Annotated in this window: 103 protein-coding genes, 1 tRNA gene, 1 other RNA gene and 1 riboswitch (2 of these 106 running past the window's edge); of the genes, 51 read left to right on the top strand and 54 right to left on the bottom strand. The window is 65.9% G+C overall.

What is annotated here, in order from left to right:
* Positions 1-722: the 5' portion of a LacI family DNA-binding transcriptional regulator gene (locus tag ABIA70_RS13140; protein ID WP_354148312.1), read on the bottom strand. It extends 295 nt beyond the left edge of the window; 722 of the gene's 1017 nt are visible here — the first part of the coding sequence; the start codon lies at positions 720-722; its stop codon lies beyond the left edge, outside the window.
* A 220-nt stretch (positions 723-942) separates the two neighbouring features.
* Here ABIA70_RS13140 and ABIA70_RS13135 point away from each other — a divergent pair, with 220 nt between their 5' ends.
* From ABIA70_RS13135 to ABIA70_RS13085, 11 genes are all read left to right on the top strand, one after another.
* Complete coding sequence (locus ABIA70_RS13135) at positions 943-1800, top strand: sugar phosphate isomerase/epimerase family protein (protein ID WP_354148000.1); 858 nt, start codon at positions 943-945, stop codon at positions 1798-1800.
* A complete protein-coding gene (locus ABIA70_RS13130) occupies positions 1797-2810 on the top strand; it encodes a Gfo/Idh/MocA family protein (RefSeq protein WP_354147999.1) in 1014 nt (337 codons plus the stop codon). The genes ABIA70_RS13135 and ABIA70_RS13130 overlap by 4 nt, the downstream gene beginning before the upstream one ends.
* Positions 2811-2889: 79 nt before the next feature.
* Positions 2890-3759, top strand: coding sequence for a sugar phosphate isomerase/epimerase family protein (locus tag ABIA70_RS13125; RefSeq protein WP_354147998.1), 870 nt, complete (start codon positions 2890-2892; stop codon positions 3757-3759).
* A gap of 30 nt (positions 3760-3789) precedes the next feature.
* A complete protein-coding gene (locus ABIA70_RS13120; RefSeq protein WP_354147997.1) occupies positions 3790-4956 on the top strand; it encodes a Gfo/Idh/MocA family protein in 1167 nt (388 codons plus the stop codon).
* A 26-nt stretch (positions 4957-4982) separates the two neighbouring features.
* Positions 4983-6050, top strand: coding sequence for a LacI family DNA-binding transcriptional regulator (locus ABIA70_RS13115; protein WP_354147996.1), 1068 nt, complete (start codon positions 4983-4985; stop codon positions 6048-6050).
* A 74-nt stretch (positions 6051-6124) separates the two neighbouring features.
* Complete coding sequence (gene uxaC / locus ABIA70_RS13110; protein WP_354147995.1) at positions 6125-7531, top strand: glucuronate isomerase; 1407 nt, start codon at positions 6125-6127, stop codon at positions 7529-7531.
* The gene (locus ABIA70_RS13105) at positions 7528-8952 is read left to right on the top strand and encodes a mannitol dehydrogenase family protein (protein WP_354147994.1); all 1425 of its coding nucleotides are present in this window, start codon (positions 7528-7530) and stop codon (positions 8950-8952) included. Before uxaC ends, ABIA70_RS13105 begins: the two co-directional genes overlap by 4 nt.
* A 256-nt stretch (positions 8953-9208) precedes the next feature.
* Entirely contained in the window at positions 9209-10612 is a 1404-nt protein-coding gene (gene uidB / locus ABIA70_RS13100) for a glucuronide transporter (RefSeq protein ID WP_354147993.1), read from the top strand.
* Positions 10613-10648: 36 nt separating this feature from the next.
* Complete coding sequence (gene manD, locus ABIA70_RS13095) at positions 10649-11878, top strand: D-mannonate dehydratase ManD (RefSeq protein WP_108600586.1); 1230 nt, start codon at positions 10649-10651, stop codon at positions 11876-11878.
* A gap of 58 nt (positions 11879-11936) precedes the next feature.
* Positions 11937-14258: a gluconokinase, GntK/IdnK-type gene (locus ABIA70_RS13090; protein WP_354148311.1), complete on the top strand. Its 2322-nt coding sequence runs from the start codon at positions 11937-11939 to the stop codon at positions 14256-14258.
* Positions 14259-14401: 143 nt separating this feature from the next.
* Complete coding sequence (locus ABIA70_RS13085; RefSeq protein WP_354147992.1) at positions 14402-15673, top strand: FAD-dependent oxidoreductase; 1272 nt, start codon at positions 14402-14404, stop codon at positions 15671-15673.
* On the opposite strand, the gene ABIA70_RS13080 is transcribed toward ABIA70_RS13085, so the two are convergent.
* From ABIA70_RS13080 to acsA, 5 genes are read right to left on the bottom strand one after another with little or no spacing between them, the layout of a single operon-like run.
* Positions 15652-15894 (bottom strand): acyl carrier protein, encoded by a 243-nt coding sequence (locus ABIA70_RS13080; protein WP_354147991.1) that lies wholly within the window; start codon positions 15892-15894, stop codon positions 15652-15654. The two genes, ABIA70_RS13085 and ABIA70_RS13080, sit on opposite strands and share 22 nt — an antisense overlap.
* Positions 15891-17309, bottom strand: coding sequence for a dihydrolipoamide acetyltransferase family protein (locus ABIA70_RS13075; protein ID WP_354147990.1), 1419 nt, complete (start codon positions 17307-17309; stop codon positions 15891-15893). Before ABIA70_RS13075 ends, ABIA70_RS13080 begins: the two co-directional genes overlap by 4 nt.
* Entirely contained in the window at positions 17302-18282 is a 981-nt protein-coding gene (locus tag ABIA70_RS13070; protein WP_354147989.1) for an alpha-ketoacid dehydrogenase subunit beta, read from the bottom strand. The genes ABIA70_RS13075 and ABIA70_RS13070 overlap by 8 nt, the downstream gene beginning before the upstream one ends.
* Positions 18279-19247 carry a pyruvate dehydrogenase (acetyl-transferring) E1 component subunit alpha gene (pdhA, locus tag ABIA70_RS13065; RefSeq protein ID WP_354148310.1) on the bottom strand — a complete coding sequence of 323 codons (969 nt, stop codon included), beginning with the start codon at positions 19245-19247 and terminating at the stop codon, positions 18279-18281. The genes ABIA70_RS13070 and pdhA overlap by 4 nt, the downstream gene beginning before the upstream one ends.
* A gap of 26 nt (positions 19248-19273) precedes the next feature.
* Positions 19274-21097: an acetate--CoA ligase gene (acsA, locus tag ABIA70_RS13060; RefSeq protein ID WP_354147988.1), complete on the bottom strand. Its 1824-nt coding sequence runs from the start codon at positions 21095-21097 to the stop codon at positions 19274-19276.
* Between the two features lie 67 nt (positions 21098-21164).
* Between acsA and pyrE the strand changes: the two genes are divergently transcribed.
* The 4 genes from pyrE to ABIA70_RS13040 all read left to right on the top strand — a co-directional run bounded on the left by pyrE (position 21165) and on the right by ABIA70_RS13040 (position 24539).
* Positions 21165-21749: an orotate phosphoribosyltransferase gene (gene pyrE, locus ABIA70_RS13055; RefSeq protein ID WP_354147987.1), complete on the top strand. Its 585-nt coding sequence runs from the start codon at positions 21165-21167 to the stop codon at positions 21747-21749.
* A gap of 109 nt (positions 21750-21858) precedes the next feature.
* Positions 21859-22617, top strand: a complete 759-nt coding sequence (locus ABIA70_RS13050; RefSeq protein WP_354147986.1) for a GAF and ANTAR domain-containing protein — start codon at positions 21859-21861, stop codon at positions 22615-22617.
* A 91-nt stretch (positions 22618-22708) separates the two neighbouring features.
* Positions 22709-23359 carry a hypothetical protein gene (locus ABIA70_RS13045; RefSeq protein ID WP_354147985.1) on the top strand — a complete coding sequence of 217 codons (651 nt, stop codon included), beginning with the start codon at positions 22709-22711 and terminating at the stop codon, positions 23357-23359.
* A 133-nt stretch (positions 23360-23492) separates the two neighbouring features.
* Positions 23493-24539, top strand: coding sequence for a thioesterase domain-containing protein (locus tag ABIA70_RS13040; protein ID WP_354147984.1), 1047 nt, complete (start codon positions 23493-23495; stop codon positions 24537-24539).
* Here the strand turns inward: ABIA70_RS13040 and ABIA70_RS13035 are convergent.
* The gene (locus tag ABIA70_RS13035; protein WP_354147983.1) at positions 24536-25366 is read right to left on the bottom strand and encodes an HAD-IIA family hydrolase; all 831 of its coding nucleotides are present in this window, start codon (positions 25364-25366) and stop codon (positions 24536-24538) included. The genes ABIA70_RS13040 and ABIA70_RS13035 overlap by 4 nt on opposite strands.
* Positions 25367-25419: 53 nt before the next feature.
* Here ABIA70_RS13035 and ABIA70_RS13030 point away from each other — a divergent pair, with 53 nt between their 5' ends.
* The 3 genes from ABIA70_RS13030 (at position 25420) to ABIA70_RS13020 (ending at position 27683) form a co-directional block, all read left to right on the top strand.
* Complete coding sequence (locus ABIA70_RS13030) at positions 25420-26106, top strand: TrmH family RNA methyltransferase (protein WP_502917201.1); 687 nt, start codon at positions 25420-25422, stop codon at positions 26104-26106.
* A gap of 129 nt (positions 26107-26235) precedes the next feature.
* Complete coding sequence (fbaA, locus tag ABIA70_RS13025) at positions 26236-27255, top strand: class II fructose-bisphosphate aldolase (RefSeq protein WP_354147982.1); 1020 nt, start codon at positions 26236-26238, stop codon at positions 27253-27255.
* A 2-nt stretch (positions 27256-27257) separates the two neighbouring features.
* On the top strand, positions 27258-27683 hold the full coding sequence (locus ABIA70_RS13020; RefSeq protein ID WP_354147981.1) for a DUF3151 domain-containing protein: 426 nt from the start codon (positions 27258-27260) through the stop codon (positions 27681-27683).
* A 165-nt stretch (positions 27684-27848) separates the two neighbouring features.
* Here the strand turns inward: ABIA70_RS13020 and ABIA70_RS13015 are convergent, their stop codons facing one another.
* Positions 27849-28481, bottom strand: a complete 633-nt coding sequence (locus ABIA70_RS13015) for a uracil-DNA glycosylase family protein (protein ID WP_354147980.1) — start codon at positions 28479-28481, stop codon at positions 27849-27851.
* 214 nt (positions 28482-28695) lie between these two features.
* Complete coding sequence (locus ABIA70_RS13010) at positions 28696-29904, bottom strand: cobalamin-independent methionine synthase II family protein (protein WP_354147979.1); 1209 nt, start codon at positions 29902-29904, stop codon at positions 28696-28698.
* Between the two features lie 12 nt (positions 29905-29916).
* Positions 29917-30022: riboswitch (SAM riboswitch) on the bottom strand.
* Between the two features lie 275 nt (positions 30023-30297).
* Here ABIA70_RS13010 and ABIA70_RS13005 point away from each other — a divergent pair.
* The 4 genes from ABIA70_RS13005 to ABIA70_RS12990 all read left to right on the top strand — a co-directional run bounded on the left by ABIA70_RS13005 (position 30298) and on the right by ABIA70_RS12990 (position 33923).
* A complete protein-coding gene (locus tag ABIA70_RS13005; protein WP_354147978.1) occupies positions 30298-31587 on the top strand; it encodes an adenylosuccinate synthase in 1290 nt (429 codons plus the stop codon).
* Between the two features lie 333 nt (positions 31588-31920).
* Complete coding sequence (locus ABIA70_RS13000; protein WP_354147977.1) at positions 31921-32283, top strand: YegP family protein; 363 nt, start codon at positions 31921-31923, stop codon at positions 32281-32283.
* A gap of 222 nt (positions 32284-32505) precedes the next feature.
* Positions 32506-33057 (top strand): RNA polymerase sigma factor, encoded by a 552-nt coding sequence (locus ABIA70_RS12995; RefSeq protein ID WP_354147976.1) that lies wholly within the window; start codon positions 32506-32508, stop codon positions 33055-33057.
* Positions 33054-33923, top strand: coding sequence for a hypothetical protein (locus ABIA70_RS12990; RefSeq protein WP_354147975.1), 870 nt, complete (start codon positions 33054-33056; stop codon positions 33921-33923). The genes ABIA70_RS12995 and ABIA70_RS12990 overlap by 4 nt, the downstream gene beginning before the upstream one ends.
* A 54-nt stretch (positions 33924-33977) precedes the next feature.
* Here the strand turns inward: ABIA70_RS12990 and ABIA70_RS12985 are convergent, their stop codons facing one another.
* Genes ABIA70_RS12985 through acs form a run of 4 tightly spaced genes read right to left on the bottom strand, consistent with a single transcriptional unit; the run spans position 33978 to position 39242 of the window.
* A complete protein-coding gene (locus ABIA70_RS12985; protein ID WP_354147974.1) occupies positions 33978-34472 on the bottom strand; it encodes a CoA-binding protein in 495 nt (164 codons plus the stop codon).
* Positions 34469-35827, bottom strand: coding sequence for an O-acetylhomoserine aminocarboxypropyltransferase/cysteine synthase family protein (locus ABIA70_RS12980; protein WP_354147973.1), 1359 nt, complete (start codon positions 35825-35827; stop codon positions 34469-34471). Before ABIA70_RS12980 ends, ABIA70_RS12985 begins: the two co-directional genes overlap by 4 nt.
* On the bottom strand, positions 35827-37032 hold the full coding sequence (gene sfnG, locus ABIA70_RS12975) for a dimethylsulfone monooxygenase SfnG (protein ID WP_354147972.1): 1206 nt from the start codon (positions 37030-37032) through the stop codon (positions 35827-35829). The genes ABIA70_RS12980 and sfnG overlap by 1 nt, the downstream gene beginning before the upstream one ends.
* The gene (acs, locus tag ABIA70_RS12970; RefSeq protein WP_354147971.1) at positions 37029-39242 is read right to left on the bottom strand and encodes an acetate--CoA ligase; all 2214 of its coding nucleotides are present in this window, start codon (positions 39240-39242) and stop codon (positions 37029-37031) included. Before acs ends, sfnG begins: the two co-directional genes overlap by 4 nt.
* A gap of 287 nt (positions 39243-39529) precedes the next feature.
* Here acs and ABIA70_RS12965 point away from each other — a divergent pair, with 287 nt between their 5' ends.
* A complete protein-coding gene (locus tag ABIA70_RS12965) occupies positions 39530-39955 on the top strand; it encodes a CoA-binding protein (RefSeq protein ID WP_354147970.1) in 426 nt (141 codons plus the stop codon).
* A 20-nt stretch (positions 39956-39975) separates the two neighbouring features.
* Here the strand turns inward: ABIA70_RS12965 and ABIA70_RS12960 are convergent, their stop codons facing one another.
* Positions 39976-41004 carry an isopenicillin N synthase family dioxygenase gene (locus ABIA70_RS12960; RefSeq protein WP_354147969.1) on the bottom strand — a complete coding sequence of 343 codons (1029 nt, stop codon included), beginning with the start codon at positions 41002-41004 and terminating at the stop codon, positions 39976-39978.
* A 45-nt stretch (positions 41005-41049) separates the two neighbouring features.
* Between ABIA70_RS12960 and ABIA70_RS12955 the strand changes: the two genes are divergently transcribed.
* Genes ABIA70_RS12955 through ABIA70_RS12940 form a run of 4 tightly spaced genes read left to right on the top strand, consistent with a single transcriptional unit; the run spans position 41050 to position 42667 of the window.
* Positions 41050-41466: an MmcQ/YjbR family DNA-binding protein gene (locus tag ABIA70_RS12955; RefSeq protein WP_354147968.1), complete on the top strand. Its 417-nt coding sequence runs from the start codon at positions 41050-41052 to the stop codon at positions 41464-41466.
* Positions 41459-42001: a DUF1990 domain-containing protein gene (locus tag ABIA70_RS12950; RefSeq protein WP_354147967.1), complete on the top strand. Its 543-nt coding sequence runs from the start codon at positions 41459-41461 to the stop codon at positions 41999-42001. Before ABIA70_RS12955 ends, ABIA70_RS12950 begins: the two co-directional genes overlap by 8 nt.
* Before the next feature lie 33 nt (positions 42002-42034).
* Positions 42035-42352, top strand: coding sequence for a putative quinol monooxygenase (locus ABIA70_RS12945; RefSeq protein ID WP_354147966.1), 318 nt, complete (start codon positions 42035-42037; stop codon positions 42350-42352).
* Between the two features lie 21 nt (positions 42353-42373).
* Positions 42374-42667 carry a DUF503 domain-containing protein gene (locus ABIA70_RS12940; RefSeq protein ID WP_354147965.1) on the top strand — a complete coding sequence of 98 codons (294 nt, stop codon included), beginning with the start codon at positions 42374-42376 and terminating at the stop codon, positions 42665-42667.
* Positions 42668-42746: 79 nt separating this feature from the next.
* Here ABIA70_RS12940 and purL read toward each other — a convergent pair whose 3' ends face one another.
* Genes purL through purS form a run of 3 tightly spaced genes read right to left on the bottom strand, consistent with a single transcriptional unit; the run spans position 42747 to position 46079 of the window.
* On the bottom strand, positions 42747-45056 hold the full coding sequence (purL, locus tag ABIA70_RS12935; RefSeq protein ID WP_354147964.1) for a phosphoribosylformylglycinamidine synthase subunit PurL: 2310 nt from the start codon (positions 45054-45056) through the stop codon (positions 42747-42749).
* Positions 45053-45826: a phosphoribosylformylglycinamidine synthase subunit PurQ gene (gene purQ, locus ABIA70_RS12930; protein ID WP_354147963.1), complete on the bottom strand. Its 774-nt coding sequence runs from the start codon at positions 45824-45826 to the stop codon at positions 45053-45055. The genes purL and purQ overlap by 4 nt, the downstream gene beginning before the upstream one ends.
* A gap of 1 nt (position 45827) precedes the next feature.
* The gene (purS, locus tag ABIA70_RS12925) at positions 45828-46079 is read right to left on the bottom strand and encodes a phosphoribosylformylglycinamidine synthase subunit PurS (RefSeq protein WP_056631212.1); all 252 of its coding nucleotides are present in this window, start codon (positions 46077-46079) and stop codon (positions 45828-45830) included.
* A gap of 259 nt (positions 46080-46338) precedes the next feature.
* On the opposite strand from purS, the gene ABIA70_RS12920 reads away from it, so the two are divergent.
* Entirely contained in the window at positions 46339-46536 is a 198-nt protein-coding gene (locus ABIA70_RS12920) for a hypothetical protein (RefSeq protein ID WP_354147962.1), read from the top strand.
* Between the two features lie 285 nt (positions 46537-46821).
* A complete protein-coding gene (locus ABIA70_RS12915) occupies positions 46822-49953 on the top strand; it encodes a S8 family serine peptidase (RefSeq protein ID WP_354147961.1) in 3132 nt (1043 codons plus the stop codon).
* A 58-nt stretch (positions 49954-50011) separates the two neighbouring features.
* On the opposite strand, the gene ABIA70_RS12910 is transcribed toward ABIA70_RS12915, so the two are convergent.
* From ABIA70_RS12910 to ABIA70_RS12895, 4 genes are read right to left on the bottom strand one after another with little or no spacing between them, the layout of a single operon-like run.
* Positions 50012-50389: a serine protease inhibitor gene (locus tag ABIA70_RS12910; RefSeq protein ID WP_354147960.1), complete on the bottom strand. Its 378-nt coding sequence runs from the start codon at positions 50387-50389 to the stop codon at positions 50012-50014.
* Positions 50390-50403: 14 nt separating this feature from the next.
* Positions 50404-51345, bottom strand: coding sequence for a 3-methyladenine DNA glycosylase (locus ABIA70_RS12905; protein WP_354148308.1), 942 nt, complete (start codon positions 51343-51345; stop codon positions 50404-50406).
* A complete protein-coding gene (locus ABIA70_RS12900) occupies positions 51314-51907 on the bottom strand; it encodes a serine protease inhibitor (RefSeq protein ID WP_354147959.1) in 594 nt (197 codons plus the stop codon). The genes ABIA70_RS12905 and ABIA70_RS12900 overlap by 32 nt, the downstream gene beginning before the upstream one ends.
* Positions 51908-51951: 44 nt before the next feature.
* Positions 51952-52437: a MarR family winged helix-turn-helix transcriptional regulator gene (locus ABIA70_RS12895; RefSeq protein WP_354147958.1), complete on the bottom strand. Its 486-nt coding sequence runs from the start codon at positions 52435-52437 to the stop codon at positions 51952-51954.
* Between the two features lie 80 nt (positions 52438-52517).
* On the opposite strand from ABIA70_RS12895, the gene ABIA70_RS12890 reads away from it, so the two are divergent.
* Both ABIA70_RS12890 and ABIA70_RS12885 read left to right on the top strand, forming a co-directional pair.
* Entirely contained in the window at positions 52518-52760 is a 243-nt protein-coding gene (locus ABIA70_RS12890; RefSeq protein ID WP_354147957.1) for a hypothetical protein, read from the top strand.
* 151 nt (positions 52761-52911) lie between these two features.
* The gene (locus ABIA70_RS12885) at positions 52912-53127 is read left to right on the top strand and encodes a hypothetical protein (protein ID WP_354147956.1); all 216 of its coding nucleotides are present in this window, start codon (positions 52912-52914) and stop codon (positions 53125-53127) included.
* An 85-nt stretch (positions 53128-53212) separates the two neighbouring features.
* Here the strand turns inward: ABIA70_RS12885 and ABIA70_RS12880 are convergent, their stop codons facing one another.
* Positions 53213-54571 carry an aspartate kinase gene (locus ABIA70_RS12880; RefSeq protein WP_354147955.1) on the bottom strand — a complete coding sequence of 453 codons (1359 nt, stop codon included), beginning with the start codon at positions 54569-54571 and terminating at the stop codon, positions 53213-53215.
* Between the two features lie 218 nt (positions 54572-54789).
* Here ABIA70_RS12880 and ABIA70_RS12875 point away from each other — a divergent pair, with 218 nt between their 5' ends.
* The 3 genes from ABIA70_RS12875 (at position 54790) to ABIA70_RS12865 (ending at position 58113) form a co-directional block, all read left to right on the top strand.
* Complete coding sequence (locus ABIA70_RS12875; protein ID WP_354147954.1) at positions 54790-55761, top strand: ABC transporter ATP-binding protein; 972 nt, start codon at positions 54790-54792, stop codon at positions 55759-55761.
* Positions 55758-56903: an ABC transporter permease gene (locus ABIA70_RS12870; RefSeq protein ID WP_354147953.1), complete on the top strand. Its 1146-nt coding sequence runs from the start codon at positions 55758-55760 to the stop codon at positions 56901-56903. The genes ABIA70_RS12875 and ABIA70_RS12870 overlap by 4 nt, the downstream gene beginning before the upstream one ends.
* A 106-nt stretch (positions 56904-57009) precedes the next feature.
* A complete protein-coding gene (locus tag ABIA70_RS12865) occupies positions 57010-58113 on the top strand; it encodes a hypothetical protein (protein WP_354147952.1) in 1104 nt (367 codons plus the stop codon).
* Here ABIA70_RS12865 and ABIA70_RS12860 read toward each other — a convergent pair.
* The 5 genes from ABIA70_RS12860 to ABIA70_RS12840 all read right to left on the bottom strand — a co-directional run bounded on the left by ABIA70_RS12860 (position 58102) and on the right by ABIA70_RS12840 (position 63168).
* Positions 58102-58701, bottom strand: a complete 600-nt coding sequence (locus ABIA70_RS12860) for a GNAT family N-acetyltransferase (RefSeq protein WP_354147951.1) — start codon at positions 58699-58701, stop codon at positions 58102-58104. The genes ABIA70_RS12865 and ABIA70_RS12860 overlap by 12 nt on opposite strands.
* 12 nt (positions 58702-58713) lie before the next feature.
* Positions 58714-59313, bottom strand: a complete 600-nt coding sequence (recR, locus tag ABIA70_RS12855; RefSeq protein ID WP_354147950.1) for a recombination mediator RecR — start codon at positions 59311-59313, stop codon at positions 58714-58716.
* 75 nt (positions 59314-59388) lie between these two features.
* Positions 59389-62586, bottom strand: a complete 3198-nt coding sequence (locus ABIA70_RS12850; RefSeq protein WP_354147949.1) for a DNA polymerase III subunit gamma and tau — start codon at positions 62584-62586, stop codon at positions 59389-59391.
* 63 nt (positions 62587-62649) lie between these two features.
* An RNA gene (gene ffs / locus ABIA70_RS12845) (signal recognition particle sRNA small type) lies at positions 62650-62746 on the bottom strand.
* Between the two features lie 98 nt (positions 62747-62844).
* A complete protein-coding gene (locus ABIA70_RS12840) occupies positions 62845-63168 on the bottom strand; it encodes a YqfO family protein (RefSeq protein ID WP_354147948.1) in 324 nt (107 codons plus the stop codon).
* Between the two features lie 336 nt (positions 63169-63504).
* Between ABIA70_RS12840 and ABIA70_RS12835 the strand changes: the two genes are divergently transcribed.
* Positions 63505-63589, top strand: a tRNA-Ser gene (locus tag ABIA70_RS12835).
* Positions 63590-63714: 125 nt separating this feature from the next.
* On the opposite strand, the gene ABIA70_RS12830 is transcribed toward ABIA70_RS12835, so the two are convergent.
* Entirely contained in the window at positions 63715-64632 is a 918-nt protein-coding gene (locus tag ABIA70_RS12830) for an oxygenase MpaB family protein (protein WP_354147947.1), read from the bottom strand.
* 101 nt (positions 64633-64733) lie between these two features.
* On the opposite strand from ABIA70_RS12830, the gene ABIA70_RS12825 reads away from it, so the two are divergent.
* From ABIA70_RS12825 to ABIA70_RS12815, 3 genes are all read left to right on the top strand, one after another.
* Positions 64734-66260 (top strand): M23 family metallopeptidase, encoded by a 1527-nt coding sequence (locus ABIA70_RS12825; protein WP_354147946.1) that lies wholly within the window; start codon positions 64734-64736, stop codon positions 66258-66260.
* Positions 66261-66340: 80 nt separating this feature from the next.
* Positions 66341-66826: a glutathione peroxidase gene (locus tag ABIA70_RS12820; protein WP_354148307.1), complete on the top strand. Its 486-nt coding sequence runs from the start codon at positions 66341-66343 to the stop codon at positions 66824-66826.
* 163 nt (positions 66827-66989) lie between these two features.
* The gene (locus ABIA70_RS12815; RefSeq protein WP_354147945.1) at positions 66990-67919 is read left to right on the top strand and encodes a phosphodiesterase; all 930 of its coding nucleotides are present in this window, start codon (positions 66990-66992) and stop codon (positions 67917-67919) included.
* Positions 67920-67959: 40 nt separating this feature from the next.
* Here the strand turns inward: ABIA70_RS12815 and ABIA70_RS12810 are convergent, their stop codons facing one another.
* Both ABIA70_RS12810 and ABIA70_RS12805 read right to left on the bottom strand, forming a co-directional pair.
* Positions 67960-69375: a stealth family protein gene (locus ABIA70_RS12810; protein WP_354148306.1), complete on the bottom strand. Its 1416-nt coding sequence runs from the start codon at positions 69373-69375 to the stop codon at positions 67960-67962.
* Between the two features lie 286 nt (positions 69376-69661).
* Positions 69662-70591 carry a Cof-type HAD-IIB family hydrolase gene (locus tag ABIA70_RS12805; protein WP_354147944.1) on the bottom strand — a complete coding sequence of 310 codons (930 nt, stop codon included), beginning with the start codon at positions 70589-70591 and terminating at the stop codon, positions 69662-69664.
* Between the two features lie 148 nt (positions 70592-70739).
* Here ABIA70_RS12805 and ABIA70_RS12800 point away from each other — a divergent pair, with 148 nt between their 5' ends.
* Positions 70740-71039 carry a type II toxin-antitoxin system VapB family antitoxin gene (locus tag ABIA70_RS12800; protein WP_181365168.1) on the top strand — a complete coding sequence of 100 codons (300 nt, stop codon included), beginning with the start codon at positions 70740-70742 and terminating at the stop codon, positions 71037-71039.
* Entirely contained in the window at positions 71032-71703 is a 672-nt protein-coding gene (locus tag ABIA70_RS12795) for a LytR C-terminal domain-containing protein (RefSeq protein WP_354147943.1), read from the top strand. Before ABIA70_RS12800 ends, ABIA70_RS12795 begins: the two co-directional genes overlap by 8 nt.
* Before the next feature lie 21 nt (positions 71704-71724).
* Here the strand turns inward: ABIA70_RS12795 and ABIA70_RS12790 are convergent, their stop codons facing one another.
* Positions 71725-72366 carry a TetR/AcrR family transcriptional regulator gene (locus ABIA70_RS12790; RefSeq protein WP_354147942.1) on the bottom strand — a complete coding sequence of 214 codons (642 nt, stop codon included), beginning with the start codon at positions 72364-72366 and terminating at the stop codon, positions 71725-71727.
* 38 nt (positions 72367-72404) lie between these two features.
* The gene (locus ABIA70_RS12785; RefSeq protein ID WP_354148305.1) at positions 72405-73103 is read right to left on the bottom strand and encodes a DsbA family oxidoreductase; all 699 of its coding nucleotides are present in this window, start codon (positions 73101-73103) and stop codon (positions 72405-72407) included.
* A gap of 185 nt (positions 73104-73288) precedes the next feature.
* Here ABIA70_RS12785 and ABIA70_RS12780 point away from each other — a divergent pair, with 185 nt between their 5' ends.
* Complete coding sequence (locus ABIA70_RS12780; protein ID WP_354147941.1) at positions 73289-74407, top strand: glycosyltransferase family 4 protein; 1119 nt, start codon at positions 73289-73291, stop codon at positions 74405-74407.
* 17 nt (positions 74408-74424) lie between these two features.
* Positions 74425-76572: an amylo-alpha-1,6-glucosidase gene (locus ABIA70_RS12775; protein WP_354147940.1), complete on the top strand. Its 2148-nt coding sequence runs from the start codon at positions 74425-74427 to the stop codon at positions 76570-76572.
* Between the two features lie 27 nt (positions 76573-76599).
* Here the strand turns inward: ABIA70_RS12775 and ABIA70_RS12770 are convergent, their stop codons facing one another.
* Genes ABIA70_RS12770 through ABIA70_RS12750 form a run of 5 tightly spaced genes read right to left on the bottom strand, consistent with a single transcriptional unit; the run spans position 76600 to position 81308 of the window.
* On the bottom strand, positions 76600-77133 hold the full coding sequence (locus ABIA70_RS12770) for a GNAT family N-acetyltransferase (RefSeq protein ID WP_354147939.1): 534 nt from the start codon (positions 77131-77133) through the stop codon (positions 76600-76602).
* A gap of 29 nt (positions 77134-77162) precedes the next feature.
* Positions 77163-78158 carry a sugar phosphate isomerase/epimerase family protein gene (locus ABIA70_RS12765; RefSeq protein ID WP_354147938.1) on the bottom strand — a complete coding sequence of 332 codons (996 nt, stop codon included), beginning with the start codon at positions 78156-78158 and terminating at the stop codon, positions 77163-77165.
* 1 nt (position 78159) lies between these two features.
* Complete coding sequence (locus ABIA70_RS12760; protein ID WP_354147937.1) at positions 78160-79413, bottom strand: Gfo/Idh/MocA family protein; 1254 nt, start codon at positions 79411-79413, stop codon at positions 78160-78162.
* A gap of 9 nt (positions 79414-79422) precedes the next feature.
* Positions 79423-80553 carry a Gfo/Idh/MocA family protein gene (locus tag ABIA70_RS12755; RefSeq protein ID WP_354147936.1) on the bottom strand — a complete coding sequence of 377 codons (1131 nt, stop codon included), beginning with the start codon at positions 80551-80553 and terminating at the stop codon, positions 79423-79425.
* Positions 80550-81308 carry a sugar phosphate isomerase/epimerase family protein gene (locus ABIA70_RS12750; RefSeq protein ID WP_354147935.1) on the bottom strand — a complete coding sequence of 253 codons (759 nt, stop codon included), beginning with the start codon at positions 81306-81308 and terminating at the stop codon, positions 80550-80552. Before ABIA70_RS12750 ends, ABIA70_RS12755 begins: the two co-directional genes overlap by 4 nt.
* 152 nt (positions 81309-81460) lie before the next feature.
* Here ABIA70_RS12750 and ABIA70_RS12745 point away from each other — a divergent pair, with 152 nt between their 5' ends.
* Positions 81461-82672 (top strand): ROK family protein, encoded by a 1212-nt coding sequence (locus tag ABIA70_RS12745; protein WP_354147934.1) that lies wholly within the window; start codon positions 81461-81463, stop codon positions 82670-82672.
* Here ABIA70_RS12745 and ABIA70_RS12740 read toward each other — a convergent pair whose 3' ends face one another.
* Entirely contained in the window at positions 82673-83632 is a 960-nt protein-coding gene (locus tag ABIA70_RS12740; RefSeq protein WP_354148304.1) for a D-2-hydroxyacid dehydrogenase family protein, read from the bottom strand.
* A gap of 142 nt (positions 83633-83774) precedes the next feature.
* On the opposite strand from ABIA70_RS12740, the gene ABIA70_RS12735 reads away from it, so the two are divergent.
* Positions 83775-84956, top strand: a complete 1182-nt coding sequence (locus ABIA70_RS12735; protein WP_354147933.1) for an MFS transporter — start codon at positions 83775-83777, stop codon at positions 84954-84956.
* Between the two features lie 302 nt (positions 84957-85258).
* Here the strand turns inward: ABIA70_RS12735 and aceB are convergent, their stop codons facing one another.
* Together aceB and aceA are read right to left on the bottom strand one after the other, a co-directional pair.
* Positions 85259-86911, bottom strand: coding sequence for a malate synthase A (gene aceB / locus ABIA70_RS12730; protein ID WP_354147932.1), 1653 nt, complete (start codon positions 86909-86911; stop codon positions 85259-85261).
* 301 nt (positions 86912-87212) lie between these two features.
* Complete coding sequence (gene aceA, locus ABIA70_RS12725) at positions 87213-88529, bottom strand: isocitrate lyase (protein WP_354147931.1); 1317 nt, start codon at positions 88527-88529, stop codon at positions 87213-87215.
* A 180-nt stretch (positions 88530-88709) separates the two neighbouring features.
* Here aceA and ABIA70_RS12720 point away from each other — a divergent pair, with 180 nt between their 5' ends.
* Entirely contained in the window at positions 88710-90197 is a 1488-nt protein-coding gene (locus tag ABIA70_RS12720) for a helix-turn-helix domain-containing protein (protein WP_354147930.1), read from the top strand.
* Between the two features lie 105 nt (positions 90198-90302).
* On the opposite strand, the gene ABIA70_RS12715 is transcribed toward ABIA70_RS12720, so the two are convergent.
* Genes ABIA70_RS12715 through ABIA70_RS12705 form a run of 3 tightly spaced genes read right to left on the bottom strand, consistent with a single transcriptional unit; the run spans position 90303 to position 93440 of the window.
* A complete protein-coding gene (locus ABIA70_RS12715; protein WP_354147929.1) occupies positions 90303-91322 on the bottom strand; it encodes a TAXI family TRAP transporter solute-binding subunit in 1020 nt (339 codons plus the stop codon).
* Complete coding sequence (locus ABIA70_RS12710) at positions 91315-92775, bottom strand: HAMP domain-containing sensor histidine kinase (protein WP_354147928.1); 1461 nt, start codon at positions 92773-92775, stop codon at positions 91315-91317. Before ABIA70_RS12710 ends, ABIA70_RS12715 begins: the two co-directional genes overlap by 8 nt.
* Positions 92772-93440 (bottom strand): response regulator transcription factor, encoded by a 669-nt coding sequence (locus ABIA70_RS12705; RefSeq protein WP_354147927.1) that lies wholly within the window; start codon positions 93438-93440, stop codon positions 92772-92774. The genes ABIA70_RS12710 and ABIA70_RS12705 overlap by 4 nt, the downstream gene beginning before the upstream one ends.
* Positions 93441-93699: 259 nt before the next feature.
* Here ABIA70_RS12705 and ABIA70_RS12700 point away from each other — a divergent pair, with 259 nt between their 5' ends.
* The 3 genes from ABIA70_RS12700 to ABIA70_RS12690 all read left to right on the top strand — a co-directional run bounded on the left by ABIA70_RS12700 (position 93700) and on the right by ABIA70_RS12690 (position 98572).
* Entirely contained in the window at positions 93700-95094 is a 1395-nt protein-coding gene (locus tag ABIA70_RS12700) for an MFS transporter (RefSeq protein ID WP_354147926.1), read from the top strand.
* A 266-nt stretch (positions 95095-95360) separates the two neighbouring features.
* A complete protein-coding gene (locus ABIA70_RS12695) occupies positions 95361-97109 on the top strand; it encodes a pyruvate dehydrogenase (protein ID WP_354147925.1) in 1749 nt (582 codons plus the stop codon).
* A 164-nt stretch (positions 97110-97273) separates the two neighbouring features.
* On the top strand, positions 97274-98572 hold the full coding sequence (locus tag ABIA70_RS12690) for a serpin family protein (protein WP_354147924.1): 1299 nt from the start codon (positions 97274-97276) through the stop codon (positions 98570-98572).
* Between the two features lie 77 nt (positions 98573-98649).
* Here ABIA70_RS12690 and ABIA70_RS12685 read toward each other — a convergent pair whose 3' ends face one another.
* Positions 98650-99501, bottom strand: coding sequence for a hydroxymethylpyrimidine/phosphomethylpyrimidine kinase (locus tag ABIA70_RS12685; protein WP_354147923.1), 852 nt, complete (start codon positions 99499-99501; stop codon positions 98650-98652).
* Between the two features lie 165 nt (positions 99502-99666).
* On the opposite strand from ABIA70_RS12685, the gene ABIA70_RS12680 reads away from it, so the two are divergent.
* The gene (locus ABIA70_RS12680; RefSeq protein WP_354147922.1) at positions 99667-100410 is read left to right on the top strand and encodes a queuosine precursor transporter; all 744 of its coding nucleotides are present in this window, start codon (positions 99667-99669) and stop codon (positions 100408-100410) included.
* A gap of 99 nt (positions 100411-100509) precedes the next feature.
* On the opposite strand, the gene ABIA70_RS12675 is transcribed toward ABIA70_RS12680, so the two are convergent.
* From ABIA70_RS12675 to ABIA70_RS12650, 6 genes are all read right to left on the bottom strand, one after another.
* On the bottom strand, positions 100510-101451 hold the full coding sequence (locus tag ABIA70_RS12675) for a hypothetical protein (protein ID WP_354147921.1): 942 nt from the start codon (positions 101449-101451) through the stop codon (positions 100510-100512).
* Between the two features lie 160 nt (positions 101452-101611).
* On the bottom strand, positions 101612-102949 hold the full coding sequence (gene tgt / locus ABIA70_RS12670) for a tRNA guanosine(34) transglycosylase Tgt (RefSeq protein ID WP_354147920.1): 1338 nt from the start codon (positions 102947-102949) through the stop codon (positions 101612-101614).
* Between the two features lie 33 nt (positions 102950-102982).
* Positions 102983-103708: an SRPBCC family protein gene (locus ABIA70_RS12665; protein ID WP_354147919.1), complete on the bottom strand. Its 726-nt coding sequence runs from the start codon at positions 103706-103708 to the stop codon at positions 102983-102985.
* A 62-nt stretch (positions 103709-103770) separates the two neighbouring features.
* Positions 103771-104760 (bottom strand): DUF6707 family protein, encoded by a 990-nt coding sequence (locus tag ABIA70_RS12660; protein ID WP_354147918.1) that lies wholly within the window; start codon positions 104758-104760, stop codon positions 103771-103773.
* Positions 104761-104846: 86 nt separating this feature from the next.
* Positions 104847-105386 carry an NUDIX hydrolase family protein gene (locus tag ABIA70_RS12655; RefSeq protein ID WP_354147917.1) on the bottom strand — a complete coding sequence of 180 codons (540 nt, stop codon included), beginning with the start codon at positions 105384-105386 and terminating at the stop codon, positions 104847-104849.
* A 93-nt stretch (positions 105387-105479) separates the two neighbouring features.
* On the bottom strand, positions 105480-106232 hold the full coding sequence (locus ABIA70_RS12650; protein ID WP_354147916.1) for a VOC family protein: 753 nt from the start codon (positions 106230-106232) through the stop codon (positions 105480-105482).
* A gap of 105 nt (positions 106233-106337) precedes the next feature.
* On the opposite strand from ABIA70_RS12650, the gene ABIA70_RS12645 reads away from it, so the two are divergent.
* The gene (locus tag ABIA70_RS12645; RefSeq protein ID WP_354147915.1) at positions 106338-106940 is read left to right on the top strand and encodes a YdeI/OmpD-associated family protein; all 603 of its coding nucleotides are present in this window, start codon (positions 106338-106340) and stop codon (positions 106938-106940) included.
* A gap of 35 nt (positions 106941-106975) precedes the next feature.
* Here ABIA70_RS12645 and ABIA70_RS12640 read toward each other — a convergent pair whose 3' ends face one another.
* From ABIA70_RS12640 to ABIA70_RS12625, 4 genes are all read right to left on the bottom strand, one after another.
* Positions 106976-108142, bottom strand: coding sequence for an ABC transporter ATP-binding protein (locus ABIA70_RS12640; RefSeq protein WP_354147914.1), 1167 nt, complete (start codon positions 108140-108142; stop codon positions 106976-106978).
* Complete coding sequence (locus tag ABIA70_RS12635; RefSeq protein ID WP_354147913.1) at positions 108139-109731, bottom strand: ABC transporter permease; 1593 nt, start codon at positions 109729-109731, stop codon at positions 108139-108141. The genes ABIA70_RS12640 and ABIA70_RS12635 overlap by 4 nt, the downstream gene beginning before the upstream one ends.
* A 4-nt stretch (positions 109732-109735) precedes the next feature.
* The gene (locus tag ABIA70_RS12630; protein ID WP_354147912.1) at positions 109736-110794 is read right to left on the bottom strand and encodes an iron ABC transporter substrate-binding protein; all 1059 of its coding nucleotides are present in this window, start codon (positions 110792-110794) and stop codon (positions 109736-109738) included.
* A gap of 165 nt (positions 110795-110959) precedes the next feature.
* Positions 110960-112192, bottom strand: a complete 1233-nt coding sequence (locus ABIA70_RS12625; RefSeq protein ID WP_354147911.1) for a glycoside hydrolase family 76 protein — start codon at positions 112190-112192, stop codon at positions 110960-110962.
* Between the two features lie 100 nt (positions 112193-112292).
* Here ABIA70_RS12625 and ABIA70_RS12620 point away from each other — a divergent pair, with 100 nt between their 5' ends.
* Positions 112293-112665, top strand: partial view of an SDR family NAD(P)-dependent oxidoreductase gene (locus ABIA70_RS12620; protein WP_354147910.1) — the beginning only. Its footprint extends 461 nt past the window's final position; 373 of the gene's 834 nt are visible here — the first part of the coding sequence; the start codon lies at positions 112293-112295; its stop codon lies off the right edge, out of view.

Raw genomic sequence — 112665 nt, 5'->3', positions numbered from 1 at the left:
CAGGCCGTGACGCCGGAGTGGACGGCAGCGTCAGCCGCGGCGGCGCCGGATTGTGTCTTGGGGGCGAACGGTCCCAGCCTGCGCACGTCCACGCCGCGATCCTCCGCGGCGGCCGCCAGGGCGTTCCAGCGCAACGTGCTGGACTGGGACGTGATGGGGCCGGCCATGTATGCGATGCGCGTATGGCCCAGGGAAATCAGGTGGTCCAAGGCCTGGCTGGTGGCCGAGGGCGTATCGATGACGACGGCGGGCACCCCGACGACGTCGCGGTTGATCGCGACGATGGGTACCTTCGCCGCGGCCGCCAGAAGTGCCTCATCGCTGAGCCTGGAGGCAGTGACGATGATGCCGTCCGCACTTTTGCGCAGCTGCTCCATGCTGCTGGCTTCCACCTCGTCCGATTCCTCGGTGTCGACGAGGAGCTGGGTGTAGCCCGCGGCCTTGAGCTGCAGCTGGGTGCCCCTGATGAGGTCAAAGTAGAACGGGTTGGTGATATCCGGCACGAGGACGCCCACCGCGCCGGTACGGCCCGAACTCAGGGCTTTTGCCTGGCTGTTCGGCGTGTAGTTCAGCTCGGCCGCGGCGGCTTCGATCCGGGCCCGGGTGCGGATGTTCACCCGCCCCGGAGTGGACAGTGCCCGCGAAACGGTGGACGCGGCCACTCCGCACAGGGCAGCGATGTCGTGGATGGTGGCAGGACGGTCGGTTCCGGCTGCTTGCATCGCCATGGCGTTCCTCTCTGAACGGGATGACATGGGGTATTGTGACCGTTTTCACAGCCTCGCAGATCCTAGATTGCCACAAGCTGTCAACATTTGGCAATCGGTTGTCATCGGGAAGCGGGATGACTAGACTTATTGAAGAACTTTTGTGAACTGAGTCACCCGCGCACCGGAGCGGCAATTAGGCTGCCCCGTCGCGGGCATAACCTAGGAGATTTCCGTGACCGAAACATCGAACGCAGCAAAAACCGTCTGGCCGCTCTCCGGATTCGGCGACGAAGTGGATCCCGACCCCGCCATCCAGGCCGCGGTCCTGCTGGCCCTCGGCGCCCGCCACATCGAGGTGCGGAGCGCCTGGGGCGTGAACGTCTCCGAACTGACGCCGGAACAGGTGGCAGAACTGAAAGCAATCCTGGACGCCAACGGGCTCAAGGTTTCGGCAGTGGCCAGCCCCATCGGCAAGGTGGACATCGGCCTTCCCGTGGACCACGAGGTGCAGCGCCTCCGCCAGATCATCTCCGTGGCCAAGGGGCTGGACGCCAAATACATCCGGATCTTCTCTTTCTACCCCGCCGAGGGCCAGGGCCCCGAAGACATTCGGGACGACGTCATGACGCGCATGCGGGCGCTGGCCGCTGAAGCCGAGGGCGCCGGCGTCGTACTCCTGCATGAGAACGAAAAGGGCATTTACGGCGATACCCCGCAGCGGGTCCTGGACATCATGGAATCCGTGGATTCCCCCGCCCTCCGCGTCGCCTGGGACAATGCCAACTTTGTCCAGGTGGGCGTCAGGCCGTACACCGACGGCTACGCCATGCTGCGCCCGTACCTCGAATACCTGCAGGTCAAGGACGCCGTCATGGCCACCGGCGCGGTGGTGCCCTCCGGCGAGGGGGACGGCGAGCTGGATGCCACCATCGCGGCCCTGAAGGCCGACGGCTACTCCGGCTTCGCCTCGCTGGAACCGCACCTCGCCAGTGCCTTTGAACTGGGCGGATTCTCCGGCCCGGTGGCGTTCGGCGTCGCGGCGCGGGCCTTCGCCTCACTCGCGGCGAAGAACGGAATCGAAATTTCGTGACCGGCCTTAAGGCCGCGGTCATCGGCTGCGGTGACGTGTCGACGGTTCATTTCGAGGCCATCGCAAAGCTCGACGGCGCGGACCTTGCGGCCGTGTGCGACGCCGATCCCGCACGCCTTGCGGCCGCCGTGGCCGCCTATGGCGTGCCCGGATTCCCTGACCATCTCAGCCTTCTCGACGCCGTGGGACCGGACGTTGTCCACATCACGACGCCGCACAACAAACATGCCTCCGTCGCTGCTGACTGCCTTGGGCGCGGCGTCAATGTGATTGTGGAAAAGCCGCTGGCCCACACGCTTCGGGAAGGCAGCCGGCTGGTGGAGGCGGCCAAGGCGAGCACCGCCAAAATCGCCGTCTGCTTCCAGAACCGCTACAACGCCACCTCGCAGGCCATGCATGCACTGCTGTCCACGGGTGAACTGGGCCCGGTGGTGGGGGCTTCGGCCACCGTTTTCTGGCACCGGGACGCGGACTACTACCGGAGCCGTCCCTGGCGCGGCACGTGGGAGGGCGGCGGCGGCGGGCTCATGATGAACCAGGCAATCCACACTGTTGACCTGTTGCAGTGGCTGGTGGGAGATGTGGTCTCCGTGTCCGGAAACGCATCCACCAGGTTCCTGGGCGACACCATTGAAGTGGAGGACACCGCGGAATTTGTTGCGGTGCATGCGAACGGTGCCCGCAGCGCTTTTTATGCCACCCTCGCCAACGCCGTGAATGCGCCCGTCACCCTGGACATCGTCGCGGAAAAGGCCACCCTGAGCCTGCGCGGGGACCTCACCGTAACCTATGCGGACGGGAGGGTGGACGTAGTACCCGAACGTGTAGTGGAGTCCGGCGGGCGGGCGTACTGGGGCGTTTCGCACGAGTTGCTCATCAGCGATTTCTACTCCCGGCTCGGCGAGTCCGGTCCCTTCTGGATTGATGCGGAAGAGGGACAAAAGTCATTGCGGACGGTGAAGGAGATCTACCGGCAGAGCTATCCTGACGCGGTTGACAGGGTTTCGTGAACGTCATCAGGCTCCCCGAATAGCAAAAAGGCAACCGGCTTTACAAACTCAACAGCAACCACAATGAAGGGCTAAACAAATGGCCAATCCAGCCAAAATCGGCGTACAGGCAATGATGCTGAAGGACAGCTTCGCCGAAGCCGGGGCGTTCGAGACGCTCCGCAGGGTCAGCGACATCGGCTACAACGCCGTCGAGATTTCCCAGATCCCGATGACGCCGGAGAACGTGGCTGAACTGGACCGTTCCCGCACCGAGCTCGGCATGGACATCGCGGCACTTTCCGTGATGCTCGAAAAGCCGGCCGGCCGTCCGGGTGATTCGCTGCGGGACGATTTCGAGAAGGTCGTTACCGACGCCAAGCGCCTGGATTCGAAGCTGCTGCGCATCGGCATGCTGCCGTTTCCCGCAATGAAGTCCATCGATGCGGTAATCGACTTCGCCAAGGAAACCAACGGGTATGCCGAGCGCCTGCAGGAACACGGGATCAGCCTGTATTACCACAACCACCACATCGAATTCGCGAAGTTCGACGGCAAATACATGCTGGACATCATCGCGGAGAATTCCCCGGCCATGGGGATGGAAATCGACGTTCACTGGGTCCAGCGCGGCGGCCTCGATCCGGTCCGCACCATCGAAAAGTACGCCGACCGCACTGCCATGATCCACCTGAAGGACTACCGGATCGGCACCATGCCCGAAGCCGCCTTCGAAATGATGGGCAGCGGAGACTTTGCCGGCTTCATGCAGGAATTCAAGAACGTGGTCCAGTTCGCCGAAGTGGGCGAGGGGAACCTCGACTTCCCGGCCATCATTGCCGCCTCGGAAGCAGCAGGAGCAGAGTACATGCTCGTGGAGCAGGACGAACTCTATGGCCGCACCGTATGGGAAGCACTGCAGACCTCCCATGACAACCTCGTCGCCATGGGGTTCTCCGACCGCTTCTGAACAGCACCCAAACGAAAAGGATAAACAACTGTGAGCAAGAAAGTACGACTCGGCATCATCGGCCTGGGCCAGCAGGGCGGCGCCTACGCCAAGTTCATCACCGACGGGCTGGTCCCCAACATGGAGATCGGCGCCATCTGCGACGTCGATCCCGCCAAGAAGGAACTCGCGTCTGCAACCTACCCCGACGTCCCCTTCTATGAGGACTACATCACCATGCTGGAAAGCGGCGACGTCGACGCCGTAGTGACCTGCGTCCCGCACTTCCTGCACCCCGAAATGGGCATCGAGACGCTCAGGCGGAACATCCATGCGCTGGTGGAGAAGCCCGCCGGCGTCTACACCAAGCAGGTCAAGGAACTTAACGAGTTCGCTGCCGGCAAGCCGGAACTCACCTTTGGCATCATGTTCAACCAGCGCAACAACCCGCTGTACCAAAAGCTCAAGGAGATTGTCGATAACGGCGAGATCGGCAAGATCCGCCGCAGCAACTGGATCATCACCAACTGGTGGCGTCCCCAGGGCTACTACAACTCCAGCGAGTGGCGCGCCACCTGGGGCGGCGAGGGCGGCGGCGTCCTGGTCAACCAGGCACCGCACCAGCTGGACCTGTGGCAGTGGATCTGCGGCGTGCCCAAGTCCGTGTACTCCAAGGTTGCCTACGGCTTCCGCCGGGACATCGCCGTCGAGGACGAAGTGACGGCACTGGTGGATTACGGCGACGGCGTCACCGGCGTCTTCGTTACCGCCACGCACGACCTGACCGGCACGGACCGTTTCGAGATCCTGGGCGACCAGGGAAAGATCGTGGTGGAAGGCAGCAAAACGGCCACTGTCACCCGCCTGGTCAAACCCGAGCGGGAACTCAGCGATGGCATGGACATGGACGATGTCCGGAAGCTCTTCATGGGTGAGCTGAAGCCTGAGCAGTACTACACCAGCGAGGTCATCGAGTTCGAGTCCGCCTGGGGGAGCCAGCACTCAGGGGTCCTGGAAAACTTCGCCGCCAACATCCTGGACGGCACCCCGCTGCTTGCCCCGGGCTCTGACGGCATCAACGGCGTCCGCCTGGCCAACGCCATCCACCTTTCCAGCTGGACGGGCAAGGAAGTAGGACTGGACTTCAACGAGGACGAGTTCCTGGCCGAACTTAATAAGCGGATCTCCGAAGAGGGCAAGTTCCCCCAGCGTTCCTGACCCGCTTTCCTCGCTAGGATGGGGCGGTGACTGAACACACGGTGCCACACGCCGCCCCATCTTCCGGTCCGGACAAGAAGCCCGGCCGTGCCGGCAAGTCCCATGCGACGATCTACGACATCGCCAAGGTGGCCGGCGTCAATCCCTCCACGGTTTCCCGGGCCCTCAGTAAGCCGGGCCGGGTCAGCGCCAAGACGCAGAAGCTGATTGAGGAAGCCGCAGCGGGCCTGGACTACCAGGTCAACCCGTTTGCCCGCGCCCTTCCCACCGGCAGGACCAACACGTTCGGGCTGATCGTCGCGGACATCACAAACCCGACATTTTTCGACATCATCCGCGGCGCCGAGACCACTGCAACGGGCCGGGATTACACCCTGGTCCTCGCCGAGTCCGCGGAATCCCCGGCAACCGAACTGACGGCCGCCCGCAGGCTCATGGCCACAGTGGACGGCCTGATCCTGGCGAGCCCGCGCATGGACGATGACAACATCCGTGCCCTGGCACTGGCCAAACCCGTGGTGGTCATCAACCGTGAAGTCGAGGGCATTCCCTGCGTGGTCCCGGACGTCAACAAGGGAATCGGCGAGGCGGTCCGCAGCATGGCCGCCAACGGACACAAGAAGGTTGCGTACGTCGCCGGGCCGCCGCAATCGTGGATGTCGGAGCGGCGCTGGGAAGGCCTGCAGGCCGCCTGTGAATGGTCCCGGCTGGAGGCCGTGCGGCTGGAATCGGCCAAGCCAACGGTCGACGGCGGCCGCCAGACGGCGCGGGACGTCCGCGCCAGCGGTGCCACGGCGGTCCTGACCTACAACGACCTCCTGGCCATCGGGCTGATGCAGGAGCTCCAGGCCGCCGGAATCCTGGTGCCGGACCAGGTCAGCATCGTGGGCTTCGATGATATCTTCGGGGCCGACTTTACGACGCCGCCGCTCACCACCGTGCGCTCGCCCCTGGGGGAGTGCGGCGAGGCGGCCGCTACCCGCCTCCTGGACCTCCTGGGCGGGAGCGGGGACCCCGCCGGCACCCTGCGCGTGGAGACGGAACTGGTGCTGCGCGGATCCAGCGGAAGAATCATGCCCAACGGCAGGTCCTGACTGGCCGCTCCCGCCATTTGGCAATTCATGGCAACCGGTTGACAAATGCATGGGCGAAGCCCGAATATTGAGCTATGTCACAGTCGATAGCTGCCAACCCAGACCGGCTCCTGCCCGCGGATCCAGGAACGCGCAGCATCGCGCGCGACCTCCTGCAGCGTGTCCAGGACCTCCCCATTATCTCCCCGCACGGACACGTTGACGCCGCCGTCATCGAGGAAAATACTCCCTTCCCGGATCCGGCAGCCCTCCTCGTCAGCCCGGACCACTACGTCACGCGCCTGATCCACGCCAGCGGCGTCCCGCTGGACCGGCTGCGCGGTTCCAAATCCTCGCAGCCTGACTCCCGCGGCGTCTGGCGGGAATTCTGCAAGGCCTGGCCGCTCTTCGACGGCACGGCCTCGGGCTACTGGCTGCGCACGCAGTTCGACAGCGTTTTCGGGCTGCAGGAGGAAATCAGCGCGGAGACCGCCGACGCCAGCTACGATGCCATTTCCGCCAGGCTGCTCGAGCCCGGCTTCCGGCCACGCCAGCTGTTCAAGGACTTCAACATCGAGGTCCTGGCCACCACCGACGATCCGCTGGACACCCTGGACAGCCACAAGGCGATCGCCGAGGACCCCACCTTCAGCGGCCGGGTCCTGCCGACCTTCCGCCCGGACGCCTACCTGAACATCGCCCACCCCACCTGGGCCGAAAACGTTGACCGCCTGATTGCCGCTGCCGGCGACGGCGGTTCGGGCTACAAGGGCTACACCACGGCCCTGGAGAACCGCCGCCGCCATTTCGTGGACCGCGGCGCGGTTTCCGCCGACCACGGCGTCCGCACCCCGGCAACGCTGAAGCTGGACGACGCAGAAGCGCAGAAGCTGTTCGAGCGGGCCCGCTCGGGCCAGGCAACAGCGCAGGACCGCGACGATTTTGAAGCCCACATGATGTACCAGATGGCCAGGATGTCCGTGCAGGACGGCCTGGTCATGACCATCCACCCGGGGTCGTACCGCAACCACCACGAGCCCACGTTCAACGCGTACGGTGCGGACACCGGCCACGACATCCCGTTCGCCATCAACTACACCGAGGCCATCAGGCCGCTGCTGCAGGACTTCGGCACTGCCAAGGACTTCCACCTGGTGCTGTTCACCCTTGATGAGACCGTGTTCTCCCGCGAACTCGCACCGCTGGCAGGCTTCTACCCCGCCGTCTACCTCGGCGCCCCCTGGTGGTTCCTGGACGCACCGGATGCCATGCTGCGCTTCCGTTCCGCAGTGACCGAAACGGCCGGCTTCTCGCGCTCCTCCGGCTTCATCGACGACACCAGGGCTTTCTGCTCCATCCCTGCACGCCACGATGCCTCGCGCCGGATCGAGGCATCCTTCCTGGCCCGGCTCGTGGCGGAACACCGCGTCAGCGAAGACCGCGCCCATGAACTGATCGTCGACATCGTCGATGGATCCCCGCGAAGGGTCTTCAAGCTGTGACCACCGAAAACGCCGCTAACGAAAGCGCCGGGCTTCCGCAGCTGAACCGGACCCTGCACCCGTTCCCCAAGCCCCCGGTGCGGATCGTGCACCTGGGACTGGGTGCCTTCCACCGGTCCCATCAGGCCTGGTACACCCACAACGCCGCCGACGCCGCTGACTGGGGCATTGCCGCCTTCACCGGACGCCGCCCGGACGCCGCCCTGGCCCTCGCGGAGCAGGACGGCCTCTTCACCCTGGTGGAACGGGCAGACAGCGGCGACTCCTTCACCGTCATCGGCAGCATCGCCGAAGCAGTGGACGGCGCGGACGTGTTGCGCCTCGCGGAGCTCGTTTCAGCGCCGGCCACCGCCGTCGTTACCCTCACCATTACCGAGGCGGCTTACCGTCTCGGAACCGACGGCCAGCTTGATGCCTCAGCGCCCGACGTCGTCGCCGACCTTGCGCTGCTGGCTTCCGGCGGTGAGCCGCTGACACCGCTGGGCCGGCTGGTCTTTGCCCTCGGGGCACGCCGCGCTGCCGGAGCAGGGCCCCTCTCCGTGGTCTGCTGCGACAACCTTTCGGACAACGGCACGGTGGCCCGCAACGCTGTGGCAGGCCTCGCCCGTGCATGGGACGCAGGCCTGGCGGCCTGGATCGACGGGAACATCAGCTTCGTCAGCACATCCGTGGACCGCATCACGCCGCGCACCACGGACGAGGACATCGACGCCGTCGCCCGGGCGTGCGGCTACCGCGACAATTCGCCGGTGGTTGCCGAACCCTTCGCCAACTGGGTACTCAGCGGCGACTTCCCCGCCGGACGCCCGCGGTGGGAAGACGCCGGTGCCGTCTTCGTTGACCACATCGAGCCCTACGAAAACCGCAAACTGTGGCTGCTCAACGGCGCCCACTCCCTGCTGGCCTATGCAGGCCAGCTCCACGGACACACCACGGTGGCACAGGCGCTCGCTGACCCTGTGTGCCTGGACGCCGTGGAACGCTTCTGGGACGAGGCCGAGGCGAACCTCTCCGGTACCGGGGCCGTCGGTGCGGACCTGCAGATCCCCGCCTACCGTGCCGCATTGCTGGACCGCTTCAGCAACGCCCGCATTGCGCACCACCTGGCACAGATCGCGATGGACGGCAGCACCAAGCTGCGGATGCGGGCCGTGCCGGTGATGCTGGCCGAGCGTTCGCAGGGCAGGTCCGGCGCTGCCGCTGCCCTCATGATTGCGGCCTGGATGGACTTCAGCGCAACAGCGGAAAATTTCCAGGATCCGCTGGCAACAGACGTGGCTGCGGCCAACCTCCTGGCCGGGACGGAGCGCGTGCGGGCGTTGCTGGCCCTGGTGGACCCGTCCGCCGCAGCGGATGCCGCCGTCGTCGGGTTGGTTGCGGGCCTGCTGGGTACTTTCGCTGCCGCGGCGCCGACGCAGTAGCGGCGCGTTCTGCCAGGCGCTGCCCGGTCCGTTCCCGGACCGGGCAGCGCTTTTTAATGAAGTTTCAATAGAAAATTGTGGCAACCGCTTGCCATTCCGTTGCCAAGTGACTACGATTACAGGTAACGGAAAACACGTGGCGGCACCCACCGGACGCGGCACAAGCAGCCCCCGGGATCGCCAGAATTTCACCGCTTCGTAGCATTTCAATAGTTCGCCGGCCCTCAGGGCGGCAGCGGGTAAAGGAGCCCAAATTATGAAAAAGCTGAACAAGCTCAGCATCGTCGGCTATGGAGCCGGCGACGCCGCCAACAACCTTGCTTTCACCACCGCCACCATGTTCCTGCTGGTGTACTACACCGATGTGGCCGGGATTTCAGCCGCCGCGGCAGGAACCCTGCTCCTGGTGGTCAGGCTCTTCGACGCCTTCGCCGATGTTTTCGCAGGCCGGATTGTGGACCGCACCTTCAGCAAGCGGTTCGGCAAATTCCGCCCGTTCATCATGTTCGGTTCCATCCCGCTGCTCCTGCTGAGCGTGGCGACCTTCTCCGTGCCGCAGCTGGGCGAGTCCGGGACGCTGCTCTACGCCTACGTCACCTACGCCGCCCTGGGCCTCGCCTACAGCCTGGTCAACATTCCTTACGGATCGCTGGCCGGAGCCATGACCCAGGATCCGGGCGAGCGCGCCAAGCTGGGCTCGGCACGAATGGTCGGTGCACTCCTGGTGGGCTCCAGCCTGGGCATCTTCGTGGCCCCGCTGATCAAGCCGGGCGCAGACCTCCAGTCGACGTTCACCACCATCACCCTGGTCTTCGTAGTGATCGGTACGGCGCTCTACTTCTTCACGGCGCTGACCGCCAAGGAACGCGTCCACCGCGAGGTCCCCAAGGTGACCTTCAAGCAGAGTGTGGACACCCTCAAGACCAACAAGCCGCTCCTGATGCTCTGCCTCAGTTCCTTCTTCTTCCTCTCCGGATACCTCGCACTGACCTCGGTTCAGCTGTACTACCTGCGCGACGTCCTCGGCCGCCTGGACCTGTACCCCGTGCTGTCCATCATCCAGCTGGCGCTCACCTTCGTCCTCGCCGCCTTCATGCCGCGGCTTGTCCGGAACCTCGGGAAGAAGCGCGTCTACATCTATTCCTCCTTCATCTCCGTCGCCGGCGGTCTGATCATCTTCTTCGCCCCGGCCGGCCAGGTATGGATCGGCTTCACCGGACTGGTCATCAGCCTCGTGGGCGTCCTTGCCGTCAACATCGTGGTGTGGGCCCTGGAAGCAGACACTGTTGAGTACGGCGAATGGAAGACCGGCGTCCGCACCGAGGGAATCACCTACGCGCTGTTCTCCTTCACCCGCAAGTCGGGGCAGGCCGTCGGCGGCGCCCTTGCCGCCTACGCCCTCGCCATGGGCGGGTACAAGTCCGGAGCGGTCCAGACCACCGAAGCCCTGTCTGCCATCCAGTTTGCCGCCGGAGCCATTCCCGCGGTCCTGACCGTCCTTGCGGTATTGGTGATGTCCAAGTACAAGTTGACTGATGCCAAGCATGCGGAGATCCTCAGCGAGATCAAAGCACGCCGGACCACGCCGGCTGCGGACGGTCCGGCGGACTCCAGCGGCAGCACCGTCGCTCCCCAGGCCCTGGCAACACACTCCAACTAAGAGCACCTGAACTTAAAGTCCTTGAAAGGATCTGCCGTGAAAATCATTGCCGCGGAAGTCTTCGTGACGAGCCCGTCCCGTAACTTCGTGACCCTGCGCATCACTACGGACGACGGGGTCACCGGCATCGGTGACGCCACGCTCAATGGCCGCGAACTCGCTGTCGCCGCCTACCTCAAAGAGCACGTCGCACAGCTGCTGATCGGCAAGGATCCGCACAAGATCGAGGACACCTGGCAGTTCCTGTACCGCAGCTCCTACTGGCGCCGCGGCCCCGTGACCATGGCGGCCATCGCCGCCGTCGACATGGCCCTGTGGGACATCAAGGGCAAGATGGCCAACATGCCCGTCTACCAGCTGCTGGGCGGGGCATCGCGCAACGGCCTGCGGGCCTACGGGCACGCCTCGGGCGCGGACATCGAGTCGCTGTTCGATTCCGTCCGTGAGCACCTGGAACTGGGCTACAAGTCAGTCCGCATCCAGACCGCCGTTCCGGGCATCAAGGCCGTTTACGGCGTGGCAGCCCAGGCCCAGGCCTCCGGTGAACGGTACGACTACGAGCCCGCCGGCCGCGGCGCGTTCCCCGTGGAAGAGGACTGGGACACCCGCGCCTACCTGCGCCACCTCCCCACCGTCTTCGAGGCCGTGCGCAACGAGTTCGGCCCCGAACTTCCGCTGCTGCACGACGGACACCACCGCATGACACCCATCCAGGCAGCCAAGCTCGGCAAGGCGCTGGAACCGTACGATCTGTTCTGGCTCGAGGACTGCACCCCGGCCGAGAACCAGGAGGCCCTGCGCCTGGTCCGCCAGCACACCACCACGCCGCTGGCCATCGGTGAAATCTTCAACACCGTGTACGACTACCAGACCATCATCAAGGAACAGCTGATCGACTACGTGCGCGCTGCCTCCACCCACTTCGGCGGCATCTCCCCGCTGAAGAAGGTCATGGATTTCGCCGCCCAGTACCAGATCAAGTCCGGCTTCCACGGCCCCACCGACATCTCCCCGGTGGGCTTCGCTGCCCAGCTGCACGTGGGCCTGGCCATCCACAACTACGGCATCCAGGAATACATGCAGCACTCCGACAAGACCAACGAGGTCTTCGAGCAGTCCATGACGTTTGTGGACGGCTACCTGCACCCTGGCGACAAGCCGGGCATCGGCGTCGAATTCAACGAGGAGGCCGCAGCTGCCTACCCGTACCAGCAGGCCTACCTGCCCTACAACCGCCTCGTAGACGGCACAGTCCATGACTGGTGAGGCACGGCTGGTGGCCAGCAACGAACCATCAGCCCACGAGGGAACCGCAGCCGGTTCCATGGTCCGCGTCATTGTCATGGGCGTCTCAGGCTGCGGCAAGACCACCATCGGTGACCTCGTGGCCCGCGAACTGGGCGTTCCCTTCCTGGACGGCGATTCGCTGCATCCGGTGGAGAACGTCGCAAAGATGGCAGCCGGAACGCCGCTGACCGATGAGGACCGCTGGCCGTGGCTCGCCACGGTGGGGTCCGAACTCGCCGGGGCCACAAACGGCGGCCTGGTCCTGGCCTGCTCGGCGCTGCGCCGCAGCTACCGCGACGCCATCCGTGCCCAGGCGCCGGACACCATCTTCCTTCATCTGCACGGCAGCAAGGAAGTCCTCGGTTCACGGCTGGAGGGCCGGACCGGCCACTTCATGCCGGTAACTCTGCTCGAATCCCAGCTGGCCACCCTTGAGCCGCTGGAATCAGACGAGGCAGGCGTGGTGGTGGACATCGCCGCACCCGTCAACGAGGTGGTGACTGCGGCGCTGGCCGGCATCACTGATGTCGTCGCGAAGGACGCAGGCCGGGCATCCGCGGGTGCCACCGCCGGCACCGCCGCCGGAACTGCCGGAACTGCCGGCACCCAGGGCCGCCAGTTCGACGTCGACCTCCAGGCCGCGCCGTTCAACCTCGATGATTCAGCGGTGGAGTGGGTCAACACCACCCTCGCGGGGATGACACTCGAGGAAAAAATCGGGCAGCTGTTCATCAACCACAACAACGACTACTCCCCGGAGTACCTCGATGGTGTGCTGGAGAACTACCACGTGGGCGGCATGCGGTACCGTCCGGGTCCCTCGGCGGCCGTGCAGGAGCACATCCGCTACGCGCAGTCGAAGTCCAAGGTGCCGCTGCTTGTGGCGTCCAACCCGGAAATGGGCGGGGCCGGAAGCTGCGACGACGGCACCTTTGTGTCAACGCACCTGCAGGCCGGCTCGCACCCGGACAAATCCATCGCACGCCAGATGGGCCAGGTGGCCGGCGTCGAAACCGCTGCCCTTGGCTGCAACTGGGCCTTCGCCCCGATCGTGGACATCCACTACAACTGGCGGAACACGGTCATCTCCACCCGGGCCTTCGGCAACACCCCGGAGGTCGTGGTGGAGCGGGCGAAGGAGTACTTCGACGGCATCACCGAGTCGCCCACCGTGTGCGCCATGAAGCATTTCCCCGGCGACGGAATCGACGAGCGCGACCAGCACGTGGTCACGTCCTACAACACCCTCGGCTACGACGAGTGGAACCGGACCTACGGCCACGTGTACCGCGAGATGATCGGCCACGGGGTGCAGTCCATCATGATCGGGCACATCGGGGCGCCCGAGCTGTCCCGGCACTTCCGTCCGGGCCTGGCGGATGCGGACATAAAGCCCGCCACCCTGGCGCCTGAACTGCTCCAGGATCTGCTGCGCGAAGAGCTCGGCTTCAACGGGCTGATCCTGACCGATGCCTCGCAGATGATCGGCCTGACCCAGGCGATGAAGCGCAAGGACCTGGTTCCCGCGACCATCGCGGCCGGCTGTGACATGTTCCTGTTTTTCCGGAACCCTGCAGAGGACTTCGGGTACATGCTGGACGGCTACAAGTCCGGCGTCATCACCGAGCAGCGCCTGCACGACGCCCTGCGCCGCATTCTGGCGCTGAAGGCGAGCCTGGGCCTGCACCGCAGGGAGCGCAGCGAACTGGTTCCGCCGGTGGAGGCGCTGGCGGCCATTGGCAGCGAAGCCCACCGGGCCATCGCCGCGGAGATTGCGGACAAGACCGTCACCCTGGTCAAGGACACCGCCCACAACCTGCCCATCACACCGGAAACGCACCGGCGGATCCGCCTGTACGGCATCTCCGGGGGTTCGGACTTCACCCGGGCGGATCCGCTGGCCTACCTGGACACGGTCAGGGACGAGCTGGAAAAAGCCGGCTTCGAGGTACACGTGTTCAAGACTGCCGACCAGCGGGAAGCCGCGGGGGAGACGGGCGTGAACTTCATGTCCGTCATCTCCGAGGAAGCCACCGGCGACTATGCGGACAAGTACGACGCCGCGTTTGTCTTCGCCAACGTCAAGGGCTTCGCCCAGGAGGCGGCCATCCGGATCAAGTGGTCCACCCCCATGGCAGCGGAGATTCCCTGGTATGTGACCGAGGTTCCCACGGTGTTTGTCTCGCTGAACCAGCCCAACCACCTGATCGACGTGCCGATGGTCAAGACCGCCATCCACGCCCACGCAGGATCCGTGGAGGCGATCCGGGCCACCATCGAGAAGATCCAGGGCAAGTCCGGGTTCCAGGGAACGTTCAACGAGAACGTGTTCTGCGATTCCTTCGACACCCGGCTGTAGCTTTCCCGCTACTGTTCGTCACTGAGGCCTCGCATAAAGAATGGCGCTACGCAGATATGCGTAGCGCCATTGCGTTTCTGCGTCGCGCAGGGAATTCCGTAGCGCCGGTATCCACCGTTGAGAGCCCGGCGTAGCGTGGGTGCATGCAAAGGACCGGGTGCGCTGTTGTCGGTGGAGGCCCTGCGGGCATGATGCTGGGGCTCCTGCTGGCCAGGGCAGGCGTGCAGGTGACGGTCCTGGAAAAACACGGCGACTTCCTGCGGGATTTCCGCGGCGACACCGTGCACGCCTCCACCATCCGGCTGATTGACGAGCTGGGCCTGGGCGAGGCATTCCGCGGCCTTCCCCAGAGCAGGTTGAGCAACGTGGCCTTGCCCATCCCCGGCGCGGGGCTGGTGACGGTCGGTGATTTCGCGTCGTTGAAGCCGCCGTACAACTACATCGCAATGATGCCCCAGTGGGACTTCCTGAACTTCCTGGCCACCGAGGCCGCGCGCGAGCCCACGTTCACGCTGCTGATGGAACACGAAGCCACGTCGCTGGTGTTCGACGGCGGACGTGTCACCGGTGTGCGCTACCGGATCCGCCCGGGCGCCGGGGACGCAGGCAGGGAAGGGGAGCTGCAGGCCGACCTGGTGGTGGCGACGGACGGCAGGCATTCGATCCTGCGCCGGGCCGCCGGTCTTCAGACGAAGGACTATCCGGTTCCGTTCGACACCTGGTGGTTCAGGCTCCCGCGCCACGCATCGGAAAAGGGCGCAGTGGCCGGAGTCGTTCCGGCGTTCCGGGACCGCGAGGCAATGATCGCGCTGTTCCGGGACGACTACTACCAGATGGGCTACCTCGGCCCCAAGGGGGAGGACGCCCGGATCCGTTCCGAGGGGGTGGAGCGGTTCAGGGAGCGTGTTGCAGGACTTCGTCCGGACCTGGCGGACCGCGTGGACTCGATCCGTTCCCTCGATGACCTTCACTGGCTGGATGTCCGGCTGGACCGGCTTCGGCGCTGGTACGTGGACGGGCTGTTGTGCATCGGCGACGCCGCCCACGCCATGTCCCCGGCGGGTGGCGTGGGCATCAATCTGGCCATCCAGGACGCCGTTGCGGCAGCGGCCACGCTGGCGCCTGCGCTGCTCCGGGGGCGGGTGACGGTGAAGGATCTTGCTGCCGTCCAGCGGCGGCGCCGGATGCCCACCGTTGTTATCCAGACAGTCCAGCGGATCATGCACCGGGTGGTTTTCGTTCCATTGTTCGAAGGAAAGCGGATCGAGGCGCCATCAGCCCTGGTGTTTGTGCTCCGGCATGTTCCGGTGGCTCGGCGGCTCCTGCCGCGGATGATCGCGTTCGGACCCAGACCCGAGCATGCGCCCGGTTTTGCCCGCCGCCCCGGCCGCACTCAGCCGCGTGAGGCAACGTAGTCGATCAGGCCCTTAACGGTGGTCACGGCGCTGTAGTCGCTTTCGGGAATGTCCACGCCGGTGGCTTCGTCGATCGTCTCCACGAGCCTCAGGAAATCCAGGGAATCCAGTTCGAGGTCCTGCCGCAGCCGGGACCCTTCATCGAGTCCGTCAAATTCCACATCCGGCGCAATCTGGCTGATGGCCGCGTGCACAGCCCGCCGTGCGTCCTGCTCGTTCATAGCTCCTCCGGTTTTTGCAGCAGTTCATCGATGCGGGCCAGGAAGCGGCCGCCGCGGAGACCGTCGCTGACCCTGTGGTCGGCGGACAGAGTTGCCGTGACCGCGGGCCGCACACCCAGCATGCCGTGATGCGCCCAGGGCTGCTCCACCACCTTGCCCAGCCCGACCATCGCCACCTGCGGCGGATAGATGACTCCGTAAACGGCCTCGACGCCCAGGTCGCCCAGGTTGGTGACCGTGATGGTGGGATCGGCCATTTCGGCGCGCTGCAGCCGCCCGGCCCGTGCCCGGCTGACCAGATCGCGCAGCTGTTGCATCAGCACGTCCAGGGCCAGGGTGTCGGCGTCGTGGATTGCCGGGGCCACCAGGCCCCCGCGCCGCAGCGCCACCGCAACGCCCAGATGCACGGAGCTGCTGGGCCGGAACACCCCGTCGGTGAAAAAGCCGTTGACTTCCGGGACCTCCCGGGCGGCCACTGCCGTTGCCTTCAACAGCAGGGCAGAGGGCACCAGCCGTTGGGCCACCGGGCGCTGCACGTTGACCTGCTGCATCCACTCGACGGCGGCGCGCAGGTCCAGTGTGGTGCTCAGGTAGTAGTGCGGGATGGACTTCTTTGACCGGCTCATCAGTGAGCCGATGGCCCGCCGGAGACTGGAAACGCGGTCCTGCGCTTCCGACGGCGGCGCCTCCTCCGGCAGCAGTGCACCTTCGCGCGGGGGTGTTTTCTCCGCCGGGGCCGGCTCCGGGTGCGGCACCGCTTCCGTCGGGGCCGCTTCCGTCGGGCCCGGCGCACCGCGGGCGCTCAGGGCACGCCGGACGTCAGCTTCCGTAACGGCGCCGTCCGGTCCTGTTCCCGGCACAGTGGCGATGTCGAGTCCGAGCTGGTCCGCCAGCCGCCGGGCCCGCGGCGAAGACCGCACCCGGCTTGTGTGGTCGGACCGGGCCGCCGCGGCACGTTCGACGTCGGTGCGGGTGACCGCGCCGCCCTTGCCCGTCCCTTGGATCGCTGAGGCATCCACCCCCAGCCGGTGGGCCAGATGCCGGACCGGGGGCGGGACCTGGGCCGCGGCCGCAGCCGTTGCCTTCGAGGAAGCCGGCGCGCTTGCCTCAACCGCTTCCGGACCCGGTTTGGACTGCGGAGCCGCCGGCCGGCGTCCGCCCTGGCCGGTGGCGTCGTCGGGGGTCTGCGTGATCCGGGCCAGGGGAGTGCCGATGGGAACGGTGGCGCCGATATCCACCAGCAGCTCGGCCACGATGCCCTCTTCGAAGGACTCGACGTCCATGACGGTCTTGTCCGTGTCCACAACGGCCACCACGTCGCCGCGATGGATGTAGTCTCCCGGCTTGACCAGCCACTCCACCATCTTGCCGTGTTCCATGTCCGCGCCAAGGGAGGGCATCCGGAACTCACCCACGCGCCCCGACCGCCTCCCGGACAGCAGTGACGATACGTTCGGCGGTGGGCAGCGCCGCCAGTTCCAGGTGTTTGGCGTAAGGAAGCGGAACCTCCGCGCTGCATACGCGGCCCACGGGGGCGTCCAGGTCGAAGAAGGAGTTTTCGGTGATCCGGGCGCTCAGTTCGGCGGAGATGCTGCCGCTGCGCCAGCCTTCGTCCACCACAACGGCACGGTGAGTCCTCGCCACGCTCCCCAGGATGGCCGCGTCGTCGAGCGGGCGCAGCACGCGCAGGTCAAGCACTTCCGCGTCGATGCCTTCCTCTGCGAGCCGGGCGGCGGCGTCGAGCACTGTTGGCAGCGTTCCGCCGAAGGTGATGAGCGAAATGTCCTGGCCGGGACGGCGGATGGCCGCGGTGCTGATGTCCACAGGACCGGCGTCGTCAGCGAGGTCCCCGGCCATGTTGTACAGCGTTCCGTGCTCGAAGATCAGGACCGGGTCCGGGTCTTCCAAGGCCGTCCAGAGCATCCCGCGGGCATCCTCAAGGGTGGCCGGGGTGAGGATCCGCAGGCCCGGGATGTGTGCGTACCACCCCTCCAGGCTGTGCGAGTGCTGCGCGCCCAGCTGGCGGCCGGCGCCCGTCGTCATCCGGATCACCAGCGGCACGTTGAACTGGCCGCCGGACATGTGCAGCAGGGTGGCGGCGTTGTTCACCAGCTGGTCCAGCGCGAGCAGGCTGAAATTGACAGTCATGATCTCAACGATGGGCCGCATCCCGCCCAGGGCGGCTCCGATGCCCGCCCCCACGAAGCCGGATTCGGAGAGGGGAGTGTCCCTGATCCGTTCCGGCCCGAACTCCTCGAACAGGCCCAGGCTGACGGCAAAGCATCCGCCGTAGGCGCCAACATCCTCACCCATGAGGAACACCCGCTCATCGCGCTGGAGGGCATCCCTGATGCCCGCCCGCATGGCTTCGCGGTAGGTGGTCTTCATGGCTGGCTCCGCTCGCTGTAGACGAACCGGGCCAGGTCCTCCACCGGCTCCAGCGTTCCGGCCTCGGCAAACTCCACCGCGGCTTTCACCTCGGCCTCCACATCCTGCTGGATCGAGGTCCAGTCCTTATCGGTCAACTGCCCGGCGGCTTCCAGCGTGTTCTTCAGGGTGCTGATGGGATCGCGTTCGATCCAGCGGGAGACCTCCGCTTTGTCCCGGTAGCGCTCGGGATCGAACATGGAGTGTGCCCGGAAGCGGTAGGTCCTCAGTTCGATGAAGTGCGGGCCGCCGCCGGCCCGGACTGCGTCCACAGCGCGCCGGGCGGTTTCCTCGACGGCGAGCACATCCATCCCGTCGGCGGACCACGAGGCGATCTCGTAGCCGGCTGCCTTGAGGGCTATATCGGTCTGCGACTCGGAGCGGGCCAGTGCTGTGCCCATGGCGTACAGGTTGTTTTCGCAGCAGAACAGGACGGGCAGTTGCCATAGCGCGGCGAGGTTCAGGCTTTCGTGGAATTCGCCCTCGGCCACGGCCCCTTCGCCGAAGAAGCAGACGGTCACCCGCCGGCGTCCGGACAGTTTGTCGGCGAGCGCCAGGCCTACGGCCAACGGCAGGCCGCCCGCCACGATGGCGTTGCCGCCGTAGAAGCGGGTGGCGGCGTCGAACAGGTGCATGGAGCCGCCGCGGCCGCGGCAACAGCCCTCCACGTAGCCGTACATTTCGGCAAGGATGGCTCCCGCGGACACGCCGCGCAGCAAGGCGTGGCCGTGTTCCCGGTACGTTGCCACCACGGCGTCGTCCGGGTCCAGGGTGCTCATGACCCCCGCGGCCACTGCCTCCTCGCCGATGTAGACATGCAGGAACCCGCGGATCTTGGCCGCGCTGTAGAGTTCCACGCATTGCTCCTCAAGCCGCCGCACGCGCAGCATCTGATGCAGGAGGTGGCGTGCGTGGGCGGCGTCCATGCCTGTTTCCCGTGCTGATGTGGACTTCACGCGGGCGCTCCCGGGTGGTCGGCCGGCGGGGATTCGATCGTTGAGGTGTCGCCCTCGGGGAGCCCAAGTTCCCGGGCCTTCAAAAGCCGCCGCAGGATCTTGCCGCTCCGGGTCTTCGGCAACGCTCCGGTGAAGTCCAGCTCCCGGGGAGCCACCGCCGGGCCCAGCCGCTTGCGGGCGAAACCGATGATGTCCAGCTTGAGCGCCTCCGAGGGCTCCCATCCGGTGCGGAGTTCCACGAACGCCTTGACCACTTCGCCGGCGACGGGATCCGGGACGCCTATCACCCCGGCCTCGGCCACTGCCTCGTGTTCCATCAGCGAGCTCTCAACCTCGAAAGGGCCGATCAGGTGCCCGGACGACTTGATCACGTCGTCGCCCCTTCCCACGAACCAGAAGTACCCATCCGCGTCCTTCTTCGCGAGGTCTCCGGTCAGGTACCAGCCGCCGGCGAAACAGCGCCGGTACCGCTCGTCTTCGTTCAGGTAGCCCCGGAACATGGAAGGCCAGCCCGGCCGTAGGGCCAGTTCACCCACCGCATCAGGTTCGGTCAGCAGGACAGCCTCGCCGTCCCTCACCACCGGCCTGCCGTCCGGGTCCCGGGCCACAATCGCGGCCTCGATACCGGGCAGGGGCCGGCCCATCGAGCCGGGCCGGATTTCCATCGCGGCGTAGTTCGAAATCATGATGCCCCCGGTTTCGGTCTGCCACCAGTTGTCGTGGATGGGGTGGCCGAACGCCTCCTGGCCCCACACCACCACTTCCGGATTGAGCGGCTCGCCCACACTGGCCACAAACCGCAGGGAGGACACGTCGTGCCCTGCGACGCGGTCTGCACCGGCCTTCATCAGCATGCGCAGCGCGGTGGGGGCGGTGTACCAGACGGTCACGTGCTGCTCGGCGAGGATGCGGTACCACCTGTCCGCATCCATCTCCTCCTCGTCCACAATCGTGGTCACGCCGTGGGTGAGCGGCGCGATCACCCCGTAGGACGTGCCGGTGACCCAGCCGGGATCCGCCGTGCACCAGTAGACGTCGTCAGGGTGCAGGTCCAGGGCGAAGAATCCGGTTGCCCGGTGGGCGGTGACGGCGTCGTGCACATGGATGGCGCCTTTGGGAGTGCCGGTGGTGCCGCTGGTGAAGTGCAGCAGGGCCATTTCCTCGGCCCGGGTTGAGGCTGTTTCCAGCGGCTGCGCATCCTGCATGAGTTCGGCCAGGTCCAGCGTTCCGGGATCCGGCCGGCCTTCGGCATCGATCAGCAAAACATGCTCGAGCTCCGGGAGCTGGTCGCGGATCTGGGCGACTTTGCGCCGGTACAGTGCCCGCGTGGTGACCAGTGCCCGTCCTGATCCGAGCTGGAGCCGCTGGCGCATGGGCTCGGGACCGAATGCGGAGAACAGAGGGCAGAACACGCTCGCGTTCTTCAGGGTGCCCAGGACGGCCACGTACAACTCGGGGCTGCGGCCCATCAGCGAGAAGATCCGTTCCCCGCGCCCGATTCCGAGTCTGTGCAGGACGCCGGCAAACCGTCCGGTCTGTTCCGCCAGGTCGGCGTAGGTCAACGAACGGGCCGTGCCGTCAGCCCGGATAAAACGCAGGGCCTCGTGATTCGACCGCTCGCCCGCGGCATGGCGGTCCACGGCCTCATAGGCAATGTTGACACCGCCGCCAGGCAGTCCGGCAAGGGCCTGCCGCGCTTCATCCCAGGAGAACGCGGCCCGGCCGGCATCGTAATCCACCATGTTGGGGTGGACAGCGAGGCCGCGGAGGTCCTTCGGGATTGCGGGCCAGCGGGTCGAGGGAGCGGTTCCGGCCGTCATGACTCAATCCGACTCCAGGCCGGGGCAGCTGCATAGAGCAGAAAGTCCCCCGGCTAAACTGGACCCCATGACTTCCGCCAGTAACCCCGCAGTTGACACCGCTGCCGCCCGTGCCCGCCTGCTCGAACTCATCAAGGAACTCGCTGTGGTCCGGGGCAAAGTTATCCTGTCCAGCGGGGCCGAAGCCGATTACTACATCGATCTCCGCCGCATCACGCTGCACCATGAAGCGTCCAGGCTGGTGGGCCAGGTCATGCTGTCGCTGATTGACGACGCCGGGATCGACTTTGAATGCGCCGGTGGCCTGACCATGGGGGCGGACCCCGTGGGCACCGCCGTGATGCACGCAGCCGTCGACGCAGGCCGCACTGTGGACGCGTTCGTGGTCCGTAAGGCGCAGAAGTCCTACGGCATGGGCCGCCAGGTGGAAGGCCCCTCGGTTGAAGGACGCAAGGTCCTGGTGCTTGAGGACACCTCCACTACCGGCGGCTCCGCGCTGACCGCCGTCGAGGGGGTCCGCAAGGCCGGCGGCAACGTGGTTGCCGTCGCCGTGATCGTGGACCGCGATACCGGTGCCAAGGAAAAGATCGAGGCCGAGACAGGTGTGCCGTACCTGTTTGCGTTCGGCAAGGACGAACTGGGCCTCGCCTGACCCGGCCGCCGGCCCGTACCACCACAAGGGGCCCGGTTACGGTTGGACTGACGCAGGGGGCTGTCATAAAATTGCCCAACCCCCTTTTGCAGCCATTGGAGAACGCGCCATGCTCCCACCGGAACTACCCTTGAACACCACCGAACAGATCCAGAACCTGATTCTGGACAGTGCGGATTTTGAGCAGTTCCTGAACGAGTTGGCACGTTTCTCGGCGCACCAGATGGCCGGTGACGGCGACGACGCCCTGTGCGGCATCACCCTCCTTCGCCACCGCAAGGCAGCCACCATCGGCTGGAGCAGCGATTCAGCCCGCGAAGTGGATGAAATCCAGTACTCGCTGTCCCAGGGCCCTTGCCTCACAGCCGCCGAAGAGGAACGCGAAGTCAACGTCCCGGACCTCTTCGAGGAGGACCGGTGGGGGCCGGATTACGCCAACGCCGTGGCTGCCCACGGGCTGCGTTCGGTGCTGTCGCTGCCGTTCAACCTTCAGGGGGAAGCGAAGGCAGCTCTGAACCTCTACTCCGACGTCCCGCGCAAATTCGACGAACGTGCGGCGGCCAAAGCCCGCGGCTACACCAGGGAGATCTCCCAGGCACTGCGGCTTGCGGTCAGGTTCTCGCTGCATACTGACAGCGCGGCGAACCTGCGTGCCACCCTCGAGTCCCGGACCACGATCGACATCGCGGTGGGCATCGTCATGGCGCAGAACCGCTGCAGCCAGGAGACGGCGGTCAGGATCCTCACAGATGCCTCGAGCAACAGCAACACCAAGCTGCGGAATGTCGCAAAATCTCTGGTGGAGTCCGTGGGCGGCGCGGGAACCCGCACGCACTACCAGGAACCGGACGCAGCCCAGGCAGGCTGAAGCCGGTACCCGGCTTGTGCCGGGCCGCTGTGGAAAGCTACGCTTGGCGAGGTTGAGCCGTCGGCCATAGACGCCCTTAATTGGAGTACCTATGGACCGCAAACTGCACGCCCGACTTACCCGGGACGCTCTGACAGATACTGTCCGGATTGACGTCCGGGGAAGCCTGAACGAGGAATCCCGCCCTTCGCTCGTCCACCTTGTAAAACAAGTCCGGAGCATGGGCATCCCTTCCCACATCCTGGTGGACCTTTCCCGCGCGGCCCTGGTGGAATCGGCGGCGCTGGCCGGCCTGCGCACCCTGCTCAACGGCGTGGACGAAGCCTTGGCACCCGAAAACGCCGGAGCCGGCATCTCGCTGGTGTTCAGTGGCACGCCGGACGGGGCCTCTCCCGCGGCCGGCACCGGCGTTGAGCCGCTCGTCATTGCCGATGAACCCGCCATCGACCTCGACGCCGGCTTCGCCCAGGTTTCCGCCGGCGCCCCCGAGGGGACCCAGCCGCCCCTTGACGCGGTGTTCGGCCGGCCCCTGTCCGGGTACTCCGATCAGGAACTGTTTGCCGCCAGCGACTCGGTTTTTTCGCTGCTTGATACGTCGGAGGCGTTCGGCGGTGCGGACCTGCTTGCCCGCTTCAACGACATCGGCGAGGAAATTACCCGCCGGAAACTCCTCAACCGCCTGGACGGGCCGGCCGGCGAGGCCTGCTACGACTCTGCGGGAGAGGGGCAGGTCGCGAGCTGACTCGCATCGGCGTCGCCTTACGTCCGACAAGAGGCGTCCAATAAGCCCCGGCTGAGCCCCGGCGTCCGCCCGTTGACCGGAGTTTGTAGCCGGAAGTTGCAGCAGGGGCTCGCGCTGTGGCTACGGTAGATGTGTGCCGTACAGGGGGGAAGACCCGCAGGAACAACCTGAGCAGCCGGGTCTTGACCACGCCCGGCTACTCGCAGGCGCCGCCTCGCTCAAGCGGTTCTCGCGCCGCGGATTCTTCGCCGGCGCGGGGGCCTCGGCGCTGCTGGTCGCGGACATGGTGGTCACCCGCCGTGTCCAGGCGGAACGCCGGGTCAACAGGATTCTCCAGGTGCCGGACGGCTTCGCAGATGCCTACTACCCTGACGCGAGCTGGTTTCTCTTCCCCGGCTACAAGACGAGCTGGGAAGAGGCGCAGTGGATCCTGAATGCCCTCCGCGGGGCGCTCAATAAGCGCGGCCGGCTTGCCGCCGTCGGCTATTCCAACCTCGGTCTGGACATCGACGAACTGGTCATCGCTGTGATCGAGCACGTCAGGGCCAACAAGCTCACCAAGCTCTTCTTCTACGGCCACAGCTTCGGCGGGATGGTGGCAACGCAGGTGGCCGCCCGGCTCCGCGAACTCCACGGGGTCGAAGTGGCGTTCATCGTGCTCGATTCCAGCCCCTACAGCAAGTTCGACGTGCTGGACCAAAGCTGGTTCGACGGCGTCGTCTTCCTTTATGAGCACGGCTTCCGCGTACCGTCCGTGGTGCGCGGTGGCTACGAACTGGGGGAGCGGGTCATCCACAAGGACGAACGCAGCTGGCCGCAGATCCTGGACCAGACACTGGAGCAGTTATCGCCCATCGCGCCCTCGAGTGAGCTGATCCAGACGGAGTCCGCGTACATCTACCACTTCAATGGCAGCAAGTACGCGGAGAACCTGGGAAGCACCAAGATGGCGTATATCGGAAACCACCGGGACCGCACGGTCAGCTACGCAACCGCTGTGGCGGCCTGGGCCCTCGTGTTCCGGACAAACATCGTCTCCACGCACCTCCAGACCGAGGGCGCCCTCCCGGCACACGCCAGCCCCGGATGGAACCCCACCATCTACCGCCCCATCCTGGAGCAGTTGCTCGACGAGTTCCTTCCTTTGCCCCGCGGAGGGTCCAGGGTCTCCGTTTTCTAGATTTGGTTTTTCAGGTCAGCGACGGAGTCCAGGACCTGGTTGGGCCGGAACGGATAGGACGCAATGTCCTCGCGCCGGGTGATGCCGGTCAGCACCAGGACGGTGTGCAGGCCTGCTTCCATGCCGGCGACGATGTCCGTGTCCATCCGGTCCCCGATCATGGCGGTGGTTTCGGAGTGCGCGTCGATCTGGTTCATCGCGGAGCGGAACATCATGGGGTTCGGCTTGCCGACGATGTACGGCTCCCGGCCGGTGGCCTTGGTGATGAGAGCCGCGATGGCGCCGGTGGCCGGCATGGGGCCATCCTTGGACGGCCCGGTGGCATCCGGGTTCGTGGCAATGAACCGCGCGCCGGCCAGGATCAGGCGGATGGCCATGGTGATGGCCTCAAAGGAGTAGGTGCGGGTCTCGCCGAGCACCACGAAGTCCGGGTCCTGGTCGGTGAGGATGAAGCCGGCCTCGTGCAGCGCCGTCGTGAGCCCGGCCTCCCCGATCGTGTAGGCGCGGTTTCCGGACCCGGAACCCCGCACCTGGTCCTTGAGGAACTGTGCCGTTGCAAGCGCGGAGGTCCAGATGTTTTCTTCGGGGACCTCAAGCCCGGACGCACGCAGCCGGGCTGCAAGGTCGCGCGGGGTGAAGATGGAATTGTTGGTCAGCACCAGGAAGCGTTTGGAGGTGTCCACCCAGCGCTGGATCAGGTCTGCCGCGCCAGGGACGGGCTGGTTCTCGTGGACCAGCACGCCGTCCATGTCCGTCAGCCAGCATTCAATCTCCTGGCCGCTGCGGTAAACCGCCGGTGATCCTTTGACCTGGTCTGTCTCTGCCACGTTTTACCTCCGCCGGTGATGGATGCTCCAACGCCCCAGTCTAGTGTTGAGGGGTGAATGAAACGCCCGGGAACACAGCCGAACCGCAGCCACTGAACGGCGAAGCGCCAGAGCCGCCGTCGGAGCCCAAGCCGGAGGTCGGCGTCGGGCCTTGGGAAGGCGATCTGCCTGAAGGTGACCACTGGGACCCGGAGCTGCTGGCGGACGGCGACCGGCGCAACGTGGTGAACCAGTACCGCTACTGGAAGCACGACGCGATCGTGGCGGACCTCGATTCCAAGCGGCACAACTTCCACATCGCCATCGAAAACTGGCAGCACGACATGAACATCGGCACGGTGGTCCGCACCGCCAACGCGTTCCTCGCCAAGGAAGTCCACATCATCGGCCGACGGCGGTGGAACAGGCGCGGGGCGATGGTCACCGACCGCTACCAGCACGTCCGCTACCACCCCACCGTGCAGGATTTTGTGGCGTGGGCGCAGGGGGAGGGGCTGGCCATCATCGGGATCGACATTTTCCCGGACTCCGTGCCGCTGGAAACCTATGAGCTGCCCAAGGACTGCGTCCTGGTTTTCGGCCAGGAGGGGCCCGGGCTGACGCCGGAGGTCCACGAAGCCGCCCTGGCCACCCTGTCCATCGAGCAGTTCGGCTCCACCCGCTCCATCAACGCCGCCTCGGCGGCGGCCATCGCCATGCACGCCTGGATCCGCCAGCACGTGTTTCACCAGCACGTTTAGGCAAGTATTACCGGCCCGGGTGACCGGAAACACGGCGCCGGGGCAGAACTGGCTAGGATGGTTCGTAGCCGACGAGGTTCACTCCAGGGCCTGCTCGGCCCGCAGACGAAATTCACTTTAGGAGTCAGCATGCCCATTGCAACCCCAGAGATCTACTCCGAGATGATCGACCGCGCAAAGGCGGGCGGCTTCGCGTTTCCGGCCGTTAACGTCACCTCCTCCCAGACGCTGAACGCGGCCCTGCGCGGCTTCGCTGAGGCCGGGTCCGACGGCATCGTCCAGGTATCCACCGGCGGCGCGGCCTACTGGTCCGGCGCCTCCACCAAGGACATGGTGGCCGGTTCGCTGGGCTTCGCCGCGTTCGCCCGCGAAGTGGCCAAGAACTACAACGTCAACATCGCCCTGCACACGGACCACTGCCCCAAGGACAAGCTGGACGGCTTTGTCCTGCCGCTGCTGGCAGCGTCCGAGGCCGAGGTCAAGGCCGGCCGCGACCCCATCTTCAACTCCCACATGTGGGACGGTTCGCACGAGCCGCTGAACGAAAACCTGAGCACCGCCCGCGAGCTGTTGGAGCGCACCGCCGCCGCGAAGATGATCCTCGAAGTTGAGATCGGCATCGTCGGCGGCGAGGAAGACGGCGTCGAAAACGCCATCAACGACAAGCTGTACACCACCGTTGAAGACGCCCTGGCCACCATCGAAGCCCTCGGCGCCGGCGAGAACGGCCGCTACATCACCGCCCTGACCTTCGGCAACGTGCACGGCGTGTACAAGCCCGGCGGCGTGAAGCTGCGCCCGGAAATCCTCAAGGACATCCAGGCCCAGGTGGGTGCCAAGCTCGGCAAGGACAGCCCGTTCGACCTCGTGTTCCACGGCGGCTCCGGCTCCTCGGACCAGGAAATCGCCGACGCCGTTTCCTACGGCGTGATCAAAATGAACATCGACACCGACACCCAGTACGCCTACACGCGTCCCGTGGTGGACCACATGTTCAAGAACTACGACGGCGTGCTCAAGGTCGACGGCGAAGTGGGCAACAAGAAGCTCTACGACCCGCGCGTCTGGGGCGCCTCGGCCGAAGCCGGCCTGGCCGCCCGCGTCGTTGAAGCGACCAAGCAGCTCGGTTCGGCCGGAAAGACGTTCTAGGAATGTCCGACGAGTTCCGCAGAAACCTGATGGGCCCTGAGCCCACGCTCCTGCCTGCCGAGACCGAGGTCTACCAGCAGCTGGAAGCGGGCCAGGAGGCCCTGGATCTCGTGGCCAAAAACCCGACGTCCTCTCTCCTGTGGGCCGTGCTGGCGGAAGAGGCGTGGGCCGAGGGCCGCGTCATCGATTCCTACGCCTACTCCCGCGTCGGCTACCACCGCGGCCTGGACTCGCTGCGCCGCAACGGCTGGCGCGGCACCGGTCCCATCCCGTGGGAGCACGAGCCCAACCGCGGCTTCCTGCGTGCGCTGTATTCGCTGGGCCGGGCCTCTTCGGCTATCGGTGAAGCGGAAGAGCCGGAGCGGATCGAGAAGTTCCTGAACGATTCGGACCCGGCGGCAAAAGCGGCCATCGAGGCGGCAGCCTGACAAGCACCACCCAAGCCAACGCGGGGTCACTTTCCGCCCAATAAACCACCGTTTTTGGGCGAGAAAGTGACCCCGCGTTGCTTGTTAAAGTACGACGGCGGCCGGTCACCTTTTTGTGGAAGGGTGTGACCGGCCGCCGTCGTTAAGCGAAGGAGCGGGTGGGGACTAGCTGGCCTTCGTCAGTCCCGTGCGGGCCATGGCGTCGGCGTAGGCGACTCGCATTTCCTCGAGGTACTGCTCCTGCCGGGCGGGGGTTCCGGCGAAGGCGCGGCCGCTGAGGCTGCGGACCTTGTAGGTCTTCAGGCCGCGGCGCCAGATCATGGGCACTTCGGTCTTCAGGAGCAGGTTGGCCAGGCGGTTGGCTTCGGTGCCATGGGCAACGATCACCGAGGCGCGCGGCACCAGGGCAAGGAACTTGAGCAGGGGCTTGAGGCCGGAGGCAATCTGGTCCGGGGTGAACTTGCCGTTGGGCTCTCCGTCGGTGTGCCAGGGGTGGACGTTCCACGGCATCACACACTCAGGGCGCAGGCCCAGCTTCCACTGGATGCCGAGCATGCGGGTGGTGGCGTCGTCGTCTCCCGCAGTGATGAAGCCGGACGGGTCCGCCTCGCCGATGTTGGAGAAAAGGCTGATGATGCGGCACTCGTCGACGTCGTGCATCGGGTCAACGTAGGGGACCTGGGTGTGCGGCTTGACGCTCTGCAGTGAATCGCACAGCTCGTTGACTGCGGCAACATTTGGATCGTAACGGCGGTTCAGGAGCTGTTCGCGGAATGATTCGGGTGCCAGGGCTGTCATGAAGGGCAATGTCTCCTGCGGGGATCGGTGCTGCTGCCAATCCGGAAAATGGGCGCGTGGTGGGCACGCCAAGTCCGGGGTGGTTTGAAATGTGTTGTGGACCGATTCCTGGTCGGTCTCTATCAGTTTAGCAAGCCCCGCAAAATGCAGGGCCCGTCCCGGGCCTTCCCGTGACGGAAGGCACAGGACGGACCCTGCAGCTGGATCGAAAAAACTACCAGAGACGCTTGGTGGCGCGGCGGGCGCCCTCGCCCAACGCCTCCAGCTTGGCCCACGCAATCTGCGGGTGGACGCGCCCGCCCAGGCCGCAGTCGGTGGAGGCGATGACATGCTCCCTGCCCACCAGCTCGGCGAAACGGACAATCCGGTCCGCGACGAGGTCCGGGTGCTCCACCACGTTGGTGGCATGTGACACGACGCCGGGGATGATGACCTTGCCCTCGGGCAGCTTGGTCTCCTCCCAGACCCGCCATTCGTGCTCGTGGCGGACGTTGCCGGCCTCAAAGGAGTACGCACCGGCGTTGACCTGCAGCACCGAGCCGACGATGTCCCCGAACGGGATGTCCGTGGTGTGCGGGCCGTGCCAGGAACCCCAGCAGACGTGGAGGCGGATCTGTTCCTGGGGCAGGTCACGCAGGGCCCAGTTGGTGGCCTCGACCCGCAGCTGGATGAACTTGAGGTAGTCCTCCAGGGTGGGTTCCGGGTTGATCTGGTCCCAGCTTTCCGCGAGGGAAGGATCGTCGAGCTGGACTGTCAGGCCGGCGTCGATAATGGCCTTGTATTCCTCCCGCATCACGTCAGCGCAGGCGTAGAGCAGCTCCTCATCGGACTTGTAGTACTCGTTGGCCACGCGGGCACAGGAGCCGGGGGACAGGGAGGCCACAAAACCCTGGGTGAGGCTTGCGGCGGCAAGTCCTTTTTTCAGGTTGGTGACATCGGAGTTCACCAGGTCCTGGCCGGTGTAGGTCAGGGGCCCGGTGATCTTCGGCTGGGAAACGCTCTTGCGGTGCGCCAGGATGCCCGAGGATGGATCGGTGTAGGCGTCGTTGAAAGCCAGCCGATCGCGGCGGTCCGGGAACGAGGTCAGCACAATGTGCCCCGGCGACGAGCGGTGCACGGTGGCGTCCTTCCACCGGTCCACATCTGTGGGTTCCAGGCCGCCGAGCCGCGCGAACGAGTAGTTCCACCAGGCGCCGTAGTCGACTGAAGTGGACATGGTGTGCCCGTATTCGCCGTCGTTGGGAATGTCCACCCCCACGTCTTTCTGCCGCTGGACGACGTCCACCACCGAGGACTCGAGCAGTTCGAGGAATTCCGGGGTAATGCCTTCGGTCTCCTTCGCGGCGTTGGCGGCGATCAGCTCCGGCGTGCGGGGCAGGGAACCTGCGTGGGTAACCTGGATGTGGTCAGTGTTAAGCGACATGGGGAATTTTCCTTTCCATCGGTCCTGGCAGTAGCACCTGCGCCGGCAGGTTTGTCCTGCTCAAACGCGGTTGCTGCGGCGTCAACGATCCAGGTCTCTCGGCCGCTCCGGATGGGTACTCTCACTTAATGGCATCTGCAGGGCCCGGGCAAGTCCGGGCCGGATTGTTTCGTGTGTGAACCCCGCCAGGCCGAACGAGTGGAGAAACCCCGGCGTCGGCTAAACTTGGGTGGTAAGAGCCCCGAACTCTTGCGTGGCAGGGCGTCCTAACCGTTCCCGCCAGGCTGTTGCCTTCGGGGCATTCTCATGAACGGCGCCGGCCTTTGATGACCCTCCCGCGAATAAGCGGATGGGGCACCCGGAGTGCGGCCCGAACGAATGGGGGAGGATCCCATGCCAGCAATCGTGATCGTAGGAGCCCAGTGGGGCGACGAAGGAAAAGGCAAGGCCACAGACCTCTTGGGTGGCCGTGTCGACTACGTCGTTAAGCCCAATGGCGGCAACAATGCCGGGCATACCGTCGTCGTAGGCGGTGAGAAGTATGAGCTCAAGCTCCTTCCGGCCGGCATCCTCAGCCCCAACGCGGTTCCCATCATCGGAAACGGCTGCGTGGTGAACCTCGAGGCCCTGTTCGAGGAAATCGATGGCCTGGAGGCCAGGGGTGCGGACACGTCCAAACTGCGTGTTTCCGCCAACGCCCACCTGGTGGCGCCTTACCACCAGGTGCTGGACAAGGTCACGGAGCGCTTCCTCGGCAGCCGCGCCATCGGCACCACCGGCCGCGGCATCGGCCCGGCCTACATGGACAAGGTGGCCCGCCTGGGCATCCGCGTCCAGGACGTCTTTGACGAATCCATCCTCCGCCAGAAGGTGGAAGGCTCGCTGCGCCAGAAGAACGAACTCCTGGTCAAGGTCTACAACCGCCGGGACATCGAGGTGGAGGAGATCGTCAGCTACTTCCTCTCCTTCGCCGAGCGCCTGCGCCCGCTGGTCATCGACAGCACCTTTGTCCTGAACAAGGCGCTGGACGAGGGCAAGGTGGTGCTCATGGAGGGCGGCCAGGCCACCTTCCTGGACGTGGACCACGGGACGTACCCGTTTGTCACGTCCTCGAACCCGACGGCGGGCGGCGCGTCAGTGGGTTCGGGCATCGGCCCTACCCGCATCTCCCGCTCGATCGGCATCATCAAGGCCTACACCACCCGCGTCGGTGCCGGACCGTTCCCCACGGAACTGTTCGACGAGATGGGCATGTACCTGCAGAAGACCGGCGGTGAGTTCGGCGTCAACACCGGCCGCCCGCGCCGCTGCGGCTGGTACGACGCCGTCCTGGCCCGCCACGCTTCCCGCGTCAACGGCTTCACGGACTACTTCGTCACCAAGCTGGACGTCCTGACCGGGATCGAGCAGATCCCGGTGTGCGTTGCCTACGACGTCGACGGCGTCCGGCACGACGAAATGCCCATGACGCAGACCGAATTCCACCACGCCGTGCCCATCTTCGAGTATTTCGAGGGCTGGAAAGAGGACATCACCGGCGCCCGCACCCTGGAGGACCTTCCGGAGAACGCGCGGAACTACGTGCTTGCCCTGGAGAAGCTTTCCGGTACGCGGTTCTCCGCGATCGGCGTCGGTCCGGACCGCGACCAGACCATCGTGGTCAACGACCTCATCAAGGACTAAAGTCCACACACGTACGACGCCGGCGGGTCACCTGAAAGGGTGGCCCGCCGGCGTCGTTGGTTAAGTCGCGGGTCCCAGGGCGGCCTCAGCTCTGCCGATCAGGCCTGGGCGGGCAAGGGCGGGGTCTGCGGGCGGTGGTACGCAATTTACACAGGGTTTACCCGGCCGGTCTTGTGAGGCTCCCGGAGCGGCGGCCAGACTCTTAATCACACGCTGAACTGATCAACAGATCGTTCGACCAGACCCGCGGGAGACGGACGCAGCAACGCGTCCACGCAAGCCGGAGGCGAAGACGTCGCCGGAAGGTGGCCCCGCAGACCGGAAGGATTTGCCATGGCCGGGATGTTTGAAGTTTTTGTGGACGCCGATTCGCTGTTCAGGTTCAGGCTGATGGGGCCGGACGGAACCGTGATGGCTGTGTCGGAGGCGTTCGCTGACAAGCCGGCGGTGGCAGCCGGGATCGCGGCCGTGCGGGAGTGCGCCGGGACGGGGCTGGTCACGGACCTTTCACGCCCGGCCCCTTCCTCCGGAGCCGCGGCCCAGCCGGAGCTGGTAAACGCTCCCGCTGCGGTCCAGCCGAACTGCGACGAGCAGCGGGTTCCGGTGACCAGGCTCCGCCCCTTCGACCATGCCAAGGCGCCGCGGCGGCTGGCCCCTGCACCGCGCTGGATCGGAGCAGCACAGGCTCCCGCCTGAGGCCCAAAAAAGAATTTCAAAGTTTTTTGTGACCCGGCGTAACCCTTCGGCCCTTGCCAGCGATTACCCCTATGAAGAGCCGGTCTGGAACTTGTCCCCCATCATGTTCCAGGCCGGCCTTTTTGTCCCCCGGCCGCCACGTGTGGCGGCCTGCAGCAGGGTTACCGGAGGGTAAAGTTGGCGGGGCAAGCCCCGTCCCCCTCACCGAAAGCCCTGCGTCCCGTGACCGATGCTCTGACAGATGACGTTTTGCGTGTACGCGCGCGCGATCCGGAGCTGTTCACCATCGTGTACCGAACCTACGCGTCACAGGTCCTGGGCTACCTCACAGCCCGCGGAGTAGAAGATCCGGAGGCGGTAATGCAGGAAGTCTTCCTCGCCGTCCTGCCGCGGCTTGAGACGGTCACCGGTGGGGTTTCCGGGCTGCGCACATTTGTCTTTTCCGTGGCCCACGCCCGCATGGTTGATGATCACCGGCGGCAGCGCCGCACGCCTGTTGAGCTCTCGTTCGAACCGGACCTGGACCAGCGTGAGGACACGTCGGCTGAGGCTGAGGTCCTCCAACGGGTTTCCCCGCAGGAGGTCCTGGACCTGCTCAACGGGTTGCCGGACGATCAGCGGGAAGTTTTGTCCCTGCGCCTTGTCGGCGGCCTGACCGTCGAACAGGTCGCGGACGTCATGGGGAAGAGTACCGGTGCTGTAAAGCAGCTGCAGCGCCGCGCCCTGGTCAAACTCCGCGAGGAGTCCGCTGTAAAGGAATATGTGGTGCCATGACTTCGCCCCCCAGCCCGCTGCTTACCCGTTCCCTTGTCCGGACCGTGGACGACATGCTGATCGACGCCGGCGAGACCGATGCCAGGCTTCGCGCCGCGCTGCTCTCACTGGGTTCCCTCCGCTCCCTGCCGGTCCCCGAGCCCGGTGCTGAACTGGCAGCCATGCTCCTGTCCGGCCCGGCCCACGAGCTGGGCCACCGTCGCCTGCTCCGGCGCCACCGGAGCTCCGTGGTGGGACTTGCCGTGATCGCCGGGATGGGATTGGGCGTCACCGGAGTGGCTGCCAGCGGGTCCGTTCCGGACGGGTCCACGAACAGCTCCGTCCAGCAGATGCTGGCTGACTGGAGCCCCGCCTGGACCATTGCGGCAGCTCCGCTTGCCGTTCCGGCGGACGCCGGCCTCCCTGTGGAGTTGCAGGCTCCCGGGGACCAGACAAATGGCGATCAGGCAGTCGGGGACGGCGCTGCGGAACAGCCAGGCACTTCCGGCCTTGGAGCCGCCCAGCCCGGGAACCCGGGAGCCGGGGCGTCCCAGGCCGGGACGGGGCAGCAGGGCAACTCCGGTTCCGCCGGAAAAGGAAATGGAGCGGACGGCTCCTCGTCGAAAGCGAACGACGGCGGCTCAGCCGGCAATGCGGCGGGCGGCAACGGGGGCGGTACTGCTGCGAAGGATGCAGAGTCCGGGGAAGGCGGGGAACCGGGAGGCAAAGCCGGTTCTGACGCTGCCGCCGGTCAGGGCAAGGCAGGGAAGTCCGGCCCCGTCACCTCTACCGTGGAGGAAGCTGCCACCTTGCTTGCCACAACTGGAAAAACCGCGGCCGGAAAAGCTGACGCCGGCCAGATCTGGCTGAACAAGTTCAGCCGCTGACAACGCACCGGGCGCGAACGTGCGCCGGGAACGTGGTCAGCGGGGAAACTTCTGTCAGGAAAGCAGTTGCCGCTTCGAGGAGATCACGCCGGTATCGAAGCCGGCCAGGTGCAGGCCGCCATGGAACCGGGCATGCTCGATCTTCACACAGCGGTCCATCACCACGTTGAGCCCGGCAGCTTCAGCGTCCGCGGCCACTTCCTCATGCCACGATCCCAGCTGCAGCCACAGCGTCTTGGCACCGGCGGCAATGGTCTCGGCCAGGACACCCGGGAGATCATCGTGCTTGCGGAACACATCCACGATGTCCGGGCTCTCCGGAAGGTCCGCGAGGGTCGCGTACGTGGGCTGGCCAAGGATTTCCTTCACTACGGGGTTCACGAAATAGACCTTGTAGCTCGTAGAGGACTGCAGGTACGTCGCCACAAAGTAGCTCGCCCGCGACGGTTTGTCCGAGGCGCCCACGATTGCGATCGACTTGGCCTGCCGCAGCAGGTTCAGGCGATCCGGCGCGGACGGTCCGGTCCAGGTGCGTTCGGTGGTGCTCATGCGCTCGCTCCAATCGTGCAGGAATCCGCGGGTTCGGTGGCCGTGCCGCCCGCGGCGGTGGCCGTGCCGGTCGCCGCGGCCTCGGTCAGGGCCTGGTCAAGATCCCACAGGATGTCCTCGATGTCCTCAAGCCCCACGGAGATGCGGACCAGGTCCTCGGGGACCCCGGCGGACTCAAGCTGCTCGGGGCTCAGCTGCTGGTGCGTGGTGGATCCGGGGTGGATCACCAAAGTTCGGGAATCACCCACGTTGGCAAGGTGCGAGGCGAGCTGCAGCGCTTCGATGAACTTCTGCCCGGCCGCCCGGCCGCCCTTCACGCCGAAGGAGAACACGGAGCCCGGCCCCTTGGGCAGGTACTTCTTGGCACGCTCGAAATGCGGGTGCGAGGGGAGGCCGGAGAAGTTCACGTAAGCCACGCGCTCGTCCGCCTCAAGCCATTCCGCGACGGCCTGGGCGTTCTCGAGGTGTTCGTCAAGGCGCTGGGGCAGCGTTTCGACGCCCTGCAGCAGCTGGAAAGCCGACTGCGGGCTAAGTGCGGGGCCGATGTCGCGCAGCTGCTCGCAGCGGAGTTTGGTGAGGAACCCGTACTCGCCGAAGTTGCCCCACCAGGAGACATTGCCGTAGGAGGCCACGGGTTCGGTCATCGTGGGGAACTTCCCGTTGCCCCAGTCGAACCGGCCACTTTCCACAATTACGCCGCCGAGGGTGGTGCCGTGGCCGCCCAGGAACTTCGTGGCGGAGTGGATGACAATGTCGGCTCCGTGCTCGATCGGCCGCACGAGGTACGGCGTGCTCAAGGTGGCGTCGACCACGAGGGGGATGCCGGCGTCGCGCGCTACCTTCGCCAGCCCCTCCAGGTCCTGGACCTCGGAGGACGGGTTGGCCACCACCTCGACGAAGATCGCCTTGGTGTTCTCCCGGACCGCCGCTGCGTAGTCCGCCGGGTCGGTACCGGGAACAAAGGTGGTGTCCACGCCGAAGCGGCGCAGGGTCACGTCCAACTGGGTGACCGTTCCGCCATAGAGCTGGGATGCCGCGACGATGTGATCGCCGGACTGCGTCAGCGCCGCGAAAGTGATGAATTCGGCCGCCATGCCCGACGACGTCGCGACCGCCCCGATGCCGCCCTCCAGGGAGGCGATGCGCTCTTCGAACGCCGCGACCGTGGGGTTGCCGATCCGGGAGTAGATGTTGCCGTACTTCTGCAGTGCGAACAGGTTGGCGGCGTCCTGGGTGTCCTTGAACACGAAGGACGTGGTCTGGTAGATCGGCACCGCGCGGGCGCCGTGCTCGGCGTCGGGGGTGCCGCCGGCGTGCAGGGCGCGGGTGCGGAAACCAAACGTGCGGTCAGCCATTAGGCAGCCACCTCCACGGAAGCAACCGGTGTCCCGGAAAGGTCCAGCTCGGTGCCGTGCTTGCGGGCGAGGTCGGCTTCGAGCTCGCGGACGATCGGCAGGATGTCCGCACCGAATGCCGCAACTTCCTCCTGGAAGTGCAGGTAGCCGGTGAGGAACAGGTTCACGCCTATCTTCTTGTACGCCACAATCCGCTCGGCGATCTGCTCCGGGGTGCCGATCAGCTGGGTCTTGAAGCCGTCGTTGTACTGGACCAGGTCCTCGAAGCTGGAGTCGGCCCACATGCCCTTGCCGTCCTTGGTGGACGCGCCGGCTTCCTGGACGGCGTCGCGGAAGCCCTGGACTGCGGGCTTGTGCGCCTTCGCCACGATTTCGCGGAGGGTGTCCCGGGCTTCCTTCTCGGAATCCCGGGCGATGACGAAGCCGTTGAGCCCGAATTTGGGGGCGGACAGGGCGCCCTCGGTGCCGCGCTTGGTTTCCCGCCCGCTTTCTCCTGCGGAAGCGACTACGCCGGCGATGTTCTCCTTGAACCCTTCCAGGTCCTTGCCGTTGGAGAAGTACCAGTCAGCCACGCGGCCCGCGGTGGCCTGGGCCGCCGTCGAGTTGCCGCCGAAGAAGATCTCCGGGTGTGCACGGCCTGGAACGTCCACTGGAGCCGGGTTCAGGGTGAAGTCGGTGATGTTGTAGTACTTGCCGGACTGGCTGTACTCCTGCTCGGTCCAGAGGCCGCGGAGGACCTTGATGAATTCCTCGGTGCGCACGTAGCGTTCGTCGTGTTCCAGCCAGTCGAGGCCGAAGTTGGTGAACTCGTTCTTGAGCCAGCCGGAGACGATGTTCACGGCGGCGCGGCCGTTGGAGATGTGGTCCGCGGTGATGATGAACTTGGCCAGCACGCCGGGGTGCCACATGCCCGGGTGGACGGCGGCGATGACCTTGAGGCGCTCGGTGGCGGCCAGCAGGGCGAGGCTGAACGAGGTGGCCTCGTGCTGCTTGTCCGCACCGTAGGAGGCGGCATAACGGGTCTGGGTCAGCGCGTATTCAAAGCCGGAGTTCTCGGCGATCTGCGCGAGCTTCCTGTTGTAGTCGAAGTCCCAGCCGGTGCGCTGTTCGATGGTGGAGACCACCAGGCCGCCGGAAACGTTCGGCACCCAGTACGCGAACTTGAGCGGTTCGGAAAGACGGGCAACGTTGCTGATGTCATTCATGAATTTTCCTTTGCTAGGGTCCGCTCGCGCAGGACGTCCTGGATGCCGGCGATCGCCGGTTCGTTCTGGAGTGAGGTGGTATCGCCCAGGGCGGTCCCCTCGAAGAGCTGGGTCAGCAGCCGGCGCATGATCTTGCCGCTGCGGGTTTTGGGCACGTCCTGGACCACGACGACGTCGCGCGGCTTGGCGATGGGGCCGATCGCCTTCGCGACGTGGTTGCGCAGTTTTGCGTCGACTTCCCCGGAAACGCCGGATTTAAGAACCACAAACGCAACGATCGCGTGCCCGGTCTTCGCGTCCGCGACCGGGCAGACGCCGGCCTCCACCACGTCAGGGTGCGATACCAGGGCCGACTCGATCTCGATGGTGGACAGCAGGTGGCCTGAGACGTTCAGGGTGTCGTCCACGCGGCCCAGGATCCAGATGTCCCCGTCGGCGTCGTACTTGGCGCCGTCGCCGGCCAGGAACCAGCCCTGTTCCACGTACTTGCTCCAGTAGGAGTCGTAGTAGCGGCGCGGGTTTCCCCAGACGGTCCGCGCAATAGCCGGCCCGGGGGTGTCAACCACGATGAAGCCCTGGACGCCCGGCGGCACTGTCTTGCCGGCGTCGTCCACGATCCTGGTGCTGACGCCCGGCAGCGGGCGGGCAGCGCAGCCCGGTTTGAACTCGGTGTCGGTGGGGGCGGGAGAGAGGATGGTGGCGCCCGTCTCGGACTGCCACCAGGTATCCACCACCGGAGCCGTGCCGGCACCCACGTTCCGGCGCAGCCAGCGCCAGGCTTCCGGATTCACGGCCTCGCCCACGGTGCCCAGCATCCGGATGGAGGAGAGGTCGTAGGTGTCCGGCACGCCGTCCGGGAACCAGCCCATGAGGGAGCGGACCAGGGTGGGTGCGGTGTAGTACTGAGTCACGCCGTAGCGTTCGATGATCTCGAAGTGCCGGCCCGGATGCGGGGTGTTGGGGGTGCCCTCGAAGATCACCTGGGTCACGCCGTTGGAGAGCGGACCGTAGATCTCGTAGGTGTGCGCCGTGACCCAGGCCAGGTCAGCGGTGCACCAGTGCACGTCGCCGTCCCGCAGGGCAGGGTCCGGATTGCTGAACAGGTGCTCGAAGCTCCAGGATGCCTGCGTGAGGTAACCGCCGGAAGTGTGGACCAGACCCTTGGGCTTACCGGTGGTCCCGGAGGTGTACATGATGAACAGGGGAGTCTCGGCGTCGAACGCCTCCGCCTCGTGGACGTCCGGGGCGCGCCCGACGGCGTCATGCCACCATACGTCGCGGCCTTCGGCCATGTGCACGGTTGCCAGTTCGTCGGCGGGCGTGGTGCGGTTGACCACCAACACGTGCTCGATCGCGTTCTCACCGGCGACTGCCGCGTCAGCGTTGTCCTTGACCGGGACGGCAACGCCGCGGCGGTACTGGCCGTCCGTGGTCACCAGGAGCTTGGCCCCCGTGTCCTCCACCCGGAACTTCAGCGCCTCGGCGGAGAACCCGCCGAAGACCAGGGAGTGGATGGCGCCGATGCGGGCCACAGCGAGGGTGATGATGACGGTTTCGGGGATGACCGGGAGGTAGATGACCACCCGGTCGCCCTTGGTGATGCCGAGGTCCAGCAGGGCGTTGGCCGCCTTGGACACTTCGCGCTGCAGTTCCGCGTAGGTGATGGTGCGGCGGTCACCGGGCTCGCCTTCGAAGTAAAGGGCCACCTTGTTGCCGCGGCCGTTGGCCACGTGGCGGTCCACGCAGTTGTAGGCGACGTTGAGCCTGCCGCCTTCAAACCAGGTGATCTCGGGGCCTTTTCCGGCTTCTGCGTCGGCCGGGATGCGGCGGTGCGCCGTGTGCCAGGGTTTGCCGTCAGGGTTTTGTGCGTTTGGGGCCCAGTCCAGGCGGAGGGCCTGCTCTTCCCAGAAAGCCACGTTGTCCTGGATTGCCGGCTGGGCTACCGGAGCGGTGGCTGTTGTGGTGCTGCTGTGACGGGCCGGCCCGCCGGACGGTTCGCCGTGCACAGCGACGTCCTGCAGCCCGGTCGAGGACCATCCCGATGGGCTATTGGCGGGGCCGGCCGCGTCACGCAGCCCTGCTCCGATCGCCGTCGCGTTCGAAGTGGTGTGGGGGGAGTCCGCTGGCACGCCGGAAGAGGCCGTGGTGGCGGTACCCGGGGTGGAAGTCGGGGTCAAAAAGGGCGTGGCAGGATAAATCTCCGGGGTCATGGGTATGCTCCATCGATCCTGGCGGTAGCACCCTGGCAGTTGATTAAGGATGGTCGCCTTAACTTTGCTGCCTTGACGACGGCAAGCGTCGCCCAGGGATGCTGCGGCGTCATAGATCCAGGTCTCTCGGCCGCTCGGGATGGTCACTACCACTACAGCTGAGTCGCATGGTCCACGCCAAATGCCGCGTTGTGGGAGCGTAATATTCGTTCATCCCGGCAATGGCCATGCCGGATCATTCAATTATTCGGCGATGAGGTGGAGGATTCGCGATGTAGTCTTGCATCATGGCCCACGTCAACGATCCAGCCGTTTTAGAGCGCCTTATGCGAAACAAAGGGCGGTGGGCCATCGTCGGCCTGACCACCAATGAATGGCGTGCTGCCTACGATACGTCCCTGTTCATCCGGGACAGGCTGGGCATGGAAATCATCCCCGTCAACCTGCCGGGGGATGCTGTCCACGGCGAAACCGGGTACCGGACACTGGCCGAGATTCCGGCGGAAAAGCATCCCCTCGACGTCGTTGACTGCTTTGTGAACTCGCAGAAGGTCGGGGCCGTGGTGGACCAGGCGATCGCTGTTGGAGCCAAGGCGGTGTGGCTGCAGCTCGGCGTCATAGACGAGGATGCCGTTGCACGGGCAAAGGCTGCCGGCCTGGATGTTGTGATGAACGTTTGCCCCGCCCAGCAGGCCTGGAAATACAACCTCTGAACGGTGCTGTGCCCCGGAAATCAGCCCTTCATGAGCTCCGGGTAGTGGCGCTCCGTGACGTCCGGGTGGGCCCGCATCCGGCCTTTGAGCATGTTCATGCCGAATGAGGCGAGCATCGGATTGGACGGATCGTCCGACATGCCCCGCGCCTGTGCCTTGAGTTCGGGCGGCAGGGGGACGGGGTCGATCACGGCGTCCAGCCTCGGGGACCAGAAAAAAGGTACGGAGTAGCGGTCCACGCCGGGCGGCGGCGCCTTGACCCGGTGGATGGTGGCGGCCAGGTAGCCTTCCGTGGCCACCTCCAGCATTTCTCCCAGATTCACCACCAGGGCTCCCGGAATGTAGTCCACCTCCACCCACTCGCGCGCCCCTGGCGGCAGGACCTCCAGCCCTCCCACTTCGTCCTGGAGCAGGAGGGTGACGAAGCCATAGTCTGCGTGCGATCCCACACCCTGCTCACCGGCCTCCTCAACCACGCCTCCGACGTAGTGCACAAGCTTGCCCATCCAGGCCGGTTGGTCACCGAAAGGCTCGTCGAAGTGGTCCTCCGGCAGCCCCAGGGCAACGGCGATGCCGCGGAGCAGTTCCATGCCCACTGAGGACATCAGGTCCGCCCAGGCCATGGCGGCGGTTTTGAGTTCGGGCAAGGACTCGTCAGGCCACAGGTTATGGCCCTGGAGCAGCCAGTACGGCTGGTCCGCCGGGTAGTCCGGGATGGGGTCGCGCTCGGGGGAATAATCGATCTGCTCGCGCGCGTCCGCCCGTCCCTGGGTGACTTCCGTGCCCATCCGGGTGTAGCCGCGGAAGTGGGGTGACAGCCGGTTGTCCAGCTTCATCCGCTCCTCAAGCGGCAAGTCGAAGAAGCGTTTGATGAGGCCCAGGAGCTCCTCGGCCTGGCCGGGCGCTGCACCGTATCCCGTGATCTGGAAAAAACCTACGTTGTGGGCGGCGTCCCGCAGCTGGTCGATGAATTCCGGGCTGAAGGGACCGTAGGGCTGACGCGCGGTGCTCAGGTCCAGAACAGGGATGGTGGCCTGGTCAGGTGACATCTTCGCAGACTAGCACCGCCGCCAACGGCTTTGTAGGCTCACAGGATGGAACCAGCTGAGCTCAGGGAGATCTGCCTTTCTTTTCCCGGCGCCTACGAAGATTTTCCCTTCGGACCGGAGACCTCGGTTTTCAAGGTGCGGGCGGCTGTAGGCGGCACCCGGCATGAGGCGAAGATGTTCGCCTCGTCCACCCTGGATGCGGACGACTTTTCCGTGAGCCTCAAATGTGAGCCCGCGCTGGCCGAGCAGCTCCGCGCCGCCCACCCCGGGATCACCGGGGCCTGGCACATGAACAAGACCCACTGGAACGGTGTGAGGCTCGACGGTGCCCTCCCTGACTCCATGGTCCGGGACATGGTGGAGGACTCCTACGACCTGGTGGTGGCCAGCCTGAGCCGGAAGCAGCAGGAGCAGCTGGGCTGGGCGCGGCTGTCTGCATCCCGGGAGGGCTCCGTTGACTGAAAAGCGTCTGGTCGGCGGCCGCCTCGATTACCCGGGTGTCGGGGCCACGGAGAACGGGCGTCCACCGGAGGGGTATCCCAGCCAAGTGGTCCAGGCCTATCTTGGCGACGGGCCGGCGCTGTACCGCAGGGTGGCGCAGGGAATCCTGACCTGGGAGCTGCAGCGCCGGTCGGGGCTGCGCGTCCGGGCGGAGTCCGACGTCGTCCGGCCGGGAACGCGCGTGGTGAGCGGATTCGGCGTCGGGCCTTTCCGGATCAACGCCCCCTGCGAAGTGGTGTGGGTGCGGCGGCCGGTACCTGGTGACGGTCCGCAGTCGGCGGGCTTCGGCTACGGCACACTGCCCGGCCATCCGGCGCGGGGTGAGGAAGCGTTTGAGGTGGAGATTGACGCCACCGGTCGGGTGTTCCTGAAGATCACGGCCTTCAGCAAGCCGGCCAACTGGTTCTACCGCGTCGGTGGCCCGGTGACCAGGGCGGCGCAGAGGCACGTCACGTCGCGATACCTTGAAGGGGCACGCCAACTCGCCGCAGGCTGAACAGGCCCTATCCCGGAAACGAACGGAAATCCCATGATCTTCATCGTCGTCAAATTCAAGGTCAAACCCGACTGGTCCGAGCGCTGGCTCGGCCTCGTCGACGGGTTCACCCAGGCCACCCGGCAGGAGCCCGGCAACCTGTGGTTCGACTGGTCCCGCAGCGTGGAGGACCCCCACGAGTTTGTCCTGGTGGAAGCCTTCAAGGACGACGCCGCCGCGGACCACGTCAACAGCCCGCACTTCAAGCAGGCCATGGCGGACATGCCCCAGGCCCTGGCCGAGACCCCGCAGATCATCAGCCGCCAGCTCGACGGCGACGGGTGGGACCGGATGGGCGAGCTCACCATCTGACCCCGTGGTTACGATGGGGACATGTGGATCGGCTGGATTGAGTTCGACATCCTCCTCGGCGATGTCCAGAGCCTGAAGGAGAAACGCTCCGTCATCAGGCCGCTCTTGGCCGAGGTCAAGCGCCGGTTCGATGTGTCTGTCGCTGAAGTAGGCGGCCACGAACAGTACCGGCGCTCGCAGGTGGGCGCGGGCCTGGTGGCAGCAGACCGGGCGCACCTCATGGAGGTGCTCACCGCCGTCGAACGCTTCGTGGCGAACCGGCCCGAATTTGAGTTGCTCAGTTCACGTCAGCGGGAGCTCCACAGCGAAGATTAAAGCAACGCGGGGTCACTCCACGCCCAATCCCGGAGGATTATCGGGCGAGGAGTGACCCCGCGTTGCTCTTGGGGAAGGGCTAGCCGAAGTACTTCGGCAGCGTCGCCTCGTGGGCTTCGCGGAGGGCATCGAGGGACAGGGTGTCCACGCCGTTGATCTCCAGCTCGCCGCTGGCCGCGTCCACTACACCGATGCGGGTGTGGGCGAAACCGCGGGCCGTGCACATGTCCGTAAACCGGATCTCCTCCGAGCGGGGCACACCAACAATGGCGCGGCCCTGGGTTTCGGAGAACAGGGCCGTGAACAGGTCAACGCCGTCACGGTCCATGACATCCTGCAAAGCGATCCGGGCACCCACACCGTAGCGCAGCGAGGACTCAACCAGGGCTGCCGCGAGGCCGCCTTCGGAGAGGTCGTGAGCGGAATCGACCATGCCGTCGCGGGACGCGTTGATCAGGATTTCACCCAATGCGCGCTCTGCGGCGAGGTCAACCTTGGGCGGCAGTCCGCCGAGGTGGCCACGCATGTTTGCCCACTCGGAGCCGTCCAGTTCAGCCGCGGTCGTGCCCAGCAGGTAGATGGCCTGGCCATCCTCACGCCAGCCCGACGGCGTGCGGCGGGCGACGTCGTCGAGCTTTCCGAGAACTGCCACCACAGGGGAGGGGTGGATGGGCGTGGTGCCCGTCTGGTTGTAGAGCGAAACGTTGCCGCCGGTGACCGGGATGCCCAGCACCATGCAGGCGTCGGACAGGCCGCGGATGGCCTCGGCGAGCTGCCACATGACGTCCGGGTCCTCGGGGGAGCCGAAGTTCAGGCAGTCGCTGACGGCCATGGGAACGGCACCGGAGGTGGCCACATTGCGGTACGCCTCGGCCAGCGCCAGCTGTGCACCGTGGTATGGGTCAAGGAAGGTGTAGCGTCCGTTGGCGTCGGTGGCCAGGGCAACGCCCAGGCCGGTTTCCTCGTCCACGCGGACCACGCCGGCATCGTCCGGGTACGCCAGGGCGGTGTTGCCGCCGACATAGCGGTCGTACTGGTTGGTGATCCAGTCCTTGCTGCACATGTTCGGCGAGGAAATGAGTTCGGTGACAGCAGCTGCCAGCGCCGGGGCGGACGAGGGACGGCCGGCGTCCTGGACGGAGCCGGTGAAGGTGTCCGCCTGGAGGGAGTCCTGCCACTCGGGGCGGGCAAACGGGCGGTCGTAGACCGGTCCGTCGTGGGCCACGGTGCGGGGGTCAACGTCCACGATCACCACGCCGTCCCAGGTGATGATCAGGCGGCCGGTGTCAGTGACCTCGCCGAGCCAGGAGTACTCCACGGCCCATTTGTCCATGACCGCTTCGAAAGCAGCGATGTTCTCCGGGGTGACCACGGCCATCATGCGTTCCTGCGACTCCGACATCAGGATTTCGCCCGGGGTCAGGGTGGGGTCGCGAAGCAGGACGGAGGTCAGCTCAACTTCCATGCCGCCGTCGCCGTTGGAGGCCAGTTCCGAGGTGGCGCAGGAGATGCCTGCGGCGCCGAGGTCCTGGATGCCTTCAACGAGCGAGCCCTTGAACAGCTCGAGGCAGCACTCGATCAGGACCTTCTCGGCGAAGGGGTCGCCCACCTGGACGGCGGGGCGCTTGGACGGCTTGGTGTCGTCGAAGGACTCGGAGGCGAGCACCGAGGCGCCGCCGATGCCGTCACCGCCGGTGCGGGCACCGAACAGCACCACCTTGTTGCCCTTGCCCGAGGCGTTGGCCAGGCGGATGTCCTCGTGGCGCATAACGCCGACAGCCAGTGCGTTGACCAGCGGGTTGCCCTGGTACACGGAGTCGAAGACCATTTCGCCGCCGATGTTGGGCAGGCCAAGGGAGTTACCGTAGCCGCCGATGCCGGCAACAGCACCGTGCATGACGCGGGCGGTGTCCGGGTGGTCGATGGCGCCGAAGCGGAGCGGATCCATCACAGCCACGGGGCGGGCGCCCATGGAGATGATGTCGCGGACAATGCCGCCGATGCCGGTCGCCGCACCCTGGTAGGGCTCCACGAACGACGGCGAGTTGTGGGACTCGATCTTGAACGTCACGGCCCAGCCGTCGCCCAGGTTGGTGACGCCGGCGTTTTCGCCGATGCCCACCAGCATGTCCTTCTTCATTTCCTCGGTCACCTTGTCGCCGAACTGGCGCAGGTGGTTCTTGGAGGACTTGTAGGAGCAGTGCTCGCTCCACATGACCGAGTACATGGCGAGCTCGGCGCCGGTGGGGCGGCGGCCCAGGACCTTGACTACTTCGTCGAACTCGTTCTGCTTCAGGCCCAGTTCGGCCCAGGGAAGCTCGGTGTCCGGCGTCTTGGCGGCGTTTTCGACGGTGTCGATGTTGAACTTCTTGGTGGTTTCCGTGGTCACTTGGCGCCTCCCACAATCTTGTTCAAAACGGAGGTGAAGAAACCCAGGCCATCGGTATCGGACCCGCCGATGCCGTCCAGCGACTGCGGGCCGAAGCCCACCTCCACGGCGTGCTCGGGGTGCGGCATAAGGCCCACCACGTTGCCGGCGGCGTTGGAGATGCCGGCGATGTCGCGGCGTGAGCCGTTGGGGTTGAAGCCGACATAGCGGAACACCACGCGGCCTTCGGCCTCGAGGCCGTCCAGGACCTTCTCGTCGGCGATGTACTGGCCGTCCTGGTTCTTCAGCGGAACGGTGATTTCCTGGCCTGCCTCGTAGTCCAGGGTCCAGGCGGTGTTGCTGTTTTCCACGCGCAGGACCTGGTCGCGGCACATGAACTTCAGGTGGTCGTTCTTGATCATGGAGCCGGGCAGCAGGTGCGATTCGGTCAGGATCTGGAAGCCGTTGCAGATACCCAGTACGGGCAGCTTGGCGTCGGAGTTGGCGGCGTCGATGATTTTGGACATCAGCGGCGCGAAACGGGCAATAGCACCGGCGCGGAGGTAATCTCCGTAGGAGAAACCGCCGGGAATCACGACGGCGTCCACGTCACCGAGGGTGGTGTCGGCGTGCCAGAGCGGCACCGCGGTGCCGCCTGCGAGCCGGACTGCACGGGCGGCGTCGCGGTCGTCCAGTGTGCCGGGGAAGGTGACGACGCCGATCCGGGCGCCAGCGAGCCGCGGCTCGGCGGCGACGGCGACTGCCTCGCCGATCAGGGGGAGTTCAGTCATCTCAGGCCTCGACGACCTCGACGTTGACGACGTCCTCGATCACCGGGTTGGACAACAGGGTTTCGGCTGCCTCGCGGGCCTGGGCCAGGATTGCGTCGGTCACCTCGCCGTCGACCGTCAGTTCAAAACGCTTGCCCTGACGGACAGAGCTAAAGCTGGTGAAACCCAGGCGGGGGAGTGCACCCACGATGGCCTTCCCCTGCGGGTCCAGAATCTCGGGCTTGGGCATGACGTCAACAACGATCCGGGGCATCCGGCAACTCCTGTGCGTGAGCATTGGGTAAGGGCGCAGCGGAGTCACGCCGTCTTACGCCGTTCCAGAGGTGAAGATTGCTGTTTGCAACAGTGTGGACGGGCGCTCCGCGAGCTTGCTATCCCATTCTACCGGCCGGAGCGCTTGACCCCGTATTTCGGTGGGCTCCGTCACCGTCATCACTTTGGGGGCCCTCCTCAACGAGTGGAGAACGACGGCGGCTATGGCACTGCGGGTGCAGCGTCACTAGGATGGCGGAATGGCTGAGAAATCGAAATCCGTGCTGTTGCCGTTCGTCGCCGCGGCGGTATTCGCCGGGCTGGGCAGGATGGTCTTCCAGAAAATCCTTGCGGACAAGGCGGCGCGGGAAAACCGCGTGGCCGGTCCCGTGGACGAAAAGACCCGCCAGTGGATCAGCGACGTCGTCCGCACGCCACGCGAGGCTCCGCGCGAGTAGAACCTCCTGCACACCGGCTCACTAAGGGCGCTCCCGTCAAGGGGAGTGCCCTTTTTCGTGCGACGGCGCAGGCGCTATCGCCGGAATGAAGCGGCCGCGCCTCCGCCCGTATGACGGCACCGAAAACACGTTCTGTGTCCTATGTCATATTGAGCTATCAGTCTGTACTGTGTGAATACGCTGGTCTCACCGTATTACAGGACCTGTAATACGCCTGTGCCGTTCCAGCTGCTTCAGACCGGCAACGTGGCCGGCCCGTTTTCCTCGTGAAAGGTGCAGTCGCTCGTGAAATCAACTGAAAAGAGCCCCGTACGGGGCGGGGGACTGAGGAAGGCGACGGCATTGGCCGTGGGCCTTCCGCTGCTCCTCACCTCGCTGGCGATGAGCCCCGCTACCGCGGCGCCCGCCGGTCAGGACACGGCAATAGCCGCCAGGAACACTGCAGCCACAGTGTTCAAAGACGGCAAGTACATTGTGGTCCTTGCGGCCAAGGCCGCTGCGGCCTACGAAGGAGAGACCCCCGGTCTGGGTGCTACAAAGCCACAGAACGGCCGCAAGCTCGATGCGGGCAGCCCCAATTACCAGGCCTACGACGCCCACCTTCGCAAGGTACAGAGCGAGGTCGCCGCGGAGCAGGGGGTGACGCCGTCGAAGCAGTTCACGGCTGCCCTTAACGGTTTCACGGCCGAGCTGACCGCAGCCCAGGCAACCGGGCTGGCCAAGGACGACCGTGTACTGACCGTTGCTCCCGACGTCGAAAATACTCCCGACTACACCACCAACGACTTCCTGAAGCTCACCGGAGCGCAGGGTGCGTGGGCAACCCGGTTCGGCGGGGAGCAGAACGCCGGTAAGGGTGTTGTGGTGGGTGTGATCGATTCAGGGTATGCGCCGGACAACCCGTTCCTGCAGGGTGAGCCGGTCCAGCCGCTCAGCGGAAATGCCCAGGTGGGAGTGCCCTACCGCAGCAGCGAGGGCAAAATCGCCATGCTCAAAGCTGACGGCACCACCTTCGAAGGCGAATGCCAGAAGGGCACGGGGACCGGCGCTGCGTTCGACGGAACCCTGTGCAATTCCAAGGTTGTGGGCGCACGCTATTTCGCTGATTCCTTCCTGAAGTATGTGGCCCCGGAACACCGCGCGCCGGAGGAACTGATTTCCCCGGTTGACGTGGGAAGCCATGGCACCCACACCGCCACCACAGCTGCCGGCAACGCCAATGTGGAGCAGGTGCTCGACGGCGTGAGCTTCGGCAAGAGTTCAGGTGTTGCACCTGCGGCCAAAGTGGCCGTCTACAAGATCTGCTGGGAGGACGACAACCCCGCTACCGGCGGCTGCTACTCGTCAGCCTCCATCGAGGCAATCGACGCTGCCATCAAGGACGGTGTTGACGTGCTGAACTATTCGATATCCGGCAACACGGACAGCACCACCGATCCTGTGGCACTGGCATTCCTCAACGCAGCCGCAGCCGGCGTCTTTGTCTCCGCCTCCGCAGGAAACTCCGGCCCGACTGTCTCCACGGTTAACCATGCTTCCCCCTGGCTGACCACCGTTGCGGCGTCCACGTTCCCCAGCGACCTGCTGGGAACCGTGAAAGTCTCGGACGGCACCCTGTACCGCGGCGCCTCCATCATGAAGACCGAAGTTGCTGACAAGCCGGTGGTCGTCGCCGCCGCTGCAGCAGCAGCGGGCGTCACCAACGCCAACCTCTGCGGCCCAGGCAGCCTGGACCCCGCGATGGTCGCCGGCAAGGTTGTGGTCTGTGACCGCGGCGTGGTGGACCGTACAGCCAAGAGCCAGGAGGTCATGGACAGGGGCGGCGTGGGCATGATCCTGGTGAACCTCGGCAACAGCTCCGAGGACGCCGACAACCATGTCCTTCCCACGGTCCACGTCAACGCCCCCAAGAGCCTTGAACTCAAGTCCAAGCTGGCTGCCAACACGGCGCTCACGGTCAGCCTCGTCAAGGGCGACCTCACCGGAGACCCGCAGTCTCCGGCCCCGCAGGTGGCAGGGTTCTCCTCCAGAGGCCCCAGCCTGGCATCCGGCGGTGACCTCCTGAAGCCGGACATTTCGGCCCCCGGCGTCAACGTCCTGGCCGGCGTATCCACGATCGGAAACGACGGCGACCAGTTCGGATTCATGTCCGGCACGTCCATGGCAGCTCCACACATTGCCGGCTTTGGTGCCCTGGTACTCAGCAAGCAGCCGAAGTGGAGCCCCGCGACGGTCAAGTCCGCGATGATGACCACGGCCTACCCACTGCTAAATGCAGACGGAACCCCGAATATGGATCCGTTCGCGGGCGGCGCAGGCCACATCGATTCCCTGCGCGTGCTCGATCCGGGCCTTGTCTACGACTCCGGCGTCAAGGACTGGCTGGCATTCCTCAACGGGCAGGGTCTGGACACGGGAGCACCGCAGGCCGGAACCATTGCGGCACGCGACCTGAACCTTCCGTCCATCGCACTCGGCAGCCTGGTGGGCGAAGTAACGGTCAAGCGCCAGCTCACCGCACTGGTTCCCGGACTGTACCGTCCGGAAGTCACCATGCCGGGGGTCAGCGTCCAGGTGGAGCCCAAGGTGCTGAACTTCTCCAAGGCAGGCCAGACCCGTGAGGTCACCCTGACCATCCGGAATGTCAGCGCACCCGTGGGCAAGTTCACCAGCGGCACACTGACGTGGAAGGGCCCGCGTACCGTCAGCTCGCCCATCGCCGTCCGGCCCGTTGATGCGCAAATCGCTCCGTCCTTCTCCTTCAGCTCAGTGACCGGGACTGGCAGCGGAACCATGGATCTGGTGTCGGGCTCTGACGGGCCGATCGGTGTAGCGGTGGAAGGCCTGGCACCGGTAAGCCAGACGGCCATCACGAAAACCCCCGGCGCCCTCCGGGCCACGAACGACGAACACAACGCCTTGCTCCGGGTGACCGTTCCGGAGGGCGCCACGTTCGCCCGCCTCGGCATTCAGGCCGAGACGAACGACGTCGACTGGGACATGCTGGTTTATGCGCCCAACGGCACGGGCGGCCTGGTGCAAACCCAGGTGGCTACGGCTGCAGCAAGCGAGTTCCTGGACCTTGAGTCACCCCGGGCAGGGACCTATTACATCGTGGCGAACCTGTATGCCTCGCCGAACGATGGGCCGGCCAAAGCCGCAGTCCAGGCGGTCTCATTCAAGGGTGATGCCGGGAACCTGACGGTCAATCCGAATCCGATCCTGGCACCCAACGGAACGGCCACGGCGGCCACGCTCAACTGGACTGGACTCACAGACGGTACGTACGCGTCCCGGCTCAGCCTCGGTGAGAACGGCATCAGCACCTGGATCAACGTGAACGTCGGTCCGGCGACGGCGGGGTCCCCGGCAGGTGCCCCTCCGATGGCATCGGTGGCTGCCGTCCCCACCTCGTAGGGGGCAGTGCCCGGAAGTTAGATGAGGCGTCCCGGTCAGCTGAGCTGGCCGGGACGCCTCATGTCCAGGAACTGGCGGTTGCGCCGGCTGTGCCGCCCAAAAGTGGGGCCAGGGCCTTCCAGCGGGCAATCTCGCACCCGTCCGTCCTTTGGAACTTCGCGTTGACCTCCCGGCCATGGAAGGTCCCGGTGACCAGCGCAACCTGCGGTCCGCCGTACTGCTGCGTGCAGAGTTTCGGCGGTCCTGGAAGTGGAAAGAAGATGTCCTGCCCGTACCGCTCCAGCGCTGCCAGTGCGGCGTCCGGATCCGGCAGGGTGGATCCGTCCATCACCCGGCCGGCGTCTGCGACCAGCCGGAACCGGTATTCGTCGGCGTCCGGTTCCTCCCTGAGCCTGATGGTCAGGTCTATGGGGTGCGTTCGTTCCACGCTTTCCATTTCATCCCTTCAGATCACTGCATGTTCAATGTTCCCAGCAGCGCCAATGCGTGTGCGAGGCGGCCGCGAAGCGCCGCAGCCTCGGCCGCGAAGGAGCGCTGATGTTCCACGTAGGCGGCCTTGCCGTCCGGAGTCTCAATCCTGATGGCGGGATAGCCCCAATCCTCAAGGTCATAGGGGGATGCCTGCATGTCCATGGCCCTGATCCGCCACGACAGCTCAAAACAGTCCATCACCAGTTCGCTGGGCAGGGCCGGCAGGAGCTTGTACGCCCACTTATAAAGGTCCATGTTCGCGTGCAGGCATCCCGGTTGTTCCATGTGCCGCTGGTTCTCGCGGGTGGGCGCCAGTTCATTGCGCGGGATCGCGTCCGGAGTGTAGAAGCGGAACGCATCGAAGTGTGAACACCTGATGCGGTTGTCCTCCACCACCTTGTCCGTTCCGTCGGAGCCTAGCCTCAGCTTCAGGTACTCGTGACGCAGATCGAACTTGTCCTGGCGGTAGACCATGGCCCATTCATGCAGCCCGAAGCAGCCGAACTGGGCCGGCCGCGCCGCCGTGCCGCGGAGAATGATGTCTGCAAAGGCAACGGCGTCCTGCCTGTCGGCCAAGAAATTGTGGCGGTCAAAGGTGACCGCGACGCTGCCCGGCGGCAGACCGACCGAGGCGAGTTCGCCGTCGTCGAGCTTTCTGTAGTGCTTCCAGCTTGTGCGGGCAATGGCAGGCTCACCTGAAAGGACGACGCCGGCGCCTGGGTGCCACCGCAAGAGCTGGCCCGGCTTTTGCGTGTAGTACGTGAAGAGGAAGTCCTCTACGGGGTGCTTTTTGCCGGCCGAGCGGCGGGCGAGATAAGGATCGGCGTAACGGCGGACGCGCTGTGCGTGGGCGGCTTCACGCTCACTCCAGGCCTCGGCCGCCAGCAGTCTAAGCTGCTCCACCGCTGCCGCCCAGAACATCCTGGGCGGCATTCCAGGCGCTGATTTCGCAGCCGTTGGTGCGGGCGAACGTGGCATCCACGGGCGTCTCGTCCACAATTCCCGTGACAGTGGCCTGCTGCGGTCCGCCGTACTGCTCCGTGCACACCCGCGGCGCGCCCTTGGCATCCGGGCTGAGGAGGGCGGCGTTATTTTTCAGGGCGGCGCACGCAGCCTCCGGTTTGGGGTGCTTGCTTTCCGCAACAGGAAGGCCGTCGCGGCAGACCAGGGTGTAGTTCAGGGCAGTTTCCGTGGGGGAGGGGTTGACCGTGATGGAAAGCTCGGCATTTCCCGTCCCGGGTCCCGCAGTCGGGGCCGGGGGTGCCGACGGCGACGGCGCCGGAATGGAGGTTTCCGTGTCCGGAGCGGGGACGTCGGAGGTGCCCGCGGGGGGACTGACGGACGAGCCGGCTGTGCTGGCGGACGACGGGGCGGTGCTTGGGGCGTTGCCGCCAGGGGTGGCGGAGCACGCGGCGAGCCCGGCCACGGCCAGGGCAGCCAGCAAGGGCCCAAGTGTCCGCGGCCGTCCTGTTCGCAAGCGCATGAACCCTCCTAGGTTGCTGCCATTTTACGCCCCTGGCAGGATCTTCAGGATTCGGCCACGGGGTCCAGGTTGCCTCCAGAGGTAGCGGCAATGAGTCCCATCATGGACCTGTGAAGTTCGCTTACCTGTTCACGGGTCAGTCCCAGCCGCTCCATCATGGTGCCCGGGACGGCGAGGGCCTGCTGGCGCAGCGCTGCCCCGGCAGGTGTCAGGCCAACGGCAAGGGTACGTTCGTTTCCGTCCACCCGCTGGCGGGTGAGGAATCCGGCCTCCTCGAGCCGGCGAAGCAACGGCGAGATAGTGGCGGGCGCCTGCGCCAGGGCGTCACTGATGCTGCGCAGGGTGCGGGGCGCCGATTCCCAAAGGCACAACATCACCAGATACTGCGGGTGGGTCAGCCCGAGTTTTTCCAGCACCGGCTTGTACGCGCCCACCACACTTCTCGAGGCCACGGTCAGGGCAAAGCACAGCTGCTGTTCCAGCAAGAGGTCATTGTCCTGGTGCCGGCCAGCGCCGGTTATGGCAGTCATCACGGTCCTCCAGATACTTAGTGCACGAACTGTTAGCGTACACTGGACGAAGGAATCCGTTCTATCGAAGGGTCGCTCCAATGGCCGAGGGAAGCACAGGCGGGCGCGAAAACGCGTCCCAGCGGTTCATGCGCGCGACGGGCAGGCTGCGGGCTATTTTTGGTCCGGCCAACCGCAGCTCGCTGGTCCATGACATGACGGAGGAGAACAAGCGCCTCCTTGCCCAGCGCGAGGTCGAAAGCCAGCAGTGGGAAACCCTGCAACGCCCTGATGGCAGCACCTACGTTGTTCCCAAGAACCGGGACGACCAGTCCCTCCGCTGAGCCTCAGCCGCACTGTCTCAACTCCCCTGAATGGCCTCAACCGCTGACCGGTGCGGGGCCATTTTGTGTCCCCGGGCGTAAAATAGGGGCACCGGCCCCCGTTAGGGCCGGTGGTCCTTTTCGCCCGGCATGCGGGAAGGGGGTGGAAAATATGGCACACGTACTCAGCGGTTTCATGAACCTCACTGAGAGGCTGCGCTTCGTCTTCGGGCCGGCAACGACCCTCGACACGGATGCGCCGGTGGTACACAGGCATGACGAATTTGAGCAAGCCTCCGAGGAGGAGCTTTCCCACTTCGTTGTGGAAAGCGACTCAGAAGGCCACCACTACGCAGTCCGCCGTGAAGAACTCGGCAAGCGGTCCTGAAGCAGACGCAACGAGGGGTCAGTCCCTGCCTAATAAACCAAGGTTATCGGGCAGGAAATGACCCCGCGTTGCGTTTAATCTGCGGTTAGCGGCCTGTGCCGCCGTAGACCGTGGCCTCGTTCTCGCTGTCCAGGTCAAACGCCTTGTGGATGGCGCGGACGGCGTCGTCGAGCAGGTCCGCGTGCGTGACCACCGAGATACGGATCTCCGACGTCGAGATCATGTTGATATTGATCCCGGCGTTGGACAGGGCCTTGAAGAAGGTTGCCGAAACGCCCGGGTGCGAACGCATGCCGGCGCCGATCAGGGACAGCTTGCCGATCTGTTCGTTGTACTCGATGTTCTCGAAGCCGATTTCCTCTTGCGCCGCCTTCAGGGCGGCCAAGGCGTCCGCGCCTTCCACGATGGGCAGCGTGAAGGAGATGTCCGTCCGGCCGGTGCCGTGTGTGGAGACGTTCTGCACGATCATGTCGATGTTGGAGTGTGCATCGGCGATGACCTGGAAAATCGCGGCTGCCTTGCCCGGGATGTCCGGAACGCCCACCACAGTGACCTTGGCTTCGGAACGGTCGTGTGCAACGCCGGAGATGATTGGCTGCTCCAAGGCAACTCCCTCTTGAGTGGTGATCTTGTCGTCGGCGCTAGGGATGACCCAGGTGCCTTCGTTCTGGCTGAATGAGGAGCGCACGTGCAGCGGCACGCCGAACCGGCGCGCATATTCGACGCAGCGCAGGTGCAGGATTTTTGCGCCCGAAGCCGCGAGCTCCAGCATTTCCTCGCTGGAGATCGTGTCGATCTTCTGGGCGGACGGCACCACCCGCGGATCCGCGGTGTAGATGCCATCGACGTCGGTGTAGATCTCGCAGACGTCGGCATCCAGTGCGGCGGCGAGCGCAACAGCGGTGGTGTCCGAGCCGCCGCGGCCCAGGGTGGTGATCTCCTGGGTGGCCCGGCTCATGCCCTGGAAGCCGGCGACGATGGCGATGTGGCCCTTATCCAGGGACGTGCGGATCCGGTGGGGGTCGACGTCGATGATCCGCGCCTTGCCGTGGATGCCGTCGGTGATCATGCCCGCCTGGGAGCCCGTGAACGACTGGGCCGAGGCGCCGAACTTGTTGATGGCCATGGCCAGCAGGGCCATTGAGATGCGTTCGCCGGCGGACAGGAGCATGTCCATCTCGCGGGCGGGGGCGGAGTCGGTCACCTGGGCGGCGAGGTCCAGGAGCTCGTCGGTGGTGTCACCCATGGCCGAGACCACCACCACCACTTCATTGCCGGCCCGCTGGGCGTCCACCACGCGCCGTGCCACCCGTTTGATGCCGTCAGCGTCCGAAACGGAGGAACCGCCGAACTTCTGCACGATCAGCTGTTTGGTCACGGCGCCGCCCTGGGGCAGCTCCCGCGGCTGGGTTGCTGTGTGCACTTCGGTAGTGGGCGTACTCATGCGCGTACCTTCACTGGATCAATCGGAGTTCTGGACGTCAGGCACGGCCCTTTGGAAGGCGCGAAGGCGTGACTTTCCGTCCAGTTTATCGCCGTCGGCGCCGGGGCGTTGAATTGTGACCGAATCTCAGCCCTGGGCCCGCCCCATACATGATGCCCCGGGGCTAGGCTCGAATAGTCAGTGTGCATGCCGGGTTTTGGGGGACAGGTGCCGGAAGAATGACAGCAAATCAGGACGGAACGGAGACGCCGGCGGAGCCGGAACAGCATACCGAAGGGGGCATTACCGCAACGGCGGTAAGCCGGAGCTTCGGGCAGGTGCACGCCGTAGAGCACATGGATTTCCATGCGCCGGCCGGGAAAGTCACCGCCCTGATCGGGCCCAACGGGGCCGGCAAAACGACACTGCTGCTGATGCTGGCCTCGCTGCTGGCGCCCGATTCGGGGACCATCACTGTGGGCGGCCTGGACCCGCAGCACCACCGTGCCGAGGTGCGCAGCAGGATCGGCTGGATGCCTGACACTCTGGGCGTTTGGGAGTCGTTGACAGCCCGCGAGATCCTCACCCAGATGGCGCGCTTCTACCGGTTGCCCAAGGCCGGAATTGCGCAGCGCGTTGCCGAAATGCTGGACCGCGTCCGCCTCACCGACCTCGCCGATCAGCCCGCCCGCGTCCTGTCCCGGGGGCAGCAGCAACGGCTCAGCCTGGCCCGCGCGCTGATCCATGATCCCTCCGTCCTGCTCCTCGATGAGCCGGCGTCCGGCCTTGACCCCGGATCGCGGGTGGAACTCCGGGTGATGCTGCGCCAACTGGCCGCGGAGGGGAAAGCGGTTGTTGTCTCCTCCCACGTGCTGAGCGAGCTTGACGAAATCGCCGACGCCGCCGTGTTCGTCAACCGGGGGCGTACCGTCCGGCACCAGACCACTGAGGAGGCGGCTGCTGCCGGCCGCCGGTACGCCATCACCGCGGCGGACACCGATGCACTTGCCGCCAAGCTCACGGACCTGGGACTTGCTTTCCGGGTTGAGGACGGCCGGCGGCCTTCCGTGAGCCTGCTGCTGCTGAACGACGACGACGCCGCCCGCCTGCTGCGCGACCTGGTGCTTGCCGGCGTCGTGGTCACGTCCTTCGCACCCGCCTCGGGTGCCTTGGAAGAGACATACATGAACCTTGAGGGGGAGCGGCGATGAGCCAGGCGACGGTGACGAGTCAGCCGCCGGCCTATGGCCGGGCGGCCGGCTATTTCGCGGGTATCCGCGATGTGGTGGTCCTCGAACTCAAGCAGCGGCTCCGGTCCCGCGGCTGGTACATCATGCTGGCGATCTGGTTTATTCTGACCGGCCTGGTGACCTGGCTGACGTGGGCGAGCTGGAATGCCCAGCGGGAGGCGCAGCGGACTTATTCCGATTACATGCCTCCCGGGTCCGAGGACCCGGGATCCATGATTTTCGAAGTGGTGCTGGCCTTTGTCCTCCTCTTCGCGTTGCTGGTGGCCCCCGCGCTGTCCGCCAACGCCGTTAACGGCGACCGCGCCGGAGGCACGCTGGCCATCCTGCAGGTGACCCTGCTCCGTCCCGGCCAGATCCTCTGGGGCAAATTCCTGGCCGCCTGGTTCGCGGCCCTGGCATTCCTGGTGGCCAGCACGCCGTTCCTGGTGACCGGGGTTGCCTTGGGCGGCATGACGCCAGGCCATGTTGTGGTGGCTCTGCTGATGCTGGCCGTCGAAGTCGGAGTGGTCTGTGCCGTCGGGGTCGGAATTTCCGCCCTTGCCGGCAGGCCGCTGTTCTCCATCGTGGTCACCTATCTCGCTGTTGCCGGGCTGGTCTTCGGCTCCCTGATTTCGTTCGGGCTCGGCACGGGCCTCTCGCAGGGCACCATCATGGCGAACCAGGCGCAGCAGCGTGGATACTCGCCGTATGAACCGCTGCAGGAACAGCCCATGCCGGCCGAACCTGAGTACACATGCTCCGGACCCCTGGTGGAGCGGCCTGCGGTGCACACCGAGAGGGTGGCCTGGATGCTGGCCATGAACCCTTACGTGGTGGTGGCCGATGCGGTTCCGTATCCCGTCCGGGCCACCAGCAACTTCGGCACGCCGCAAGGCGCAATCGAATCCATCAGCCAGGCTGCGCGCTACGCCATGGCCGGCCCCGAAGGCACTTATCCTTGTGCCAATGGCGAGGCCAAGCCCCGTTATCTGGCGCAGGAAACCCCCTTGTGGCCGCTTGGGCTAGGCCTGCAGTTGCTGCTCGCTGCGCTGCTCATGTGGCTGGGATGGCGCGCACTGCAGACACCAGCGCACAGGCTGGCGCGGGGAACCCGCATCGCCTAGGCCACCACTGGACACGCCTGTTCCGGAAGATCACGATTGGATCATCCGGTGAATCCACCGGTGACGGCGGGCGCTGGGGCTGTACATCGGAAGGGGGCCTCGGCCTGTGCCTGACGACGACGATTGGCCGGATAAGTCCCGGCCCATCGAAGAACCCGTTTATGAGGCCATCGGCCCTGGGGCGCTCAATGAACCTGCTGGTGAGAACGGGGAGGGGGCGCCTCCAGGCGCGCAGATCGCCCGCGCGGTACTCGGCCAGGCTTTGGAGGCCGGTCTTCGCAGCGTCCAGTCCGGCAGGTTCTGGGCGCTGACAGCAGCGGCATTCCTGGGCTCAGTGTGTTGTGGGCTGGTGCTGGCAATTGTCGTGGTCACCGGGGGAGACCTGCCTCCCGAGGCCTTAACGTGGGCCTACATTCTGACGGCTGCCTCCCTCATCGTGGTTTCCTGTGTGGTTGCGGTCAGGTGGACGATTAATCAGGCCGCCGCCCTGAAGGGGGCTGAGCGTGATGAAGGTCCCGGTGCAAGTGCAGCCGGTCCACTCCTGGACTGGGCGGCGGCCAGTGGCCGCGGAGCGGCCTTTGCCGCGGCGGCCGGAGTTTTCCTCCTCGTTCTGGCGTATCTGTCCGGATCCCCGCCGGCCCTGGCCGGGGTCGCGGCAGCAGTAATCCTGCTTGAGCTCCTGGTCTTTGGGGCGATCGCGGCAGGCGCGTCAGCGTGGTCGAACCGGACCGCCGCCCGGTTCGTGGCGTGGACCGCGGCCATCACGCTCCTGGTGGGCAATGTGATGGCCGTCGTTGCCCTCTTGCCCGCCGTAAGGTCGTATGAACGGGTTGTGGTGGCCGTCAATATCGAGCGGGATGAATACGGCCGTCCGGTGTCCTGGGGGTGCCTGCCGGAATCCAAGGGCCTTGCTGAGGTTTACCACACGGAGCGGATCGTGTGGCTGGCGGCGGGCAATCCCCTGGTGATCTTCGCCCTGCTGGCCGGACAAACCGAGCCCCGGGAGGACTCGCTGGCGTGGCTGCCGGGGGAGCTGCAGAATGCCGCGGAGGGCTCTCAGGTGCCCTGCGTGGAGGGCCGGGAACGCCAGGAGACAGGAGCCGAACTGCCGTTGGCCGCTGCCGGCGTGGCCCTGCAACTGGGCGTGGCCGGGGCTTTTCTTGGCGGCGGCCAGTTCGCCTTCGGGCGGAGGTCAGGGTCAGGCGGCTGAGTCCGCAGGCCTGTCCAGCCTGAACATCAGCAGGGCGAAGGCTTTGCCGGCGCCCGGCGGCTCTGTAAGGAGGGCCGGGTCCTGCTGAAACCCCAGATTTTGCAGGAGCCTGATGGACGGGGTGTTCGGTTCGTAGACGCCGGCGACGACGGTGCTGATCCCGGATGCAGCGAAGAGCCACCTGACCAGGGCCGCGGCGGCCTCGCGGCCATACCCCTGGTGCTGGTGATCCGGGTGCAGGACATAGGCAAGTGCGGCGTGCCCGATAGGGTGCCTTCCAGGGGCAACGACGGCGGCAGAGGCCAAGTCTGTGGTGTTCCAGGTCCGGGCATCACCAATGAGCTCTCCGGACTTCCGCAGGACGATACCCCAGCTGTAGTTGAACCATTCAGGCGTGGATGCCGCCTGCAATGCCAACGCCTTCGCCAACCTCTCCCCGTTGGCCTCCTCCGTGAGTGGACCGTGGGAAAGGTAGGTGGTGGCTGCGGGGTTGCCGCGGAACCGGTGGATGGCAGCCGCATCCGAACCAATGACCAGCCTCAGCTCCAGCCGTTCGGTGACAAGCGGTCCGATCCCGTCCAAGATCACGGTGCCCGATTCCTAGGTGAGGGCGTTCCGGCGGCCCTCAAAGGCGCGGCCCAGGGTGACCTCATCGGCGTACTCAAGGTCTCCTCCCACGGGCAGGCCGGAGGCCAGGCGGGTAACGATTATCCCGATGGACTTCAGCATGCGGGCAAGATAGGTGGCCGTTGCTTCGCCCTCCAGGTTGGGGTCGGTGGCGATAATGACTTCCTGGATGGCGCCGTCGTTAAGCCTGGTCAGGAGTTCCCGGATCCGCAGCTGCTCAGGCCCCACCCCGGCGATGGGGTTGATCGCCCCGCCGAGCACGTGATAGCGGCCCCTGAAGGAACGGGTGCGTTCCACTGCCAAGACGTCCTTGGACTCCTCGACCACGCAGATGACTGAGGGGTCCCGCCGTGGGTCGCGGCAGATGTTGCACAGCTCCTGCTCCGTGACGTTGCCGCAGACCGTGCAGAACTTCACACGCTCCTTCACCGTGGTGATGGCTTCGACGAGGCGCTTCATGTCCTGGGGGTCGGCTTCAAGGATATGGAAGGCCAGCCGTTGGGCGGACTTGGGACCGACACCGGGAAGGCGTCCGAGCTCGTCGATCAGCTCCTGGACTGCACCTTCGTACACATTTTCCTCTTTTGGGTTTGGAGATGGATGGAGCCACAGGCGCGGTTGCGCAGGTGTGCAGCGGTATTGCCGGCCCTAGAACCTTGGAACGATGGGGCTGCCGTCCGAAGACCGTTCCTCGATCAGCTTCCCGCCCAGAATACGCTCGACGGCGGCGCGTCCAAAGACACCGGATTCCTCGATGGTTTCATCGTCGGCACTGGGAATGTCCTGGACCAGAGTGGCCACCGCCCGGGCCGGAGCTTTGGCCCGTCCGGCTTCCGCTTCAGGGCTGTTGGACAGCCTCTGGTAGAGGCTTTGCCGGGCCGCCGCCGCCGACGCCGAGGCGGCAGGAGCGGGCTGAAGGTGGGCGGCAGGCGCAACAGCTGACGCCATGGCGTACTCGGGGACTGCCGCCGGCTCCGGGGCCGCGGCCTGAGAAGCCGGGGCCTGTGGATCCGCTGGTTCCCCGGCCTGGGGTGCCGTCGGTTGAGGTCCGGGAGCCTCTTGAACCTGGCGCGCCGGTTCGCCTGCCTGGCCTGCGTCGCTGGGAAGCAGGCCCCAGCTGGCGTCGGCGTCGGACAGGCCATTCACTTGTGGAGCCTGCGGGACCTGCGCCGTGGCTGGCTCGTAGCTGGGTGCAGGGGCGGCCGTGAGTTCCTTGGTGGTGACGGACGCTTCGATGCCTTTGCCCACGTTGGTCTCTGAGCCGATGACCCAGATTCCGGGTGCCTGCTCGACCGCACGCGCCCAAGGATCAGGGGCTTGATCAGTTTGCGATGGAGCGACGGCGGCGGCGCCCCTGGAACCGCTGGCAGGGGCAGCCCGCTGAACCGTTCGGGGTGCCCTTTTGCCCGCTGGAGCGGGCGGGGATTCCTGCCGCGAGGGCTCGGCCAGCGCAGCCGGGCGCCCCGGCACGGCAGGAGCGGACGGGTCCCAGTCCATGGGTGGTTCCTCGTCCAGCGGCGGAGCATCTTCGTCGCGCGGGGGACCCCAGTCGTCGTCCGAATAGGCGTATGATCCGTCGTCGACAGCGGCGGCGTTCGGCCGGACCGGTGCAGGATCCGCGGGATCCTTGGGATCCTCGGGCGAGGTGCGTCCCTGTGACCGCGGTTCCTGCCGCGGCCCAACCTCTGGCCCCTGATTCTGCAGCGCGGAAGGCTGGGCGCTGGGCTGTTCTGGTGCAACGGCCGTGGGGTGCGGAGCTGCTGGCGGAGCCGGTTCGACAGCCGGGGCTGCAGGTGCCGGTGAGGCCGCACCGGCCGCTGGCGGGGAAACCGCGCCTGCAGGGGCCAGGCCCCAGGCGACGTCGGCGGAACTCGCCGGAGTTTCCGGGCTAGCGGGTGCTTTTGGGTTTGGCTCAGAGCTCGCTGCGCTGCTGGCGCCGCCTGCGACGGCTGTGATCTGGCAGTCGATGCCGACTGTTTTGTGGATCGCCTGGCGGAGGTTTTCCGAATGGTCGGCCCGGCCGAAAGCTCCCGCCAACCCCGTGGTGGTGAAGGAAAGCGTCAGAACCTGGCCGTCAAAGGCGCCGACCTGGGCGTTCGGTTCCACCAGCGCCCAGGTGCTGCGCTTGATCTTGGACAGCGTCTGCAGGACCTCCGGCCACGCGCGGCGCAGGACTTCGACGTCGCCGGCCGACGCAGGCCCGGCGGTTACCGGTGCTGCGGCTGCTGCAGGGGAAGGGGCCTGAACACCGGAGGCTGGGGCACCTGCGCCCGGTGGCGCGGCAGGCGACGGTGCGGCCGGCGGCGCGGCGGCCGGCGGTTTGGCGGGGGAGACCTCGGCGACAGGACCTGCCTGCGAGGGAGCGCGTCCCTCGGCTTCAGTGCGGTCCTCCCGGGATGGCGTACGAGCTGCACCGGACGCGGCAGGAGAGGGCCGGCTGCCCACGGGCTCTTCAACAGGCCAGTCGTTGGTGCTCACCCTGGGCGCTGTCAGAGCCGGGCGGGTTTCTGCCGTCGGGGGGACCTGGGGTGCGGCGGGTCCAGCCGCACGAGCTGCGGGAGCTGCGGTTGGCTGTTCCGCCGCAGGCTGCTGCACGGCTGCAGCTGGCTGTACCGCAGCGGTCTGCGGAGCTGGCTGCGGGGCTGCCGGGGCGGGAGCGCCGGCGTCGTTCCCGGCGTAATTGAGGCGACGCTCCACGCGGTCAATGCGGGCTGCAATGCCGCGTTCGCTCTGTTCCGAGCTCGGCAGCAGGATGCGGGCGCACAGGAGCTCAAGGTGGAGGCGGGGTGACGTGGCACCGGTCATCTCGGTCAAGGCCGTGTTGGTAACATCCGCGGCACGCGAGAGCTCGGCGGCACCAAGGTTGTGCGCCTGGTTCTGGAGGCGGGCAATCTGGTCCGCGGGCATGCCGCGCAGAATGACCTGGGCGCTTTCGGGCATGGCCTGGACCACGATCAGATCGCGGAAGCGTTCCAGCAGGTCCTCGACAAACCGGCGTGGATCGTGCCCGGTCTGAATGACGCGGTCCACGGCGCGGAACACGGTGGCGGCGTCGGAAGCGGCAATGGCTTCCACCACGTCATCCAGCAGCGAGGCGTGGGTGTAGCCGAGGAGGGCCACCGCCAGTTCGTAATCAAGGCCGTTGGGACCGGCGCCGGCCATCAGCTGGTCCAGTACCGAGAGGGAATCCCGGACCGAACCGCCGCCCGCCCGGACCACCAGGGAGAGCACGCCTGGGGCAACCGGCACGTTCTCCTGGTTGCACAGAAGCTCCAGGTACGCCATCAGCGGCTCCGGCGGAACAAGCCGGAAAGGGTAGTGGTGGGTCCGGGAACGGATGGTTCCGATGACTTTGTCCGGCTCCGTGGTGGCGAAGATGAACTTGATGTGCTCCGGTGGCTCTTCAACGATTTTGAGGAGCGCGTTGAAGCCGGCCGACGTGACCATGTGGGCCTCGTCAATGATGAAGATCTTGTAGCGGTCCCGTACCGGGGCATAGGTTGCGCGTTCGCGGAGGTCGCGGGCGTCGTCGACGCCGCCGTGGCTCGCCGCGTCGATCTCGATGACATCCAGCGATCCGGAGCCGCCCCGGGCAAGTTCAACGCAGCTGGGGCAGGTTCCGCAGGGAGTGTCCGTGGGACCCTGCGCGCAATTCAGGCAGCGGGCCAGAATGCGCGCGGAGGTGGTTTTTCCGCAGCCGCGCGGGCCCGAGAAAAGGTAGGCGTGGTTGACGCGGTTTTTCCGCAGGGCCGTCATCAGCGGCTCGGTGACATGTTCCTGCCCGATAACGTCAGCGAAGGAGTCCGGACGGTATCTGCGGTAAAGGGCGGTGGTAGTAGCAGTCACGGGAAAACACTACCAATCCGGGCCGACAATCAGGATTCCTCGCTGGTGGGCCCTCTGGGGAATAGTAAAGACCCCCCATGCACCCGCCAGAGCCCGTTTACCCTTGCTACCTTCCGGTCCTGGGGGAGTTCAACAGGATGACGCCACATGAGGGGCCGCAGATAAGTTTACCCGAAGATTCAGGAAGGTCCGGACGCGGCCGGGCGTCCCGCAATCAGGCCAGGAGAGCCCGGCTCAGGCCAGGCGACGCTCAGCCTTCTACCGCCAGCCATCCACCGGCCAACTCATGAAAGCAGGTTCCTCGTACGGGTGGGCGACGCGCAGGGCCCGCACGACGGCGTCGAGCAGCACTTCGTCAACGACGCATTCGATCCTGTCTTCGTTCACTGTGGCAGATTTCCCCACCTCGCCGATAAAGGGCGAGGCGCCCGGCCGCGGTGTGAACCGCCCGGTCCCCGGCGTGACGAAGGAACAATGTGAATAGTCACCGATCTGGCCTGCGCCGGCGTCGCCGATAGCCGACAACAGCATCCCGGTATGGGTAGTAGGGACATATACCACCAGGGCGTGCAGGCGCGTCATGGTCCCATCCTGCCAACACCTGCCGGTGTCCGCGCCCACTTTTCATTGCTTATCCGGCGGGCAGGCCTGATCATGGGTATGTACACCGATTGGGGCAATCTCAAGATTGTGAGCTGCGGGGCCTGGCGCGAGGGCCGGACCCGGCAGCTCAACGGGTACCGGTGGAATGGGCGCGTTGGGGGCGTCCATTTTGGCGTTAAGGCGCAGGTTCCGTTCCGGCCGGCCCGACACTTCCGTTCCGGCGCGCCCGCCACAGCGGCGGGGGGCCAAGGCGCCAATTGGGCGGAGTCGAAAAGTTCAGGTAGTCTAGTATCTGCTTTTGATTCAGAAGCAGCTGGAGAATTCGCCTAGCGGCCTATGGCGCACGCCTGGAACGCGTGTTGGGTTAACGCCCTCGGGGGTTCAAATCCCCCATTCTCCGCGCAACCAAATCCCGGTCCTGACTTACGTCAGGGCCGGGATTTTTGTTTCTCTTCGTGGATTCAGGGCTCACGTGCGGTCAGTCGCCCAGTCAGTTCCGGCATCGGACGGCCTGTGGGTTCACACTCAGCGGTCTAAGCTGTAGCCCAGCCGACGGAGCCGTTCGCGGGCCGCGAGCTCGCTGGGTCCTTGACGCCCCAACGCGAGGCGTACGACGCCGAGAGTCGCCTTGGTTGCGGGCCGCACCGGCAGGGGGAACGGCCCCACGGACGGCACGCTGAGGCCTAGCATCCGGCGGTACTTCGGCTCAAGGCTGTAAACGGCTCCGGCGAACATCACCCGGTATCCCGGACGCAGCAGCGGGTGCAGCGGGGGATTGCGGAGGAACTCAACAGTCTCTGCGAGCCGGCTGTCCGCCCGGAGCTCGCCGTCGTCATACCAGCGGTCCAGTTGCCGCCGCATCTCGGCTTCGCTCAACGGCGGATCCTCCACCCCCATCAACAGCCCCGCCTGTGCCCACTCGCGGACGTAGGCATCCGGGCCGCCGGGGATGGCGCCGCCCCAGAGTTTGTGGGCCGTCAGAAACGCGTCCACAAAGGCGATGTGAACCCACCTGGCCAGATCGGGATCGTTGGCCGCGTAACCCAGCTGCAGGCCGTGGCCGTTGATGTAGCTGCCCTGGACAGGCTCGTGCAGGCGCCGGAGGCGGGCCGAGGCTTCCTCGGCGGCGGCTTTGGAACCGTACGTGACCGTAAAGATCCAGCGGATGGTCCTGGCCAGCCGTCCCAGCGGATCCTCCCGAAAATTCGAATGCTCGTGGACCCCTGCCAGCGCTGCGGGGTGGAGTGCCTGCATAAGCAACGCCCGGATCCCCGCGACAATGGTGGGCATGGAACCGTGCACCGCCCACACTGCCGAGCCCGGCAGGTGATAGCCGGGGTCATCCCCTTGGGCCAGGCGCGGAACCCAATCCGGAAGCGCATCGGAGCTGCCCGTGAAGGCCCGCTTCAGTTCGCCCTGCCATTCCCTCAGGAGGTTGCGCATACCCCATTCTGACTCAGATTCCTGCTCCCAGGGGCTGCAAGGGCAGGGGTCCACAAAATATCCACAATGCGGCTGGGGCCGGGGTTCACAGGTTCGATCCAATGTGTTCCCATGGGAGAGTACGCCTGTTCGGATTGGGGTCCGGGTTGGGTCTATCCGGGAGTCGATTTGTGGGAAATCATTGGGGATCAGGCCGCGATAGGGAGTCCGCTGGGCCCTGTGCTGTAGCCGTGCGCGTCTTCGCGTCGGCCGCCGCCGTTGCTGCGTCGGCCCTTGCCCTCGGCCTCCCGTGGGCCCCTCAGTTCGGTGGAACGTCCGACGGCGGTCCCGCCGCTGTGAGCGCCGGTTCTGCAGTATCGGCGGCCCCCTTGTCCTCAGCCGCACCCCCACCGTCCGGAACCGTCGAACAGCCGGCGCTACCGGCCCAGGCCGGCGGCTTCGTGACCGACGCCAGGGCGCTGGTTCCCTTCAATAGAACCATCGTCAGGACAGTCAGAAAGGGAGCTCATCCCAAGCTCAACGTGGCGTCAGCGGACCTGAAGCGGCCGCCCAAGGGGTCACTGATGGCGCCGCTGGAAGTGCTCAATCCGAGTTCGCCCTTTGGGTACCGGGTCAGTCCGCTGACCGGCTCCGGCGGCGACTTCCATCTCGGGCAGGACTATGCGGCCCGATGCGGCACCAGGGTCTACGCGGCCGACTCGGGTGTGGTGCGCGCCGCGGGCTGGCACCCCTGGGGTGGCGGCAACCGGGTGGAGATCGATCACGGCAACGGCCTCATCACCACTTACAACCACTTGAAGGCCATCGCCGTGCATACCGGCGATTCCGTTCAGGTGGGCCAGGTGATCGCGCGGGTCGGGACTACCGGCTGGTCAACCGGCTGCCATCTGCATTTCGAAACGATACTCGGGGGCAAACACACCAGCCCGCTTACCTGGACCCTGATTCCCATCCGGCAGGTGGATGACCTGGCCGACATCGACATGGTGAGTTTCGAGGCCAGCCCTCCGTCCCCGGCCGCAGAGGCACTCCGCTGGGCCATCCCGGTCGCGGCGGACCAGACCCACAGGGTGCTTTTCGGCGACGACGAACTGCGCGACCCGCCCAGCCCTGATCCCACTGCCCCCGCCGCCGGAACACAGGAAGCGACACCCAGCGCCTCTCCGGCGCCGACGGGCACTGCGACGCCGACGCCTACTCCGACGGGCACGACGTCGTCGGGCACTGCGACGCCGTCGCCGACTCCGACGGGCACGACGTCGTCGGGCACTGCCACGCCGTCGCCGACTCCGACGGGCACGACGTCGTCGGGCACTGCCACGCCGTCGCCCACGCCGACGGGCACGACGTCGTTGGGCACTGCCACGCCGTCGCCCACGCCGACGGGCACGACGTCGTCGGGCACTGCCACGCCCACGCCCACGCCTACGCCTACGCCGACACCGACGACGACGAAGACCGGGACGCCGACGTCCACTTCCACCACAACGCCGGCATCCGGTTGGCGGGCCCGCAGGACGCAGGAGCCAACGTCAACGCCAACAGCTGAACCAACGCCTGCCACGGGGTCTCCCACAGCGGATCCCGTCAGCGGGGAAACCTCCACCGCCCCGGCGGCCGGATCCTGAGAGGAGGCACCGCAGTGGACCCGTACGATGGCCTCTTGGCTACGAATCACCCGTATGACCCACTTCGGAAGGTCCCCATCATGACGGCCCTGTACTCCATTCCCCTCACTCTCAACGACGGCTCCGAGACCGACTTCGGCCGCTTCGACGGAAACGCTGTGCTGGTGGTCAATGTGGCCTCCAACTGCGGCTTCACCCAGCAGTACGCCGGGCTCGAGACCCTCTACGGAAAGTTCCGGGACCGCGGCCTGGAAGTCCTTGGAGTGCCCTGCAACCAGTTCGCCGGCCAGGAACCCGGAGACGACCCGGAAATCGCGGAATTCTGTGAACGGAACTTCGGCGTAACATTCCCGCTGACGTCCAAGGCTGATGTCCGGGGCAGGAACCAGCATCCGCTCTACGCAGAACTGACGAAATTCAAGTCCGGAATGTTGCCCGGGCTCGTGAAGTGGAACTTCGAGAAGTTCCTGGTCAGCCGCGAAGGCAAAGTGGTGGCCCGCTTCGCGCCCGCAGTCGAACCTGATTCTGCCGAGATCATCGACGCTATTGAGGAGGTCCTGTCCTGACGAGTGCCGGAGCGTCCGCTTTGGACGCGTCCCGGCAGTAATTCTTTTGCCTTTTTCCAATTCGGCGACGGCGATTTGCCTAATGTTTGCCAAATGTCTGGTTGGATTAGGCGTACTGAAGGTAGAAGGGAAGAGCAGCTTCCCGCCGACCATAGAGGTAGCAATGAAGCACATCGAGGCCGAACACCCCCGGCCACGCCACTTCCTTCTTCACCTGAGCGACCCCCATCTGATGGGGGGTCCGGACCCCCTCTACGGCGCAGTTGACAGCGAAGCCAGGCTTTTTCAGCTTTTTGAGGAAGTCCGGGCCTCCGGCGCCAGGCCAGAAGCCGTAATTTTTACCGGCGATCTTGCGGACCGGGGCGAGGCCGAGGCCTACGCCAAGCTCCGGGCCATCGTCGATCCGGCCTGCCGGGAGATGGGCGCCCAGGTCATCTGGGCAATGGGAAACCATGACGACCGGGCGAACTTCCGCAGGGGCCTGCTGGACCAGGTGGGAACCGATGACCCCGTGGACCACAGCTATTTCCTCAATGGCCTGCGCGTCATCACCATGGACACCTCCGTGCCGGGCTTCCACCACGGTGAACTGAGCGCAGAACAGTTGGAATGGCTCAGCCGGGAACTCGAGACTCCGGCCCCGGACGGCACCATCCTTGCATTGCATCATCCCCCGGTTCCGTCCGTCCTGGACCTCTCCGTCCTGGTGGAACTCAGGGACCAGGCGTCCCTGGCAGCAGTGGTCCGTAACTCGGACGTCCGCACCATCCTGGCAGGTCACCTGCACTATTCGACCACGGCCAGTTTCGCCGGCGTACCCGTTTCGGTCGCCTCCGCATCGTGCTACACGCAGGACCTCAACGTGCCGGTGGGCGGCACGCGCGGACGCGACGGCGGCCAGGCGTTCAACCTGGTCCACGTCTACGAACACACAATCGTCCACTCCGTGGTACCCATGGGCAGCACCCACACCGTGGGCGAGTACGTGACACCCGAGGAGTCCGCACGGCGGCTCGCCGAAGCCGGCGTCCGGATACCCGAAAAGGCCAAGGCTACGGCCGGGGCAAAGGCCGGGCTGCCCCTGGTGGGCTAGGCCCCAGGCCTGACCTTCAGGGCCGGATCTTCCATCCGGGCTAGATTTCCCAGGGGGCCTTGATCGGGTAGTACTTCTCCAGGAAGTCGGTCACCAGCTCTGCGCGTTCGTCAGCCGGGACCTCCGGGAAACTGCCGTCGTTCAGGCAGAAGAAGTCCACGTTCCGCTTGGCCAGGAGCTTGGGCAGGTAATTCAGCCCGGCCTTCATGGTGGTATCCACATAACGCACCTTGGCAGCGGTCTGCGTGACCGCATGCCCGGTCAGAAGCGCGTAGTAGTGGTACAGCGAGTTGGTTACCGAAACGTTGTCTGCGGCCCGGAACCGGCTGGCCGCGGTCTTCTTGAACTCGTCCGGGAACTCCCGTTCCAGTTCGTCAATGACGCTGCGCCGTAACGGCGCAGCGGAATGCTCCAGGTGGCGGGTGGTGATCCGGCCGAAACGGTTCCACAGCAGCTTCCGGTTGACCCGGGCCGCGTTTTCGAATCCGCTGCGCTCGGCCGCGTTGTCGCCGAGGCCGATCCGGGTCTCTGCCTCGATGAATTTGGTGATGCCGCCGGGCGTGAAGAACATGTCCGGCCCCACCGGACGGCCGAAGAACATGTCGTCATTGGAGTACAGGAAGTGCTCCGACAGCCCCTCGATGTTGTGGAGCTGGCACTCTACCGCCTGGGAGTTATGCGTGGGCAGCACTGACGGGTCGGAGAAGAACTCCTCGCTCCGGACAATGGTGACGGAAGGGTGTTCTGCCAGCCAGGCCGGGGCCGGGGAGTCCGTGGCAATGAAGATCCTGCGGATCCACGGGGCGAACATGTAAACCGAGCGCAGTGCGTACTTGAGTTCGTTGATCTGCCGGAACCGGGCCTCATGGTCATCGCCCTCGCCGAGGACGACGCCCTTTTGCTGGGCACGCCGGGCTGCGATGTATTCGGGTGAGCTGCCGTCCACCCAGGAGAACACCAGATCGATGTCGAAGCTGATGTCGCTGGCGTGGTCGGCAAACATGTTCTCGATGGTGGGCCAGGTGTGGCCGTACCGTTCCACGGTTCCGCGGACGGCGTCCTGGGTCAGCATGGTCCGGCGGGTCAGCGAGTTTTCGATCGGCAGGATCAGCTGGTCGCCCTCGAAGCTCCAGAGCTCAATCTGGACACCGGCGGAGGAACCAAACTCGAAACCGCCGTCGGGCTCAACACGCGGACGGTAGAGACGGAAGATCCGTGCCTGCCGGTTCGGGGAAAGCTCCCCGTCGGCCACCAGCACAGAGGATTTCTTTTTCGCGTCCACCGTCATGGAGTAGACGGGCTCGTTCCGGCAGGCCGCCACCAGGGCAGAGCGCAGCTTCTTGCGGTCCTTCCAGTCAAGGGCGATGACCGGGCGGTCGTTGTTGCCCCGGACCAGGAGGTAGTCCAGGCCCGCGCCCGCGAGGACGCCGCGCAGGAACAGCAGGTCCTCCACCATGGCCTGGTAGGGCGTCCGGTTGTGGTTGATGAGGGCGTACCTGCCCTTGTGCCGCACGACGTCGGCCCGGTTCTTCAGGCGCGCCACAGCGGCCGGCGATGTTACCTCGGTGTGGACCCGTGCTTCTTCGGATGCCTGGCCGCCGTAATAGATCTCGTCCTGGACAGGTGCTTCTGTAATGGTTGTCTCCGTCGGGTCTAAATGGTATGCGTTCTTATCTGAATGATAGCGGTACCGCCAAAACGGGCACGCCGGAGGCGGGCTGCACGCGGCCCGCGGCCCGGGCTCAGCTGTCCACGGCCTCGCGCCACTTGCGCAGGAAAGCCCCGCCGGCGTCGTCGTGAATGACATCCTCCCCGAGGCCCAGATCCGTGGCGGTCAGCACCTGGTAGGGCTTCACCGGAACTCCGTCTGCCGGGCGGACGTCCACGTGCTTGACGGGATGGTCGTTGTGGTGCAACCAGTCGGCCATGGCGTAGTCGGTGCGGGAGTCTCCCACGGTCCGCCAGGCCTGCGGGGTGATGCCCTGGGCCGCCAGCAGCTCGACGGCCCGGCTGGCCCCCAGATCCTTGCCGAGCCGCACGGATTCGATGTCCGTGGAAATGATGGTGGGGTCCACGCGGTAGTCCACCTCGTCGTCGGAATTCGGTTCATGGTGGTCCAGGCGCACAACGCCCAGCCCGTGCCGGGCCATCAGCTCCATGGCCTCGGCGTCGAACAGCTTCTGTTCGGCCAGGTAATCGGCCGAAGCCACCTCAATGTGCTGCTCCACGGAGACCATGGCCCGCTTGGTCTCGTCGAAGAACATGTGGGCCGAGTAGTCCTCGGCCACCAGCCTGCGGACGTCGTCACCATAGGCGCGGGGCACGGCCAGCTCGTGGTCCACGTGGATGGGGCCGGGTCCGGCGGAGGTGTAGCTGAACCAGACGGCACCCTTCTCGCAGATGGCGTGGATGACCGTCCCGGCGGGAATGCCGGCGGCGATCATCGGCTCCATGACCTGTTCCCGGATAAAGGAATCCGAACGCCCGGTATTGAAAATGACCGGAATGCCGGCAGATGCGAGAGCCACCAGGTCCGCGATGATCTCCGGTTTCACCTCCCGGGTCACCGGACTGGCGACCGGTCCGTCGACGTCGAGCAGGAGCGCGAGGGGCGGAGCGGACGGCAGGCGGACGCCCGGCGTGGAACCGGCAGGGAACTCGGGTGCAGTCATGGCTCTATTCTGTCAGCCGGCGGTATCCGTCCCGGCGCCGGCGGGCGAAGTCCCCTGGATGTGACGGATGGTCACTGTTTGGCTACAACCTGAGGACGCCGCGGGCCTGACACTTCTCTTGCGAAGCCAAGATGCCTAGTGTGGCATGGTGATCTTCAAAGCTGTGGGCGAAGGACGCCCGTACCCCGACCATGGCTACAACACGCCCAAACAATGGGCATCGCTGCCGCCGCGTCCCGTCCGCCTCGACGAACTGGTGACCACCAAGCGGACCCTGGACCTTGAAGCGCTCCTGGCCGAGGACTCCACCTTCTTCGGGGACCTCTTTCCCCACGTGGTGCAATACCAGGGAACCCTGTACCTCGAGGACGGGCTGCACCGGGCTGTCCGGACCGCACTGCACCAGCGGACCGCCATCCACGCCCGCGTGCTGGTGATCGATGGCTAGGAAACCGAAGGACGTCAGCGTCCTGCACGGCCACCGCGTGGTGACCGGGCCTGAACTGCGGGCAACCTTTGAGGCTGCGGGGGACCCTGACGACCCTGTCCGGCTGCGCCGGCGGGTGATTCACGGCGTGGTGCTGGTGCTGCTGCTGGGGCTGATCGTGGGCGCCGTCATCACCGCCCTGGCCATCGTGAACGGCCAGCTCAGGATCCCGGCGGCGGAAGTCAGCGATGAGCCGGCGGCCCTCTGCCCCGCGGCCAGTTTCGGCTACACCCCCCACGAAAAGATCAACCTGAACGTCTTCAACTCCACCAGCCGCCCGGGCCTGGCCAGGACGGTGGCGGATGAACTCCTGGGCCGGAAATTCCAAGTGGGTTCAGTGGCCAATACTGACGCCGGCTACCGGGGCGTTGCCGCAGTGGTGTCCGGGGCTGCCGGGCAGTCAGCGGCCTTCAGCGTCCAGCGGAACGTGCCGGGCTCGGACTACTTCCAGGACGGACGGGCGGACGCCAGCGTGGACCTGATCCTCGCAGGAGACTACAAAGGGCTTGCCGCGGCGGAGCAGGTGGACCAGACTCCCGGGAAACTCAGCTGCCCCCGGGAGAGCAGGCGGATCGCCGATGACGCCAAATGGCCGGTCATTCCCACCGCCGCCCCCACACCGTAGGACCCATGTCCTTGGCTGAGATCAGGACAGCGGAAGCCCCACGCGCTGGGGCGTGCCGTCGTCGCCGAACCGGGCACCGGCACCCAACAGGATGAAACGCACGGTCCGGGCGATCCGGGCCTCCAGTTCAGCGGGCTCGTTGCTGCCGCGGGCCGCGCTGGAGGACAGCGTGCCGTGGATGAGCTGGGCCTGCTGGCTGATGTCCGCTTCCGGGAGGTAGCCCTGCGCCATGGCGTCGCCCAGGATGCCCTGGAGCATGATGCTGAGCTCGCCCACGTGGTCCGCCAGTTTGGCAAAGGACGACGGCGACAGCACCGCCGCCATCGCAGGCCCTGGCGGAAGGTGGCGGCGGCTCAGGTCCTCCACCTGGGTGCGCACGTACAGTGCCAGCCGCTCCACCGGGTTCTCGAGCCGCGCCAGGGATTCCCGAAGTTCGGCGAGGAACCGTTCGGTCTCGTCCAGGGCGTAGGCGATCAGGAGCTCTTCAATATCGGCGTAGTAGTTGTAGACGGCGGTGCGCCCTACTCCTGCGTGCCGCGCCACGTCCGTCATGGTCAGCCCCGGCAGGCCGTGGGTGAACAGGAGCTCGCCGAAGGCCGTCAGGACCCGGCGTTGCGTCTCGGCGCGTTGGGCGGCATTGGTCGCCGCCGAAATCCTGGGCATGCAGACACTTTACCGCGATGTGTCAGTAAAATCCGGTATTAGACAGCACAGCCGTCCGGGCCGCACGCTTCGCCGTCCGCAGAGTTGACCAGTACCAGTGGGTTGGCGTCCTGCCAGGCCTGGTTCAGGGCTGCGGTGAACGTTTCGGCGGGCTGGGCGCCGGAAAGCCCGAACTTGCGGTCGATCACAAAAAACGGGACGCCGCTGATGCCCAGGGCACGGGCCTCCGCGAAGTCGGCGCGGACGTCGTCGGCATACTTGTCAGTGGCGAAAAGCGCGGCCACTTCATCGGCGTCGATTCCCAGCTCACTGCCCAGGGCGGTGAGGTACTCCGTGCTGCCGATGTCCTGGCCCTGCTCGAAGTGGTCGCTGAGGAGGCGCTCCTTTGCTTCGTCCTGCTTTCCGTGCGCAGCCGCGAGGTGGATCAGCCGGTGGGCCGTGAAGCTGTTGGCTACCACAACCTTGTCGAAGCGGTAATCCAGGCCCTCGCGCTTTGCCTGCTCCGTGACGTGTTCGAACATCTGCGAGACCTGCTGCGGCGCCATCCCTTTGCGGATGCTCAGGTAATCGAGCTCGGTGCCGTCATAGTGTTCCGGGAGGGTGGGGTCCAGCTGGTAGCTCCGCCAGGTGACATCCACGGAGTCGCGGTGCGGAAAGCCGGACAGAGCGGCTTCAAAACGGCGCTTGCCGATGTAGCACCAGGGACACGCGACGTCTGACCAGATCTCAATCTTCATGTCAGCCACAACGGCGCCCCTCCGACGGCCATTCCCGGTGGCTGTTGTCTGATTCGTCACACAAGGGACTTGTCAGGGTGCCTCCCATGGGGCGATAGTCGGAAGAACAGGTTAAGCAGATGCCTTGTAGGAAAGCCCAGTTGCCAGGTCGGGGGACCTTGGACTGTGATCCCCCGGAGGCACACGTGCGGATAGGACTTGTAGCAGCACCATGGATTCCGATTCCCCCGGTCGGCTACGGGGGCATAGAGAGGGTTGTTGACTCCCTGGCCCGCGGGTTCATCGCTGCGGGGCACGAGGTACTGTTGGCGGCGGCGTCGGACAGCACTTGTCCGGCACCTTTGGCCCCCAACATGAGGCCCTCTGAACCAGCCGAACTCGGGTTCACCCTCTCCGAACTCAGCCATGTCATCAGGGCGTATGAGAGCATGGCGGACGTCGACATCATCCACGACCACACACTGGCCGGACCGTTGTGCACCGCCCGGCGGGGATCCCCGCCCGTGGTGACCACTATCCACGGCCCGCTCAACCCGGCGTCGGCTGATCTGTACCGTGCCATGGCGGCCGACACAGCCATCATCGGCATCTCCCGCGACCAGACCTCCCACGTGCCCGACGTTCCCGTCACGCGCGTTATCCACCACGGCATGGACGTCGCCGCCGTACCGGTCGGTTCAGGGAAGGGCGGCTACGCCTGCTTTGTAGGCAGGATGTGCCCGGACAAGGGCGTGCTTGAGGCAATCCATATAGCGCGTGCGGCCGGCATTCCGCTCCGGCTTGCCGCCAAGATGCGCGAGCCTGACGAGATCGGGTACTACCGGTCCGTCATAGAGCCGATCCTGGGTTCCAATGAGGAGTTCCTCGGCGAACTGGGCGATGCCGACAAGTACCACCTCATGGGCGAAGCAATCGCGTTCCTGAACCCCATCCAATGGTCCGAGCCGTTCGGCCTGGTAATGATTGAGTCCCTTTCGACCGGCACGCCCGTGGTGGGCACGCTGATCGGATCGGCCCCCGAAATCGTGGACCACGGCAGGACCGGCTATTTGGGTCCGACCGAAGAGCTGCACAGCTTCCTTCCGCTGGCGGCATCGCTGGACAGGGCCCACTGCAGGGAGCGGGCCCTGAAGCTCTTCAGCACCGAGAGGATGGTTGCCAACCATCTGGACCTGTACGCCAAGCTGCTGGAAAAGAGTCAGCTTCCAGGGGTTCCGGATGGTGCGCACTTGCACCAGAATCGACTACGGGGAAACGTCATCCGGACGCCGGAAGCGAGCCCAAGCTCCACCCGGCGGACATGAGGTAAGGAGAGCATTTAATGACCGCCTGGAACGCCGACACTGAAGCCGATATCGGCGGAACCGATGCAGTAACGCTGGTGGAGGGGTCGTCGTTCTGCATTTCTGCCCACAGCGGCGACATCAGCTCTGAGGGCGGAACCAACGGCGCGTTCTACCAGGACACCCGGATAGTTTCCCGCTGGATTCTCCGAATCAACGGTGCGCTGCGCGAACCTCTCGTGGCGCATCGTCCCGACGCCTATGAGGCCACCTTCGTAGGCAGGGCAAAGTGGCCCGACGCCCGGTTCGACAGTCCGCTTGTGGTCCGCCAGGACCGCCACATCGGGCCTGGCCTCCAGGACGACATCACCCTGGAGAACTATTCCTCGGAGCCTGTCGAATGCGAGATCGAACTCCTGGTGGACGCAGACCAGGCGGACCTCTTCGACGTCAAGGGCGGACGCCTCAGCACCGAGGCCTCCCTGACCAGGAGTGTCCGTGACGGCGAACTCGTCATCGAAGCCGTCCGCGACGGCCAGCGGCGTGGATCAGCAGTACGGGCCGCTGGCGCAGAAGTCACTGAGGACGCGTTGCGTTTCCGCGCGACCATCCCGGCCAGGGGCAAATGGTCCACGTCCGTCATTGTGGTCCCGATGATCAACGGCAGAGCCCCTAAGGAGCCCTTCACCGAGGCGGGGCTGCCCCGCCACCGCGAAGGCGTCCAGCGGCACCTGGCGTGGGAGGAAAACGTCCCCCGGATCTCGGTGGGCGACAGCAATATTGAGGCCACACTGCTCCGGAGCCAGGCGGACCTGGGATCACTGCGGATTTTCGATGCCGAGCATCCGGACCGTGCGGCTGTTGCTGCCGGTGCGCCCTGGTTCATGGCGCTGTTCGGGCGGGATTCGCTCCTGTCCTCCTACATGTCCCTGCTGGTTGATTCGACGCTGGCGGTTGGAACCCTCCAGACGCTGGCAGCCATCCAGGGCACCAAAGTGGATGACGATTCCGAGGAAGAGCCCGGCCGAATTCCGCATGAGGTCAGGCTGGGCGTGACGGCCGGCATGGCTCTGGGCGGAACCGCTTATTACGGCACTGCAGATGCGACACCCCTGTTTGTCAGCGTCCTGGGCGAACTCAGCCGTTGGGGTCTGTCGGATGACGTTATCGAATCCCTGTTGCCGCATGCCGACCGGGCCCTTGAATGGATGGAAAAGTACGGGGACCGTGACGGCGACGGTTTCGTGGAGTACCTGCGTCCGAACCCGCACGGGCTGCTGAACCAAGGGTGGAAGGACTCCTGGGACGGGATCAACTTTGCGGACGGGCGGATGGCAGAGCCTCCAATCGCGTTGTGCGAGGTCCAGGGCTACGTATATTCCGCCTATGTCGCCCGGTCTCTGCTGGCACGTTCGGGCGGAGATACCGAAAAGGAGTCCTACTGGGCTGGGCGCGCTGCCACGCTGAAGAAGGCCTTCAACGAGAAGTTCTGGCTGCCGGACAAGGGCTACTTCGCCGTGGCGCTGGATAAGGACAAAAATCCGGTGGATGCCTGCACCTCGAACATGGGCCACTGCCTCTGGGTGGGCATCGTCGACGAGGATAAGGCTGCGTCGGTGGTGGAACATCTGATGTCGCCGGAGATGTTCACCGGCTGGGGGATCCGCACGCTGGCCTCGAACATGGGCGCCTACAACCCGGTGAGCTACCACAACGGATCGGTCTGGCCCCACGACTCGGCCCTTGTTGCCACGGGCCTTATGCGGTACGGGTTCGTGGCCGAGGCAAAGCGTGTGGCGCGCGGGATATTCGACGCGGCCGCCCATTTTGACGGGCAGCTGCCGGAACTCTTCTGTGGCTTCGACCGCTCCGAATTCCACGGCCCGGTCCCGTATCCCACCGCCTGCTCCCCGCAGGCCTGGGCAGCGGCGGCGCCCATCCAGCTTGCCCGGATCCTGCTGCGCTTTGATCCGGACTTCACCCGCGGTGTTGTCCACCTCGCCCCCATCCTGGCTGAGGAAAAGGGTGACTTCAGGGCTGAAAACGTTCGCCTGGGGCATTCCCGGATTACCATCAGCGCCAACCGGACTGACGGAAACATCGAGGGCCTTCCCCCGGGACTGAAGCTGTTGAAGGAGCCCCGACCACCCCTGGACGAGCGACTGGGTGGCCGGGCCGGCGACTAGGAGCCGGCGAGCAGGGGAGCCCTTCGATCAGGGGACGGCCCGTTCCAGGACGAAATCGTGTTCCACGGTGGTACCCAGCCGGAACGACTTGCTGCCCACCTTGCGGAAGCCGGATTTTTCGTAGAACCGGATGGCCCGGGCGTTCTGGCTGTTGACGCCCAGCCAGACGCCGGCCGCACCGGTTCCTGCTGCGGCCTCGAGGCTGGCGTGCATCAGTTCCGCTGCGGCGCCCAGACCGTGGTGCTCCGGATGGACATAGCACTTGCTCAACTCGACTGACGGAAGGACCGTCAGGGCGGAGGCAACGTCCGGGTCCTCCGCCGGCCGGTTCACGAGCAGGCTGTAGCCGCGAAGGCCGCCGTCGGCGTCGATGACCAGGATGGTGACAGCCGGGTCCGCCAGGTATCCCCGGAAGTGCTTTTCACTGAGGGTATTGGCCAGGTGGGCGGCAATGTCGTCCGGTGACGCCGACGGCGGGCAGGCCAGGGGGAACGTGACGGCGGCCAGTGCGGCGAGCGGTCCGGCGTCGTCCGCTGTTGCCTTTCGGATGCTGTGGGTCATGCCGGCATTCTAGTTCCCGCCGCCTGAGGCTACTGTTTGAAGGCTGCGTCGAAGGAGGTGTTCGACGCCGGGAAGTCGAACTTCTTGAGCGCGGCGAGGGCTTCGGGGGCGCCGTGGAGGCGGTCCATGCCGGCGTCCTCCCATTCGATGGAGATGGGGCCGTCGTAGCCAATTGCGGCGAGGGCCCGGAAGGATGATTCCCAGGGGACGTCGCCGCGCCCGGCGGAGACGAAGTCCCATCCACGGCGCGGGTCGCCCCAGGGAAGGTGGGAGCCGAGGACGGTGTTCCGGCCGGTGGGGCGGAGCTTGGTGTCCTTGCAGTCCACGTGGTAGATCCGGTCCTTGAAGTCCCAGATGAAGGAGACGGGGTCGATGCCCTGCCACATCATGTGGGAGGGGTCCCAGTTCAGGCCGAACGCGGGCCGGTGTCCGATGGCTTCGAGGGTGCGGACGGTGGTCCAGTAGTCGTAGGCGATTTCGGAGGGGTGGACTTCGTGGGCGAACCGGACCCCGCATTCGTCGAAGACGTCCAGGATGGGGTTCCAGCGGTCGGCGAAGTCCTGGTAGCCGGCGTCGATGACGTGTTCGGGGACGGGCGGGAACATGGCGACGTACTGCCAGATGGCGGAGCCGGTGAACCCGACGACGGTGTCCACGCCGAGTGCTTTGGCGAGCCGGGCGGTGTGCTTCATTTCCTCCGCTGCCCGCTGGCGGACGCCTTCGGGGTCGCCGTCGCCCCAGACCTTGGCGCCGACGATGGCTTCGTGGCGGAAGTCGATGGGGTCATCGCACACGGCCTGGCCCTTGAGGTGGTTGGAGATGGCCCAGACCTTGAGGTTGTACTTGTCCAGGACGGCGAGTTTGGCCTGGACGTAGCCGGGTTCGTCCCAGCGCCAGGCGTCCAGGTGGTCGCCGGAGACGGCGATTTCCAGGCCGTCGTAGCCCCAGCCGGAGGCCAGGCGGGCGACTTCCTCGAAGGGGAGGTCGGCCCACTGGCCGGTGAAGAGGGTGTAGGGGCGGGGCATGTCAGGCTCCTTCTGCGGGTGCGTTATGTACGGAGGCGTTGGACGCGAAGGCGTTGGCTGCGGGCTGGACGGTGTGGGCCAGTTCGATGATGGTGCTTTTCGTGGCGGCGGATTCCTCGACGGCGGCCAGGATGCGCTGGACGGCGAGTCCGTCCTCGAACGAGGGCGAGGGCGGGGTGCCGTTGCCGATGGTCAGCAGGAAGTCGCGGGCCTGGTGGGTGAAGCTGTGTTCCCAGCCGATGATGTGGCCCTGCGGCCACCAGGCGTCCAGGTAGGGGTGTTCGGGTTCGGTGACCAGGATCCGGCGGAAGCCCTGTTCCCGGGCCGGTGCGGTGGCGTCCAGGAAACGGAGCTCGTTGAGGTTTTCGAGGTCGAACATCAGGGAGCCCTTATCGCCGTAGATCTCCAGTTGCAGCGAGTTCTTCTGGCCGGTGGCTACCCGGGACACCTCCACCGAGGCGATTGCCCCGGAGGCGAGGGACAGCGTTGCCCAGGCGGCGTCGTCGACCGTTACATCCTCCAGCCCGGCACCGGGACCGCCTGCACCGGGGCGGCGGGTGGTGAACGTGTGCGTGCGGCCGGAGACTTCCGTGGCCGTGTTCCCGAGCAGGAACAGGACCTGGTCGATGGCGTGGGACGCGATGTCGCCGAGCGCCCCGGACCCGGCCGATTCCTTCCTGAGCCGCCAGGTCATGGGTGTTGTTTCGTCCGCGAGCCAGTCCTGGAGGTAGGCGGCACGGACATGCCGGACGGTGCCCAGCCGGCCCTCGGCGATCAGTTCCTTCGCCAGGGCAAGCGCAGGGACGCGCCGGTAGGTGAACCCGACCATGGACTGGACGCCCCGGGCCCGGGCGGCCTGGGCAGCGGCGGCCATCGCTTCGGCCTCGGCCAGGGTGTTGGCGAGCGGCTTCTCGAGGAGCACGTGCTTGCCGGCCTCTAGCGCTGCGATGGCGATCTCGGCGTGCAGCCAGCCCGGCGCGCAGATATCGACGATGTGGATGTCGTCCCGGTCCAGGACCGTGCGCCAGTCCGTGGCGGTCTCAGCCCAGCCGTACCTGGCAGCGGCTTCGGCCACCCCGGCGGCATCGCGGCCCACCAGGACTTTCTGCTGGAAAGCCGGCACGTCAAAGTAGCTGGCAACATTGCGCCACGCGTTGGAATGCGCCTTGCCCATAAACGCGTAGCCAATCATCGCCACACCCAGTGGTTTCGGGTCCGGCTGCGGTTTGGCGGGGAGTGAATCCGGTGCAGTCATGGTGAATTCCTAAAGGGTGGCTGTTTCCTGCGCCCAGTCCTCGGGGACGGCCGGGGATGCGGGAGCGGAGCTGTTGACATCCACGAACGTGCCGGAATCCATCGATTCGGTAATCGAGACCATGGAATCCAGGACGTGGTAGGCGAGCTCTCCAGTGGCGCGGTGGGGGACACCGGCGCGCAGTGAACGCGCCATATCCAGGACGCCCATGCCGCGGCCGTTCGCCGGACCCGTCGCCGGAACAGTGGTCCAGTCCTCGTCCCCGGCCCGCCAGAGCCGGAGGTCGCCGTCGAAATGGTTGGGGTCGGGCAGGGAGAGCGTGGCCTCGGTGCCCGTGATTTCCACGAAACCCATCCGGACACGCGGCGATTCGAAGGAGAAGACACTGTGGGAGGAGGCGCCGTTTTCGAACTGCGCCATCGCGGAAACGTGGGTGGGCACGTCTACCGTGAATTTCTCGCCGGCCTTGGGTCCGGAACCGATGACGCGGACCTCTTTGGATTTGGATCCGACGGCGGCCACCTTGCGGATGGAGCCGAACGTCTGGACCAGGGTGGTGAGGTAGTACGGACCCATGTCGAACAGCGGCCCGGCGCCGGACTGGAACAGGAAGGCCGGGTTGGGGTGCCAGGATTCCGGGCCGGGCGTCTGGAACGTTGTCATGGCGGTCAGCGGAGTGCCGATGTCGCCGCGATCGATGATCCGCTGAGCCGTCTGCAGCCCTGCGCCGAGGAAGGTGTCCGGTGCGCAGCCGAGGCGCATCCCGGCGTCCTCGGCGGTCTTCAACAGACCCAGGCCGGACTCGCGGTCCAGCGAGAACGGCTTTTCCGTCCAGACATGTTTGCCGGCCTTGACGGCTGCGGTGGCAACCTCCACATGGGCCGCCGGGATGGTCAGGTTGACGATGATTTCGACGTCGGGGTGGTCCAGTGCGGCGTCAACGCCGCCCCACTCCGGGATGCCGTATTCCTTGGCACGCGCCTGGGCGGCCTCCTCGAAGAGGTCGGCAATGACGAGCACTTTGAGGTCGGGGAAAACAGTGAGGTTGTCCAGATACTGCTTGCTGATGTTTCCGGCCCCGATGACGGCAACCCCCACCGGCCCCCGGCCTGAGGCTGCGCCTGTTCCTGCCGGGCTCATGCCTTGCCGCCTTCGGCTGCGGAAGCGTCGGCGGAGTTCAGGAAGGCGAGGCTCTGGGCGATCCCTTCGAAAATGTCACCGTCATAGTCATCAAACTCAACGACGCCGGTCTCCAGGGATTGTGCCGCGGCAATGACGTCCAGGACGGCAACCTTGCCCTTCCCGGCGGGCTGCTGTGCCTTGGTGTCGGTATTGAGGGGGCCGTCCTTGATGTGGATGAACTTCACGCGGTCCCCGAGCTTGCCCAGGATGTCTACCGGGTCCTGTCCGCCCACGGCAACCCAATAGGTGTCCACCTCGAGGACGAGCTCGGGGTCCAGGAGATCGGCGAAGTACTCCAATGCTGTGCGCCCCTCGATGGTGGACTCCAACTCCCACGCATGGTTGTGGTACCCCACGCGGATGCCGTATTCGGCGCCCTTTTTGGCCGCGGCGTTGAGGCCGGCAGCGGTGGCCTGGATGTCCTCAGCGGACTGCCAGTGCTCGGCAGCGATAAATGGATCGATGACAGTGCTGATGCCCAGTTCCCTGGCTGCCGTGAAGATCTCGTCCTGGTCCTGGCTGAGGAGCGGGGCGTGGCCGGAGGGTGCGGTGATGGCGTTGTCCTTCATTGCGGCGCCGAGTTCCTTGGCGGTGGCGACGAAGTTGTACGGTTCCACCTGCGTGAAGCCGATCTCGGCCACCCGCCGGATGGTGCCGGGCAGGTCCGCCTGGATGGCGTTGCGCAGGGTGTACAGCTGGAGTGAGTACGGCATCGGGACTCTCCTGAAGATGTGACGACGGCTTCGGCCAGAACGATTCCCCTAAAGCTAGGACGACTTTTGCCGGAGGTCAAGCAAAAGAAGATCGCTTTGCGACATTCTTTTCCCGCGTGACATGCAGAACCCTGTTGTGTTATTCATGTTTGATGACCTTGAACCCTGGCCACCGACCGGCGGCAGCCGACGCAGGAGGCAGCCTGGCGCGCGCCGGCGACCTGTTCCAGCTGTTGCGGGACGGACAGGCGAGGACCCGCGCCGAACTCGCTATGACCACAGGGCTGGCGCGTTCCACAGTGGCAGCCCGCATCGACGCCTTGCTCCTGTCCGGACTGGTGGGACCTGCGGGGGAGGCAAACTCCAGCGGCGGCAGGCCGCCGTCGCGCTTTGCCTTCAACCCCGCGGCACGGACCGTGTTGGCGGTCGACGTCGGGGCCACCCATGTCATCGTTGCGGTCACCGATCTCAGTGGGCGGGTGCTGGCCGAACAGCGGCTGGTCCAGGATGTGGCTGCCGGCCCCGAGGCCGTGCTGGACCGGGTGGTGAGCGAGGGCCTGGCGGTCCTCGCCAAGGCCGGCCGGACCGCCGGCCACCTTGCCGGGGTGGGAATCGGTCTGCCCGGACCCGTGGAGCACAACACCGGGCGGCCGGTGAAGCCCCCCATCATGCCGGGCTGGGACGGGTTCGACGTCGTCCGCTACGTTCAGCGCTCCCTGCCCGTTCCCGTGCTGGTGGACAACGACGTGAACATCATGGCGCTTGGTGAGCGCACGGCGCACTGGCCCGCTCACGAAAATTTCCTGTTCATCAAGGTGGCCACCGGCATCGGCGCCGGGATCATCAGCAGCGGTGAGCTGCAACGCGGCGCCAACGGAACTGCCGGCGACCTTGGCCACGTGCGGGTGCCGCGCGGCGATGACGTGCTGTGCCGGTGCGGAAACTACGGGTGCCTGGAGGCGCTGGCGTCCGGACCGGCCGTTGCCGCCGAGCTGGAACGCCAGGGTGTGCCGGCGCGCAAGGGCAGTGATGTCCTGAGGTTGGTCGGTGAGGGCAACCTCCAGGCCGTCCAGGCCTTGCGCCAGGCAGGCCGGGACCTGGGAGACGTCCTCGCCACCGTCGTGAACCTGCTCAATCCGTCAGTGATCGTCATCGGCGGCAGCCTGGGGCAGGCCGGGGAGCACCTGATGGCGGGGGCGCGCGAAGTGGTGTATCGGCGCTCGCTGCCCTTGGCGACAACCCACCTCCGGATCGCCCTCTCCATGGCAGGGGACCAAGCAGCCATCATTGGTGCGAGCCAGATGGTGACGCAGTACGTATTATCGCCCGCTGCGATCGAGGCGACGCTCCAGGCAGCGGGGTAATTACCCGGTAATTACGCGGACCGGTGAACCCGCAAGCCACGCGCTGACATCCTCAAAAGCGCCACCGTAGAACTGGCTGTAGCTCTCCCGTGTGACGTAGCCGAGGTGCGGGGACAGCACGGTGTTCGGGGCGGCGAGGAGCGGGTGGCCCGCCGGGAGTGGTTCCTCGTCGAACACGTCCAGCGCAGCTCCCCGGATCCAGCCCTCGCCCAAGGCCCGGACCAGGGCGTCCTGGTTAACCAGGGGTCCCCTCGCAGTATTCACCAAAAGGCCTTCCGGACCGAGCAGCCGCAGTTCCTCTTCGCCCACAATCCCTTCGGAGCGGGGAGAGAGCCGCAGGTGGAGGGTGGCGACGTCGGAATTCCTGAAAAGGTCTTCCTTGCTGACTTTCCGGGCCCCGGCCTCCGCGGCCGCTTCCTCTGTCAGGTTCTCGCTCCACGCCAGCACGTCCATGCCAAAGGCCTGCCCGTAGGCTGCGATCCGCCGCCCGATCCTGCCCAGGCCCACAATGCCCAGGGTCTTGCCCGCGAGTTCGATGCCCACGGAGGTCTGCCAGGTTCCGGCCCGCAGTGAGTTCTCCTCGGCCGGAAGATTACGGGCAAGCGCCAGGAGCAGGGCCCACGTCAGTTCCGGAGCGGCGGTGGGCGAGCCGGGTGTCCCGCACACTGTGATGCCAAGTTCGCTGGCCGCGTCAACGTCGATGGCGGCGTTTGCCATGCCGGTGGTGACGAGAAGTTTGAGGGCGGGAAGTTTCTCCAGCACGGCGCGGGGGAAGGGCGTACGCTCCCGCATCGCCACGACAATCCGGCAGTCGACGAGCGCCGCCACCAGCGCATCCGGGGACTGGAACGGTTCACGGAAGACGGACGTCGAGACGCCGGCCTGCTCCAATGAGGCCCAGTCGGCGAAGCCGTGAGCAACGTCCTGGTAGTCGTCAAGGATGGCAAGCCGCTGCTGCATGTCTGGTCCTTCGTCCGTGGGCTGGGCCGTGATGTTCATCCTAGGCCCCCTCGCCGGAGGCGGCGCCAGGGGCGGGGCGTGATAGCAATGGAGTGATGAAATCATTTTTAAGCCTCCCGGCAATCCGGTGAGCGGGCAGTTCATGGCAAAAGTTCCAAAATCCTGGATTCTGCTTGCCAGCATCGGACTGCTCGCCCTGAACCTGCGCGGCCCCTTTGTGGCCGTGGCTCCCGTTGTGGATGTCATGCAGGCGGACCTCGGGTTTTCGCCCGTGATACTCGGGCTCCTTACCAGCATCCCGGTGCTGTGCTTTGCGCTCGCTGCCCCGCTGGCGTCGCTGACGACGCGGCGATTTGGTGCGGAATTCGCCGTCACGCTCACCATTTTGGGGGTGCTTGCCGGAGTGGTCGTCCGCTCGGCCGGCGGTCCGGCGCTCGTGCTGGCGGGAACGGTGATGATCGGCCTGGCCATCACCATCGGCAATATCGCGGTTCCCCTGATAGTCCGGCGCGACTTCTCGCCGCAGCGGCAGGGCACGGCCATGGGTGTCTATACGGCAGCCCTGAACATCGGATCGTTCCTGACATCCATGGTGGCGGCGCCGCTCGCCGAGCTGGCCGGTTGGCAGCTCTCCCTGGCATCCGTCGGCATCCTGGCGGTGGTGGCAATCATCTTCTGGACGTTCGCCGTAGGTGCCCGCACCGCGTTTGTCCCCTGCGCGGACGTGGTTCCCGGCGGCCAGGAGCATCCGGCGGTCAAGGGTTCCGGCTGGATCACCGCCGGACTCACGGCCGGTTTCGCCGGACAGGCTTTCTCCTACTACGCGGTGACCGCCTGGCTGCCGAGCTACCTCAACGATGAGCTGGACATGTCCGCCTCCGCCGCCGGTGCGGGATCGTCGCTGTTCCAGATCTTCGCCATCGTCGGTGGGCTCGGCGTCCCGCTTGCCACCAAATACTTCAGTACGACGACGACGGCGGTCACCTTGGGGGTGTTGTGGGTGACGGTGCCGGGCGGGCTGATGCTCGCGCCGCACCTGTGGTGGCTCTGGTCCACCTTCGGCGGCATCGCGCAGGGCGGAGGCATCACCCTGATCTTCATTGCCATCATCAAACTGGCCCGGGACCAGGCATCCGCGGGCAGGATGTCAGCCGTTGTCCAGGGACTCGGGTACTGCTTCGCCGCGGTGGCCCCGCCCCTGGTGGGTTTTGTCCACAACGAGACGGGTTCATGGACCCCTGCGCTGCTCCTGATCCTGGCCTCGACGCTGACATTCTTCCTCAGCACAACCCTGTCCGTACGGCTGGTGCCCAAGGGCCGCTGACCCGGCCCGCCGCCGTCGTACTTTTTCCTTCCCGCCCCCTCCCCGCCCCTCCCGACGCTCTGGCAGATCCTGCAGCAAATGCCGGAACGGTCTATCACTCCCTTCTGGAGAGTGATAGACCGTTCCGGGTTTTCCTGCGTTAAGTGAAAGAGCGTCGCCAGGGGCGTGCCGGTGTGGTGCGTCCCGGCGTCGTCCGTTTTGCTGAAGGTGCTTCCGTCGCCGGGCCGGCTCCCCGGATTTCGGGGTTCCTGTTGCGAAGGGCGTGCCGGCCCGGCGGACGGAATTCTGTGCCTGCTGCCTTTTTAGGCGGCGGCGAGTTCCTCGGCGGAGGCCTTGGTCTTTGCTTCCGTCAGGTACCTGGCGTAGGCGGGGAGGGTGAGGAACGACGGGAAGTCCTGGCCGAGGGTGACCTCTTCGAAGATGTCGCGGGCGTCTTCGAAGCGGTCCCCGTCGAAGCGTTCCAGGCGGGCGAACTCTTCGTCGAGGAGCTCCTCGATCCAGTGGTGGGTGATGATTTCGCCGTGGTCGGTGATGGCGGAGGCGAACATCCACTGCCAGAGCTGGGAGCGGGAGATTTCGGCGGTGGCGGCGTCTTCCATGAGGTTGTGGATGGCGACTGCGCCGTTGCCCCGGAGCCAGGATTCGATGTAGCGGATGCCTACTTCGATGTTGTTCCGGATGCCCTGTTCGGTGATGGTGCCTGTTGTGGCGGCGACGTTGATGAGGGCGGCGTCATCGGGGATCACGTCCTCCCGGGTGCGTTCGAGCTGGTTGGGACGCTCGCCGAGGATGGAGTCGAACACCTCGCGGCATACCGGCACGAGGTCCGGGTGGGCCACCCAGGAGCCATCGAAGCCGTCGTTGGCCTCGCGGGTCTTATCGGCGCGGACCTTTTCGAAGGCGTTGGTGTTCGCGGCTTCGTCCTTGCGGTTGGGGACGGCTGCTGCCATCCCGCCGATGGCCATGGCGCCGCGCTTGTGGCAGGCACGGACCAGTTGTTCGGTGTAGGCGCGCATGAAGGGCTGGGTCATGGTCACCTGGCCGCGGTCCGGGAGGACGAACCGGGGGCCGCGGGTGCGGAAGTTCTTGATCAGGGAGAAGATGTAGTCCCAGCGGCCGGCGTTCAGGCCCGAGGCGTGGTCGCGCAGTTCGTAGAGGATTTCCTCCATTTCGAAGGCCGCGGTGATGGTCTCGATCAGCACGGTGGCGCGGATGGTGCCCTGCGGGATTCCCAGCAGGTCCTGGGCGAGAACGAAGATGTCGTTCCACAGCCGTGCTTCGAGGTGGTTCTCGATCTTGGGCAGGTAGAAGTACGGTCCCTTGCCCTGGGCCAGGAGACGGCGGGCGTTGTGGAAGAAGTACAGGCCGAAGTCCACGATTCCGCCGGCCACCGGGGCGCCGTCGATGATCATGTGTTTCTCGGGCAGGTGCCAGCCGCGGGGGCGGACCACGATGGTGGGCAGTTCGGCGGCGGGACGGAGCTTGTATTCCTTGCCCTCGGGACTCGTGAAGTCGATCCGGCGTTCCAGGGCGTCGGTGAGGTTCAGCTGGCCCTTGATGACGTTGCGCCAGGTGGGGGTAGAGGAGTCCTCCATGTCAGCGAGCCAGACCTTGGCGCCGGAGTTCAGGGCGTTGATGGTCATTTTCTGATCCACGGGTCCGGTGATTTCCACGCGGCGGTCCTCCAGGCCCGGGGCCGGGGGAGCGACGCGCCAGGACGGGTCGTTGCGGATGTCCTCGGTTTCCCGCAGGAACCGCGGATCCTGGCCGGCGGCGATCTCGGCCCGCCGGTTCCGCCGGGCCTGCAGCAGCTCCTGCCGACGCTCGGCAGTTGCCCGGTGCAGTTTCGCGACGAACTCCAGAGCGTCCGGAGTAAGAACCTCGTTCTGCCGGCAGATGGGCTGCGCGGTCATGGTGATTCCGTTGATCGTGAAGTCGTCAGTAAAGCTGTTCATGTCAATCTCTCCTCGGAGACAAAGTGTTCGACGGCGGGGTACAGGTCGGGGCCGAAAAAGGTCATCCTCCGTGTGCTGTTCCCCATCCCCGCCGGGGCCTCGCAGAGCTCGGCCGGGCGGGGACAGGGCCCCTTTTACGCACACTTCCGGATCACCTTTCCCGGCCCCCGGTGGCATCGGCACCCTGGGTGCCGGCCGCCGTCGTGCCTTCGGGCGAGCAGTTCATCCGCTCACCGTGGGTGGTGGGCCCACAGCCGCTGGGTTCCATCGCGAGCTTGCGAGTGGAGGGAGCGGCTGGGGATTAGTGGAATTGGCCCTCTTCGGTCGATCCGACCAGGGCGAGGGTGGATGCGTTCGGGTTGAGCGCGGTTGCGATGTCGTCGAAGTAGCCGGTGCCGACTTCGCGCTGGTGCTTGGTTGCGGTGTAGCCGCGGGATTCGGAGGCGAATTCCTTTTCCTGGAGCTCGACGTAGGCGCTCATGCCTTCACGGGCGTAACCGTGGGCGAGATCGAACATCGAGTAGTTCAGGGCGTGGAAGCCGGCCAGGGTGATGAACTGGAACGTGAAGCCCATGGCGCCGAGTTCACGCTGGAACTTCGCGATCGTGGCGTCGTCCAGGTGCTTGCGCCAGTTGAACGACGGCGAGCAGTTGTAGGAGAGCATCTGGTCCGGGAAGTCGGCCTTGACGGCCTCGGCGAACTTCTTGGCGAGCTCGAGGTCCGGGGTGCCCGTCTCCATCCAGATGAGGTCGGAGTACGGAGCGTAGGCCTTGGCGCGGGCGATGCAGGGTTCGATGCCGTTGCGGACCTTGTAGAAGCCTTCCGGGGTCCGTTCGCCGGTGACGAATTCCTGGTCGCGGGGATCGACGTCGGAGGTGATCAGGGTTGCTGCCTCGGCGTCGGTGCGGGCGATGACCACCGAGGGGGTGCCGGCGACATCGGCGGCGAGGCGGGCGGCGTTCAGCGTGCGGACGTGCTGCTGGGTGGGGATGAGGACCTTGCCGCCGAGGTGGCCGCACTTCTTCTCCGAGGCGAGCTGGTCTTCCCAGTGAACGCCCGAGGCGCCGGCCTGGATCATGGATTTCATGAGCTCGTAGGCGTTCAGCGGGCCACCGAAGCCGGCCTCGGCGTCGGCAACGATCGGGACCATCCAGTCCTCAACAGTCTGGACTCCCTCGGAGAACTCGATCTGGTCGGCGCGGAGCAGGGCGTTGTTGATGCGGCGGACCACGGTGGGAACCGAGTTGGCCGGGTACAGGGACTGGTCCGGGTAGGTGTGGCCGGAGTTGTTGGCATCCGCGGCGACCTGCCAGCCCGAGAGGTAGATGGCACGCAGGCCGGCTTTGACCTGCTGCACGGCCTGGTTGCCGGTCAGGGCGCCCAGGGCGTTGGTGTAGCCGCCGGTCTTGTGCTCCCCGGTGAGCTGCTTCCACAGCTTCTCCGAGCCCCGGCGGGCCAGGGTGTGCTCTTCGGAGACGCGGCCGCGGAGCTTGACGACGTCCGAGGCCTTGTAGTCACGGGTCACACCTTCCCAGCGGGGATTGGCGGCCCACTCAAGCTCCAGTGCTGCGGCCTGCTCTTCGGGCGTCTGCTGGGTGGGCTCAAATGCTGCGGTCATCGTTGATCTCCTTGATTGAGCTCCGGGGGATTCTCGCTGGCCGAACCTGCTCCGTTGCAGTTCCGGCCGGCGACCCCGGTGCGGTGTTTCTTTCCGTGATCACTACTTTTCAGCACTTCGCAACACTTAGATAGAGGAAAAGGCTGGAAAGAAACGCACTTCTTCGCGTATCCTCAAGAAATGTCCCCTGGAAGCTGGAATCGCGAAGCCGCAAACCCGCCGTCGTCCGCCGCCACGGCGGAACTGGACGTCATCAGCCTTGGCCGCCGGGTGCGGCACCTGCGTAAGCAGGCCGGCTACACCCTCGATGACCTGGGTGCCGCCGTCGGCACCGCCCCCAGTCAGCTGAGCCTGATTGAGAACGGTAAACGGGAGCCCAAACTCTCCTTGCTGCAGGGGCTGGCAGCGGCCCTCAACGTGAGCATCGACCAGCTGCTCGGCGCCGAACCGCCCAACCGCCGTGCGGCCCTGGAAATTGAGCTGGAACGCTACCAGCGCGGGCCCTTGTATGAGTCCCTTAACCTGCCCAGAATCCGCATCAGCTCGCGGCTTCCGCTCGATGTCCTGGAGTCCCAGGTGGGGCTGCTGCACGAGCTCGAACGGAAGCTGAACGAGCAGGTGGCGACGCCGGAGGAGGCCCGCCGCGCGAACGGTGAGCTGCGTGCCATGATGCGCGAGCGCGGCAACTACTTCCCGGAATATGAGGCCGAGGCGCAGAAGGTGCTTGCCGCCGTCGGCTATACCTCCGGACCGTTGAGCCAGCACGTGATCGCGGACATCGCCGAGACGCTCGGTTTCAGCCTCCACCACGTCGGTGACCTGCCCCATTCCACGCGCTCCGTGACCGATTTGAAGAACCGCCGAATTTATCTGACGCAGAGCCAGCGGCAGGACCACGACCCCCGGTCGGTGCTGCTGCAGGCTTTGGGGCACTACGTTTTGGGGCACGAGACCCCGAAAAACTACGGTGACTTCCTGGCCCAGCGCGTTGCCACGAATTACTTCGCCGCCGCTCTCCTGCTGCCCGAGCAGACGACCGTGGACTTCCTGCTTAAGGCCAAGGCCGCCAAGGAGATCGCGGTCGAGGACATCCGGGATGCCTTCGCCGTCTCCTACGAGACCGCTGCCCACCGCTTCACCAACCTGGCCACGAAGCACCTGGGCATCACCACCCACTTCCAAAAGACCCACCAGAGCGGGATCATCTACAAGGCGTATGAGAACGACGGCGTGACGTTTCCGCAGGACCATACCGGCGCCATCGAGGGCCAGCCGTCGTGCAAGGCCTGGACATCGCGTGCCGTGTTCGATGTGCCGGACAAGTTCAGCGCCTACAGCCAGTACACGGACACTCCGTCCGGAACGTACTGGTGCACGGCCAGGACCGAGCGTTCGCCGAACGGCGAGTTCTCGTTGTCGATCGGGGTGCCGTACCAGCATGTGAAGTGGTTCCGCGGGCGGGAAACCACCGCGCGGGCCACCTCAACGTGCCCCGACCCGAAGTGCTGCAAGCGTCCCCCAGCGGAACTGGCGACCGAGTGGGCCGGGAATGCCTGGCCCTCGGCCCGCGCCCACTCGCACCTGCTCGCCGCCATGCCGCCAGGCGCGTTTCCCGGCGTGGATGAGACCGAGGTGTACAGCTTCCTGCAGGCGCACTCCGGGAACTGACGCTCTAGCAGTTGCTGCCGGTTTTCCGCGCACGCTCTCTCACTTTCTTAGGGAAAGTGATAGAGCGTCCCTGGATTCGTTGCATTAAGTGAGAGAGCGTCCCGCCTACCCGTGCAGCTCCCGGTAGGCAGCGGCGGCGGCGGGGTGCAGCGGCAGTCCAGGGGTGTTAATCAATGACTCCGGGCTGAGGAACTGCACGCCCAGGCTGGAGCGCGGGACCAGGTCCTCGGCATGACCCACCAGAATCTCCACGGTCTTTTCCACCGTTCGGGCATCCGTATCGCTCCGGCACAGGAGGAGGTTCGCCAGGCCCACGGTCCAGACCGCCGGAATGCCAGGGTAAGCACCCTCCGGGATCAAGACGCGGTCATAGAAAAGGCCGTGTTTGGCCCGGAGCGGCGGCAGGAGCGGGGAGAGGTCCAGGAGAGCCAGCCCTGTGGCGCTGTGGGCAGCCGCAATGGCCGCGGTGGGCACGCCGCCGGACCAGAACAGCGCGTCCACCGACCGGTGCTGCAGTGCTGCCAGGCCCTCGTTGAGCCCGAGGTTGAGGACGGTGACGGCCCCTCCGGGCGTGGCAGTTGGGCCTGCGCCAACAGCCGCGGAGCCAAGCCCCGCCGCCTCGATCAGGCGGGGAGTGGTCAGCGATGTTCCCGAGCCAGGCTCACCCACAGCCACGATCCGGCCGGCCAGCCCGGCTATGTCCCGGATGCCGCTGTCCCGCCGGACCACGCAGTGGACGTAGTTCTCGTACACCTTCCCGACGGCGGAAATTGCGACGGCCTTAGTGTCACCCGCCGCTGAGCGCTGGGCAGCTGCGTCAGAGAGCGCGATGGCGAACGTTGCCTTGCCCGAGAGCAGGAGTTCGATGTTGTCCAGGCTGCCGCCGGTGGTCATCGAGGTGGCCTGGCCGGCCACACCGTAGCGCTGCAGGGATTCCGCCAGCAGCCCGGCGAACTCCAGGTAAAAGCCCCCCGGCTCGCCGCCGGCCACGGTCACGGTGTCCGGACGGTCCTCTGGTGTGCAGCCACTGAGCACCGGCAGGAGCAGCCCGGTCAGGCCGGCTGCCAGGCCGGCCTTGAGGGCAGTGCGGCGGGGGAAACCACCGGTTCCGTTCAGATCAGTCATTCGAGTCCGCCTGACTGCCAGCAGCATCAGGCCCGGCTTCTGCGGGCGGAAACTCGAGGCGCGCAACGAGGCCGTGGGGGGAGGCCTCAGCCAGCTCCAGGCGGCCGGAATTGGCGCTGGCCAGTTTGTCCACGATGGTCATGCCCAGGCCGTTGCCGCCGATGCCGCGGTTGCGTGGCGAGCGCCAGAACCGGCCGGTGGCTGCAGCCCGCTCGTCGGCCGGAAGCCCGGGGCCGTCGTCGGACACCTCAATGGTGACGGCGCCTCCGCGGCGCAGGGCACCTACCGAGATGTGGGCGCCAGGCGCGTACTTGATGGCGTTGTTGATCAGTTCCGCCACCATCTGGGCCAGTTCGGCGGGGTTGGCGGCGATGTGCACGGCCGGCTCCGGCGGGCTGTGCAGCAGGATTGTGGCTCCGCTGCGGAGTGCGGCGGGGCCGGCCCGTTCGGCTTCCTCCTGGAGGATCGGGTGCGGATCGATCGGGGCCTGGGCCTGGCCCAGGGAATTGCCCGAAGATCCATCCCGGGGACTCCGGGCAGGATATTCACTTGCCCTGTGTTCAGCCGCCGCCAGCCTCAGGACCCCCTCGAGGATGCCTTCCACGTGCTCGAGTTCTGCCAGGACCGCGGCCGCAGCATCCTGCTGGCGCGCCGTCCGGAGTTCCAGCTGGAGCAGGTCGATCCTGAGCCGCAGTGCGCCCACCGGGTTGCGGAGCTCGTGCGAGGTGTCGGCAATCAGCTGCCGCTGGGATTCCAGGCTGTTGCTGACGGTCCGGGCCATTGTGGTGAAGGAACGGCTCAACTCCCGCAGCTCCGGCGGCCCATCCTCCGGAAGCTGACCGGTCCGGCCGGTTGCCTCAAATTCGGTTACTGCCGAGTTCAGGCGATGGACCGGGCGGAGTACCCACCGGGTCACGCGGGCAGCAGCCAGGAGAAGCATGGCCGCGAAGGCGGCGGCCGCCAATCCGACGAGGAGCCACCGCTCGCGGAGTTTCTGCCGGGCTGCTTCCACGTTCACTTCCAGGACCACCTCGCCCAGCACCTGGCTGGCGCTGCCGAAGGAACGGGAGAGTACCTCGGAGGCCGGGCCGAACGGCTGGAGCGGGGCGAGCGTGGTGTCGCTGAGGTTCAGGTTCGCCCGGGCAAGTGCCTCACCGACGTCGGCTCTTTCCTCGCTGAGGCCGCCCGAGCGCAAGGTGCCCTGCCGGAGGCGGATCAGCACGCCCTCACCGTAGAGTTCGGAGTATCTGTCCATTTCCGTCTGGAGCCCGGCAGACTCTTCGGCAGTTGCGGCGTCGAGGGCAACCTGCGCGAACCGGTTCAGCGCGGTCACCCGTTTGATCTGGAGTTCCTGGGTCAGTTCCCGGCTGACGGAGGCCAGGATGGCGGTGGAGCCGAACAGGACCAGCAGGACGGACAGCACGCTCAGGATGCCCAGGACGCGCAGCTTCACGCGGAATCCGCATCGATCCGGTAGCCCACGCCGCGGACGTTGATGATGAAGCCGGGCAGTTGGAGCTTGGCCCGCAGCCCGGTCAGGTGGACGTCAAGGGCGCGGGAGGAGGCCACGAAGGCGTCGCCCCACAGCGCGTCGAGGATCTGTTCCCTGGTCACAACAGAACCCGCATGACCAGCCAGCAGGGCAAGCAGATCGAACTCCGTGGCGGTCAACGGCAGCTCCTCTGAGCCCCGGGTTGCCACGCGTCGTTCGAGGTCGATCTGAAGATCCCGCAGGGCGATAATCTGCTGCGGAGTGGCGGCGTGACGGCCCGCCCGTCGCGTCACTGCTTCGATGCGGGCCAGCAGTTCAACCAGCTTCACCGGCTTGACGAGGTAGTCATCCGCTCCGGACCGCAGGCCAAGCACTACGCTGCGTTCGTCGTCGCGGGCGGTGAGGATCAGGATCGGCACGAGGGTGACCTGGCGCAGCTTCCGCAGGACTTCAAGGCCATCCATGTCCGGGAGTCCCAGGTCCAGGAGGATCACCCCGAACTTCCGGTGGACCAGCAGGGCATCGGCCCCGCGCGCCACCCTTGTGGGATTGTGGCCTGCGGTCGCCACCGCTGCGGCCAGTGCCGAAGCCATGGCGTCGTCATCCTCGACGATCAGCAATTCCATGGTCCGGTCCCTTTTTCGTTGACTGGGCACCAAAATCCGCCCGCTTTGGAGATTACCCCGCGCCCCCGGCGAAACCTAAGGAAGTGTTAGGAAATGCCCTGCCACGTAGGTTGTGCTGTGGCTCACGCATAACTTGGAGGAGTCCCTCGGCGTGTGCAGGGACCGTCAACGTCGAGGAGGAAACCATGGGCAATGTCGCCATGGACAGCACGAAATTACGCCAGGAAGCCACGGCGCCGCAACTCAGGAAGGTTCAGCGATGAGCACCCAGCAAACCGAAGTCCAGAGCGAGGCAGCCCAGACCCGCCGGGCAGTAAGCAACATCCTGAAGGGTTCCGCGGGCAACCTGGTGGAATGGTACGACCTGTACGTCTACACGGTCTTCGCCGCCTACTTCCAGTCCCACTTCTTCAACTCCAAGGATGATCTCCAAGCCGGACTGGAAGCGATGGCCGTCTTCTCGACGTCGTTCCTCATGCGGCCCATCGGCGCCTGGTTCTTCGGCCGCTATGCCGACCGGAAGGGCCGCAAGGCCGCGCTGACGCTCAGCGTGACCCTGATGTCCGCAGGCTCCTTCGCCATCGCGCTCCTGCCCACCACGCAGCAGGTCGGCGTCTGGGCATTGGTGCTGCTGATCCTCATCCGCCTGATCCAAGGCTTCTCCGTGGGCGGCGAGTACGGCACCAGCGCCACTTACATGTCCGAGGCCGCCACGTCCAAGCGCCGAGGCTTCTTCTCCAGCTTCCAGTACGTCACCCTGATCGGCGGCCAGATGATGGCACTGCTGGTCCTGGTCATCCTGCAGAACGTCATGCCCAAGGGCGACCTGACTGAGTGGGGCTGGCGTATCCCGTTCGCGATCGGCGGCGTGGCCGCCCTGGTGGTCCTGTGGCTGCGGCGCTCCATGGAGGAAACCGTTTCGGCGGAGCAGGTAGAGGCCGCTAAGGTTCCGGCCGTTGCGGGCGTCGCCCAGCCGGGCACCATGAAGCTGCTCTTCACGCAGTACTGGAAGCCGCTGCTGATCTGCATCGGAGTTACCCTCGGCGGCACCGTGGCGTTCTACACCTACACCAACTTCATCCTGAAGTTCATGAACGATACCTCAGGCATCGCCAAGACCGAGACCTCCGTCATCAACTTCTGGGCCCTGTTCATCTTCATGCTGCTCCAGCCCGTTTACGGCATGATTTCGGACAAGGTGGGCCGCAAGCCCCTGCTGCTCTGGTTCGGCATCACCGGTGTCCTCTTCACCTGGCCGCTGCTGTCCACACTGTCCGGCACCAAGGACCCGTTCACCGCGTTCCTGCTGATGCTCGGTGGCCTGCTGATCGTTGGCGGCTACACCTCCATCAACGCACTGGTGAAGGCTGAGCTGTTCCCCGCTTCCATCCGCGCCCTGGGCGTCGGGCTGGGCTATGCGATCGCCAACTCGCTCTTCGGCGGCACGGTCCCGCTGCTCGGCGCCGCGTTCCAGAAAGCCGAGCGGGTGGACCTGTTCTTCACCTACGTCACCGTGGCCATTGCCATCTCGCTGGTGGTCTACATCTTCGCCCTGAAGAACAAGAAGACCACCCACCTGGACCGCGAGCAGGGCGACGCGTGGAACCGCCCGGCCAAGGACGACGACAAGGACAAGGACCTCCTCAACGCCTAGGACCCCGGGCACAGGCACCAGGCACAGACACCGGGGACGTACGACGGCGGGTGGCCGCCCGCCGTCGTACGCCCACCCCACCGGGACCCTCTGGCAGCTCCTGCAGGTTTTCCCGCGACGCTCTCTCACTTTCGTAAAGAAAGTGAGAGAGGATCGCGGGATTTCTTGCGTTAAGTGGGAGAGCGTCGCGATGAGGGTGGGGACTATATTGGCCCTTGTCAGTTGATCAATCTGTCAGCCCAACGTGATCCCGGGAGTGCGGACTTATGGCCAAGGAACTTGCAACCCAGCTCGTCGAACAACTCCAGGCTGCCGGCGTGCAGCGGATCTACGGGATCGTGGGGGACAGCCTCAACCCGATCGTCGACGCTGTCCGCCAGACCGGCGGTGCCAAGCAGGGCGGGATCGACTGGATCCACGTCCGGCACGAGGAAGCGGCCGCGTTCGCTGCTGCGGCCGAAGCGCAGCTGACCGGCAGGCTCGCGGTCTGCGCCGGCTCCTGCGGCCCGGGAAACCTGCACCTGATCAACGGGTTGTACGACGCCAACCGGTCCGAAGCTCCCGTCCTTGCCATCGCGTCCCATATCCCCAGCAAACAGATTGGCAGCAGCTTCTTCCAGGAAACCCACCCGGACCGGCTCTTCAACGAATGCTCCGTCTATTCGGAGATGATCAGCACCGCCGAGCAGGCTCCTCGGGTGATGCACAGCGCGATCCAGCACGCCCTCGGCCTCGGTGGAGTCGCCGTCGTCACTCTTCCGGGCGACATCGCCGGGCTGGATGCGGTCGGTGAAACGCCGCTGCCCGCGACGTTCCGGCCCGCGCGCCTGGTCCCGGACCAGGCAAGCGTCAGGGACCTCGCCGAGGCCATCAACGGGGCCGGCAAGGTGGCCATCTTTGCCGGGGCCGGCGTGCAGGGCGCCCATGACGAGGTCATTGCCCTGGCCGAACGGATCCACGCCCCGATCGGCCACACGCTCCGCGGCAAGGATTTCATGCAGTATGACAACCCGTACGACATCGGGATGACGGGCCTGCTGGGCTACGGCGCCGCGGCCGAGGGTATCGAGGATGCCGACCTGCTTGTCCTGCTGGGCACCGACTTCCCGTACGACCAGTTCCTTCCCGGGACCCGGACCGCCCAGGTAGACCGGGCCGCGCACAAGCTCGGCCGGCGGACCGACGTCGACGTTGCCGTCCATGGCGACGTGCTGCCCACCCTCGCCGCACTGATGCCCCTGTTGACGCAGAAGAAGAGCCGGCGTTTCCTGGACCGGATGCTCAGGAAGCACGACCGCCTGATGAACAAGGCCGTGGGCGCCTACACGCGCAAGGTGGAGAAGAAGCAACCCATCCACCCCGAGTACGCCGCCTCGTTGCTGGACCAGATCGCCGCGGAGGACGCCATCTTCACGGCCGATACCGGAATGTGCAACGTCTGGACCGCCCGGTACATCAACCCGCTGGGGACCCGCAGGCTGATCGGATCCTTCCTCCATGGCTCGATGGCCAACGCGCTGCCCCATGCCATCGGAGCGCAATTGGCCTATCCCGGGCGCCAGGTCATCTCGGTTTCCGGGGACGGCGGACTGTCGATGCTCCTCGGGGAGCTCATCACGGTGGCCGCCCACAAACTGCCCGTCAACGTGGTGGTGTTCAACAATTCCACGCTGGGCATGGTGAAGCTGGAAATGCTTGTGGACGGGCTGCCGGACTTTGGCGTGGATGTGCCCGACGCCGACTACGCCGCCGTTGCCCGGGCGCTGGGCTTCCATGCGGTCCGTGTCACCGACCCAGCCCGCATCGAAGAGGCGTACCGCGAAGCGTTCGCGCATCCGGGCCCGTCGCTGGTGGAGCTGGTGACGGATCCCTTGGCCCTGTCCCTCCCGCCGAAGATCTCGGGGTCACAGGTCCTGGGCTTCGCCACCGCCATGTCCAAGGTGGTCCTGAACCGGGGAGCCGGGGAAGCGGTCAGCATGGCACGGAGCAACCTGCGGAACATTCCCCGAAGCTAGCTTCGCGCGGCCCGCGGCGTGAGTCCGCCGTCGTCCGTTTCCGAGACCGAAACGACGGCAAACCGTGACCCTACGGGCATCGTCCTGCGGCGGGCAGGCTGGTTGACTCGAGAAGCAGGCGGAGTCCCGCCCGACGTCGGCCAGCCATAAATCAGGGGGAGAAAATGAGGACATTCCGCGCGGCCAGAGCCGCGACCGCCGGTGCACTGGCGGCACTCACCGCGTGTTCGGCGGCGTCGCCCCCGCCGGAGCTGCTGACGGCCGACGGCGTGGAACGGGTTTCGGTGGACCGCGCGGCGTACGCCGCCGAGCTGCGTTCCTTCCGGGCGTCCGCCTTCCGGCTCGGCGAGGCGCTGCTGGCCGACGCCGGCGACGGCTCCAGGGGGAACGTGGTGTCCTCGCCCGCGAGCCTGCTGATTGCCCTGTCGATGCTCCGGGCGGCAGCGTCCGGCGAGACGGCGGCTGAGATGGACAGCGTCCTGAAGTTTCCCGCGGACAATCGCGATGAAGCAATGAACGCTGTGCTCGGCCTACTCGAGAAGTTCGACGGCGACCCCGGTGCGGTGGACGAGGACAACCCGCCGCGGAAGCCGGTCATGCACGCCGCCAACGGGCTGTTTGTGGACAAGGACGTTCCCACGGGGGCTTCGTTCCTGGAGACTTTGGCCCGGCATTATGGGACCGGCGTCTATCCGGTGGACTTCAGCAATGAGGGTGCCACGAAACCGGCCATCGACGCCTGGGTGAACCGGAACACGGGCGGCCGGATCAAGGAGGCCCCGGCAAAGTACGATCCGGACAACACCTTCAGCCTGCTCAATTCCCTGTACTTCGCCTCCGCCTGGAGCGATCCATTCGATCCGAATGCCACCTCCGATCTGCCGTTTACCACCTCCGCCGGGGAGGAAATCGACGTGCCCGCCATGCATAACGAGCTTGGGATGAAGTACGCGGAGGGGGCTGGTTGGAGCGGCGTGGACCTGCCCTACGCTGACGGTTTCGTCATGCGGTTAGTGTTGCCGGGCGCCGGGACCAACCCCGCGGACCGCCCCGCCGCCGCAGCGTTCGACGCGGAGCAACTCGCGGAAATCGCGGACGCCTTTGACGCGGCCCAGCTGGAGTCAGTGCAGATCCAGCTGCCCCGCTGGGACCACGAATCAAGCTTTGACCTGCGGAAGGTCTTTGGGTCCATGGGACTCGTCAGGACCCTGAACACCACTGAGGACTTCAACAACATCCAGCCGCAGATGATGATCACCCAGGCCGCCCAGGCTGCGAACATCACCGTGGCGGAAAAAGGTACTGTTGCCGCCGCCGTCACCCAGATCAACGGAATGGCCACCAGCGCACCGCCGGAACCCGATCGGACCATCGACTTCGACCGGCCGTTCCACTACCAGATCGTGCACGTGGAGACCGGCCTGCCGCTGTTCATGGGAATCGTGGCCGACCCCCGCTCCTGACGCTGTTTAGGGGGCGCCCGGTGGCCAGAGGGTTTGGGAAAATCCTGCAGGAAGTGCCAGAGGGTGCGGGCTGGCTTTTAGCGGGCGCCGCCCTGCCAGAGGGCATCGAACGGGGCGTCCGAGGCAACCCGGTTGCGGATGCCGGCGGTGACGAAGGCCTTGGCGGTCCGGGCTGCCTCCAGCGGCGTGGCGCCTTTGGCCAGCTCGGCCGTCACTGCCGCGGCAAGTGAGCAGCCTGCACCGGACACGGCAACCTCGCCCACCTTGGGCACGCTGAGGACCTCGAGGGTCTCGCCGTCGTAGTAGACGTCGACGGCGTCAGGGCCTGCCAGCCGAACGCCGCCCTTGGCGAGTACTGCGGCGCCGCTGAGCTCGTGGATGCGGATGGCTGCGGTTTTGAGGGACTCGACGTCGGTGATCGCCAGGCCGGACAGCGACTCCGCCTCGAAGTGGTTGGGCGTGACGAACGTGGCCAGCGGCAGGATCTGGGCCTTCAGGGCAAGGTCGGTGTCCAGCGCATGGCCTGGCTCCTGGCCCTTGCAGATGAGCACCGGATCCAGGACCACATGGCGGAAACCTGCGCCCGAAAGAGCGTCCGCAACGGTGCTGATGGTCGCAGGGCTGCCCAGCATGCCGATCTTCACCGCGTCCAGGACCGGCCCATACGCCGCCGTCGTGGCTTCCAGCTGGTCCGCGATTACCTGCTGGTCCACCGGCACAAAGCGGTGGTTCCAGTTGTCGTTCGGATTGAACGAAACGATGCACGTCAGGTTGGCGATGCCGAAGACGCCCAACTCCTGGAACGTCTTCAGATCGGCTTGGGCGCCGGCGCCGCCCGTGGCTTCGGAGCCCGCAATAGTCAGGACGACCGCGGGAGCAAGGGCGGGAGTATCGGCTGGGGACTGGGAGTCAGTTGAAGCGAAAGTCATGGTTCCATCCTGCCATCCGGACATGCCACGGAACTGAACATGTTCAGAACATGGTTGCGCCTGTTCGGTGGGAGAATGGCGTGACAGTGCTAATACAGCCGGTGTCACGCACGATCCCCTGGATGGTGCGCAGACCCGAGCGAACCACTACGAAACGGAATCCCCATGCCTTCGCCCTCAGGCCCTGACGCCCTGAACCTCGCCGACTCCGCACGGACGGCGCCGAAATTCGCATCCATCGGATCGCCCTACTTCGGCATCATGCTGGCCGTTATGGCCGTAGTGCTGATCCTGTCCAACATCGGCGCATCCAAGGGTGTGGCGATCGGCCCGATCATCACCGACGGCGGGTTCTTCCTGTTCCCCTTGGCCTACATCCTTGGCGATGTGATCAGCGAGGTCTACGGCTTCAAGGTGGCCCGCAAAGCCATTTTCACCACCTTCGCATTGTCGGTCTTCGCCTCCGTCTGCTACTGGATCATCATTGCCCTGCCCGGCTTCGACGATGAGTTCGGCACATCCAAGCAGGCTGCCCTCGAGGGCGCGCTTGGCCCGGTTCCGCAGATTGTCCTCGCCTCGCTGCTGGCGTTCCTCGCGGGCCAGACCATCAACTCGTGGATCCTGGTGAAGATGAAGGCCCGCACCGGGGAGAAGTCCCTGTGGGCGCGCATCATGGGCTCGTCCGTCGCCGGCGAGTTCGTGGACACCCTGATCTTCTGCAGCATCGCCGCCTCCGTCATCGGCATCACAGACTTCGGCATGTTCGTGAACTACGTGGTGGTGGGCTTCGTCTACAAAACCCTCGTGGAGTTCCTGTTCGTGCCGGTGACGTCCTTGGTGATCGGCTGGATCAAGAAGCGCGAACCGAGCTACGGCGTACCGACCTCGGCCGTGACGAACGCCGCGTAACTGCTGCCTAACCCTGCCGCCGCTCCGTTTCGACGGTTCCCTGCGCACACGACGTTCGCCGACGTCGAGTGTGCAGGGAACCAGCGAAATGGACGGACCCTAGGCTGCTGCTTGCCTCCGGAGGGCCTGGAGCACGGTCATCTTGAACTCCTGTTCGCGGAAGAGGTGTTTCCACTCGACCCGGATGAAGGTCCAGCCGAGGGCCATCAAGGCCTTTTCGCGCTGGCGTTCGGCGAAGATGGCCTCGTCCGTGGGCTGGTAGTCGAAGTACTTCACCTTGCCGTCAAATTCCAAGGCCACTTTCCTGTCCCGCCAGGCGAAGTCAAGGCGGTGCTGGCCCTCCGCCGACCTTACGACCACCTGAAGTTCAGGCTGCTCGATGCAGAGCCGTTGGAGAAGCTCGCGGGAGAGCGTTTCGCCAGGAGATTCGGACCGGGCATCGCTGTTTTCGATGGCCCGGCGAAGTGCCAGGACTCCGTTCCTTCCAGCCAATGCAGAGCACATGGTCCGCAGCTTCTCCACATCCGCGCCCTTCCGCAAACCGTGGTCCATCAAGATCAAGGACTGCCTGTAGTTCAGCATGAGGCAGCAATCCACGACGGTCCGCTCCAGCGACGTGCAGGGCAGACCATCCACGAAGATGACGGCTCCGGCCTCCAGTGTCCGCGTGTGTGCCACCACGTCTTTGCCGTGGGATACACGCGAGGGGCATGTCTGCTGCGTGATGTGGACGAGATCGTCGACATCCCACAGGTACAGCCCATGGAGCCGGGCGGCCGAGGTGTGGCTGTACACAAAGCCGCCGCCCGACGTCGTCAGCGTTCCATGGGCATGTGCGGCGATCAGTTGGCGGCTCCGCACCCAGGGCTTCTGATTCGCCCAGATGCTGCTGCGGATATAGCAGCCGCGTCTGAGCCGCACCAGTTCCTGAGACCGGACCAATGCAGCGATGGCCCGTGCGTTGAGGCCTGCCTCCAGCAGCTGCCCGGTCCGCCACAGGCCCACTCCAACCGGAAGACCGCGGGTAGTTTCCTTTGCCATGGGCCCCAGCCTCCGCCGGCCGCCCTGGCCGCGGCTAGACCGTGGAGTTGGTATGTGGACAAGCCCGGTTCGACGGTTCCCTGCGCACACGATGTTCGCAGCCGTCGAGTGCGCAGGGAACCGTCGAAATGGCGCGGAGGGGGCCAGAGGCGGCGCACGCTCAGGAGTAGTACTGCGCCAGGGTCTCGGCTTTGAAGTCGAAGAAGGTGCCGGACTCGATGGCCAGCCGGGCGTCGTCCACCATCTTCACCACAAAGCGCTCGTTGTGGATGGAGATCAGCGTGGCCGAGAGCATTTCCTTGGCCTTGTAGAGGTGGTGGATGTACGCGCGGGAGTAGTTGGCGCAGGCGTAGCAGTCGCACCCTTCCTGCAGCGGCCCGAAGTCGCGCTTGTACTTGGCGCCGGAGAGGTTGTACCGGCCGGTGGGGGTGTAGAACGCGGAGTTGCGGGCCACCCGGGTGGGCGAGACGCAGTCAAAGGTGTCCGCGCCGTTTTCGATGGCGGTGAAGATGTCGTCCGGTTCGGAGATGCCCAGCAGGTGGCGTGGCTTGTCCTCCGGCAGTTCCTCGTTGCACCAGCGGACAATCGTGCCCAGGTTCTCCTTTTCCAGCGCCCCGCCGATCCCGTAGCCGTCGAAGTCCATGGCGCCGAGGTCCCTGCAGGCCTTGCGGCGCAGGTCCTCGTACTGGGCGCCCTGGATGACGCCGAAGAGGGCCTGGTACGGCTTGCCCACCCGGGACGAGGTCAGCCGGAAATGCTCCTCGAGGCAGCGCAGGGCCCAGAGCCTGGTGCGCTCCAGCGATTCTTCCTGGTAGCCGCGGGAGTTCTGGAGGGTGGTCAGCTCGTCGAAGGCGAACATGATGTCAGCGCCGATCTGGTGCTGGACCCGCATGGAGATCTCCGGGGAGAAACGGTGCCGGTCACCGTTCAGGTGCGACTTGAACCACACGCCGTCGTCGTCAATATGGGCGAGGCGTTCCTTGCCGGGGGCCACGGCGTCGTCGGGTCCGGCCGCGCCCGCGGCAGCAATCGTCTTCATGTCAATGACCTTCTTGAAACCCGAGCCCAGGCTCATCACCTGGAACCCGCCGGAGTCCGTGAAGGTGGGCCCGGACCAGTTCATGAAGGCGCCCAGCCCGCCGGCCTCGTCAAGGACATCCGCGCCCGGCTGCAGGTACAGGTGGTAGGCGTTGGCCAGAAGCGCCTGCGCGCCGAGTTCCGCCATGGATTCGGGCAACACGGACTTCACGGTGGCCTTGGTCCCGACGGCGATGAAAGCGGGCGTCCGGATCTCGCCGTGCGGAGTGGTGATGGTGCCCGTACGGCCCAGGAACCCGCCGCCGTTGGCGGCCTCCTGGGCGGACGACGGCGGGCAACGCTCGGCCAGCCGGGTGCCAACGGTGAAAGAAAACTGTGACTGGTCAGCAGCCGCCGCAGGAGCCGCCCCGGGAGGGGGCGTCGCGGCGGCGGGCAGGGCAGAGGCAGGGTTGGCTGGCACGGTTCCAGTGTGTCAGCAAACAGCGCCGATCCTTCAGTGGGCCGCCTCCGTTGCGGGGTAGTTCTCAGTCCGCCAGCCCTCCCAGAGCGAGCTGATGGACTCCAGCTTGTGCGCGCCGAGATCGTACGTGGAAGCGATCACCAGGGCGCCGCCGTGGGGCCTGATGTTCTCGATGACAGGCTGGTCCGCCACGATCAGCAGGCCGTCGCCGTGCTCCGCGTAACTGTGGACGGTAAGCCCCACCTGGTGGTTGCTGCGGTACCAGACCTTGCCCGTGATCTCCTCGCCGGTGGCCAGCGTCAGTCCGTACTTCTCGCCGGGCTTGGGCACGTCCGCAAGTCCCAGTTTCTCGATGACGGAGCCGGGTGTGCCCGGAAACTCGAAGAACAGGGTGTGCCTCTTGCCGTGGGGGTGGTGTTCCAGGGCGAAGCGGAGTTGCTGGAGGAAGGTCAGCCAGCCCTGCGTGATGTCCTCGTCCCAGGCCGCCCACTCCGAATTGTGGTCCAGGGCCGCCCGCGTGACACTGACCAAAGTACCGCCGGGCACCGGCTTCAGGTCGAAAACGTCCCCGCCGTGGGTGGTCAGGCTGGTGTGGTCCGGGGCTTCGACCACGTCCTTATGGAAGTAGATCTCATTGATCTCGGCCGCGAGTTCATCGGCCTCCCAGCCGTGCCACTGCGCTACTTTGGCCGGTTCGCGCAGCATGGTCCAAACCTGCGGCGCATCAGCATTGATCACTACGCTCAGATTGTTCGTCATAGCCCGAATGTACAACTCCGGCACAGCCGAAGGGTAGGGGCTAATGCCCTCAGCCCGGCAGCTCAGGCCCTGACGGCCTCGAGTTCGTTGCTGATCCGGCGCTGGAGTTCGCCGTCGCCAATGGATTCGGACCCGCCGTGGGCCCGCAGGAAGAGCAGGGACTCAAGGCGCAGCAGCCTCCACTCCCGCTCGGCCTCGTGGTTCGAGTTGTCGATGGAGCGGAAGATTTCTTTGTCGTACAGGTTCGGCTCGTTCAGGGAGCGCTGGCGGATCTTGGCGTTCATCCGGGCCTTGAACGGGTCCGTTTCCTGGCTCTCCGGAGCGCGCAGCATCTTTTCGTACACCTCGGCGCGTTCCTCCTGCCGGTCCTGGCGGCAGATGTAGCTGGAGAGGGCAAGCGATGCTTCCACGGACGCCCATCTGCCCGGGTTTCCGTCGAACGGCAGGACGTTGAGCAGGTCAGCCACCGCCAGCGCACCGTCGGGGTCCTTGAGGGTGATGAACAGTTCGTGGGCAAGGTCGCTGAGGTCCTTGAGGCAGCTCCCGGACTTGAAGTTGATGCCCTTGGTCAGCTTGTCCGCCAACAGCAGCACCCCGACGGCATCCGGATGGGCTTCGGCGGCAGCCTCCACCACCGCTTCCGGGGTGCCCTGCGGCGTTGGGATGCGTGCGAGGTCGGCTGCGGAGGGCCCGCTCACCGCGGGCGGGATGGCAGGCAGAGGAGGTACGACGACGGCGGGGGCCGCCGGGGCGTCCGCGGGTTCCCCTCCGGCGGGTTCCACAGCCAGGGACAGTTGCGTGCCGGCGTCGGGCGTTTCGTCATGGACGGTGGTGTCCAGGATCTTCACGGCCGAGCCTGCGGCGATGCGCACTGTGCCGCCGCCGGAAAGGCTCGCCAGCACCACTGCGGGGGCGCCGTAGTCATCGGACTGGACCTCAACCTGCTGGATTTCCGCGGTCCGTTCACCATCCGGGAGGAGAAGCTGGTCGCCGGTGGTCAGAGATCCAGCCTGCTGTTCGCTGTAGTACCGGGAGGCTGGTGTTTCGGTCATCAAAGTCCTTAAATTCTCTTGCGGTCCGCCCTACAGTCTACAAAGGCAGGGGCCGGAAGTCGGGGACCCCGGGGATCGCGCGGGGCTTAGAAGCCCACTCCCGCGAAGGCCAGCGCCTGGCGGATGAGGGCGCCGCGGCCGCCGCTGAACTCGAGCTGGACATCGGGGCTGAGCACTTCCTCGGGTGTCATCCATGTCAGTTCCAGGGCATCCTGGCGCGGCTCGCATTCGCCCGTTACCGGAATGACGTAGACCAGCGACACGGCGTGTTGGCGGTCGTCGGTGAAGCCGGTGTGGGACGGGGCGGGGAAGTATTCGGCCACGGTGAAGGGCACCGGACTGATGGGCAGCTGGGGAAAGGCGAGCGGTCCAAGGTCTTTCTCCATGTGGCGCAGGAGCGCGGCGCGGATGGTCTCACGGTAGATCACGCGGCCCGAAACCAGCGACCTGATCATAGTGCCGTCTTCATCGGCCTGCAGCAGCGTGCCCACCTCGTTCACGAATCCCAGCGGATCCAGCCTGACCGGAACGGCTTCCACGTAGATCATGGGAAGCCTCCCGCGGGCCTCAAAGAGGTCTTCTTCGGAAAGCCAGCCGGGATTCGGGTCAGGAGTGCGAACGTTCATGGTTAAGTTCTACCCCATCGGGGTGCAGGGGTCTCTGAGGAGTGAGCTCTCGGCGTAAAGCGTCGCCGAAAGCGCCGAAACCTCACCTGCCGATCATTGCGTGGCGAGCCGCTGGGTGACCCAGAGGGTGGGCGGCACGTGTCCGTCGGGCGTGGCGCCGCCGGCGCGTCCCGCCGCATCCGGGTTGGCCACGTGCAGGGTCCTCGCAAAGGCCTCCTCCGTCTCGGAGAAGCCGATTCCCGCAGCAGCGAGCCGTTCGCGCACGGCGTGCAGGTCGCCGTCGTACTCGAATCCCAGGCCGGACCGCGGGCGGCCGGATGCGGGACGCACCATCAGCACCCCGCCGTTCTTGGCGGTGAAATCGGCCGTTTCGTCGGCGTCCGGGACAGGGCGGAACCTGGCGCCGATGTCCTGCAGCGTCACCGCCGCAGCACCGGGATCCGGGGTGAACCAGACCCCGACGACGGCGAGGGCCGGGTCCGCGTCGGCGCACTGGGCGCCGTGGGCGGCTTTGTCGGCCAGGAAGCTGAAGCCGTCAGTGCAGGAGATGCGGCACGACTCGCCGTGGTCCGCGGCGATGATGTCCGCGTTGGTGGTTCCGGATTCAGCCGCGGCGAGGTTGGTGCGGCGGCCAAACTCTGCCAGATCGCCCACCTCGACGCCCAGGGCCGTGTTGCCATCGTCTGCCGCGCCGGCCTCTGCCAGGTGCAGGGCCAGCCGGCCGGCACCGGAGTCGAACTCGCGCCAGGGGCCTTCATCAACTGTCTTGACCATGCCCAAAGCCGTCAGAAGTTCCTCCCAGGCGTCCGGCCGGGACGTGAAGTGGATGGGGCGGATACGCAGCATGGGCTTTCTCCTCGCGTTGAGAACGGGCAGACACGGCCATCATGCCACGCCCTGAATCGGGCGGAACAGTGCCATTGGCGGGCAGGTCGCAGGCAGAATGGGGCCATGGCCATTGAACTGGAGGAACTGCTGGTGCCGGACGCGGCGGCGTGGCGGCGGTGGCTGGAAGCCAACCACAAGGACAGTCCGGGCGTGTGGCTCATACTCCACAAGAAGGGCGGCGATGTCACTGACCTGGACTACGACGCCGCGCTCGATGAGGCGCTGTGCTTCGGATGGATCGATGGCCAAATCAGGAAGCGCGACGCCGGGAGCTACTTCCAGCGCATGACCCGCCGCGTCCGGAAGAGCCCGTGGTCCGCCCGCAACGTAGGGCACGTGGCCCGGCTGGAAGCCGAGGGCAGGATGACGGACGCCGGCAGGGCCGCCGTCGAAAGCGCCAAGGCGGACGGGCGTTGGGACGCAGCGTATGGCGGGCAGGGGACAGCGGAGGTTCCGCCCGACCTGGCCGCCGCCATTGCCGCCGTCCCCGCGGCGCAGGCAATGTTCGAGGTGCTGACATCGGTGAACCGGTACGCGATGATCTACCGGACCAACACCGCCAAGAAGCCGGAGACCCGGGCGGCCAGGATCGCCGGCTTTGTGGAGATGCTGGCCCGGGGGGAGACGCTGTACCCGCAGAAGAAGAAGCCTCCGGTGGACCTCTGACGCATGTGACGGACTAAATCACCGGAGGGACGGGCTCAGTCAGCGGAGGAATCGACGGGGAAAGCTACGGCCTCGCCCACAACCCGCAGGCAGAGTTCCATCCCCGGCCGGGCGATCGAAGCGTTCCAGTGCCGGATGGTGATGACCTCTCCGCCGCCGGGGTAGCGGTGGTCCGCGCCGCTCGCCAGCTCGGGGGGCACGGCGAGCTTCAGCCGTACCGTGGTTTCCGGGCCGAAGTAGTCGGTGTCCACCACCACGCCGCGGATGGGGCCGTCCTCGGCGATGCGGATCTGCTCCGGCCGCAGCATCAGCTGCACGAGGCCTTGGGCTGGCGGGCGCCGCACCGGAATGCCGCCGAGGGAGCAGGTGGCCAGCGAGCCTTCCATCCACGCGTCCAGGATGACGGCATCGCCCAGGAACTCGGCTGTTTCGCGGTCCGCCGGCCGGGTGTAGACAACAAACGGGTTGCCGATCTGGGCCAGTTTGCCTCCGCGCATCACGGCCACCTGGTCCGCAAAGGAGAGGGCTTCAGCCTGGTCGTGCGTGACCAGGATGGTGGTGACGCCGGCCTCGGCCAGGACCTTCGCTACGGCGCGGCGGGTGGCCACGCGCAGGCCCGCGTCGAGGGCTGAGAACGGCTCGTCCAGCAGCATCAGTTCCGGTTCCCGGGCCAGTGCGCGGGCCAGCGCCACGCGCTGCTGTTGCCCGCCCGAGAGCTGGTGGGGCCGCCGCCGGCTCATGCCCTCATCCAGGGAGACCATCGTCAGGAGTTCGCTGATCCGGGCTGCAACGGCACCGCGGCCGCCGGGCAGTTTGCGTGCATCCAGGCCGAACGCGATGTTCTGGCCCACGGTCAGGTGCGGGAAGAGGGCGCCGTCCTGGGCCACGTATCCGACCTGGCGTTTGTGCGCGGGCAGCCAGACGCCTTCGCCGGCAATCTTGTGGCCGCTGAGCGAAATGCTGCCGGTGTCCGGGTGTTCGAAGCCGGCGATCAGCCGCAGGAGGGTGGTTTTGCCGGAGCCGGACGGTCCCACGATAGCCGTAGTGCCGCCCCTGGCCACGGACAGGTTGACGCCCTTGAGGACGGCCTGGGAGCCGAAGTTCTTGGTCACGTCCGTGATGGTCAGGTGGCTGTTGGTGCTCGGTGCCACCGATGCCGCGATCCGGGGTTCGGGAAGCCTGGAGGGGGGTTGTTCGGTCACTGTCCGGCCGCTTTCTTGGACTGTTGGAAGAGCAGGTAGGTCATGGGCGCCGAGAGCAGGATCATCAGCAGGGCGTACGGGGCAGCGCCGGCGTAGTCGATCTCGCTGCTTTTTGACCAGAATTCGGTGGCGAGCGTCCGGGTGCCGTTGGGCGAGAGCAGGAGGGTTGCGGTGAGTTCGTTGGCGATGGCCAGGAACACCAGGGCCGCGCCGCCGGCGGCCGCCGGGGCCGTGAGCCGCAGCGTCACCCGGATGAACGAGAGCAGCGGCGGTTTGCCCAGGGCCTGGGCGGCCTCGTCGAGTTCTTTGGGTGCCTGGGCCAGGCCGGCGCGGAGGTTGACCAGCGCCCGCGGCAGGAACAGCAGGACGTAGGCTGCCACTAGCAACCCTGCGCTCTGGTACACGCCCGGGACCAGCCTGATGCTGACCGTCACGAATGCGAGCCCCACTACGATTCCGGGCAGCGAGCTGGTGATGTAGTTGGAGAGTTCCAAGGACTTGCTGAACCAGCTGGGGTGCCGCACCGCCAGGTAGGCCATGGGGAACGCGACGACGGTGGTCACCACAGCCCCGGCCAGGCCGTAGCCCAGGGTAGTCAGGAGGGCCGGCAGGAATTCGTCTGCCGACCAGATGGCCGGGCCGCCTGCTCCGATCCAGCGCAGGACAAAGAACAGCGGGAGCCCGAAGGCCAGCGCCGTCAGGGCAAGCAGCGCCAACTGGGATGGTGCCTGGTAGGCGTTCAGCGGAAGGCGCAGTGCCTTGGCCTGGGCGCCGGAACCCACCCGGGCGTAGCGGGCAGTACCGCGGCCGCGGGCCTCCACCACAAGCAGGATCAGGCAGAAGAACACCAGGACGCTGGCCAGCATGTTGCCGGCAGTTCCGTTGAAGGTGGACTGGTACTGGACCATGATCGCGGTGGTGAAGGTGTCGAAGCGGATCATCGCGAAGGCGCCGTATTCGGCGAGCAGATGCAGGCCCACCAGGAGCGCGCCGCCGGTCATGGCGAGGCGCAGCTGGGGGAGGACCACCCGGAAAAAGACGCGCCACGCGCCGAGCCCCAGCGCGGCGGCGGACTGTTCAATGGCCGGGTCCAGGCGGCTGAGCGTTGCGGCCGCAGGGATGTACACGAGGGGAAAGTAGGAGAGGCTGGCGATCAGGACGCCGGAGCCGAGCCCCTCGAGCGACGGGATGGCCGATACCCAGGCGTAGCTGTTGACGAACGCCGGGATGGCCAGCGGTGCAGCCAGGAGGACGGCCCAGATTTTGTGGCCGCGCAACTGGGTGCGTTCCACAAGCCAGGCGCCGCCCACTCCCAGGAAGAGGCAGAGCGGCACCGTGGCCAGCATCAGGAGCACGGTGTTGAGCAGGAGCTCTCCCACCCGTGGCCGGAAGATCAGTTCGACGGCGGTGTCCCACCCGGTCGCCGCCGTCATGTAGATGACGTATCCCAGCGGAACGAGGGAAAACAGGGCGATCAGCACCGCCAGGACGGACACTATGGAAACGCCGAAAGGCGGGCGGGGGCTGTTGCCCCGGCCCGCCGTCGTCGTGCTCCCCGTGGACGGGGGAGCCGATAGATCAGTGGTCACAGAATTACAGGAGTCCTGCCTTGGTCATCATTTCGGTGACTGTCTTGGAGTTGAGCTTGGCCGGATCAACGGTGGGTGCCTGCAGTTCCTTGACGGGAACGAGCTTGTCGTTGGCCGCGACATCCGAGGCGATGGCGTATTCGAAGGAGGTGCCGTTCTTCAGCACTTCCTGGCCCTTCTTGCCGGTGATGAACTTCAGGAAAGCCTGGCCGGCGGCGGCATTCTTTGCGGACTTGAGCACTCCGCCGCCGGAGATGGACAGGAACGCGCCCGGATCCTGGTTCTTGAAGTAGTACGGGGTGACGTTCTTGGAGTTCTCGCCGGTCTTGGCCTGGTCACCGTAGTAGTAGTAGTGGTAGATCAGGGCCGCGTCCACTTCGCCGGCGTTGACTGCCTTCATGGCGGTGCTGTTGCCCTTGTAGGCCTTGAAGTTTTCCTTCATGCCCGTCAGCCATTCCTGGGTGGCGGCTTCGCCTTTGAGTTCCAGCAGGGCCGCAACAATGGCCTGGAAGTCGGCGCCTGACGGCGAAGCCGCCCACTTGCCCTTCCACTCCGGCTTGGCGAGGTCAAGCATGGACTTGGGGAGCTTGTCCTCGGTCAGCTTGGCCTTGTCGTAGACCAGGACGGTGGAGCGGGCGGCAATGCCTGTCCACTTGTTGGTGCTGGGGCGGAACTCGGCCGGAACCTGGTCAACCGTGGCTTTGTCGACGTCGGCGAAGAGGCCGGCGTTCTCAACCTGTGCCATGGCGGGCGAGTTTTCGGTGAGGAAAACGTCGGCCGGGGATGCCGCGCCTTCCTGGACGATCTGGTTGGACAGCTCGGTGTCCGAACCCTGGCGCATGGTCACCTTGACGCCGGTCTCAGCCGTGAAGGCATCGATCCATTCCTTGGTCAGGCTTTCGTGCTGGGCGTTGTACACCGTGATTTCGCCGGAGACTTTGGCGTCGGTGCCGGAGGGCGAGACAGTGGCTGCCGGTGAGGTGCTGCCGCCGCAGGCGGTCAGTCCCAGGGCTGCGGTGGCGGCGAGTGCGATACCGGCCAAGGCGCTGTTGCGGATCTTCATCGAGGCTGCTTTCTGGGGGAAAGTGTCGTGGACCGTCGGTCCGTGCAAGCCGGGAAGGGGGTGGCTTACTCGTGAAACTGTAGGTTAGCCATACCTAAGGTACCAAGCCCGATCTGCCTGAAGTGATCAGTATCACATCAATTACGTAACTGTTGCGTGACTTAATTATTGGGCGCGTTTCGGCTGGAGGGAGGCGGCAGCTTCCAGGGCCATCCAGGCCTGCAACTGCGTGGAAAGTTCGACGGCGGCGCCCGGGGGATAGGTGACGTCGGCGGGCCGGGATGCGTGGATGGAGAAGATCACGTTGCCGGCCCCGGACCTGTCCTGCCCGGACCCGTTCTGCCCGGCGCTGTCCTGCTCCGGCCGCCGGCCGGCCCAGAACGCTTCAGCCGTGGCCGTCACAAGGTCGGCTGCTGTGGCCCGGGAGGATGCGGGAAGCCGTCCGTCGAGGGCGGCAAGCGCCAGATAGCGGCAGAGGATCCCGGTGAAGAGTCCGCCGTCGCCCGTTCCGTCGCACCGGAGGACGCGCGACGGCGGCGCTCCGGACGCTTGGGAGGGCACCGTAAGCTGCCGGGCCACCGCCTCTATGACAGTGGCGGCGCGGGCGAGGTTTGCCTCACCGCCAAGCTCCAGCAGGGCTCCCAGGACCGGTCCTTGGTTGTAGGTGTAGACGGTGCCCTCCACCACCACTTCTCCGGCGGCGTTGAGCCGCGCGCCGTCGAGGTAGAGGCCCTGGGACTTGTCGAAAAGGACGGTGTTGAGCCAGTCCACCAGCCGCTGGGCCTTTGCCTGCTGGCCGGTGCGGGCGTAGTAAAGCGCCACCGGGGCTGTGGCCGGGGTGTTTTTGAAGTCCCGCTTCTTGCTCCAGTACGTTCCGCCGCCGAGGTCGTCGGTGGAGGCGGAGTCGAACTGCAGCGTCAGCTTTGCGCGGAGCCTGGCGTTGCGGCGGCGGCCGCCGGGCTTGCGTGTTTCCTCGGCGAGTTTCTCGAGCCGGTGCGTGGCCAGTGCCAGCCAGGCCATGTCGTCGTAGTAGTTGTTGACGAAGGTGAAGGCGTTGCGGAGACGGATGCCGGTGACCAGCCGGGAGGCGAGCTGGCCGGCGCTGGGGCGTTCGGGGCCGTTGAACCGTGCCGCCGGGGTTGCGGCGTTGCCGAGTTCCCGGCGCCCGGCATCAACCAGACAGTCCACGTAGTGCGCCTGCCACCAGTAATGCCATGGCTGGAAGAGGTTCTGCAGCTGTCTTGAGGGCCATTGCACGGCCCCAAGATGCGTGCCGGGCAGGAACAGCAGCCGCCGGCCGAACAGGGACGTGACGGAGCGGGCGGCCACGTTTGCCCGCTCATGCCAGTCGGTCGGCTGCAGGCTGGGCGGGGCGGGGTTGGTGTCCGGCGAGGTCATGGTTTCCAGCCTAACGGGTGCAGGACGCGGCTATTTCAGTTAACATTCACTAACTAATGGTCGCGGTGGACAGTTCCCGTGGCCGCATCAAGGAGGATGTATGGACGTCATGGGTACTGTCGCTCTGATTACGGGTGGGGCGTCCGGTCTGGGTGCCGCCACGGCCAGGCGCCTGTTCGACGCCGGCGCGTCGGTTGTGCTGATCGACCTGCCGTCGTCGGCCGGTGCGGCCTTTGCCGCGGAGTTGAACGGGACAGGTGCCGGTCCTTCTGACGGCACGTCTCTTTCTGTGCGCGCCTCGGGCGGCCCGACCGCTGTCTTTGTCCCGGCAGACGTAACGGACGAAGCCCAGGTACAGGCCGCCGTCGACGCCGCGGTGGCGCTGGGGCCGCTGCGGATCGTGGTGAACTGCGCCGGCATCGCCACGCCCGGCAAGGTTCTGGGCCGCGAGGGCGTGCTGCCGCTGGCCGCCT

Source organism: Arthrobacter sp. 754 (genome assembly GCF_040548695.1).
In the GTDB taxonomy this organism is placed as follows: domain Bacteria; phylum Actinomycetota; class Actinomycetes; order Actinomycetales; family Micrococcaceae; genus Arthrobacter.
The sequence above is the reverse complement of the archived record's forward strand: the minus strand, read 5'-3'. Positions and strand labels throughout refer to the sequence as shown.

Bases quoted from the DNA above. Each gene is read 5' to 3' on its own strand.
- ABIA70_RS13125 (WP_354147998.1), top strand. From the start codon at position 2,890: ATGGCCAATCCAGCCAAAATCGGCGTACAGGCAATGATGCTGAAGGAC.
- uxaC (WP_354147995.1), top strand. From the start codon at position 6,125: ATGTCACAGTCGATAGCTGCCAACCCAGACCGGCTCCTGCCCGCGGAT.
- uidB (WP_354147993.1), top strand. From the start codon at position 9,209: ATGAAAAAGCTGAACAAGCTCAGCATCGTCGGCTATGGAGCCGGCGAC.
- ABIA70_RS13090 (WP_354148311.1), top strand. From the start codon at position 11,937: ATGGTCCGCGTCATTGTCATGGGCGTCTCAGGCTGCGGCAAGACCACC.
- ABIA70_RS13085 (WP_354147992.1), top strand. From the start codon at position 14,402: ATGCAAAGGACCGGGTGCGCTGTTGTCGGTGGAGGCCCTGCGGGCATG.
- ABIA70_RS13080 (WP_354147991.1), bottom strand. From the start codon at position 15,894: ATGAACGAGCAGGACGCACGGCGGGCTGTGCACGCGGCCATCAGCCAG.
- ABIA70_RS13070 (WP_354147989.1), bottom strand. From the start codon at position 18,282: ATGAAGACCACCTACCGCGAAGCCATGCGGGCGGGCATCAGGGATGCC.
- pdhA (WP_354148310.1), bottom strand. From the start codon at position 19,247: ATGGACGCCGCCCACGCACGCCACCTCCTGCATCAGATGCTGCGCGTG.
- acsA (WP_354147988.1), bottom strand. From the start codon at position 21,097: ATGACGGCCGGAACCGCTCCCTCGACCCGCTGGCCCGCAATCCCGAAG.
- pyrE (WP_354147987.1), top strand. From the start codon at position 21,165: ATGACTTCCGCCAGTAACCCCGCAGTTGACACCGCTGCCGCCCGTGCC.
- ABIA70_RS13050 (WP_354147986.1), top strand. From the start codon at position 21,859: ATGCTCCCACCGGAACTACCCTTGAACACCACCGAACAGATCCAGAAC.
- ABIA70_RS13045 (WP_354147985.1), top strand. From the start codon at position 22,709: ATGGACCGCAAACTGCACGCCCGACTTACCCGGGACGCTCTGACAGAT.
- fbaA (WP_354147982.1), top strand. From the start codon at position 26,236: ATGCCCATTGCAACCCCAGAGATCTACTCCGAGATGATCGACCGCGCA.
- ABIA70_RS13020 (WP_354147981.1), top strand. From the start codon at position 27,258: ATGTCCGACGAGTTCCGCAGAAACCTGATGGGCCCTGAGCCCACGCTC.
- ABIA70_RS13015 (WP_354147980.1), bottom strand. From the start codon at position 28,481: ATGACAGCCCTGGCACCCGAATCATTCCGCGAACAGCTCCTGAACCGC.
- ABIA70_RS13010 (WP_354147979.1), bottom strand. From the start codon at position 29,904: ATGTCGCTTAACACTGACCACATCCAGGTTACCCACGCAGGTTCCCTG.
- ABIA70_RS13005 (WP_354147978.1), top strand. From the start codon at position 30,298: ATGCCAGCAATCGTGATCGTAGGAGCCCAGTGGGGCGACGAAGGAAAA.
- ABIA70_RS13000 (WP_354147977.1), top strand. From the start codon at position 31,921: ATGGCCGGGATGTTTGAAGTTTTTGTGGACGCCGATTCGCTGTTCAGG.
- ABIA70_RS12990 (WP_354147975.1), top strand. From the start codon at position 33,054: ATGACTTCGCCCCCCAGCCCGCTGCTTACCCGTTCCCTTGTCCGGACC.
- ABIA70_RS12985 (WP_354147974.1), bottom strand. From the start codon at position 34,472: ATGAGCACCACCGAACGCACCTGGACCGGACCGTCCGCGCCGGATCGC.
- ABIA70_RS12980 (WP_354147973.1), bottom strand. From the start codon at position 35,827: ATGGCTGACCGCACGTTTGGTTTCCGCACCCGCGCCCTGCACGCCGGC.
- sfnG (WP_354147972.1), bottom strand. From the start codon at position 37,032: ATGAATGACATCAGCAACGTTGCCCGTCTTTCCGAACCGCTCAAGTTC.
- acs (WP_354147971.1), bottom strand. From the start codon at position 39,242: ATGACCCCGGAGATTTATCCTGCCACGCCCTTTTTGACCCCGACTTCC.
- ABIA70_RS12965 (WP_354147970.1), top strand. From the start codon at position 39,530: ATGGCCCACGTCAACGATCCAGCCGTTTTAGAGCGCCTTATGCGAAAC.
- ABIA70_RS12960 (WP_354147969.1), bottom strand. From the start codon at position 41,004: ATGTCACCTGACCAGGCCACCATCCCTGTTCTGGACCTGAGCACCGCG.
- ABIA70_RS12955 (WP_354147968.1), top strand. From the start codon at position 41,050: ATGGAACCAGCTGAGCTCAGGGAGATCTGCCTTTCTTTTCCCGGCGCC.
- ABIA70_RS12945 (WP_354147966.1), top strand. From the start codon at position 42,035: ATGATCTTCATCGTCGTCAAATTCAAGGTCAAACCCGACTGGTCCGAG.
- ABIA70_RS12940 (WP_354147965.1), top strand. From the start codon at position 42,374: ATGTGGATCGGCTGGATTGAGTTCGACATCCTCCTCGGCGATGTCCAG.
- purQ (WP_354147963.1), bottom strand. From the start codon at position 45,826: ATGACTGAACTCCCCCTGATCGGCGAGGCAGTCGCCGTCGCCGCCGAG.
- purS (WP_056631212.1), bottom strand. From the start codon at position 46,079: ATGCCCCGGATCGTTGTTGACGTCATGCCCAAGCCCGAGATTCTGGAC.
- ABIA70_RS12920 (WP_354147962.1), top strand. From the start codon at position 46,339: ATGGCTGAGAAATCGAAATCCGTGCTGTTGCCGTTCGTCGCCGCGGCG.
- ABIA70_RS12910 (WP_354147960.1), bottom strand. From the start codon at position 50,389: ATGGAAAGCGTGGAACGAACGCACCCCATAGACCTGACCATCAGGCTC.
- ABIA70_RS12905 (WP_354148308.1), bottom strand. From the start codon at position 51,345: ATGTTCTGGGCGGCAGCGGTGGAGCAGCTTAGACTGCTGGCGGCCGAG.
- ABIA70_RS12900 (WP_354147959.1), bottom strand. From the start codon at position 51,907: ATGCGCTTGCGAACAGGACGGCCGCGGACACTTGGGCCCTTGCTGGCT.
- ABIA70_RS12895 (WP_354147958.1), bottom strand. From the start codon at position 52,437: ATGACTGCCATAACCGGCGCTGGCCGGCACCAGGACAATGACCTCTTG.
- ABIA70_RS12890 (WP_354147957.1), top strand. From the start codon at position 52,518: ATGGCCGAGGGAAGCACAGGCGGGCGCGAAAACGCGTCCCAGCGGTTC.
- ABIA70_RS12885 (WP_354147956.1), top strand. From the start codon at position 52,912: ATGGCACACGTACTCAGCGGTTTCATGAACCTCACTGAGAGGCTGCGC.
- ABIA70_RS12880 (WP_354147955.1), bottom strand. From the start codon at position 54,571: ATGAGTACGCCCACTACCGAAGTGCACACAGCAACCCAGCCGCGGGAG.
- ABIA70_RS12875 (WP_354147954.1), top strand. From the start codon at position 54,790: ATGACAGCAAATCAGGACGGAACGGAGACGCCGGCGGAGCCGGAACAG.
- ABIA70_RS12870 (WP_354147953.1), top strand. From the start codon at position 55,758: ATGAGCCAGGCGACGGTGACGAGTCAGCCGCCGGCCTATGGCCGGGCG.
- ABIA70_RS12840 (WP_354147948.1), bottom strand. From the start codon at position 63,168: ATGACGCGCCTGCACGCCCTGGTGGTATATGTCCCTACTACCCATACC.
- ABIA70_RS12830 (WP_354147947.1), bottom strand. From the start codon at position 64,632: ATGCGCAACCTCCTGAGGGAATGGCAGGGCGAACTGAAGCGGGCCTTC.
- ABIA70_RS12825 (WP_354147946.1), top strand. From the start codon at position 64,734: ATGTGTTCCCATGGGAGAGTACGCCTGTTCGGATTGGGGTCCGGGTTG.
- ABIA70_RS12820 (WP_354148307.1), top strand. From the start codon at position 66,341: ATGACGGCCCTGTACTCCATTCCCCTCACTCTCAACGACGGCTCCGAG.
- ABIA70_RS12815 (WP_354147945.1), top strand. From the start codon at position 66,990: ATGAAGCACATCGAGGCCGAACACCCCCGGCCACGCCACTTCCTTCTT.
- ABIA70_RS12810 (WP_354148306.1), bottom strand. From the start codon at position 69,375: ATGGTGGAGGACCTGCTGTTCCTGCGCGGCGTCCTCGCGGGCGCGGGC.
- ABIA70_RS12805 (WP_354147944.1), bottom strand. From the start codon at position 70,591: ATGACTGCACCCGAGTTCCCTGCCGGTTCCACGCCGGGCGTCCGCCTG.
- ABIA70_RS12795 (WP_354147943.1), top strand. From the start codon at position 71,032: ATGGCTAGGAAACCGAAGGACGTCAGCGTCCTGCACGGCCACCGCGTG.
- ABIA70_RS12790 (WP_354147942.1), bottom strand. From the start codon at position 72,366: ATGCCCAGGATTTCGGCGGCGACCAATGCCGCCCAACGCGCCGAGACG.
- ABIA70_RS12785 (WP_354148305.1), bottom strand. From the start codon at position 73,103: ATGAAGATTGAGATCTGGTCAGACGTCGCGTGTCCCTGGTGCTACATC.
- ABIA70_RS12775 (WP_354147940.1), top strand. From the start codon at position 74,425: ATGACCGCCTGGAACGCCGACACTGAAGCCGATATCGGCGGAACCGAT.
- ABIA70_RS12770 (WP_354147939.1), bottom strand. From the start codon at position 77,133: ATGACCCACAGCATCCGAAAGGCAACAGCGGACGACGCCGGACCGCTC.
- ABIA70_RS12765 (WP_354147938.1), bottom strand. From the start codon at position 78,158: ATGCCCCGCCCCTACACCCTCTTCACCGGCCAGTGGGCCGACCTCCCC.
- ABIA70_RS12760 (WP_354147937.1), bottom strand. From the start codon at position 79,413: ATGACTGCACCGGATTCACTCCCCGCCAAACCGCAGCCGGACCCGAAA.
- ABIA70_RS12755 (WP_354147936.1), bottom strand. From the start codon at position 80,553: ATGAGCCCGGCAGGAACAGGCGCAGCCTCAGGCCGGGGGCCGGTGGGG.
- ABIA70_RS12750 (WP_354147935.1), bottom strand. From the start codon at position 81,308: ATGCCGTACTCACTCCAGCTGTACACCCTGCGCAACGCCATCCAGGCG.
- ABIA70_RS12745 (WP_354147934.1), top strand. From the start codon at position 81,461: ATGACCTTGAACCCTGGCCACCGACCGGCGGCAGCCGACGCAGGAGGC.
- ABIA70_RS12740 (WP_354148304.1), bottom strand. From the start codon at position 83,632: ATGCAGCAGCGGCTTGCCATCCTTGACGACTACCAGGACGTTGCTCAC.
- ABIA70_RS12735 (WP_354147933.1), top strand. From the start codon at position 83,775: ATGGCAAAAGTTCCAAAATCCTGGATTCTGCTTGCCAGCATCGGACTG.
- aceB (WP_354147932.1), bottom strand. From the start codon at position 86,911: ATGAACAGCTTTACTGACGACTTCACGATCAACGGAATCACCATGACC.
- aceA (WP_354147931.1), bottom strand. From the start codon at position 88,529: ATGACCGCAGCATTTGAGCCCACCCAGCAGACGCCCGAAGAGCAGGCC.
- ABIA70_RS12720 (WP_354147930.1), top strand. From the start codon at position 88,710: ATGTCCCCTGGAAGCTGGAATCGCGAAGCCGCAAACCCGCCGTCGTCC.
- ABIA70_RS12715 (WP_354147929.1), bottom strand. From the start codon at position 91,322: ATGACTGATCTGAACGGAACCGGTGGTTTCCCCCGCCGCACTGCCCTC.
- ABIA70_RS12705 (WP_354147927.1), bottom strand. From the start codon at position 93,440: ATGGAATTGCTGATCGTCGAGGATGACGACGCCATGGCTTCGGCACTG.
- ABIA70_RS12700 (WP_354147926.1), top strand. From the start codon at position 93,700: ATGAGCACCCAGCAAACCGAAGTCCAGAGCGAGGCAGCCCAGACCCGC.
- ABIA70_RS12695 (WP_354147925.1), top strand. From the start codon at position 95,361: ATGGCCAAGGAACTTGCAACCCAGCTCGTCGAACAACTCCAGGCTGCC.
- ABIA70_RS12690 (WP_354147924.1), top strand. From the start codon at position 97,274: ATGAGGACATTCCGCGCGGCCAGAGCCGCGACCGCCGGTGCACTGGCG.
- ABIA70_RS12685 (WP_354147923.1), bottom strand. From the start codon at position 99,501: ATGACTTTCGCTTCAACTGACTCCCAGTCCCCAGCCGATACTCCCGCC.
- ABIA70_RS12680 (WP_354147922.1), top strand. From the start codon at position 99,667: ATGCCTTCGCCCTCAGGCCCTGACGCCCTGAACCTCGCCGACTCCGCA.
- ABIA70_RS12675 (WP_354147921.1), bottom strand. From the start codon at position 101,451: ATGGCAAAGGAAACTACCCGCGGTCTTCCGGTTGGAGTGGGCCTGTGG.
- ABIA70_RS12665 (WP_354147919.1), bottom strand. From the start codon at position 103,708: ATGACGAACAATCTGAGCGTAGTGATCAATGCTGATGCGCCGCAGGTT.
- ABIA70_RS12660 (WP_354147918.1), bottom strand. From the start codon at position 104,760: ATGACCGAAACACCAGCCTCCCGGTACTACAGCGAACAGCAGGCTGGA.
- ABIA70_RS12655 (WP_354147917.1), bottom strand. From the start codon at position 105,386: ATGAACGTTCGCACTCCTGACCCGAATCCCGGCTGGCTTTCCGAAGAA.
- ABIA70_RS12650 (WP_354147916.1), bottom strand. From the start codon at position 106,232: ATGCTGCGTATCCGCCCCATCCACTTCACGTCCCGGCCGGACGCCTGG.
- ABIA70_RS12645 (WP_354147915.1), top strand. From the start codon at position 106,338: ATGGCCATTGAACTGGAGGAACTGCTGGTGCCGGACGCGGCGGCGTGG.
- ABIA70_RS12630 (WP_354147912.1), bottom strand. From the start codon at position 110,794: ATGAAGATCCGCAACAGCGCCTTGGCCGGTATCGCACTCGCCGCCACC.
- ABIA70_RS12625 (WP_354147911.1), bottom strand. From the start codon at position 112,192: ATGACCTCGCCGGACACCAACCCCGCCCCGCCCAGCCTGCAGCCGACC.